This window comes from Burkholderia sp. AU44665, assembly GCF_030504405.1.
Lineage (GTDB): Bacteria > Pseudomonadota > Gammaproteobacteria > Burkholderiales > Burkholderiaceae > Burkholderia > Burkholderia semiarida.
This window is the reverse complement of record NZ_JAUJRI010000023.1, coordinates 1-89,482: the sequence shown is the minus strand read 5'-3', so window position 1 is coordinate 89,482 and position 89,482 is coordinate 1. Positions and strand designations below refer to the sequence as shown.

The 89,482-nt window shown below is 64.9% G+C and carries 65 protein-coding genes and 2 pseudogenes; 43 read left to right on the top strand and 24 right to left on the bottom strand.

All coding sequences use genetic code 11. The annotated features are described in order from the left end of the window. Positions 1-284: 284 nt before the first annotated feature. A complete protein-coding gene (ansP, locus tag QZM15_RS29000) occupies positions 285-1,775 on the bottom strand; it encodes an L-asparagine permease (RefSeq protein WP_124659494.1) in 1,491 nt (496 codons plus the stop codon). A 460-nt stretch (positions 1,776-2,235) separates the two neighbouring features. Here ansP and QZM15_RS28995 point away from each other — a divergent pair, with 460 nt between their 5' ends. From QZM15_RS28995 to QZM15_RS28980, 4 genes are all read left to right on the top strand, one after another. Further along, positions 2,236-3,042 (top strand): transporter substrate-binding domain-containing protein, encoded by an 807-nt coding sequence (locus QZM15_RS28995; RefSeq protein WP_059578913.1) that lies wholly within the window; start codon positions 2,236-2,238, stop codon positions 3,040-3,042. An 89-nt stretch (positions 3,043-3,131) separates the two neighbouring features. Further along, on the top strand, positions 3,132-3,818 hold the full coding sequence (locus tag QZM15_RS28990; protein ID WP_059578916.1) for an amino acid ABC transporter permease: 687 nt from the start codon (positions 3,132-3,134) through the stop codon (positions 3,816-3,818). Next, the gene (locus tag QZM15_RS28985; protein WP_059638614.1) at positions 3,815-4,465 is read left to right on the top strand and encodes an amino acid ABC transporter permease; all 651 of its coding nucleotides are present in this window, start codon (positions 3,815-3,817) and stop codon (positions 4,463-4,465) included. Before QZM15_RS28990 ends, QZM15_RS28985 begins: the two co-directional genes overlap by 4 nt. Then, positions 4,452-5,201, top strand: coding sequence for an amino acid ABC transporter ATP-binding protein (locus QZM15_RS28980; RefSeq protein WP_059578922.1), 750 nt, complete (start codon positions 4,452-4,454; stop codon positions 5,199-5,201). The genes QZM15_RS28985 and QZM15_RS28980 overlap by 14 nt, the downstream gene beginning before the upstream one ends. A 200-nt stretch (positions 5,202-5,401) precedes the next feature. Here QZM15_RS28980 and QZM15_RS28975 read toward each other — a convergent pair whose 3' ends face one another. Next, entirely contained in the window at positions 5,402-5,938 is a 537-nt protein-coding gene (locus QZM15_RS28975) for a carboxymuconolactone decarboxylase family protein (protein ID WP_099318348.1), read from the bottom strand. 129 nt (positions 5,939-6,067) lie between these two features. On the opposite strand from QZM15_RS28975, the gene QZM15_RS28970 reads away from it, so the two are divergent. Beyond that, positions 6,068-7,048, top strand: coding sequence for an AraC family transcriptional regulator (locus QZM15_RS28970; protein WP_059578927.1), 981 nt, complete (start codon positions 6,068-6,070; stop codon positions 7,046-7,048). Positions 7,049-7,333: 285 nt separating this feature from the next. Further along, positions 7,334-8,239, top strand: coding sequence for a LysR family transcriptional regulator (locus QZM15_RS28965; protein WP_104013528.1), 906 nt, complete (start codon positions 7,334-7,336; stop codon positions 8,237-8,239). 211 nt (positions 8,240-8,450) lie between these two features. On the opposite strand, the gene QZM15_RS28960 is transcribed toward QZM15_RS28965, so the two are convergent. Both QZM15_RS28960 and QZM15_RS28955 read right to left on the bottom strand, forming a co-directional pair. Beyond that, positions 8,451-10,520 carry a pyridoxamine 5'-phosphate oxidase family protein gene (locus QZM15_RS28960; protein WP_302107760.1) on the bottom strand — a complete coding sequence of 690 codons (2,070 nt, stop codon included), beginning with the start codon at positions 10,518-10,520 and terminating at the stop codon, positions 8,451-8,453. Positions 10,521-10,608: 88 nt separating this feature from the next. Then, positions 10,609-11,226 (bottom strand): glutathione S-transferase family protein, encoded by a 618-nt coding sequence (locus QZM15_RS28955; RefSeq protein WP_104013530.1) that lies wholly within the window; start codon positions 11,224-11,226, stop codon positions 10,609-10,611. A 551-nt stretch (positions 11,227-11,777) separates the two neighbouring features. Between QZM15_RS28955 and QZM15_RS28950 the strand changes: the two genes are divergently transcribed. From QZM15_RS28950 to QZM15_RS28940, 3 genes are all read left to right on the top strand, one after another. Then, on the top strand, positions 11,778-16,175 hold the full coding sequence (locus QZM15_RS28950; RefSeq protein WP_302107759.1) for an autotransporter domain-containing protein: 4,398 nt from the start codon (positions 11,778-11,780) through the stop codon (positions 16,173-16,175). A gap of 299 nt (positions 16,176-16,474) precedes the next feature. After that, a complete protein-coding gene (locus tag QZM15_RS28945) occupies positions 16,475-17,194 on the top strand; it encodes a response regulator transcription factor (RefSeq protein WP_059578940.1) in 720 nt (239 codons plus the stop codon). Beyond that, a complete protein-coding gene (locus QZM15_RS28940) occupies positions 17,194-18,714 on the top strand; it encodes a HAMP domain-containing sensor histidine kinase (RefSeq protein ID WP_060315351.1) in 1,521 nt (506 codons plus the stop codon). The genes QZM15_RS28945 and QZM15_RS28940 overlap by 1 nt, the downstream gene beginning before the upstream one ends. A gap of 15 nt (positions 18,715-18,729) precedes the next feature. Here QZM15_RS28940 and QZM15_RS28935 read toward each other — a convergent pair whose 3' ends face one another. After that, a complete protein-coding gene (locus tag QZM15_RS28935) occupies positions 18,730-19,830 on the bottom strand; it encodes an AraC family transcriptional regulator (protein ID WP_226226146.1) in 1,101 nt (366 codons plus the stop codon). A 311-nt stretch (positions 19,831-20,141) separates the two neighbouring features. Here QZM15_RS28935 and QZM15_RS28930 point away from each other — a divergent pair, with 311 nt between their 5' ends. From QZM15_RS28930 to QZM15_RS28905, 6 genes are all read left to right on the top strand, one after another. Beyond that, complete coding sequence (locus QZM15_RS28930; protein ID WP_302107758.1) at positions 20,142-21,776, top strand: AMP-binding protein; 1,635 nt, start codon at positions 20,142-20,144, stop codon at positions 21,774-21,776. A gap of 109 nt (positions 21,777-21,885) precedes the next feature. Then, a complete protein-coding gene (locus tag QZM15_RS28925; protein WP_081059078.1) occupies positions 21,886-22,947 on the top strand; it encodes an AraC family transcriptional regulator in 1,062 nt (353 codons plus the stop codon). A gap of 417 nt (positions 22,948-23,364) precedes the next feature. Beyond that, complete coding sequence (locus QZM15_RS28920; RefSeq protein ID WP_226226143.1) at positions 23,365-25,155, top strand: acyl-CoA dehydrogenase; 1,791 nt, start codon at positions 23,365-23,367, stop codon at positions 25,153-25,155. 35 nt (positions 25,156-25,190) lie between these two features. Further along, positions 25,191-26,864, top strand: coding sequence for an electron transfer flavoprotein-ubiquinone oxidoreductase (locus QZM15_RS28915; RefSeq protein WP_302107757.1), 1,674 nt, complete (start codon positions 25,191-25,193; stop codon positions 26,862-26,864). 49 nt (positions 26,865-26,913) lie between these two features. After that, entirely contained in the window at positions 26,914-28,107 is a 1,194-nt protein-coding gene (bktB, locus tag QZM15_RS28910; protein WP_124864150.1) for a beta-ketothiolase BktB, read from the top strand. A 38-nt stretch (positions 28,108-28,145) separates the two neighbouring features. Then, positions 28,146-29,000, top strand: a complete 855-nt coding sequence (locus QZM15_RS28905) for a 3-hydroxybutyryl-CoA dehydrogenase (RefSeq protein WP_302107756.1) — start codon at positions 28,146-28,148, stop codon at positions 28,998-29,000. A 100-nt stretch (positions 29,001-29,100) separates the two neighbouring features. Here QZM15_RS28905 and QZM15_RS28900 read toward each other — a convergent pair whose 3' ends face one another. Together QZM15_RS28900 and deoC are read right to left on the bottom strand one after the other, a co-directional pair. After that, complete coding sequence (locus QZM15_RS28900; RefSeq protein WP_367034039.1) at positions 29,101-29,967, bottom strand: DUF2071 domain-containing protein; 867 nt, start codon at positions 29,965-29,967, stop codon at positions 29,101-29,103. A 160-nt stretch (positions 29,968-30,127) separates the two neighbouring features. Further along, positions 30,128-30,808, bottom strand: coding sequence for a deoxyribose-phosphate aldolase (deoC, locus tag QZM15_RS28895; RefSeq protein WP_059578964.1), 681 nt, complete (start codon positions 30,806-30,808; stop codon positions 30,128-30,130). Between the two features lie 146 nt (positions 30,809-30,954). On the opposite strand from deoC, the gene deoR reads away from it, so the two are divergent. Then, positions 30,955-31,725, top strand: a complete 771-nt coding sequence (gene deoR, locus QZM15_RS28890) for a DNA-binding transcriptional repressor DeoR (RefSeq protein WP_059578967.1) — start codon at positions 30,955-30,957, stop codon at positions 31,723-31,725. Between the two features lie 70 nt (positions 31,726-31,795). Here deoR and QZM15_RS28885 read toward each other — a convergent pair whose 3' ends face one another. The 3 genes from QZM15_RS28885 to rbsK are packed head-to-tail and all read right to left on the bottom strand — an operon-like array spanning position 31,796 to position 35,191. Continuing rightward, a complete protein-coding gene (locus QZM15_RS28885; protein ID WP_302107754.1) occupies positions 31,796-32,848 on the bottom strand; it encodes an aldose 1-epimerase family protein in 1,053 nt (350 codons plus the stop codon). A 2-nt stretch (positions 32,849-32,850) separates the two neighbouring features. After that, positions 32,851-34,224 (bottom strand): L-fucose:H+ symporter permease, encoded by a 1,374-nt coding sequence (gene fucP / locus QZM15_RS28880; RefSeq protein ID WP_302107753.1) that lies wholly within the window; start codon positions 34,222-34,224, stop codon positions 32,851-32,853. 40 nt (positions 34,225-34,264) lie between these two features. Then, a complete protein-coding gene (rbsK, locus tag QZM15_RS28875; RefSeq protein WP_302107752.1) occupies positions 34,265-35,191 on the bottom strand; it encodes a ribokinase in 927 nt (308 codons plus the stop codon). A gap of 220 nt (positions 35,192-35,411) precedes the next feature. On the opposite strand from rbsK, the pseudogene QZM15_RS28870 reads away from it, so the two are divergent. Further along, positions 35,412-35,648: pseudogene (locus QZM15_RS28870) on the top strand (IS5/IS1182 family transposase); the annotation flags it as partial. A gap of 262 nt (positions 35,649-35,910) precedes the next feature. On the opposite strand, the gene QZM15_RS28865 reads toward QZM15_RS28870, so the two are convergent. Further along, positions 35,911-36,153, bottom strand: a complete 243-nt coding sequence (locus QZM15_RS28865) for a hypothetical protein (RefSeq protein ID WP_124864160.1) — start codon at positions 36,151-36,153, stop codon at positions 35,911-35,913. A 280-nt stretch (positions 36,154-36,433) separates the two neighbouring features. Here QZM15_RS28865 and xopAD point away from each other — a divergent pair, with 280 nt between their 5' ends. The 3 genes from xopAD to QZM15_RS28850 all read left to right on the top strand — a co-directional run bounded on the left by xopAD (position 36,434) and on the right by QZM15_RS28850 (position 45,679). After that, entirely contained in the window at positions 36,434-43,315 is a 6,882-nt protein-coding gene (xopAD, locus tag QZM15_RS28860) for a XopAD/skwp family type III secretion system effector (protein WP_302107751.1), read from the top strand. Positions 43,316-43,380: 65 nt separating this feature from the next. Further along, positions 43,381-44,283, top strand: coding sequence for a thioesterase family protein (locus QZM15_RS28855; RefSeq protein WP_302107750.1), 903 nt, complete (start codon positions 43,381-43,383; stop codon positions 44,281-44,283). 13 nt (positions 44,284-44,296) lie between these two features. Continuing rightward, positions 44,297-45,679: a phenylacetate--CoA ligase family protein gene (locus tag QZM15_RS28850; RefSeq protein WP_367034195.1), complete on the top strand. Its 1,383-nt coding sequence runs from the start codon at positions 44,297-44,299 to the stop codon at positions 45,677-45,679. Here the strand turns inward: QZM15_RS28850 and QZM15_RS28845 are convergent. The 3 genes from QZM15_RS28845 to QZM15_RS28835 form a co-directional block, all read right to left on the bottom strand. Further along, positions 45,581-46,879 (bottom strand): MFS transporter, encoded by a 1,299-nt coding sequence (locus tag QZM15_RS28845; RefSeq protein ID WP_059578991.1) that lies wholly within the window; start codon positions 46,877-46,879, stop codon positions 45,581-45,583. The two genes, QZM15_RS28850 and QZM15_RS28845, sit on opposite strands and share 99 nt — an antisense overlap. A gap of 62 nt (positions 46,880-46,941) precedes the next feature. Beyond that, a complete protein-coding gene (locus tag QZM15_RS28840; RefSeq protein ID WP_059578994.1) occupies positions 46,942-48,024 on the bottom strand; it encodes a glycerol dehydrogenase in 1,083 nt (360 codons plus the stop codon). Positions 48,025-48,196: 172 nt separating this feature from the next. Beyond that, a complete protein-coding gene (locus QZM15_RS28835) occupies positions 48,197-49,027 on the bottom strand; it encodes a shikimate dehydrogenase (protein WP_059579109.1) in 831 nt (276 codons plus the stop codon). Between the two features lie 180 nt (positions 49,028-49,207). On the opposite strand from QZM15_RS28835, the gene QZM15_RS28830 reads away from it, so the two are divergent. The 3 genes from QZM15_RS28830 to gabD all read left to right on the top strand — a co-directional run bounded on the left by QZM15_RS28830 (position 49,208) and on the right by gabD (position 52,713). After that, positions 49,208-50,077, top strand: coding sequence for a transketolase (locus QZM15_RS28830; protein WP_226225855.1), 870 nt, complete (start codon positions 49,208-49,210; stop codon positions 50,075-50,077). 2 nt (positions 50,078-50,079) lie between these two features. Next, complete coding sequence (locus QZM15_RS28825) at positions 50,080-51,066, top strand: transketolase family protein (protein WP_059578999.1); 987 nt, start codon at positions 50,080-50,082, stop codon at positions 51,064-51,066. 165 nt (positions 51,067-51,231) lie between these two features. Continuing rightward, positions 51,232-52,713, top strand: a complete 1,482-nt coding sequence (gabD, locus tag QZM15_RS28820; RefSeq protein ID WP_059579002.1) for an NADP-dependent succinate-semialdehyde dehydrogenase — start codon at positions 51,232-51,234, stop codon at positions 52,711-52,713. Between the two features lie 92 nt (positions 52,714-52,805). Here gabD and QZM15_RS28815 read toward each other — a convergent pair whose 3' ends face one another. The 4 genes from QZM15_RS28815 to QZM15_RS28800 form a co-directional block, all read right to left on the bottom strand. Beyond that, positions 52,806-53,561: an SDR family NAD(P)-dependent oxidoreductase gene (locus tag QZM15_RS28815; RefSeq protein ID WP_059579005.1), complete on the bottom strand. Its 756-nt coding sequence runs from the start codon at positions 53,559-53,561 to the stop codon at positions 52,806-52,808. A gap of 83 nt (positions 53,562-53,644) precedes the next feature. Further along, a complete protein-coding gene (locus QZM15_RS28810) occupies positions 53,645-54,898 on the bottom strand; it encodes a sugar ABC transporter substrate-binding protein (RefSeq protein WP_059579007.1) in 1,254 nt (417 codons plus the stop codon). Positions 54,899-54,981: 83 nt separating this feature from the next. Next, positions 54,982-55,977: an ABC transporter permease gene (locus QZM15_RS28805; RefSeq protein ID WP_081066621.1), complete on the bottom strand. Its 996-nt coding sequence runs from the start codon at positions 55,975-55,977 to the stop codon at positions 54,982-54,984. Next, a complete protein-coding gene (locus QZM15_RS28800; RefSeq protein WP_059579116.1) occupies positions 55,977-57,470 on the bottom strand; it encodes a sugar ABC transporter ATP-binding protein in 1,494 nt (497 codons plus the stop codon). The genes QZM15_RS28805 and QZM15_RS28800 overlap by 1 nt, the downstream gene beginning before the upstream one ends. Before the next feature lie 278 nt (positions 57,471-57,748). Here QZM15_RS28800 and QZM15_RS28795 point away from each other — a divergent pair, with 278 nt between their 5' ends. The 3 genes from QZM15_RS28795 (at position 57,749) to QZM15_RS28785 (ending at position 61,168) form a co-directional block, all read left to right on the top strand. Next, complete coding sequence (locus QZM15_RS28795; protein ID WP_059579010.1) at positions 57,749-59,362, top strand: GMC family oxidoreductase; 1,614 nt, start codon at positions 57,749-57,751, stop codon at positions 59,360-59,362. Positions 59,363-59,364: 2 nt separating this feature from the next. Continuing rightward, on the top strand, positions 59,365-60,375 hold the full coding sequence (locus tag QZM15_RS28790) for a zinc-binding dehydrogenase (protein WP_089466059.1): 1,011 nt from the start codon (positions 59,365-59,367) through the stop codon (positions 60,373-60,375). Between the two features lie 67 nt (positions 60,376-60,442). Further along, positions 60,443-61,168, top strand: a complete 726-nt coding sequence (locus QZM15_RS28785; protein ID WP_081066620.1) for a GntR family transcriptional regulator — start codon at positions 60,443-60,445, stop codon at positions 61,166-61,168. An 88-nt stretch (positions 61,169-61,256) separates the two neighbouring features. On the opposite strand, the gene QZM15_RS28780 is transcribed toward QZM15_RS28785, so the two are convergent. Continuing rightward, on the bottom strand, positions 61,257-61,952 hold the full coding sequence (locus QZM15_RS28780) for an SDR family NAD(P)-dependent oxidoreductase (RefSeq protein WP_059579015.1): 696 nt from the start codon (positions 61,950-61,952) through the stop codon (positions 61,257-61,259). A gap of 189 nt (positions 61,953-62,141) precedes the next feature. Here QZM15_RS28780 and QZM15_RS28775 point away from each other — a divergent pair, with 189 nt between their 5' ends. Together QZM15_RS28775 and QZM15_RS28770 are read left to right on the top strand one after the other, a co-directional pair. Further along, complete coding sequence (locus QZM15_RS28775) at positions 62,142-63,563, top strand: aldehyde dehydrogenase family protein (RefSeq protein WP_059579018.1); 1,422 nt, start codon at positions 62,142-62,144, stop codon at positions 63,561-63,563. A 283-nt stretch (positions 63,564-63,846) separates the two neighbouring features. After that, on the top strand, positions 63,847-64,032 hold the full coding sequence (locus tag QZM15_RS28770; RefSeq protein WP_226093956.1) for a hypothetical protein: 186 nt from the start codon (positions 63,847-63,849) through the stop codon (positions 64,030-64,032). Between the two features lie 273 nt (positions 64,033-64,305). Here the strand turns inward: QZM15_RS28770 and QZM15_RS28765 are convergent, their stop codons facing one another. Beyond that, positions 64,306-64,908 carry a LysE family translocator gene (locus tag QZM15_RS28765; RefSeq protein WP_059579025.1) on the bottom strand — a complete coding sequence of 201 codons (603 nt, stop codon included), beginning with the start codon at positions 64,906-64,908 and terminating at the stop codon, positions 64,306-64,308. Between the two features lie 800 nt (positions 64,909-65,708). Between QZM15_RS28765 and QZM15_RS28760 the strand changes: the two genes are divergently transcribed. From QZM15_RS28760 to QZM15_RS28740, 5 genes are all read left to right on the top strand, one after another. Beyond that, positions 65,709-67,325, top strand: coding sequence for a tryptophan halogenase family protein (locus QZM15_RS28760; protein ID WP_302107749.1), 1,617 nt, complete (start codon positions 65,709-65,711; stop codon positions 67,323-67,325). Between the two features lie 50 nt (positions 67,326-67,375). Beyond that, positions 67,376-68,410 (top strand): monodechloroaminopyrrolnitrin synthase PrnB family protein, encoded by a 1,035-nt coding sequence (locus QZM15_RS28755; RefSeq protein ID WP_302107761.1) that lies wholly within the window; start codon positions 67,376-67,378, stop codon positions 68,408-68,410. A gap of 51 nt (positions 68,411-68,461) precedes the next feature. Further along, positions 68,462-70,162 (top strand): NAD(P)/FAD-dependent oxidoreductase, encoded by a 1,701-nt coding sequence (locus tag QZM15_RS28750; protein ID WP_226093958.1) that lies wholly within the window; start codon positions 68,462-68,464, stop codon positions 70,160-70,162. 25 nt (positions 70,163-70,187) lie between these two features. Further along, positions 70,188-71,282 (top strand): Rieske 2Fe-2S domain-containing protein, encoded by a 1,095-nt coding sequence (locus tag QZM15_RS28745; RefSeq protein WP_099318589.1) that lies wholly within the window; start codon positions 70,188-70,190, stop codon positions 71,280-71,282. Positions 71,283-71,581: 299 nt separating this feature from the next. After that, positions 71,582-73,150 (top strand): methyl-accepting chemotaxis protein, encoded by a 1,569-nt coding sequence (locus QZM15_RS28740; protein ID WP_226093959.1) that lies wholly within the window; start codon positions 71,582-71,584, stop codon positions 73,148-73,150. 125 nt (positions 73,151-73,275) lie between these two features. Here QZM15_RS28740 and QZM15_RS28735 read toward each other — a convergent pair whose 3' ends face one another. Beyond that, positions 73,276-73,788, bottom strand: a complete 513-nt coding sequence (locus tag QZM15_RS28735; protein ID WP_059579037.1) for an Lrp/AsnC family transcriptional regulator — start codon at positions 73,786-73,788, stop codon at positions 73,276-73,278. A 173-nt stretch (positions 73,789-73,961) separates the two neighbouring features. Between QZM15_RS28735 and QZM15_RS28730 the strand changes: the two genes are divergently transcribed. Both QZM15_RS28730 and mdeB read left to right on the top strand, forming a co-directional pair. After that, positions 73,962-74,978 carry a 1-aminocyclopropane-1-carboxylate deaminase gene (locus tag QZM15_RS28730; RefSeq protein ID WP_302107748.1) on the top strand — a complete coding sequence of 339 codons (1,017 nt, stop codon included), beginning with the start codon at positions 73,962-73,964 and terminating at the stop codon, positions 74,976-74,978. 71 nt (positions 74,979-75,049) lie between these two features. Then, positions 75,050-77,737, top strand: coding sequence for an alpha-ketoglutarate dehydrogenase (mdeB, locus tag QZM15_RS28725; protein WP_302107747.1), 2,688 nt, complete (start codon positions 75,050-75,052; stop codon positions 77,735-77,737). A gap of 275 nt (positions 77,738-78,012) precedes the next feature. Here the strand turns inward: mdeB and QZM15_RS28720 are convergent, their stop codons facing one another. After that, positions 78,013-78,909: a LysR family transcriptional regulator gene (locus QZM15_RS28720; RefSeq protein ID WP_059579045.1), complete on the bottom strand. Its 897-nt coding sequence runs from the start codon at positions 78,907-78,909 to the stop codon at positions 78,013-78,015. A gap of 134 nt (positions 78,910-79,043) precedes the next feature. On the opposite strand from QZM15_RS28720, the gene QZM15_RS28715 reads away from it, so the two are divergent. The 8 genes and pseudogenes from QZM15_RS28715 (at position 79,044) to QZM15_RS28680 (ending at position 86,087) form a co-directional block, all read left to right on the top strand. Beyond that, positions 79,044-80,468 (top strand): M20 family metallopeptidase, encoded by a 1,425-nt coding sequence (locus QZM15_RS28715; RefSeq protein ID WP_302107746.1) that lies wholly within the window; start codon positions 79,044-79,046, stop codon positions 80,466-80,468. Between the two features lie 49 nt (positions 80,469-80,517). Then, positions 80,518-81,804: an MFS transporter gene (locus QZM15_RS28710; protein ID WP_302107745.1), complete on the top strand. Its 1,287-nt coding sequence runs from the start codon at positions 80,518-80,520 to the stop codon at positions 81,802-81,804. Between the two features lie 184 nt (positions 81,805-81,988). Continuing rightward, positions 81,989-82,369 (top strand): hypothetical protein, encoded by a 381-nt coding sequence (locus QZM15_RS28705; RefSeq protein ID WP_302107744.1) that lies wholly within the window; start codon positions 81,989-81,991, stop codon positions 82,367-82,369. An 83-nt stretch (positions 82,370-82,452) separates the two neighbouring features. Beyond that, positions 82,453-82,983, top strand: a pseudogene (locus QZM15_RS28700) (methyl-accepting chemotaxis protein); the annotation flags it as partial. A 204-nt stretch (positions 82,984-83,187) separates the two neighbouring features. Continuing rightward, positions 83,188-83,865 carry a heavy metal response regulator transcription factor gene (locus QZM15_RS28695; RefSeq protein ID WP_302107743.1) on the top strand — a complete coding sequence of 226 codons (678 nt, stop codon included), beginning with the start codon at positions 83,188-83,190 and terminating at the stop codon, positions 83,863-83,865. Continuing rightward, entirely contained in the window at positions 83,862-85,322 is a 1,461-nt protein-coding gene (locus tag QZM15_RS28690) for a heavy metal sensor histidine kinase (RefSeq protein WP_302107742.1), read from the top strand. The genes QZM15_RS28695 and QZM15_RS28690 overlap by 4 nt, the downstream gene beginning before the upstream one ends. A gap of 169 nt (positions 85,323-85,491) precedes the next feature. Next, positions 85,492-85,743, top strand: coding sequence for an AbrB/MazE/SpoVT family DNA-binding domain-containing protein (locus QZM15_RS28685; RefSeq protein WP_081059215.1), 252 nt, complete (start codon positions 85,492-85,494; stop codon positions 85,741-85,743). Continuing rightward, positions 85,737-86,087: a type II toxin-antitoxin system ChpB family toxin gene (locus QZM15_RS28680; RefSeq protein ID WP_226225840.1), complete on the top strand. Its 351-nt coding sequence runs from the start codon at positions 85,737-85,739 to the stop codon at positions 86,085-86,087. The genes QZM15_RS28685 and QZM15_RS28680 overlap by 7 nt, the downstream gene beginning before the upstream one ends. 466 nt (positions 86,088-86,553) lie before the next feature. Here QZM15_RS28680 and QZM15_RS28675 read toward each other — a convergent pair whose 3' ends face one another. Beyond that, positions 86,554-88,095: an efflux transporter outer membrane subunit gene (locus QZM15_RS28675; protein ID WP_226225839.1), complete on the bottom strand. Its 1,542-nt coding sequence runs from the start codon at positions 88,093-88,095 to the stop codon at positions 86,554-86,556. Positions 88,096-88,126: 31 nt separating this feature from the next. Then, a partial coding sequence (locus QZM15_RS28670; protein WP_302107741.1) for an efflux RND transporter periplasmic adaptor subunit occupies positions 88,127-89,482 on the bottom strand: 1,356 nt, incomplete at its 5' end.

The following is an 89,482-nucleotide window of genomic DNA, read 5'->3' as shown; positions in this document are numbered from 1 at the left end:
GAACAAGATGGTCGTCGCGCTGCGCAGCTACAAGGCGCAGGACGTGAAGGGCGGGCTGGGCCGCGGTGGCCAGCTTCAGGTCAACTGACGCCGACGGGGCCGGCGGGATGCCGCCGGCCGCTTGTCGCGCGCGACCCACCCATTGCGAGCGCCTTGCCGGTCGGTGAGCCATGCCGTGCGGACGTGGCGTCCCGGGTGCTCGTCCCCGATCGTTGCCACACGGCGCCGCTGGACACCCGGTACGACTCGGCGGGAACGGTCGCCGAGTCGCGCCGGGCCGTGGCTCAGTCGTCTCCTTTCTCCAGTACGTTCTGCGTGAGCGTGACCGACGGAATCGTCGGCTTGAGCAACGCGCGGCGCGCGCGACGGCTCAGCCACTTCCAGCCGGCCACGAGCAGCAGCGCGACCAGCGGGATCGATGCGATCGTCCACGTGCCGTTCGGGTAGTCGAACGCCATCAACACCAGCACGCCGAGCAGGAACAGCAGCGTGAGCCACGACGTCACGGGTGCGCCCGGCATCCTGAACGATACGTCGTCCACCTCGCCGCGCCTGACCGCGGCGCGGAACTTCATCTGGCACACGACGATGAAGCCCCATGTGCTGACGATGCCGAGCGACGCGATGTTCAGCACGATCTCGAACACGCTCGACGGCACGAGATAGTTGAGCAGCACGCCGACCACATAGATCGCGACCGTCACCAGAATGCCCGCGTACGGCACGGATTGCGCGCTCATTCGCGCGAGGAACGCGGGAGCCGAGCCGCCCATCGACAGCGAACGCAACACGCGCCCCGTCGAATACAGGCCGGAGTTGAGGCTCGACAGCGCGGCGGTCAGCACGACGAGGTTCATCACCGAGCCGATGCCCGGCACGCCGAGCGCGCCGAAGAACGTGACGAACGGGCTCTGGCCCGCCTTGTACGCGCTCCACGGCAGCAGGCACACCAGCAGCACCACCGACGCGACGTAGAAAATCGCGATGCGCCAGATCACGTTGTTGATCGCGCGCGGCAGCACCTTGCGCGCATCCTTGCATTCGCCGGCGGCCGTGCCGACGAGTTCGACGCCCGCGAACGCGAACACCACGCCCTGTACCAGCACCAGCGCCGGCATCAGTCCGTGCGGAAAGAACCCGCCGTTGTCGGTGATCAGATGCATGCCGGTGTCATGGCCGGCGACCGGCATGCCCGTGCCGAGGATGACCGAACCGATCACGAGAAACAGCACGATCGCGGCGACCTTGATCAGCGCGAACCAGAACTCCATCTCGGCGAACCACTTCACGCCGATCAGGTTCATCGTCGCGACGATGCAGAGCGCGACGAGCGCGAAGATCCACTGCGGCACGGCCGCGAACGGCGCCCAGTAATGCATGTAGAGCGCGACGGCGGTGATGTCGACGATGCCGGTCATCGCCCAGTTCAGGAAGTACATCCAGCCGGCGACGAACGATGCCTTCTCGCCGAGGAATTCGCGCGCGTACGACACGAAGCTGCCGCTGCTGGGGCGATGCATCACGAGCTCGCCGAGCGCGCGCAGGATCAGGAACGAAAACGCGCCGCACACCAGATAGACGATCGCGAGCGACGGGCCGGCGGCCTGCAGTCGGCCGCCCGCCCCGAGAAACAGCCCGGTGCCGATGGCCCCGCCAATCGCGATCATCTGCACCTGTCGATTGCCGAGGGTCTGGTGATAGCCGGCTTCGTGCGATTCGAGCCAGCTGCGTTTGTCGGTTTCGCCGGTTGTCGACGGTTCGGGAATCGATGCCATGACGGTATCCTCGCGCACGGATGGGATTGAATTCATCCCGATCGCGAGGCGATCGGGACCACCGGTACCGGCGGACGAGGGCGCGGAATCAAGCGCACCTGCCCTGATTGCGATTCGCCGGGCGTGGCGAACGGCACGGTACGTCGCGAACGTATTCAGCCGTAATTCCCGTCACAAACGGAATGCAAATTTCGACTGGGCCTGTTCGAATCCGTGCATAGGGGCCGGGCGGCGGGTGAACCGGTCAGTTAATTTGGTGCGCCGGCGCGCCCTGTGAGGGCAACCGCCGCCGCCGGCGCCGGCTCATGCACCGAAATGAGGAATGCGGATCGACGGGTTGCCCGGCTGGGTCGGTGCGGCAAGCGTTGCACGGGGCGTGGCCCGGTTCTTGCTGGAGTCGTGTCGGGCCGCGCAACGGTTGCGCGCGCCCCGACGACATACCAGACAAGGAAGATTCACCGTGAGCCCGACGACCCGACCGTTCCCCCGACGCACCTGGCTGGCTGCGTTGATCGCCGCACCCGTGATGGCGCTGTTCGCCGCCGCGCCGGCCCATGCCGATGCGCTCGACACCATCGCGAAAAACGGCACGCTGCGCGTCGCGGTGCCCGAGGACTATCCGCCTTTCGGCTCGGTCGGCACGGACATGCAGCCGCAGGGCTACGACATCGACATGGCCGGCCTGCTCGCCAAGGCGCTCGGCGTCAAGCTGAAGCTGGTGCCCGTGAACAGCGCGAACCGGATTCCGTACCTGACGACCAACAAGGTCGACATGGTGATCTCGTCGCTCGGCAAGACGCCGGAGCGCGAGAAGGTCATCGATTTCTCGAGCGCGTACGCACCGTATTTCCAGGGCGTGTTCGGCCCGTCCGACGTGAAGGTGAGCGCGCCCGCCGACCTGACCGGCAAGACGGTCGGCGCCACGCGCGGCGCGCTCGAGGAGATCGCGCTGTCGCAGCTCGCGCCGAACGCGACGATCAAGCGCTTCGAGGACAACAACGCGACGATCCAGGCGTTCCTGTCGGGGCAAGTGCAACTGATCGCGGCCGGCAACATCGTCGCGGCGGCGATTCTCGCGAAGAATCCGCCGCGCCGCCCCGAGGTCAAGTTCGTGATCAAGAATTCGCCGTGCTTCGTCGGCGTCAACAAGAACGAACCGCGCCTGCTCGCGAAGATCGACGATGCGATCGCGCATGCGAAGCAGGACGGCACGCTGGGCGAGATGTCGCGGAAGTGGCTCGGCCAGCCGCTGCCGGCCGGACTGTGACGAATCGTCGTGTCGCCTGACACGTCGCCGCTGCCGGCATGCCGGGCCCGGCGCGTGTCGTTGTCCGAACCCGAATTCATTCCGTTCCCATGAGCTACCAGCTTCAATTCGGCGAGCTCGCCGAATACGTCGGCGTGTTCGCGAGCGGCGCGGCGATCACGCTCGCGCTGACCGCGGTCGCGACCGTGCTCGGCGTGGCGGTCGGCGTGCTCGGCGCGGCCGCGTACAGCGCCGACGCGCGCGCGGCCGTACGATTGCGCCCGCTGATCGGCGCGTACGTCGAGGCGATCCGCAATACGCCGTTCGTCGTCCAGCTTTTCTTCATCTTCTTCGGCTTGCCGGCGCTCGGCGTGCACATCGACGAATACACGGCCGCGATCCTCGCGATGACGCTCAATCTCGGTGCGTACTCGGTCGAGATCGTGCGCGCGGGCGTGGCCGCCGTGCCGAAAGGGCATCTGGAGGCCGCGTCGGCGCTGGCGATGTCGCGCGCGCAGATGCTGCGCCACGTCGTGCTGCCGCAGGCGCTCGCCAAGGTGTTTCCCGCGCTGTCGAGCCAGATCGTGATCACGATGCTCGGTTCGGCGGTCGTGTCGCAGATCTCGGTGGCCGACCTGACCTATGCGGCCGGCTACATTCAGTCGCGCAACTTCCGCGCGTTCGAGACGTACTTCGTGATCACGCTCGCGTATCTGGCGATGGCGCTGCTGCTGCGCGCCACGCTCGGCGCGATGGGCCGCCGCCTGTTCTCCCGTCGCCTGCGAGGTGCGCGATGACCGATTTCACGTTCGGGCAGATTCTCACGAACCTGCTGCTGGCCGCGCGCTGGACGATCGTGCTGTCGATCGTGTCGTTCGTGACGGGCGGCCTCGTCGGCCTCGGGCTGCTCGTGATGCGCGTATCGAGTTCGACACTGCTGCGCGGCGTCGCGAAGCTCTATATCGAAGTGTTCCAGGGCACCCCGTTGCTGATGCAACTGTTCATCGTGTTCTTCGGCCTGCCGCTCGTCGGGCTCGACGTGCCGCCGTGGGTCGCGGCCACGGCAGGGCTCACGTTCTTCACCAGCGCGTATCTCGCGGAAATCTGGCGCGGCTGCGTCGAGGCCGTGCCGAAGGGGCAATGGGAGGCATCGGCGAGCCTGGCAATGAGCTACGTCGAGCAACTGCGTCACGTGATCCTGCCGCAGGCCGCGCGCATCGCGATCGCGCCGACGGTCGGCTTCGGCGTGCAGGCCGTGAAGGATACGGCGCTGGTGTCGATCATCGGCTTCACCGAGCTGACGAAGGTCGGCATCGCGATCTCGAACGCGACGTTCCGGCCGTTCGTCGTGTACGGCCTCGTCGCACTGATCTATTTCGCGCTCTGTTATCCGCTTACCCGTTACGCGCGCACGTTGCAAAGGAGATGGCATGCCGCTCGTTGAAACCCGTGGTCTCGAAAAGAACTTCGGCACCCATCATGTGCTCAAGGGCATCGATTTCTCCGTCGAGCGCGGGCAGGTCGTGTCGATCATCGGCCGCAGCGGCTCGGGCAAGAGCACGCTGCTGCGCACGCTCAACGGGCTCGAGAGCATCGACGCGGGCTCGATCTCGGTCGACGGCGAACGCGTGGATGCGCGGCATGCGGACCTGCGTGCGCTGCGGCTCAAGGTCGGCATGGTGTTCCAGCAATACAACCTGTTTCCGCACCTGAGCGCCGGGCAAAACGTGATGCTCGCGCAGTCGGTGGTGAAGAAGGCGCATCGCCAGCAGGCGCGCGCGATCGCGGAACTGATGCTCGAGCGCGTGGGCCTCGGCGACAAGTTCGACGCGTTTCCGGAACAACTGTCGGGCGGCCAGCAGCAGCGCGTCGCGATCGCGCGTGCGCTCGCGATGAAGCCGAGCGTGCTGCTGTGCGACGAAATCACGTCCGCGCTCGATCCCGAGCTCGTCGGCGAGGTGCTGGGCGTCGTCGAGCAGCTCGCGCGCGAGGACATGACGCTGATCATGGTCACGCACGAGATGAACTTCGCGCGTGCGGTGAGCGACAGGATCGTGTTCATGCACCAGGGCCGCGTGTGGGAGAGCGGAACGGCCGACGAGATCTTCGAGCGGCCGCAGACGGTGGAGTTGACGCGGTTTCTGGGCAGCGTCCGGAACCCGGAGGCGGCCGCGCGCTGATACGCGGTGCCGGCGAGGCTGCACATGTCGATCGACGACTTCGGAACGGGTCATTCGAGCTTGCTGTACGTGTGCACCCGGCGTGGCGGCGGCGCACGCCGGCGCCCGTGTTCCGGGCGCGTCGGCGAGTATCCGTTCCGATGAAGGCCGACGGCTGAATCATCCGGATTCGGTTGCCGACGCCGCGCACGGACGCGCCGTTACTCCACGGCGGGAAAATCGAGCGTCGTGTCGTTCACGCGGTTCACGAGATTCGTGAACGTGATCGACGCGATGGCAAGATTGATCTCGATCAGCTGACGTTCCGTATAGCCAGCTGCACGTACTGCATCGACGACTGCACCGGGGACCGTGCCGTGCGTGCCGACGAGCGTGCGGACATACGTGACCAGCGCATCCCGCGCGGCGTCGCCGGTTGCCTCGCCCGCGCGCACCTGCTTCATCTGATCGCTCGTCAGGCCGGCCAGCTTGCCCATCAGCGTGTGAGCCGCGACGCAGTAGTCACAGCCCGCGTATTCGCTGACCGCCAGCTTGATGACTTCGATGTCTGCCTTGCCGAGCGTGCTCGACGCGACAGCGGCGTCGAATGCCAGCGCCGCGCCGAGTGCTTCGGGGCTGTGCGTTCCGATGGTTGCGTACGCATTGGGCACCTTGCCGACGGCCTTCTTGATCTTCGCGAATACTTCGGCGGCCGGGCCGGTTGCGTCTTCGGGGCGAATGGTGGTGAGACGGGACATGATCGACTCCTTCGTTCGGATTGAGGGTTGAACCGCTTAGCCATGTCGTATGGCATGGGAGTCAGTGTAGGGGTGCACGGCGAGTTCTTTAATGCCATAATTCCGCAACTTCATGCCCAAACGTCTCATATGGAACTGCTGGACCGACTGCTCGCGCTGATGCCGGTCACCGGACGGCTCGATGTGCGATGCCACTTCGGCTCGCCGTGGCGCATCGACCATCCCGAGTCGAACGAGTGGGAATTTCCCTATCACGTGCTGTTGCGCGGCGAGGCCGTGGTGGAAGGCGACGCCGGCGCGAAAGGCGAACCCGCGCTTCGAATGAAAGCCGGCGATATCGTGCTGTTTCCTTCCGGCAGCGCGCACAGCCTGCGCGACGGCAGCGGCAAGCCGCCCCGCCCGGCACGCGAGCGGCATCAGGACGGCCTGACCATTGTCACGAACGGCCGCACACGCGATGGCGCCGATGTGCTCTGCGGCCGCTTCATCCTCCCGGCGGTGCCGCAGCAGTTGCTGCGCGACCATCTGCCGGGGCGTTTGCTGGTAAGCAGCGTGAGCGAGGGCGACGGACCGGCGCGCGACGCCGCATTCGCGGCCACCAGGCTCGCCCGCGTCATCGAATTGATGCGCGAGGAAGCGTTCGAGCAACGACCGGGCAGCGCGACGGTCGTGAACCAGTTGTCGGGCGCGCTGTTTGCGTTGACCCTGCGATGCGCGTCCGATACCGGCCACGCGCCGCGCGGCCTGCTGGCGCTTGCGCAGCGTCAGCGGCTGCAGCCGGCGCTCGCGGCCATGTTCGATGAACCAGATAAGCCGTGGACGCTTCCCCAACTGGCCGCGCTCTGTCACATGTCGCGTGCCACGTTCGCACGCCACTTTGAAGAGGCAATCAGCCGCTCGGCGAGCGATGTGCTGACGGAAATCCGCATGGCGCTGGCCGGCCGCAAGCTGGCGCAAACGACGATGTCCGTCGCGGAGATCGGCGAATCGGTCGGATATCGATCGGAGGCCGCATTCCAACGGGTGTTCAAACGGCAGGTAGGCATGACGCCGGCGAAGTGGCGCATGCGGTCGTCGCAAACCGCGGAGCCGCAGGCGCGTTCGGCGTGACGGACGATGCGTTGGGCCGCCGGTTCCGTCCGGGCACGGCGTTCGCGTAATTGCCTGGATGCGGATCGGCCGCGCCATGTTGCCGCGTCGATCGTGGCCGGCCGGCGACCACGCATCCGTCGACGACGCTCGTGCATGCACGGGCCATGATCGTCGTGCCGATGTCGCACGCGGAGCGGGTTCGAAACTTTGCTATGCTGGCCGCCGCCATGCGGCGACATGGATGCGCACGATACGCACGCTGCGCGTGAGGACACGTTCACTTCACCCGGATATCTTTCAGACATGGACAGGCTCCAGGCCATGACCACCTTCGTCACGGTGGTCGAGACGGAAGGATTCGCATCGGCGGCGCGCAAGCTGAACGTATCGCCGTCGGTAATCAGCCGCGTGATGACGGAGCTCGAGGAGCATCTGGGCGTGCGGCTCTTGACGCGGACGACGCGCGTGGTCCGCATCACCGATGCGGGCGCGTCGTTTTACGAAGACTGCCGGCGAATCCTGGCGGACATCGACGCGGCGGAGCTTTCCGCCACCGGCACCGGCAATACGCCACGCGGCCAGCTCACCGTCACCGCGCCGGTGCTGTTCGGCAAGACCTACGTGACGCCTATCGCGCTCGAGTATCTGGAGCAGCATCCTTTCGTCAATCTCAACTGCTGGTTTCTGGACCGCGTCGTGAATCTCGTCGATGAAGGCGCCGACGTGGCCGTGCGCATCGGCGAGCTTCCGAATTCGTCGCTGCAGGCGATCCCGGTCGGCAAGGTGCGGCGCGTGCTGTGCGCTTCTCCCGCTTATCTCAGTGCGCACGGCACGCCGCGGCATCCGGACGATCTCGCGGCTCACGTCACGATCCAGGCGACGGGCATCACGCCGGCGCCGGAATGGCGCTTGCGCGCGCGGGACAAGACGCTCACCGTCCCTATCCAGCCGCGCCTGGTGACCACGACGAACGATTCCGCGATCGCCGCGGCGACGGCCGGCCTCGGAATCGTGCGCCTGCTGTCCTATCAGGTGGTCGACGAGCTCGCGCAAGGCACGCTGTGCGTGCTGCTGGCCGAGCACGAACTTGCCCCGCTTCCGGTTCATGTCGTGCATCGGGAGGGCAGGCACGCGAACCGGAAGGCGCGCGCCTTCATCGATCTCTGCGTCGAAAAGCTGAGAGCCAAGGCGCCGATGTGGTCTGCATAGCCGACAGCGGCGAGTCGGCACGGCGCGCGCGGCGGAACCATCCCGAACGGCGCGCGTATCAAGCATCGCATTCGGTCTGCAAGCAGGCCCTGCAGGCCGAGATCGCTCAGGCCGGGATGATCGTCGGGCCCGCGCCCGAGCACGACGTTGACGTCTTTCCGGATCCAACGCCTTTCGTTGGCAACCGCCGCCGCGTGACGCGGGTTCTGAATTACACGTCGAGCAGCAGACGGTCGCCGCCGCCCGATTCGCGATGCGCGGGCACCGCGCAGCAGATCAGCGCTTCGTCGTCCGATACCTTGAATGCCGGCGCGACCGGATACGTCACCGCGCCTTCGACGATCCGGGTGCGGCAGGTGCCGCAACTGCCTCCCCGGCACCCGTATTCGGGCGTCAGGCCGCGCGCCTCCGCCAGCTCCAGCAGCGAGCCGCCGCCCGGTTGCCAGCGCGCTTCCTTGCCCGACTTGACGAATGCAACGGGTGTCGGCGTATCCGCCGGCGCACGCAGCGGGGCACGCGCGCCCGGATCGGCGCGACGCTCGAGCCCGGAAGGGCCGAACGACTCCGCGTGGATTCGGTCGTCTGCCACGTTCAGGTCGCGCAGCCCGTCATAGACCGCCTGCATGAAGCCCGACGGTCCGCACAGATAGAAGTCGTAGTCGTCGAACGGCAGCGTGGCGCGCAACAGGTTCGCATCGATGCGGCCGACGACGTCGAACTCGTCGCCCTCGCGCGCGCCGCTCGCGTCCGACAGGACGCGCACCACGTTCACCGCGCCGTTCGCCACCGATGCGAGCTGGGCGATCTCGTCGCTGAACGCGCGTTCCTTCACGGAGCGTGCGGCGTGAAAGAACCAGGTCTTGCGCGTGCCGCGCTTGCGCGCGCCTTCGTAGACGATGTGACGCAACATCGCCAGCATCGGCGTGATCCCGACACCGGCCGCCAGTAATACGGCGGGACGGCGCTCGAGCGCATCGATCGTGAATTGCCCGGCGGGCGCCCGGACGTCGATGCGGTCACCGACCTGCACCATGTCATGCAGATGCGACGACACGCGTCCTTCGCGCTTGACGCTGATGCGATACACGCCGTCTGACGGCGCGCTCGACAACGTATAAGTGCGGATGAGCGGAGCGCCGTTCTCCGACAGGTTCACGCGAATCGGCACGTGCTGGCCCGCCAGATGCGGCACCAATCCGGCACCGTCCTCGGGATCGAGCTGGAACGAGCGGATCAGCGTGCTCTCGTCGGTGATTTTCGCGATCCTGAACGGACGCCATGCCCGTGCCAGTTCGGCCGCTTTCAGGCGGCGCGCGGCCTCGTCCCAGCTCCCCGTCATCAGCGAGTTGGGCGACCAGCCTTCCGCCCGGAACGTCCAGCGCAACGGCAATGCGCCGGCGCGATAAACGACGCGGCGCGGCTTGAAGCGCCACAGTCGCTCCGCGCCCTGAAATGCGGCGATCTCGGGCGAATCGAGGTCGACTTCGGCTTCACCGGTCATCTGCAACACGTCGCCGGTTTCGAAGTCGGCGAACACGATGCCCGCGCGCGGATTGACCAGGAAATTGCCGAGTGTCGCGAAGAACAGGTTGCCGGCGAAATCGGGGATCGTCAGCGCGCCGTCGTCGCCGATGCGCACGAACCCCGCCTTGCCGCCGCGATGCGAAACGTCGACCTGACGTTCGGCGCCGTCGCCGACGTAGGACGCAACGAACAGCGTGTCGGCAGCCGCGATGATCGCGCGGGCGCGATCGTCGAGATGATCGCTCTGCTCAGGTGCGATTGCGGAAAACGTATCGGGTTCGCGTACGAACGCGAAATCGCGCAACTGGATGTATTGCGGGCAGTTGCCGAAGCTCTGCACGACGTCGAGATCGAATGCGCGCGTCTCGCCGCGGCGGATCACGCCGTTCAGCCGATTGCGACGCCGCGTATGCAGTTCGATGCCGAGCAGGCCGATCGCCGCGCCGTCGCGCGTGCCGCCGGCAGCCGGATCGTTCGGATCGAATACGGTGTCGATGCGCAGACGCTTGTCGTTCGGCGACTGCATGAAGCCGGGCCAGCCGAACGCGAACGTCGCCCATACGTCGCCGTCGTCCGCCACCGCACCGACGACGACGAAAGGCAACTGCGCGAAGAACGCTCGATGCTGGTCGGGCATGTGGTTCCTGACGAAGCGCCGTCCCACGCTGTCCATCTTCTGCATCACGCCTGTCTTTTCCTGCAGCTCGAGTTCGCCCCGATGCCACGGCGAGTTCGCTTCATTCGATACCGTGCTCAAGATGTGTCTCCTCGACGGAATTTGCACATGACGCATTGGGCGCGCCGGCGTCGCCCGTCGGCCTGCACGGGCGACGGGCCGACTTCGCTCACGCAGCCGCCGCGAGCCCGACCGGCGTCTTCACGAACTCGACGAAGCCAGGCAACGCTTCGATGCGGCGCAGCCACGCCGCGACGTTCGAATAGCCCGACAGATCCACGTTGCCTTCCGGCGCGCGCGCGACGTAGCTGTACAACGCGACGTCGGCGATGGTCGGCTTCGGCCCGACGATGAAGTCGCGCGCCGCGAGTTCGGCGTCGATGAGCGCGAGGATGCGATGCGCACGGGCGATCACTTCGTCGGCGTTGAACTTCGCGCCGAACACCGTGATGAGCCGCGCGGCGGCCGGGCCGAATGCGATCTCGCCGGCCGCGACGGACAACCAGCGCTGCACGGCGGCTTCCTGTACGGGCGATGGCGGGAGGAAGTCGTGGTTGCCCGACGTGCGGGCGAGATACACGAGAATGGCATTCGAATCGGCGATCACGGTGTCCCCGTCCACCAGCACCGGCACCTGACCGAAGCGGTTCAGCGCCAGAAATTCAGGCGACTTGTGCGCGCCGGCGGCCAGGTCGACTTCAATCAGTTCGTGCTCGATGCCGAGCAGCGAGATGAGCAGGCGTGCGCGGTGCGAATGACCGGAAAGCGGGTGAACGTAGAGCTTCATGACGGTGTCCTTTGGGCAGGTGCGACGAGCAGGTCTCATCGCTTGCGGTAAGTCTAGAAACTCGTCGGCTGCGGCAGAATCCCCGCTGCCGAGAATTGATCGTTCTCGTTTCCAGACGAGTCGGACGAAAGCCGGTGTGGTCGTCAAGGCGCGTGACGGGCGTGTTGGCGTTGTCTTCCGTGTCGGTCCCGAACCGGCTGGCAGGCCGGCGGGCACGTGGAGACCGAGCGGCGGTCGCGCATTGAAAGACGCCGTGTGTCAGGCGTACGGACGGAAGACATCGGGTAGCCGGGGTCGACCACGAGGCGTCGTCGACCGCGTCGTGTCTTCCGCTCGCCGCCGGAGCGTGACGGGGCCACGACAACCTGGATGGGCTGCCGACGTAGGTGTTATATTGCGCGCGCATGCGCCCCGACCGATGAACCAACACAATCAGTATCCGCGGACCGGCGCGCCATAGAAAGACAACTAGAACGGGTCCGTCGCGCCATCGGGGCAGCCTCTCCGTGACCGGCGCCAGGCCCATGGGTCTATGCACCGAGGGGATCGACATGAACCGGGTCTATCGGCTGGTCTGGAGCCGCAGCTTGCATGCTCCGCAAGTGGTATCCGAACGCACGAGGGCGTCGCACGGCGGAGTCGACACCGGCCATGGCGCCACGCCCGCGCGCCGCCGCGCCTGCCTCGTTTCGATCGGCGTGTCGCTCGGTCTGGCCGGCGCGGCCGTCCCGGGTTGGGCCGCCACGTGTTCGGCGGGCACCATTGCGAATTGCAGCGCGCCCGGCGGCGACGGCATCCCGGACCGAAGCGGCAACGGCGGCAGCGGTAACGGCGGTGGCGGGGGTTCCTCTACGTTGGGCGGAGGCTCGGCCACGGTGCAGGTCCCCGGCGGGGCCACGTCAGGCGGGACAGGCGGCACCGGTGCGACGAACGACAGCGGCCAGGGCGGCCCCGGCGGAGCGCCGGCGGTGGTGCTGGCCGGCGATGCGGTGGTCAACGCGAACGCGCAAGGCGGCGCCGGTCAGGCCTTCGATGGATTCAATTTCGCCGGCGGTGCCGGTGGCGGTGGCGCGGGCGTGTATTCGACCGGCACCAGCGTGACCGTCAACAACGGCGTGACGGTGCAGGGCGGCACCGGCGGGAATGGCGGAGCCGGCACGTCGGGGCCTGCGTCGAACGGCGGCGGTGGAGGCGGCGGGGGCGCTGCGCTCGTCATGGTGACGCCGGCGGCCGACGTGACGAACCAGGGAGCGCTCGTCGGCGGAAACGGCGGCAACGGGGGCAGTGGCGGAAACCCGGGCGGCGGCGGCGGGGGCGGCGACGGGCTGCTGACCTTGGGGCCCGGTTCGCAGGTGACCAACCTCGGAACCATCACCGGCGGTGTGGGCGGCGTCAGCGGCGGTGGCGCAAGCACGGCCGGAGCCAGCGGCGCCGGTGTCAACCTGGCCGGCGGCTTCACCGTGCTGACCAACGTCGGCACGATCGCCGGCGGCGCCGGCAACGGCGCGACCGCCGGGGCCGGCGTCATCGTCAATGGCGGCGATTTCGTCGTCAACGGCGGTACGATCTCGGGCGGCTTGTACGCGGACGGCGTGACGCGCGCGGCAGCCGTCCGGTTCAACGGCGCGAACAATACGCTGCAGTTGGTGACCGGGTCCAACATCGTCGGAAACCTCGAGGTGGCTGCTGCGGCGGCGGCCACCATCGCCGCGGGTTCCGCCGGGCTCACGCTGTCCAACCAGGTGACGCTTGGCGATGCCGCGTCCCGGGTGACCTTCAATTCCGGCGCGACCGGTCTCGTGGTTTCAGGCGTGGTATCCGGGGCGGGCAGTGTGGCCGTGAGCGGCGGCCGAACGATCACGCTGACGGGAGACAACACCTATACCGGCGGCACCACCATCAGCGCCGGCACGCTGCAGATCGGCAGCGGCGGGACTACGGGCTCGGTCGTCGGCAACATCGTCAACAATGGCACGTTGGCGTTCAACCGCAGCGACACGGTGACGTATGGCGGCACCGTCAGCGGGGCGGGCAGCCTCGTGCAGGCCGGTACCGGCACGCTCGCGATATCCGGCGCCGCCAGCTATACGGGGAGCACCGCGATCAACGGCGGCACGCTCGCGCTGATCGGCACGGGCAGCATCGCTGCTTCCAGCGGGATTGCCAACAACGGCACGTTCGACATCTCGGGGACGACCTCGGGCGCCACGATCAATGCGCTCACGGGCACGGGCACGGTCGCGTTGGGCAGCCGGACGCTGACGCTCGCCAATGCGGCCGGCACGTTCAGCGGTGTGATCGGCGGTACCGGCGGGCTTAACGTGGCGGGCGGCACGCAAACGCTGTCGGGCGCCCACGCCTTTACCGGTGCAACGTCGATCAACGCCGGCACGCTGGCATTAACCGGTTCGGGCAGCCTCGCCGCCTCCAGCGGAATCGCCAACAACGGCACGTTCGATATCTCGGGGACGACCGCCGGGGCGACGATCAATACGCTCACCGGCGCGGGCACGGTGGCGCTGGGCGGTCGCACGCTGACGCTCGCGAATGCGGCCGGCACGTTCAGCGGCGTGATCGGCGGCACCGGCGGCCTGACGGTTGCGGGCGGTACGCAGGCGCTGTCCGGTACGAACGGCTTTACCGGTGCAACGTCGATCAACGCCGGCACGCTGGCATTGACCGGTTCGGGCAGCCTGGCCGCCTCCAGCGCAATCGCCAACAACGGCACGTTCGACATCTCGGCGACCGCCGCCGGGGCGACGATCAATGCGCTGACCGGTACGGGCACGGTGGCGCTGGGCAGCCGCACGCTGACGCTGGCCAATGCGGCCGGCACGTTCGGCGGAACCATCAACGGGACGGGCGCACTGACCGTCGGCGGCGGTACGCAAACACTGTCGGCGGCGAACGCCTACACGGGCGCTACCACCGTCAATGCCGGAACGCTGGCGCTGACCGGTTCGGGCAGCATTGCGGCCTCCAGCGCGGTCGTCGACAACGGGACGTTCGATATCTCGGGGACGACCGCCGGGGCGACGATCAATGCGCTCACAGGTACGGGCACGGTCGCGCTGGGCGGTCGCACGTTGACGCTCGCCAATGCGGCCGGCACGTTCGGCGGTGTGATTGACGGCACCGGCGGGCTGATCGTGGCGGGCGGCACGCAAACGCTGTCGGGCGCGAACACGTACACCGGGGCGACGACGGTCGACGCGGGCACGCTCGCGTTGTCGGGCGCCGGCCGGCTGGCGTCGTCCACGTCGGTCACGCTCGCCGGCCAAGCGGCCGCGCTCGACCTGTCCGCGGCCGGCAGCCAGACGGTCGCGCATCTGTCCGGCGTGGCCGGCAGCCGCGTGGTGGTGGGCGGCAGCGCGCTCACGCTGGCCGACGACTCGTCGCAAACCTTCAGCGGCAGCCTCGTCGGCACCGGCGGCCTGGTCAAACGAGGCGCGGGCATGCTGACGCTGAACGGTATCAGCAACGCGTTCTCCGGAACGACGACGGTGGCGGGCGGCACGTTGGCCGTTGGCGACGCGGCGAATGCCGGTGCAGTGCTGGGGGGCAATGTCGTGGTCGATGCGCTCGGCACGTTGCGCGGCCATGGCACGGTGGCGGGCGCCGTCAGCAGCAGCGGGGTGGTCGCGCCGGGCGGTTCGATCGGAACGCTGACCGTGGGCGGCAACTACACGCAGGCGGCGGGCGGCACGCTGTCGATCGAGGTCAGCCCGACGGAAGCATCGCAATTGCGCGTGGGCGGCGCCGCGACGCTCGGCGGTTCGTTGGCCGTTCTGTTCGATCCCGGCACCTATACCGCCCGCCGCTACACCGTGCTGAGCGCGGCCAACGGCGTGACAGGCCGTTTCTCGAACGTCGGCACCAGCACGGCCGGCGCGAATCTCGGCGCGTTGCAATCGTCGGTGGACTACGGCGCCAATGCGGTCGACCTGCTGCTCGCCGAGCCGGCCGGGCCCGGCACGCCGGCCGGCCCAGGCACGCCGGCCGGCCCAACGGTCATCGCGCCGACCAGGACGTCGATCTACACGGCGCTCGGCACGACGGCCTTGCTGCAGGCGCAAGACGCCAGTTCGACGCTGCTCGGGCGTCTCGCCGGCCGGCAGGATGACGCGGCGGGTGCCAGCAACGTGTGGGCCGTGGCCAATGGTTCCAGCACCAAGGTGGGCGGCACGGGCGGTGCGCCGGGCTTCCTCACGCACGCATACGGGTTCCTGGCGGGCGCACAGGGGCGGCTCGGCGAAGCGACGGTCGGTGCGGCCGGCGGCTACACGCACACCACGCTGGCCGAAGACACGACAGGCGCATCGGGCGCCATCGACACGCTGCGCGTCGCGCTGTACGGCGCGCGGCCGATCGGCGCCGTCAACCTGTCGGCGGCGCTCGGCTACGGTCTCGATTTCCTGTCGCAGAAGCGGCCGTTCGGCAGCGTGGGTACCGCCGAAGGCGACCATCTCGGCCACGAATTCACCGCCGCCACGCAGGCCAGCCTGCCGATGGAAGCCGGCGGTTTCCGGTTCACGCCGCACATCGGGCTGCGGTATGCGTACGTGCGCGGCAGCGGCTTCGGCGAGAACGGCGCCAACGGCCAGAACCTGAACGTCGGGCCCGACAGTGCGAGAAGCCTTCAGCCTTACGCGGGCGTGTCGCTCGACAAGGCGTTCGGCGACGCCGTGCGCCCGGTCGGCGTCCAGCTTCGCGTCGGCTATGCGCACGAGGTGCTGCGCGGCAGCCGCGTCGTCCAGGTGCAGAGCCAGGACGGGACCGTGTTCGCGGCGCCGGGTACCGATCTTCCGCGCGCGTTCCTGACCACGGGCGCCAGCGTCACGCTGCAGGCCGCCAAGACGACCACGGTATCGTTCGGGCTGGATGCGACGATCGATACGAGCCACGTGTCGGCGCAGTCCGCATATGTGCGCGTCAATTCCCGGTTCTGACCGCATGGGAGCCGAGATGGCGAAACCGTGTCGTCTTTTCGAACCGGCCTTTTGGCGTTTGCGCCGGAGCGCGTCGAATCGGGTTCGAGGGGCCGGAGCGGGAAGCCTCGCCGAGATTGGCTCACATCACGAGTACGATCCAGATTTAAACGATTTGTGATCACTCTCCGCCGCAAAATTTTGCACAATGACGGCAGCGCGGCCTTTCGCCGGGCGGCGACCCGGGCGACCGAGCGCCGCCCGGCAACCGCCCGACAACCCTCACCGAGCGTCGCGCCGACGTGCCGCCGCCCACCGCCATGGACCAACCGAAACGCATCCTGATCGTCGAGGACGACGCCGACATCGCCGACGTGCTGAGCCTGCACCTGCGCGACGAGCGCTACGAGGTCGTGCACAGCGCGGACGGCGCCGAAGGGCTGCGCCTGCTCGAACAGGGCAACTGGGACGCGCTGATCCTCGACCTGATGCTGCCGGGCGTCGACGGCCTCGAAATCTGCCGGCGCGCGCGGGCGATGACGCGCTACACGCCGATCATCATCACGAGCGCGCGCTCGAGCGAGGTGCACCGGATCCTCGGCCTCGAACTCGGCGCCGACGACTACCTCGCGAAGCCGTTCTCGGTGCTCGAACTCGTCGCGCGCGTGAAGGCGCTGCTGCGGCGCGTCGATGCGCTCGCACGCGATTCGCGGATCGACGCGGGCACGCTCGACGTCGCCGGGCTGGCGATCGACCCGATCGCGCGCGAGGCGAGCGTCGACGGCGTGCGCATCGACCTCACGCCGCGCGAATTCGACCTGCTGTATTTCTTCGCGCGGCACCCGGGCAAGGTGTTTTCGCGGATGGACCTGCTCAATGCGGTGTGGGGCTACCAGCACGAAGGCTACGAACACACGGTCAATACCCACATCAACCGGCTGCGCGCGAAGATCGAGGCCGATCCGGCCGAGCCCGTGCGAATCCTCACCGTCTGGGGCCGCGGCTACAAGCTCGCCGCGCCGGGGCAGCGGGACGCATGATGAAACTCACGCTCACGCGGCGGCTGTCGCTCGTGTTCTCGATCCTGCTGCTCGCGTGCTCGGGCGCGTCGGCGTGGCTGCAGATCCGCGCGAACGACATGCGCGAGAAGGAAGTCGTGCAGGCGCTGTCGCGCGATCTGGCCGCCAACATCGCGGGCAGCGCGCCGCTGATGGACGCGAACGGGCTGCGCCCCGACGCCGTGCGCACGCTGTTCGGCCAGTTGATGGGCGTGAACCCGAGCGTCGAGGTATACCTGCTCGACAACGCGGGGCGCATCAAGGGCGACGACGCGCCGCCGGGCCACGTGAAGCGCGACCGCGTCGATCTCGCGCCCGTGCAGCGCTTCATCGCGGGCCAGCCGCTGCCGATTCTCGGCGACGACCCGCGCAGCCCGGACGCGCGCAAGGTGTTCAGCGCCGCGCCGCTGCAGCGCGCGGGGCAGCCGCCGTCGGGCTACATCTACGTGGTGTTGCTCGGCGAGGCGCATGACCGGCTCGCCGCGCGCGTCGACGCCGGCAACGTGCTGCGCACGACGCTGTGGTCGATGGCGATCGTCGCGCTGCTCGGCCTGCTCGCGGGCCTCGTCGCCTTCAGCTTCATCACGCGCCCGCTGCGCCGGCTGACGGCCGCGATGCGCGGTTTCGACGCGAGCGGCGCGCCCGGCGCGCCAGCCATGCCCGCCATGCCCGATACGCAGCCGCCGGTGCTGCGCTTGCCGCCGGGCCGTCGCGGCGACGACATCGCGGTGCTCGAATCCGCGTTCGCGCAGATGGCCGACCGGATCGGCGAACAGTGGCGCGCATTGACGCGCCAGGACCAGCAGCGGCGCGAACTGATCACGAACATCTCGCACGACCTGCGCACGCCGCTCACGTCGCTGCATGGCTATCTGGAGACGCTGTCGCTGAAGGCCGACACGCTGGCCGAGCCCGAACGGCGGCGCTACCTGTCGATCGCGCTCGCGCAGAGCGCGAAGGTCGGGCGGCTCGCGCAGGCGTTGTTCGAGCTCGCGCGGCTCGAATCGGGCGGCGTGCAGGCCGAGCGCGAGCCGTTCTCGCTCGTCGATCTCGTGCAGGACGTGTTCCAGAAGTTCGAGCTGACCGCGCAATCGCGCGGCGTCGCGTTGCATGCGCGGATCCCGCCGCGCGTGCCGGTCGTGTCGGCCGATCTCGGGATGATCGAGCGCGTGCTGACCAACCTGCTCGACAACGCGCTGCGGCACACGCCTTCGCAGGGCGAGGTCGAGATTGCGCTCGAGCCTCGGGAAGACCGTGTGGTCGTGACGGTGTCGGATACCGGGGAAGGGATTCCGGCGGCGCGGCGCGAAGGGCTGTTCCAGCGGCCGCAGCGGCCGATCAGCGGCGGCACGGCGACGAGCGGCGGGCTCGGGCTGTTGATCGTGCACCGGATGCTGGCGCTCAACGGCAGCAGCATCCGGCTCGTCGACCGGGCCGGGCACGGCGCGGTGTTCGAGTTTGCGCTGGCGGTCGCGTCGCCGGCCGCGGGCGACGCGCGCTGACCGCCGGCGGCGGCGTTACCCGCCGCGCTTGCGCCGCACGTCGGTCGGCGTCGTGCCGGTCCAGCGCTTGAACGCGTGGCGGAATCCCACCGCATCGCTGAAGCCGAGCGTCAACGCGATGTCCTCGATGCTGAGCGTGGTCGTGCCGAGGTAGTCGATCGCGAGCGCCTTGCGCACGCTCGTCAGTAGCTCGCTGTACGACGTGCCTTCGGCTTCGAGCTTGCGGCGCAGCGTGCGCGAGGTCATGCAGAGGATTTCGGCGATCGCGTCGATGTCCGGGAATTGTCCCGGCGTGCGGGTGAGCTCCTCGTATACGCGTCGCGTGATGCCGGACTGGCTGCGTAATTCGTCGAGCAACCGGGCGCAGTGCGACGACATCTGCGCGGCGGTGATCGGGTTCGCGAGCTGCGGCGCGCGCGCGAGCCATGCCGCCGGATAGCTGAGCACGTGATGCGGCTGGTCGAACGCGATCGGGCATTCGAGCGCGTCGGCCAGCAGCGCCGCGTGCGGCGGCCGCGGCTGCGCGAACTGCGCGCGCGCCGGCACGCACCATCCGCCCATCACGTCCTTGATGACCGTCACGTGCAGCGCGAACTGCATGTCGATCAGGAAACGGTACAGCGGCGCGTCGAGATCGGGCAGCGTGACCTCGTGCCGGGCCGGAAACAGCCACGACGCGGTGTCGCCCTGTTCGACCCAGCGGATCGGCAGCATGCCGTTCGCGAGCCGGTGATACTTGACGGCCGAATCGAACGCGCGCGCGAGCGATTCCGAGCACAGCATCGCGTAGCCGTACATCCCGTAGCTCGACGCGTGCAGCCGGCGGCCGACGCGCACGCCGAGGTCGGTGCCACCGTACCGGTTGACCGCATTGCGCGCGGCCGTCAGGAACTGCAGCGGCGACGTGAGCGTGAACGGATCCGCGACGTCGGCCGGCGTGAGCCCGGTGCCGGCGAGCACCGTGGCCGGATCGAGGCCGGCGTGCGCGGCCACGTCGACCAGCACGGCCAGCTTGGCCGGCGTGAAGCGCTGCGCGCGCAACGCGTGGGCGGCCTCGGCGTCGGGCAGCCGGGCGGGACGGGCGTCGGTCGGTTTCAACAGCGCGCTGCGCGGCATGGCGGGATCCTGCGTCCGAATCGCTATCGTTGACGGTCCGCAATTCTGCTCGGGAACGGTCCCGTCCGCCACAGGGTTCACCCTGATGCGGCGATGGAAAAGGCCGGCCGGACGGGTGTTCGCGGTGTGAGTGGCGCAGGCGCGTGCGTTCGCGTGTCCGTTTCGATCATGTTTTCGGCCGCGCGGATCATTTGCAACGCGCATCGCGCGGGCGATAGTCGCCGGTCAGGCGGCGGCCCGCGTCCTTTCGGCGTGCAGGCCGCCGTGAGAGCGGTACGCACGCTGGCGTGCCGCGCCCAGAGGAGTGAGACATGACGAAGAGACACTGGATCGGGTCGTATGGCTCGATCCCCGCCGAGATCGACGCCGATCGCCATCCTTCCGTAAGCGCGCTGCTGGACGACGCGATGCGCCGCTTCGCCGATCGTCCGGCGTTCCATGCATTCGGCCGCACGCTCACCTATGCCGACGTCGAGCACCTGTCGACCGCGCTGGCCGCATATCTGCAGCAGGTCGTCGGCGTGCGCAAGGGCGACCGCGTGGCCGTGATGCTGCCCAACGTGCTCGCGTTCCCGGTCGTGTTCGTCGCCGTCGCGAAGATCGGCGCGGTGCAGGTCAACGTGAATCCGCACTACACCGCGCGCGAGCTCGAGCATCAGCTCGACGACGCCGGGGTCGAGGTGGCGATCGTCTGCGGCGGGTCGATGGGCACGTTCGCGGACGTGGTCGGCCGCACGCGCGTGCGCATCGTGCTGAGCGTGGGCCGGGAGGATCTCGGCGTCGTCGATGCGCCGGCCGGCACGTGCGACACGCTGCCGCCCGGCTCGACCGCGCTCGCGCATGCCATCGCCGCGGGCGAATCGCTCGCGTGCGAGCCGGTTGCGCTGAGCGGCGCGGACCTGTTGCTGCTGCAATACACGGGCGGCACGACCGGCCTGTCGAAGGGCGCGGCGCTGTCGCATCGCAACCTCGCCGCGAACATCGCGCAGTTCGCGGCGATCGTGCCGGATGCGCGCCGGCCGGGCGAAGAAGTCGTCGTCACGGCAATCCCGCTGTATCACATCTTCGCGCTGACGGTGAACTTCCTGTCCTACTTCGCGATCGGCGCGCAGAACTGGCTCGTCGCGAACCCGCGCGACATGGACGGGTTCATCGACGTGCTGAAGGCCGCGCGGCCGACGGTGTTCGTCGGCGTGAACACGCTGTACGCGGGGCTCGCCGGCCATCCGCGCCTGAAGGAGGTCGACTGGTCGCGGCTGAAGCTGTCGGCCGGCGGCGGCGCGGCGGTGATCGACGTGATCTCGTCGCGCTGGAAGGCGGTGACGGGCAATTTCATCCGCGAGGGCTACGGGCTGTCGGAAACGTCGCCGGTCGTGTCGTTCAACCCGCAGTCGATCGACCGCTTCACGGGCACCACGGGCGTGCCGCTGCCGTCGACCGACGTGAAGCTGCTCGACGACCAGGATCGCGAGGTGGCGATCGGCGAAGCGGGCGAGATCTGCGTGAAGGGGCCGCAGGTGATGAGCGGCTACTGGCGGAAGCCGGACGCGAACGCGGCCGCGTTCACCGCGGACGGCTATTACCGCACCGGCGACGTCGGCGTGTTCGACGCGGCGGGCTTCCTGCGGATCGTCGATCGCAAGAAGGACATGATCATCGTGTCGGGCTTCAACGTGTATCCGAACGAGATCGAGGCGGTCGCGACCGCGCTGCCGGGCGTCGCCGAATGCGCGTGCATCGGCGTGCCGGACCCGCGCACGGGCGAGGCCGTCAAGCTGTTCGTGGTGTGCGCGCCGGACGCCGACGTGACGGAGGCGCAGCTCGTCGCGCACTGCCGCGCGAGCCTGGCCGCGTACAAGGTGCCGAAGCTGGTGCGCTTCGTCGACCGTTTGCCGAAGTCGACGGTCGGCAAGATCCTGCGCCGGGAACTCAGCCGCACCGACTGATGGCGGCCACGCGCCACGCGGCTGCGGCCGCGGCGGCCCGGCACGGCCCGGTGCGCGTCCAACCCCGAAGGTCGCGCGCGGGCCGCTCAAGTACAATGCGGTCGGTTCGATCGACGGGGACGCGATGACCGGCTCAGATTCACTTTCCGCCCGGCCCGGGCGTGCGCTGCCGTCGCCGAGCGCGACGGTGCCGATCTCGCTCGTCAACGGCTTTCTCGCGAGCGCGGGCGCGCGGCGCGACGTGGTCGAGCGCTACCTGCGCGGCGCCGGCATTCCGATCGAGCTGCTCGGCGAGCCGCATGCGCGCGTGACGGAGGAGCAGTTCTCGACGCTGTACCGCACGCTCGCGATCGACCTCGACGACGAGATGCCCGGCATCTTCTCGCGTCCGCTGCGCGGCGGCACGCTGAAGTACCTGTGCCTGAGCCTGCTCGATGCGCGCAACCTCGAAACGGCGCTGCATCGTTTCGGGCAATTCTTCCATATCCTGCTCGACGACTTCTTCGTCGAATCGAAGCGCGACGAGCTCGTCGCGCAGGTGCTGCTGCGCCCGAACGACGCCATCGGCCCGATCGGCGCGCTCGGCCAGGAGCTGATGCTCAAGCTCGTGCACGGCGTGTGCTCCTGGCTGATCGGGCAGAAGATTCCGCTGCTGCAGATCGAGTTCGCGTGCCCGCGGCCGCGCCATGCGGTCGACCACCTGTACTTCTTCACCGGCGCCGTGCAGTTCGACTGCGCGCGTACGCTGATGCGCTTCAGCGCCGATTACCTCGACGCGCCGATCCGCCAGAGCAAGCGCAACCTGCGCAAGTTCCTCGCGCGCGCGCCCGGCGACTGGATCTTCGAATCGTTCAGCGAACAGCTCGTGTGCCATCGCGTGCGGCAGTACCTGTCGGCGGCGCTGCCCGACCTGCCCGCGATCGACCAGGCGGCCGAGCACCTGCATTGTTCGGTGCGCACGCTGAGCCGTCATCTGGCCGCCGAAGGGACGACGTTCCAGGTACTGAAGGACGAGCTGCGGCGCGATATCGCGATCCAGCGGCTGACCGACACGCCCGACACGATCGCGGCGATCGGCGCCGATATCGGCTTCGACGATCCGAGCGCGTTTCATCGCGCGTTCCGGCACTGGACGGGCAGTACGCCGGGGACGTATCGGCGCCGGGCGTGACGCGGGCGCGGCGCCGGGTGTCACCGATTCGCGGGGCCGCGGATGGAATCCCATAACCGGACACCTTGGCGGTTTTCATGGCCGGTTCTTCAGAGGACACTCCCATAACCGGCTCCCTTTGCCGCGCCGAGCCGGGCGGCCGCGCGTGCGCGTAGCCGTTTTTTTGGCGCGCTTCACCGCAATCGCCGATACGGGCGGATCGGGCGCCGACGCCCGCGCGACGGGCTTCTCCGCCGGGCGGCAGGGTCGCCGCCGGTGCGCGGCGTGGCCGATTTTGTCACCATGTGGGCCGGATATGACAATGAAAATCCGGCCCCCCGGCGTTAGGATGGCCCATCACGTCGCCCGGTTCTGGCCGGTTCTGCCGTATCGGACCCCGTGGCGCCCCCAATTCACCGCCTGATTGGAACATCGACCATGAGCTATAACGCCCCCGTCAAGGACATGCTGTTCGTGCTGAAGGAACTCGCGGGCATCGACGCCGTCGCGCAGTTGCCGGGTTTCGAGGATGCGGGTTACGACACGGCGCAGGCCGTGCTCGACGAGTCCGCGAAATTCTGCGGCGAGGTGCTGGCGCCGCTGAACGTCGAAGGCGATCGCAATCCGAGCAGCTGGAAGGACGGCGTCGTGACCGCGACGCCGGGCTTCGGCGAAGCGTTCCGCCAGTTCGTCGAGGGCGGCTGGCAGGGGCTGCAGCATCCGGCCGAATACGACGGCCAGGGGCTGCCGAAGCTGATCGCGACGCCGTGCATCGAGATGCTGAACGCATCGAACCTGTCGTTCGCGCTGTGCCCGCTGCTCACCGACGGCGCGATCGAGGCGCTGCTGACGGCCGGCACCGACGCGCAGAAGCAGCGCTACGTGCCGAAGCTGATCTCCGGAGAATGGACGGGCACGATGAACCTGACCGAGCCGCAGGCGGGCTCCGACCTCGCGCTGGTGCGCTCGCGCGCGGAGCCGCAGGGCGACGGCACGTACAAGGTGTTCGGCACGAAGATCTTCATCACGTGGGGCGAGCACGACATGGCGGACAACATCGTCCATCTGGTGCTGGCGCGCACGCCGAATGCGCCGGAAGGCGTGAAGGGCATTTCGCTGTTCATCGTGCCGAAGTTCCTGGTCAACGACGACGGATCGCTCGGTGCGCGCAACGACGTGCACTGCGTGTCGATCGAGCACAAGCTCGGGATCAAGGCGAGCCCGACGGCGGTGCTGCAATACGGCGATCACGGCGGCGCGATCGGCTATCTGGTGGGCGAGGAGAACCGCGGCCTCGAATACATGTTCATCATGATGAACGCGGCGCGCTTCGGGGTCGGGATGCAGGGGATCGGCGTGGCCGATCGCGCGTATCAGAAGGCGGCCGCATTCGCGAAGGAACGCGTGCAGAGCCGCCCGGTGGATGGCTCGGCGAAGCAGTCGGTGACGATCATCCATCACCCGGACGTGCGCCGGATGCTGGGCACGATGCGTGCGCTGACCGAAGGCGCGCGGGCGCTGGCCTATGTGGCCGCCGCGCACAGCGACATTGCCCACCGCCATGCGGACGACGCGACGCGCGCGCGTCATCAGGCGATCTACGAATATCTGGTGCCGGTCGTGAAGGGCTGGAGCACGGAGATGGTGAACGACGTGGCGAGCCTCGGCGTGCAGGTGCATGGCGGGATGGGCTTCATCGAGGAAACCGGCGCCGCGCAGTACTACCGCGATGCGCGGATCCTGGCGATCTACGAAGGCACGACCGCGATCCAGGCGAACGACCTCGTCGGCCGCAAGACGCTGCGCGACGGCGGCGCGGTCGCGAAGGCGCTGATCGCGGAGATCGGCGAGACCGTCGCGGCGCTCGGCAAGATCGACGGCGCGGCGGCCGCGTCGATGAAGGCGCAACTGGAGAAGGGCGCGCGCGCGTTGTCGGCGGTGGTCGACTACGTGCTCGCGAACGCGAAGCAGGACCCGAACGCGGTGTTCGCGGGCAGCGTGCCGTATCTGAAGCTCGCGGGCGTCGTGCTGTGCGGCTGGCAGATGGCGCGTGCGCTGCTGGCCGCGCACGCGAACCGTGCGAGCGACACGGCGTTCTTCGACGCGAAGATCGCGATCGCGCAATGCTATGCGGAGCACGTGCTCGTGCAGGCGGGTGCGCTCGAAGCGTCGATCGTCGGCGCGAAGGGCAACGAGAGCGTGCTCGCGTTGACGGAAGACCAGTTCTGACCGCTGACGGTCGGGACGCAGCAGGAGACAGGATTTTGACCACACAGGACTTGCTCGCGCAATACGGCCCGCGCGAATCGATGGAATACGACGTCGTGATCGTCGGCGGCGGCCCCGCCGGGCTGTCGGCGGCGATCCGGCTCAAGCAGCTGGCCGCCGAGAAAGGCGCCGAGATCGGCGTGTGCGTGCTCGAGAAAGGTTCCGAGATCGGCGCGCACATCCTGTCGGGCGCGGTGATGGACCCGCGCGCGATCACCGAGCTGTTTCCCGACTGGAAAGAACGCGGCGCGCCGCTCGACGTCGAGGTGACGGAAGACCGTTTCCTGTTCCTGTCCGAGAAGAGCGCGGTCACGACGCCGAACTGGGCGCTGCCCGACAACTTCAAGAATCACGGCAACTACGTGATCTCGCTGGGCAACGTCACGCGCTGGCTCGGCCAGCAGGCCGAGGCGCTGGGCGTCGAGATCTTCCCGGGCTTCCCCGCCGCGGAGATCCTCTACAACGACGACGGTTCGGTCAAAGGCGTCGCCACCGGCAACATGGGCGTGGGCAAGGACGGCGAGCCGACCGAGAACTTCCAGCTCGGCATGGAGCTGCACGCGAAGTACACGCTGTTCGCCGAAGGCTGCCGCGGCCACCTCGGCCGTCAGTTGATCGCGAAGTTCAAGCTCGACGCGAACGCGGATCCGCAGGCGTACGGGATCGGCATCAAGGAACTGTGGGAAATCGATCCGGCCAAGCACAAGCCGGGCCTCGTGATCCACACGGCCGGCTGGCCGCTGAAGTCCGATACGTACGGCGGCTCGTTCCTGTATCACATGGACAACAACCAGGTCGTGGTCGGCTTCGTGGTGGGCCTCGGCTACACGAACCCGTACCTGTCGCCGTTCGAGGAATTCCAGCGCTACAAGACGCATCCGTCGATCCGCGCGTTCCTCGAAGGCGGCAAGCGCGTGTCGTACGGCGCGCGCGCGATCACGGCGGGCGGCCTGCTGTCGCTGCCGAAGACGGTGTTCCCGGGCGGCGCGCTGATCGGCGACGACGCGGGCTTTTTGAACGCATCGCGGATCAAGGGCAGCCATGCGGCGATCAAGACCGGGATGCTGGCGGCCGATGCGGCATTCGACGCGGTGCAGGCCGGGCGTCAGTCGGACGAGCTCAACGCGTACCCGGACGCGTTCAAGCAATCGTGGCTGTACACGGAGCTGTACCGCGCGCGCAACTTCAAGCAGTGGATGGCCAAGGGCCTGTATCTGGGCACGCTGATGGTCGGGATCGAGCAGAAGGTGATGGGCGGCAACGTGCCGTGGACGCTGCATCACCAGCACGCGGACCACGAGATGCTGAAGCCGGCGTCGCAGTGCGAGCCGATCGAATATCCGAAGCCGGACGGCAAGCTGACGTTCGATCGCCTCTCGTCGGTGTTCATCTCGAACACGAACCACGAGGAAAACCAGCCGGCGCACCTGACGCTGAAGGACGCGAGCGTGCCGGTGAACGTGAACCTGCGTACGTACGCAGGGCCGGAGGCGCGTTTCTGCCCGGCGGCGGTGTACGAGTTCGTGAAGAACGAAGACGGCGGCGATCGGCTCGTGATCAACGCGCAGAACTGCGTGCACTGCAAGACCTGCGACATCAAGGACCCGACGCAGAACATCGTGTGGGTCACGCCCGAAGGCGGCGGCGGGCCGAATTACCCGAACATGTAACGCAAACGCATCCCCGCGCCCGCGGGCGCGAACGAACCGGAGTGAGACGATGAGCAATGCAGCGAAGGAAGTCGTGGTGGTGAGCGGTGTCCGTACCGCGATCGGCGATTTCGGCGGGAGCCTGAAGGATTTCTCGCCGACCGACCTCGGCGCGAAGGTGGTTGCCGAAGTGCTGTCGCGCGCGAACGTGCCCGGCGATGCGGTCGGCCATGTCGTATTCGGCCACGTCGTGAACACCGAGCCGAAGGACATGTATCTCGCGCGCGTCGCGGCGATCAACGGCGGCGTCGCGCAGCACACGCCGGCGCTGACCGTGAACCGCCTGTGCGGCTCCGGCCTGCAGGCGATCGTATCGGCCGCGCAGACGATCATGCTCGGCGACGCCGACGTCGCGATCGGCGGCGGCTCGGAAAGCATGAGCCGCGCGCCGTACACCGTGCCGGCCGCGCGCTTCGGCCAGCGCATGGGCGACGCGAAGCTCGTCGACATGATGCTCGGCGCGCTGCACGATCCGTTCCAGACGATCCACATGGGCGTGACGGCCGAGAACGTCGCGAGGAAATACGACATCTCGCGTGAAGCGCAGGACGCGCTGGCGCTCGAATCGCATCGTCGCGCGGCGCGCGCGATCGCGGAAGGCCGCTTCAAGGACCAGATCCTGCCGATCTCGATCCGCACGAAGAAGGGCGAGGTCGCGTTCGACACCGACGAACACGTGCGTCACGACGCGAGCGCTGACGATTTCACGAAGCTCAAGCCGGTGTTCGCGAAGGAGAACGGTACCGTGACGGCCGGCAACGCGTCGGGCATCAACGATGCGGCCGCCGCCGTGCTGATGATGAGCGCGGACGCCGCGCGCGCGCAGGGCGTGAAGCCGCTCGCCCGCCTCGTCGCGTATGCGCACGCGGGCGTCGATCCGGCGTACATGGGTATCGGCCCGGTGCCGGCCACGCAGAAGGCGCTCGAACGCGCCGGCCTGAAGATCACCGATCTCGACGTGATCGAAGCGAACGAGGCGTTCGCCGCGCAGGCGTGCGCGGTCACGCAGGAACTCGGCCTCGATCCGGCCAAGGTCAACCCGAACGGCTCGGGCATCTCGCTCGGTCACCCGATCGGCGCGACCGGCGCGCTGATCACGGTGAAGGCGCTGTACGAGCTGAAGCGCATCGGCGGGCGTTACGCGCTCGTGACGATGTGTATCGGCGGCGGCCAGGGGATTGCGGCGATCTTCGAGAACATCTGATAATCGACCGCCCAGCCTCCGAATACACAGGAATCGTCATGGCCATCGAAACCGTCGGCGTCGTGGGCGCCGGAACCATGGGTAACGGCATTGCGCAAACCGCTGCCGTTGCAGGACTGAACGTCGTGATGATCGACGTCAGCGACGCCGCGCTCGACAAGGGCCTCGCGACGCTGAAGGGCAGCCTCGAGCGGCTCGTGTCGAAGGACAAGCTCGACGCGGCCACGCGTGACGCGGCGCTCGCGCGCATCACGACGTCGACCGACTACGCGACGCTCGCCGCGGTCGACATCGTGATCGAGGCCGCGACCGAGAACGTCGAGCTGAAGGGCCGCATCCTGAAGCAGATCGAGGCCGTCGCGCGCCCGGACGCGATCATCGCGACCAACACGTCGTCGATCTCGATCACCACGCTCGCGGCGCCGCTCGCCGATCCGTCGCGTTTCCTCGGCATGCACTTCTTCAACCCGGTGCCGCTGATGCCGCTCGTCGAGATCATTCGCGGGCTGCAGACGAGCGACGCGACCGCGTCGGCCGTGCGCGCGCTGACCGAGCGTTTCGACAAGTCGCCGATCGGCGTGCGCAATTCGCCGGGCTTCGTCGTGAACCGGATCCTCGTGCCGATGATCAACGAAGCGTTCTTCGTGCTGGCCGAAGGCATCGCGTCGGCCGAGGAGATCGACGCGGGGATGAAGCTCGGCGCGAACCACCCGATCGGGCCGCTCGCGCTGGCCGACCTCGTGGGCCTCGACGTGTGCCTCGCGGTGATGGACGTGTTCGCGAAGGACTTCGGCGATCCGAAGTATCGCGCGTGCCCGCTGCTGCGCGAGATGGTGTCGGCAGGGCGGCTCGGGAGGAAGACCGGGCGCGGCGTGTACGACTACGGCAAGTAAGCCGGTTGTCCCATGGTGTTTCATGCGGCCGCCTTCGGGCGGCCGCGTGCTTTGTATGGCGCGCGCGGCGTGATGACGCGTCGTGTACCGACAGGTCGCGCTACAGCAGCCGCTCGGACAGGACGCGGAATGCGACGTCGGGCACGACGAAGCACAGCGGTTCGCCGGTCGCGCCGATGCGGGCGAGAAAGTCGCCGCCGCCGACGGGGCCGACCGTCTTCAGCGGTCGCACCGCGTCGACGTCGATCGGCAGGTCGATCGACGCATACGCGAGGCGGTCGCAGTCCTCGACGTGGGCGACGGCCGCGTGCTGCAGCGACAGCGCGGCCACGGCCGCGCGCCAGTCGTCGAAGAACGGTGCGAAGGCGGCGGGCAGCGTCCGGTCGTGCGACGCTTCGGCCGTGCAGCGGAAGTCGGGTGCGCTGCCACCGCTTGCCGCCAGCCGCGTGTCGTAGCGTCCGTCGCGCGCCGCATGCGTGAAGGGCCGCGCGAGATGCGACGGCAGCGCGTCGCTGAACAGCCGGCTGCCGAGCGCATAGAGCGGGTGGTCGAACACGTTCTTCACGAACAGCACGGTGCGCTCGGCCGGCACGCCGTCCGGCAGCGCGTCGACGTAGAGCCGCCAGTTGCTTTGCAGCGGCGACGGAAACACGCGGCGCAGCGGCCCGGCGAGACGCGGGCCGAAGTGGCGATGCCGGTAGGTGAGCGTCGTGAACAGCGTGCGGCCGCCTCGGCTCGCGAGTGTGACGCCGCGCGGCACGAGATGCTCGACGGCCGCGACGTCGACGACCCACGTGCAATACACGACATGCTCGACGTCGCTCGCGAGCTGCAGGAACGGCAGCCGCGACAGCAGCGCGCGGCGTGCGCGCAGCAAGGGACGGCTCGCGACCATCCGGTTGGCGAGCCGCCCGGCGAGGCCGGTGGACGGGTAAATGAAGGCGTTGTCGTTGCGCATGGGCGGCATTGTGCCGGGGTTGTCGCATGCTCGGAAGAGGCGGCGAAGCTTTAGACGAACGGCGCGCGTATTTTGCCATCGGCGCGCCGCGTGCTGCCGCTTGTGCAATGGATTCCGACGGCCGAGCCCGACGCATGACGTACGCGCGCAAAGGCCCGCCGTTCGCGCGTCAGTACCCCGACCCGCCGCCGCCCTGGTCGGTCACGATTGCCACGCCTGAACTCGTCCCGAGCCGCGTCGCGCCGGCTTCGAGCATCGCCAGCGCGGCCGCGCGATCGCGCACGCCGCCCGACGCCTTCACGCCGAGCGTCGGCCCGACGGTGCGGCGCATCAGCGCGACATCGGCGAGCGTCGCGCCGCCGTGGCCGAACCCGGTCGACGTCTTCACGAACGCGACGCCGAGATCGCGGCACATCTCGCACACGCGCACCTTCTCGTCGTCGGTCAGCAGCCCCGTTTCGAGGATCACCTTCAGCGGCACCGTGCCGCACGCGCGATGCACGGCGTCGATGTCGGCCTTCACGTCGTCGGCGCGGCCGCTTTTCAGCGCGCCGATGTTGATCACCATGTCGATCTCGCCGGCGCCCGCCGCGATCGCGGCGGTGGCTTCGAATGCCTTCGCGGCGGACAACCCCGCGCCGAGCGGAAAGCCGACCACGGCGCAGACGAGCACGCCGGTTTCAGCCAGCTCGCGCGCGGCGAGCGGCACGTTCGCCGAATTCACGCAGACCGAGTAAAAACGATGCTCGGCCGCCTGGCGGCAGAGCTCGCGGATCTGCGCGTCGCTCGCGTCGGGCGCGAGCAGCGTGTGATCGATGGTTTGGGCGAGCTGGGCGTTGGAAAGCGGCATGTGTCAGGACTCCACGGATCGTGTGCGGAAAGGGCACACGGAAAGTTGATGTTTTCACATCGGTTTGTTACAAATACGACATTCCGGCCGGGCCCGCGCGCCCGGCACGACGAACGACTCACGCGGCGGGCACGCAGGATACCGGCATGGAAACAAAGAAGGGCGAACGGATCAAGACCTTGATGAACGTGCTGCAAGGGCAGAACGCGATTCATCTGAGGGAAGTCGCCGAACTGTTCGGCGTGTCCGAAATGACGATCCGTCGCGATCTCGCGGACAACCCGCACGGCTTGAGCCTGATCGGCGGCTACGTGACGCGCCATTTCGCCGCGCAGCGCAGCGACATCGGCGAATACCTGATCAGCGCCGAGAACAACCGGCAGACGGAGGAAAAGCGCCGCATCGGCAAGCTCGCCGCGCAATTCGTGACGACCGGCGACACGATCTTCGTCGACTGCGGGTCGACCACGCCGTTCATCGTCGACTTCATTCCGGACGACCTCGAATTCACCGCGGTGTGCAATTCGCTGAACGTGTTCGCGAAGCTGCAGCAGAAGCCGCATTGCAACGTGATCCTGTGCGGCGGCGCGTATCACCGCCAGAACATGGTGTTCGAATCGGTCGCCGAAACGGGCATCCTCGATTCGGTGCGCGTGTCGAAGGCGTTCATTTCGGCGGCCGGCGTGAGCGAGCGCTGCGGCGTCACGTGCTTCAACTTCCACGAAGTCGACGCGAAGAAGAAAGTGATGGCGCGCGCGCAGAACCGCTTCCTGCTGGTCGATCACACGAAATTCGACGAAGTGCGCGCGGCCTATTTCGCCGAACTGACCGATTTCAACTACGTGATCTCGGACGGGGAGCTGAGCCGTCGCTACGAAACGGCGATCCGCGAGCACGGGATCGCGCTCGTGACGTGATGCGGCGCGGGCGTGCGGCGCGCCATGCAGCGCGCTTCTCATCGCGCTTCTCATCGCGCCTCTCATCGCATCACGCATTGCGGGCTTCCGCCGGGCCGAGGTAGCCCGTCAGCACTTCGAAGCGGCGCGATGCGCCCGCCGCCAGCGCCGCGACGTGGCCTTTGCGGCGTTCGGCTTCGTAACCCTCCGGCTCGCAGGTCGACGGCAGCGCGAACGCAGCGACCTGTTGGTCCGCGTTGTGCAGGATCCAGCGCGTCGCATGCGGAAATTGTTCGGGGCGGTATGAGGTGTGGAACGCGCCGCCGTCCGGATGCACGAGCCGGAAATGCACGACGCCGTCGGCGTCCGTTTCAACGTCGTTCATGAAGAACACGATTTCGGGGTCGTACAGCGCGGGCGCATCGAGCGTCGCGAGCCGCGCCGGATCGCGCGCGAGCGTGGCCGTGTAGTCGCGCCACGCGGCGGTCGGCTTCACGTGGGCCGGCACGCTGTCGCGCAGCCGCAGCCCGCTCGGACGCAACGCTTGCACGAAGCGCCCGCCCGGCACGTACGCGTAGTTCAGGTGGACCATGTACATCAGGTCCATCGGCGTGCCGCCGAGGTTCGTCACGTCCATCGCGATCGTCATCCGCGCATCGTGCTCGGCCAGCCGCACCGACGGACGCGCGACGTAGTGACTGCCGAAGCCCTGCACGTATTCGTATTCGCCGGTCACTTCGACCGTCGCGCCGTGCGCATCCGAGCCGACGACGAGGCTCGCGCGGTCCATCGGCGCGCACGGCATCTCGCCGTGCAGCGCGTGCGTATCGTCCGGCCCCGGGCAGCCGTTGCGCAGCAGCCCGCTGTGGAACATGAAGCAGCCGTAGGTATCGATGATCGACGCCGCGCGCTTCGGCTGCCGGAACATGTGCTTCATCGTCAGGTCGCGGCCGTCGAATTCGGCGGCCCAGATCATCTGGCCGAGATACGGCAGCACGACGAGGTGCCCGCGGCGGTTGTCGAGCTTCAGCGCCTCGACGCCGGACGGATACGCGAACGCGGTGACGGTGAGGCCGTCGGTGCGGTACAGCGTGCGCGGCGCTTCGCGGAAGTCGTCGCGCCGCAGTTCGATCTCGCCCCGCATGGTCACGCTCCCGACGTGTTGCGCGTCGCGGCGTAGCGCGCGGGCGCATGGCCGTCGGCCGCCGCGTCGGGCGTGGCGGCCGGCAGGTGGCGCAGGCAGTAGAAGCCGTAGTAGACGATCACGACGAAGCATGCGAGCGGCACGACGAACGCGAGCTGCATGTTGCCGCCGGTGTGATCGGAGATCAGCCCCTGGATCAGCGGCACGACCGCGCCGCCGACGATGCTCATCACGAGGATCGAGCCGCCGTATTCGGTGTCCTTGCCGAGGCCGTCGATCGTCAGGCCGTAGATCGTCGGCCAGCACGGGCCGAGGAACACGCTCACGCACACGGCCGCATACACGGCGGTGATGTCATGCACGCCGATCGTGTACGCGAGCAGCGCGATGCACAGGATGCCGTAGACGATCAGCACCTTGGCCGGGCCGACGCGTTTCATCACGAGCGTCGCGACCAGCTTGCCGACGAAGAACGCGAAGAACGTCGCGAGCAGGTAGCGCGATGCGCCGCGCTCGGTGAGGCCGCCGATCTGCATCGCGAGCCGGATCGTGAAGCTCCACACGCCGACCTGCGCGCCCACATACAGGAATTGCGCGACCACGCCCGCGACGAAGCGCCGGTTGCCGAACAGGCGCGCGAGCGTGCCGCGCGCGTCGATCCGGTGCGTGAGCGCGCCCGCGCCGTTGCCCTTGCACGCCGGGTACGGCGTGAGCGCGAACACGATGAACACGGCGACGAGCACGACGATCAGCCACTTGTACGGTTCGAGCGTGGCCTGGATCATCGCGAGCTGGTGCCTGTGCGCGTCGGCGGCCGACATCGCCGCGAGTTGCGCATGCGACGCGTCGCCTTCCTTGAAGATCAGGAAGCTGCCCATGTAGACGCCGGCCATCGCGCCGAACGGATAGAACGTCTGCGAGATGTTCAGGCGCCGCGTGCTGGTGTCGCGCGGGCCCATCAGCGTCGAATACGAATTCGATGCCGTTTCGAGAAACGACAGGCCCGCGGCGATCACGAACAGCGCGACGAGGAACATCCCGTACTTCGCCATCGACGCGGCAGGGAAGAACAGCAGGCAGCCGGTCGTGTAGAGCAGCAGGCCGACGAGGATCGTCGTCTTGTAGCTGAACTTCTTCACGACGGTCGCGGCCGGAATCGCGAGGAAGAAGTAGCCGAGATAGAACGCGGACTGCACGAACGCCGATTCGAAATCGGACAGGAAGAACGATTTCTTGAACTGCGCGATCAGCACGTCGTTCAGGTTCGCGGCGGTGCCCCACAGCGCGAACAGGCAGCACAGCAGCGTGAACGCGAAAAGCGGCGTGCGGTTCAGGTAATAGCCGTCGGGGGCGTGTTCGATCCGGGCTCGGCTCATGGGTGTCTCCTTCCCAATGTCTCGTCGATGAAGGCGCCGGTCAGAGGCCGGCGTCGCGGAGGAAGCGTTCGAACGTCGCGGCGTCGGCGTACGACTTCTGCGTGCCGAGGCCCGTGACCGAATGCGCGGCGTACGCGGACGCGTGGCGCATCGCGTCGAGCGCGTCGCGCGACGCGGCATAGCAGCGCGCGAAGCAGCCGATATACGCGTCGCCGGCGCCCGTCGTGTCGCGCGCGTCGACCGGGACACCCGGCACGTGCCGCGCGCCGTCGCGCGACACCAGCAGCGAGCCGTTGCTGCCGAGCGTGACGAGCACGTGCTTGAGCCCGCGCGCGACCAGCGCTTCGGCGGCACGGGTGGCACGCTCGCGCGAATCGACCGGCATGCCCGACACGATCGCGAGCTCGGTTTCGTTCGGCACGAAGAATTCGACGGAACGGATGCGTTCGAAATCGAGGTCGGCCACGGCGGGCGCGGGGTTCAGCAACACCGGAATGCCGTGCCGCGCGCCGAATTCGATTGCGTAATAGACGGTGTCGAGCTCGATTTCGAGCTGAAGCACGATCAGCGCGCATTCGGCGAGCATCGGCGCGGTCGCGTCGATGTCGGCGGGCCGCAGGTGGCGGTTCGCGCCCTTGACGATCAGGATGCTGTTGCTCGAATCGGGCTCGACGAAGATCGGTGCGACGCCGCTCGACACGCCGGCGACCTTGCGCACGTGCGTGGTGTCGATGCCTTCGCGCTCGAAGTTGCGGATCGTGTTGTCGGCGAACACGTCGTCGCCGACCTTCGTGACCATCACGACGCGCGCACCGAGCCGCGCGGCCGCGACGGCCTGGTTCGCGCCCTTGCCGCCGCAGCCGAGTTCGAAGTTCGGCGCCTCGAGCGTTTCGCCCCGAACGGGCATGCGCGCGACATAGGTCACGAGGTCGACCATGTTGCTGCCGATGACGGCGATTGTCTCCATCTGTTGTCTCTTCCTTGGTATAGGGGGGCGACCGCGCGCGTGGTCGGCGGTTCACGAAATATGATAATAAAATAACATGAAGTGTGAAAATGCAATCCTGTGATGTTAGTGGGGTCACTTTTTGGTCGACGGGCAGGCGGGTGAAAACTCCATCCTGGTGTCGGCATACGAAAAAGGTCGCACTTGGATGAAGGGAGGCAATGTGCAAAAAGACCTAGGCCGGAAATCCACTCAGTGCGAGCAGGGTATCGAACCGGTGATCGCCATGCGCAGTACCGGACATGGCTGTGGCCCTGGCAAATAGCGCTGGGTCGTTGAACGCACGCATGCTTGGCTGCATCGCTTCCGTCGCCTCCGTATTCGTTTCGAGCGACGTACGGACGTTCACGGCGCGTTCCTCAAACTCGGTCGCTGCCTGATCTGCTGGAATACCCTCCGGCGCGTCGAGCCGTCTTGATGAAACCGTCTCTCAGGAACCGAGCGGATTACAGATCCGCTGGATAGGCAAGCGGCGAAGTGCGCCGGCATTACAGTGACGAGTTGGACGCCACAACATACGCACTGCGAGCCGCCTCCCGCAGCGCGAGCCACGCGACCCGGTTTTCGCTTTCCGGAAGACGTGCTGCATGGCACAAGATGCGGCGGCTTCGTTGCGCCTGGTGGCACATTTCTTCGCGCGAGTACCTGACGATGCGCACGACCTCATTACTGTAGCGTCTTTAGACCGCGATGCCTACGGAGGCCAATGCCATGAGACCAAAGGTTTCGAACTCCCCCAGCATTTCGAGGGAAGCAGATACAACGCCGGAAAATTTGTCGCCATCGTCTTCAGTTGCTTCGCAACCGCGAGCCGTGTTTCGGCCAGCAGGGATGCCGGGGAATTTCCAGTCGCGAGCAAATACCCGATCCGAGAACACGGCGTCCATAGGTTCCGGCTCCATTCGGCAGTCGGGCAATTTCATAAACCTTTCCCGTACGCCCCGCAGGCCCTCTGTATTCTCAGGGACCGGAACAGGTACGCTTGGTGAACATGCTACCCAACCGGTGCCAGCGCGGCCTCAGCGCCTCGCCGGGTCGCAGCGGGGAGTTCGCAGGGTTGATTACGACTTTGCGAGGAAAGGGCCATCTCGGGAGGCAATCGCCTACCGTCCTGTTGGTGGCCTCGATGCGAAGGTCCTGCTCGAACAGCGCAAGCGGCAACAGCTCTATTTGCAACATACCGCCAGATATTCACGCGCGGACGTGCTGGACCTTGCGACCGCCAACGTGCTTGCAGGGAAAAAGGGGCATCCGAGGGCGCTCGCCTTTCTGGATCCGGAGGGCAAGACAGATGTGTCGCTGTTTTTGCTTGGCCGGTATGTGGACGCGCTCGACAAATGCACGCTGCGCTCGGGGGACGGCCGGCACGAGCCTCTGCAAGACCCGCAGGTCGAGCAGCGCATAGAGGATGTGGCGCACTACTTGGTCAAGGCGGAGTGGTTGAATGGTGGGTCCGTCTATCACCTGGCCCACTTGTCGAACCGGCTGAGCAAGTTCGAACGTCTTCCCGCAGCTCTGGGTGCAATCGAGAAAATCGCTCGCGAGGTGATGGGACGTGGGGGAGACGCGGACTTTAGGGATCTAAAGGTGACGGCACTTCTGCTCAACGCGTTTTCGAAGCTCCCGAGCGAACCGCGTAATGCGGCGCTATCCCATGTCGCAAATGTTCTGCTGGAAGACGGGGACTGCCTCGCCAGACTGGAAGGACAGGGCCTCAGTATGGCACTCAATGCATTTTCGCAAAGTGCTGATGTCTCCCAATGTGCGCAAGCGGCAGCGAATCTTGCTCAGCGTCTCGCGAGCACGCCGACGTTGGCGACGACGCTGGACGCGCAAGGCGTAAGCAACGTGCTCGGCGCGCTTGCCAAGTGGCCGGGAGATCCTTTGTGCGCGGCGGCAACCGAAAATGTCGCCGCACGCTTGAACAACAGCAGTACGATCCTTGCCGATCTGTCGCCGCAGGGTGTTAGCAACGCCCTCGCGTCGCTGGCGCGAGACGGACTCAAAGACCCATCGCAAACGGGCTTACGGCTTCTTGTCGAGCGTCTGCAAAACGAGTCCGCGCTGCGCAGTCAGCTGAGCGCACAGGAAGTCGCCAGCGTACTTAATATCGTCAGCAAATGGCCTTCGGCGCGCCCCTGTATCGAAGTCGCGCAAGCGCTTACTGATCGCCTCAAAAACGAGCCGGCATTGCGGGAAAAGCTGCAAGAGCAGTCCCTTGCGAATGCGTTGACCGCCCTATCGAAATGGCCGGAGCAGGCTGTCTGCAAGGCGGTCGCGAGCACGCTTGCCGAGCGTATCGTTTCTGAACGCGACCTTCAGGTCGGCTTCAATGAACAGGAGATCAGCAACGTATTAGGCGCGCTGTCGAAATGGCCGGATTTGCCCTATTGCAAGGAAGCCGCGCTCACGCTCATTCCGCGCATCGCGACCGATCCGAGCGTCGTACGCTCTTTCAACCAGCAGGAGGCGGTTCAAACGCTCAATGCATTGCGGACGTGGGCGAAGCACCCCGGATGTATGCAGGCGGCTCGCGCACTGGCGGGCGTTCTCGTGCCGAGTGAAAACGATCAAGGTCCGTTAGCCCGTCGCCTCACTGGGGGCCACGTCAGTTTGACAGCGAATGCGCTCAGTTATTGGCCGGAAGACGACCAGTGCCGCGATGCGGCACTTACTCTGATTCGTCGCTTGCGTGCAGAAGGCGACCTGGTGAAGCACCCGTTGGATTCCCTCAATGCGCTATCTGCAATGGCGCGGCTTGCACATGTCCTGGAATTCCCCGACGGGGCCCGCGAGATCGCCCAACGCTTGCGCAGTGACGAGGAGGCAATCGCTACTGCCGGTGCACAGGAAATTTCAGGCATGCTCGTCGCGCTGTGCAAATTCCCGCAGTACGACTCCTGTACAGAACTTGCTGCCGCATTAACCGCACGCCTCGTCGGCGATGCAGAGTTACGCAAAGGCTTTTCTGCTCATCAAATGAGTGGGACGCTGAACGCGCTCAGCAAGATGCCGGATCTTCCAGGTAGTGCAGAAGCTGCTCGGGAGTTGGCAAGGCAACTTGATCAAGACAGGTCCAAGCTCAACGCGATGAACAGCGAGGACGTCAGCAACACGCTTAACGCCTTGTCCCATTGGACCGCCGAGCCGGCCGCCCTAAAGGTCGCCGGTGCGCTTGGTCAGCGGATCCATGAGGACGACGGTCTTTGCGCGACGTTCAACGATCAGGGACTGTCGAACACGCTCGTCGCACTGAGTAAATGGCCTGACGATGAGCAGTGTGTTGCAGGTGGACGGGCGCTTGCCGAGGCGCTCATCGAGCGCCGTGCTGAATTTGCCTATCCGGAGAAATTTGAAGCGCGTTCGCTTGCCACGATCGCCAACGCGTTGAGTCGCTGGCCTCGTGAGCCGGCATGCACCACCGCTTTGCAGGCCATCGCCGAAACGCTATCCGAGGGCAAGCGGCAATGGAGCGAGTTCAACATGGTGTCGCTCGCGCAACTCGCGAATGCGATGTCACGCCTCCATTCGGCGGACGATAGTGCCGACGATCTACAAGCTCTTTCGCAGACATGTCTGCACATGCTTGCGGCCCATCTCGACACGCACAAGAGCGAGCTGCTCGGAACAGCTTCCGCCAAACATATCGGCGTTATCTTCAAGGCGCTAGGTTCGGCCAACATGCAGAAGGCGATGAAGCCGCTCGTCCCGACTGCCCTTGGACGCGTCCATGCGTTGATCGACACGGACGCCCTGCGCGGCGAAAACCTGGAGTCGCTGGGAACACTGTGCATGGGCCTCGTGCCGGTACAGCGAAGCCCGGAACTCGTGCGTCATCGCAAAGCCGCACTAAAGCTGATGGATCGGCTAAAGCCGATTGCGGATCGTAAGATTCAATTGTTGTTGGATCAGGCAGATTCCACACCCGGAAATAGTCGAGAGGATCAGTCTGCTACTGGCGAGCCGGCAGAACAGTTCGATACGCGTCGCCCCGCCCTGACTTTCGTGCACATCCTGAAGTCGTTTGCGATCACGCAAAGCTTGTGGAAAACGCGCTGGGTAGACGCGCCACGTACCGAGGTGGCACAGCAGCGTGCGGAGCTAAAAGGTTGGGTCGAAAGCCTGCTCGAGCGCACGCGCGACACGGTCACCACCGATCTGCAGGAGATGAGTTGGAATCTCATTGCGCAGATCGAAGTCGGCGACGACATTCTCAATGCGCTGGATGTTCGTATGCGCAGAGATGAAGCTTTGTTGACGGCAAAGAGCAAACCCATTCCGCTCGACCTCGATAAGCTGCAGGCGAGCATGAAGACGAAGCCAGGCACGCTGCGTCCGGTTCGGCCAGGAGAAGGATCGCCGCACTACACGCTCATTGATATGACCGGCAAGACGTTGCGGAGCGAAGAGTCCGAAGGTGGACCCCAGTATTCCTTCTATTCACGCTTGACGGGCCAGCCTGTGACAGAAGTCAAGCTACCTGGTCCCTTGAGCCCCTTCATGCTGGCGCGCACGATCAACCACAACGGCGAGCAGTGGCGCTTCGATATGTTCGGCGGCAGCCATTTGAAGGTGCCGAGTATGCGTCCGCAAGCCATCCTGGCGGGTTCAAAGCGTGGATACGGCCGGCTTCCGGCGATTCGGTACTCGGACAGCGCGCCGACGAGCCCATTTATGAAGCTGGTCTCAAAGCTGGGGCCGCAGCGAGAGGATTGGTCGCGAATTCAGCGCTCTCTACTCGAGATCGTGCCCGCCGACCACGCCGTGGAAGGGACGGTGAGGATTGGCTGGTTCCCGGACGTGCCCGGACCGGAACATCCGTTCAAGCCGGTGGATCCCGCCTCCGGCAAGGAAATAAAGCTATGTCCGAACGACGGTTGCGGGTTCTTGCGCTACGAGGCCGCCATGCAGATTCCGGTCGTGGCTGAGCTCATCAATGCGTGGACCGCTTGTCGAGATGGCCACGCCGACCAAGCACAGCGCAAGCTAATCGAGTCGTTCAAGCAAGAGCCCAGTTACATGGCTCCCCAGGCGCTACAGCACTTCCCTCGCGACGAAGCAGCGGTCAAGGAGGCGAGCGATCTTATCGAGGAAAAGCTGAATGAACTGGTCAAGGCAACGACGGTTGTCGGCAAGGCACCGGGGCTCGACGCGCGCCGGCCTGGTCCTCTGGATCCGGACAACGTCACAAAGCTCGAGCAGTATCGATTGCTCGTCAACGGCGGCTACGAAGGGCGCAAGATCCGGGCGGTGCCGTCTGCCGACGACAACCTCCACCTACCCAGGCAAAAGGGCGAGACGTTCGACAAAAAGGGCGGTGCCGTCCTGCTGGGGAAGCCGCCGTACGACAAGGAAAACTTGTTGCCTATTGAGGAAGACCGTGTGAAGACGATAGGGTCTGGCGATGTCACGGCGAAGTTCCTGAGTAACGACTGCTTTGCGATCCAATATAGTTATGCGGGCTTCGATGACGCCAAGCAGTCGGATGCAGACATTCTCCATAGCAAAGGGATGCTGATTATTCCGCCGAAAGGATCCTGGCCAGAGGCGTACCAGCACCTTGATCTAGCATGTTCCACGGAAGACATGAAGACGCTGTCTACTTGGACGGAATCTCGAAACCGCGCGCAATCGCCCACGTCGATGACGACAACGGGCAGCCTTCGTGTGAAGGATCTGCTGTTGCCTGGCGAACTAGGCGCGGTGCCGATCAGAGAGTTGCGCAAGCGGGACATGGACACCGATGGAGATGACGCATATGTATTTGCCGGTTATCCCAAACTCACCGAACACATCGCGAAAGTTGTAACGGATCGCGCAAGTCGCAAGGGCGTACATCGCTCGTTTAAGCCGCCGAAGACGGCACAGACGGCCTTTGATTCGGATCGTCACTACCACGCGGGGCGTGCGCGAAACATCATCGACGCCCAACAGGGAGATGCGCTCGTAGGCAAGGCCAGCATGGCGGCCGTCCGCTTTATGGCGCAACCTGAGGCATTGCGTCACAAAATGGCGGAGGACTGGATGTTCGGTACCTATGACGGTGTCGATCGCGATCTTCGCAATACGTTGCAGGATCTGATTTCGGACAGCAGCCCGAATCGCGCGATGCTCGACGAGCAGTTCGAGGCGGCGCAGCAGGCCGTCGAGGCGGCTCATCATCCTGTCGCCAAGGAGGTCGCTGAACTATTGCACGGGGCCATCGCCGATTGGCGGCGGACGCTGGACGGTGAGAAGGCAACGCCAGCCGTTTCGACCGGTGCTGAACTTCAAAAGCGGTTTCCGGAATTGGCGGAGAGCTACGGCAAGGCCCAAGCGCCCGTCGATCGAATCGCCGCAATCCTCGATCACTATCCCGTGTGTCGCCTGCCGGCATCGAAATTCCCGCAAGGGCAACCTGGCTATGTGAAAGGAGAAGTCGAACTTACGGCGCGCAATCTGCTGACGCTGGCAGTCAAAGTGGGTACTGATGCGCTCAAATCGAACACCGGGACGGAGACCTTCATGTCGGTCATGGCGTTGTTCGAACGTGTCGAGAAGCAATACGACGAACGTGTCAGGACGGTTCCCTACGGAAAAGAGACAGCGCGCCTGTTGCGAGATGACCGCTTCGATGCCGATAGCGCGTTGGAACAATTGCGTAAGATGCCTTCCATGGCTGCAGCCGTCATGGAAACCTCGATCGAGCAGCAGCAGCGCTTCGGTCTGTTGGCGCGATCGCTCACTCCGCGTGAGCGCATCGCGCAAACTGCGTCACAGGCGGAGATCGAGGCGGAAGCAAAGCGCATCCGAGCGACCGCCGCGCATGTCGAGAAAGTCGCGACGCCTTTAGTGACCAATGTCGTGGGCAAGATCGAGGGCGGCAGTTTGAAGAATATGGACCATCGGCTCAAATCCGTAGGTTCGCTGCAGGAGAAGTTGAGGCGCTTCATCGGAGTGCGCAAGCTATCGCTCGCTGACGCGAGTGCCGGCGTGAACGACGCCGTGCGATATTCCGTGGTGCTGGATTCGGCTACGTTTGCCAAATCGTATGACCTGGCGATCGCTGAGCTGGCGAAGAGCGGAATGGAGCGCGTGAAGGTGGTCAACCATTTCAGAAAGCCGTCGGAGGCATTCAACGCAGTGTCGGTCACCTGCGAACTGAACGTGCCAAACGATCAAGGTAATGAAGAACGCCGACTCGTCGAGATTCAATTCCATACCGCTGAAAGCTTTCAGCTCAAGGAGGCCAACCACGACCAGTACAAGTTATCACATGCGCTTGAGCTGGAAGGCCGGCACGAGGACCGAGCGAAGTTGCTCGCGGGTACCCTTGAGAAGACGAAGGCGATGCCAAAGCCGGAAGGATGGCTCGAGATCGATGACTGGACTCGAGAGGTGGCCCGTCCAAAGGATATCAAGCCGAAGGCGCCGCGTTTGAGTGGAATGGTTGCGTGGGGGCCGGCGAATCAGAGAGCTGTGGCGTTGGCGAGCTCGGCCTTGCAACTGGAGAAGGTGTGCACACCGACTGTCGAGAAATTGATAAAAGGCGTCGGCGGCGAATGGGCCGAGGGGGAAAAATGGCGTGCGTCATTGCTGAAGAAGGAGGCATCCATCGCGCGCAAAATCGACGTGATTAGACGCGAGCGGGGCCTGACTTTGGACGAAGCGGCCCAGCACGTGCGCGACGCGCTTCGCTATACGGTGAAACTGAAACCCGAGTCGTTTACTGCGTCCGCAAAGCGACTACTCGAGGACTTCCCTAAGAACGGCTTTGAGGTGATGCGGGTTCGCAATGCTTTCGTGGAAGATGACGGTACATATCGCGGAATTAACGTCGGGCTGCGGACCGCTGACGGCAAGGATTTCGAGGTTCAACTCCATACCGGGAAAAGCTTTTACGCAAAGCAGAAGAACCACAAGCGTTACGAAAAATTGAGGTCGCTTAGCAGCACGATCGAGGCTGGCAGCGATCGGGCGGACGGCAATGATATCGATGTCTTCGACACGGAGCGCCATCGCTTGTCGAATTTAATGCGTTCGCAGACTGCGAGCGTCGAGATACCGGCTGGTATTGAGACAATCCAATCTTTCCGGCGCTACTAATTGACGTCGTATGAACCAACCCGGCTTTCGAGAAGGCCGGTTGGTTCAAATTCAGGCCGATTGGCTTGATTCCATGCGCTGAAAACGGCGCGACGGACGCGCATTATGTGCTCGACGACCTACCGAACAAGATACTCGCGGCAGCGTATCAGATGGTCCTGCGGGATGCCGCCGCGCGTTGCCGCGTGATACCGAGATGGCGTTGGTCGAAGCCGCGCACGAGCTTGAGGCGAGCGAGCAAGCCTTTGCTGTCGTTTCGACCAGCAGCACGCGCTGCAACGTCGGCTCGCGCAGACCACATCGAACCCGCGCGCGGCACTGGCGCAGCCCTGCCTTCTGAAGGCCGCGTTTTCTGGCCGGATCGCGTCTGGCCTGCTCGTCGGTCACTGTCGATTTTCCTTCCGATCGTAAAGATTCTTTCCGTTCAGATCGAATACGGCGGATGGTCGCGTCGACCGCACCCGCCCACCAGACAACGCTTCCCGGTCGATTCGATATTGGCACGGGCTTTGCAGTACTGGAGCGTAACGAACCTGAGGAGGCGCCCGATGCCAGCGGTACGTACGTCGATCCCGAAAGTGATCGGGATACCCGAGCCGGGCGAGCGTCGCTCCAGCGACGCAGCGGCATGCGGTCCCGACGTGCTGTCGATGTCCGCATTGATGGGCCTCATGGAAGCCGCTTGCGTCGACGCGATGTGCCAGCGAATGCGGCGCGACGAATGGTCGATCGGCCGCATGACGCATGTCACGCATCTGGCGTCGACGCCATTGGATGTCCCGGTTGTCGTCACCGCGACGTTCCGGGCGTTCGATGGCGAACGGTACTGGTTCGATGTCGTGGCGACCGATGCGGCCAGTTCGGTGGCGAGCGCGAGTCACGCGCGCTCGATCGTGGAGCGTTCCGCACTCGCGTTTCAGTGCGCAAGCCGTCGCGGCCGTGTCGGCGATATGGGTTCGTCATGCTAAAGGAAACGGGAACATGAAAGTGGAGTCGTCAGTCAACGCAGGCAACGCGCTTTTCGACGAAGCATTCGAAACCCTGCCTCCCGGGCAGGTGCACCGGCATCAAGACGCGCTATGGCCGTCGCAGTGGGACTACATCCGTTCGATGTCGACGTTCTATCGCGGGAAGCTGTCGCGCTGGATCGACCGAGAAGTGACGCTGGATGCGCTACAGGAGCTGCCTTTTACCGAGAAGGACGAACTCCGGATCAGCCAGGAGGCGGCCTCTCCATTCGGCGATTACGTGGCGTGCGGCGAGGCGGGCGTGTCCCGGCTGCATCGCACCTCCGGGACGACCGGACGCCCGCTGATTCTTGCGAACAGCGCGGCCGATGCGTACCGGGTCGCACGGGGCGGCGCGCGGTCGATGTGGGCCGCTGGATTGCGGCCGACGGATCGCGTGGTGCACTGCCTGAACTACTGCATGTGGACCGGCGGCTTTACCGATCACACGATTCTGGAGGCGACCGGCGCGACGGTCGTACCGTTCGGCGTGGGCAATACGCGTCTGCTGATCGATTCGATCGTCAATCTCGGCATCAACGCGATTTCGTGCACGCCTTCGTATCCGGGGCTCATCGAACAGATCCTGCGCGAATCGACCGACCTTCGTCCTCGCGACCTGAAGCTGACGCTGGACCTGTTCGGCGGCGAGGCCGGGCTCGACAATCTGGATCTGCGCAGCGCGATGGAAGAGAAGTGGGGCTTCCGGATCCGTAACGCCAACTTCGGTTTGTCGGAAGTGCTGAGCATTCTCGGCGGGCAAACCGACTGGACCAACGACTTGCTGTATCACGCGAGCGACGTGGTCTTTGCCGAAATCGTCGATCCCGCCACGCTGCAACGCTTGCCGATCGAGACGGGGACCGTCGGCGAACTCGTCTGCACGCACTTGCAGAAGGAGTGCCAGCCGCTCGTTCGCTACCGCACGCGAGACGTCGTCACCGTGACCGGCGTCGATCGCGGGCCGGACGGCCGCACGGCATGGCGATTCCGCGTCACCGGCCGCACCGACGACATGTTCAACGTGCGCGGCATCAACGTGTTCCCGAGCGCGGTTCGCGTGGCCGTCGAATCGTTGCCGCAATGGGCGTCGGGAATCTTCCGGATCGTGCTGAAGGGGGACGGACCGTACGACCGGATCACGATGACGGTCGAAGCCGCGCAGGGGCTCACGGGTAAGCTCGGAGCGACCGCACGCGGCCGAGGCGGGGCCCCGGCATGGCTCCGCCTCGGCTCAATCGGCCGGCACTCGGCGGCATCATTCGATATCGTCGAGCTTTACCCCGGTGTTGTTCTTCCAGGTCACGACGGCACAACTCGCGATGATTGCCACCACGATCAGATAGACGTTGAATAGCTGTCCCTTTTGAATCGAATACAGCCACGCGTTCAGATAGGATGCCGTGCCACCGAAGAGCGCCACCGCGAGCGAAATGAAGAAGCCGAACAGACGAGTGCGGTAACGCGTCGGTACTTGTTCCGAAATGGCGGCAGGCTTGCTGCCGGTAATGAACGCAACGAGAACGAGCCCGATTGATTGCGTGGCCAGCAAAGTCCATGGCTCGCTGGAAATCAGGCTCCATAGCGGAAAGATGGTGATCGAGATGCCGAGCAACGAAATGAGCGTGGTCACCTTGCGCCCGGTGTAATCGGAAAGGCGCCCAATGAGCGGAAGCACGATCAGATAGATCACCTGCGCGATGCAGCTCATGGTGAACGCACGGTGCGGATCCATGTGCTTGACCGTGATTGCATAGATGGCGGCGGACGTTACCCACGTATAGTAGGTCAGCGTCGATCCGGCTTCGTACACGAACAGCTTGAGGCCTTCGCGGATGACCTTGGCCCGGGGCCACGGCGCATGACGTGTGTTGGCCGATGTATCGATGTCGATGCTTTCCACCATGTTGCGGCGCAGCCAGAGCGCGAATATCGCGAGGAAGCCGCCCGTCGCGAACGGCACTCGCCATCCCCACGCCTGCATGGCATCCGGTGAAAGGAACGCCGTCAACGACGCGAGAAAAAACGTGGCAATCAACGAGCCGGCGCCGACCGAAATGAATACGGCACTCGACCACAAGCCTCGCTGGGACGCGGGGGCGATCTCGGCAACATACGCATAGGACGCCGTCGTCTCGCCGCCGTGTGCCGCGCCCTGCACGAGTCGCGCGAGCAACAAGGCAGCCGAAGCCCAGCTGCCGATCGCGTCGTATGACGGGATGATGGCGATCAGGAGGCTGGCAAACGCCATGAGCAGCATCGTGCTCAAGAGTACCGAACGGCGCCCGACCCGGTTCGCTATCGCGCCGAACACCATGCCGCCCAACGGGCGAGCGAAGAAGCCCGCGGCGAACACGGCCAGTGTACCGAGCAGCGACGATGTCTTGTCCGTGTTGTCGAACAGCGCGCCGGCGATATAGACGGATGCCACCGTATAGATCGTCCAGTCGAACCATTCAAGCAAATTGCCTAGACTAGATGCGATCAGCGATCGCCGATGAGAGGACGATCGTAACGCCGCGGGTCGCGACGTAGAAAGATGGGAAAGGTAAGTCATGACGTCTCCAGTTGTTTTTGATGCGGGGTTGGATGCGCGCCCGATTCGCGCAATGCCGAGGCTCAGGCGGTTGCGTGGTCGATTGCATCCATCGCCGCGACGAGGTCCTCGACGCGGAGCGGACGCTCGAAATTCGCCGAATGAGGCGCCTGTAACGTGAATCTGGCGACGGTCTCGTAGTGGTCCCGCGTAACGGCCCCGGGGCCCAGGTCGCTCAGCCGGACAGGCAGGCCGATGCGTTCATACAAGCCGGTCAGATCGCGCATGAAGTCCGGTGCTCGACCTTCGAGCTGTAGCTGTACGAGCAGCGCATATGCGACCTGCAACCCGTGTGGCGCTGCGGCCGCCGTTTCGATTCGGGAGAGGCCGCGCGTCATTGAATGTGCGATCGAGAGCCCCGCGCTCTCGAAGCCCAGGCCACTCATCAGAATGACCGCTTCGACGAGTCGGTCGAACCCATGGCCGGTGCGGCCGTGCGCGAGTTCGTCCAGCACCGTTTCGGCGTCGGAGCGGATCAGCGAGAAGCATTCACGCGCGAGAATGTACGCGGAGTACGACGACCTGGCGCCGAACATGTTTTTTCCGCCACTGCGCAAGCACTGCTCTGCCTCGAAGTATTTGCTGATCGCATCGCCAATTCCGGCCAGCAGAAAATGTGTCGGCGCCTTCGCGATCACCGCGGTATCGACCAGCACGTACGCGGCGCTGCGCGGCAGGTGCCTGACCGATGCGAGTTGATGGTTGTCGTCGTAAAGCACATAGTTCTTGGAAGTCGGCGAGTCGTTCGATGCCACGGTAGGCACCGTGATCAAAGCGCAACCAGCAGTGTCGACGAGGGCCTTTCCGGCGTCCAGCGTCTTGCCACCACCGATTGCGACCACGACGCCATAGTCGAACGATTGCGTGGCACGCTCCAGTTCGCGCACTTTGCGATCCGTGAGTTCACCGTCGAACGCCAGCCAGAGGACGTCGATTCCGTGTGCGTCACATGATGCCGCGATGCGCGCGCCGAACTGCCTTTTCACGAAAATGTCGCAAAGAACCAATGCACGCTCCGAGCAATCGCGGATGTATTGACCGATCTCGTCGAGGACGCCATCTCCCTGAATGTATCGCCCTGGAGATCCAAAAATGAGTGCAGTCATGATTTCGAGTAACAGAGAAGATGGATCGATGCGGGGTCTAAACCGGATGCAATCAAACTGACGCGCCGATGACCACCGATGTAATACGCATTCCAGAATGGCCGGGCGGCTCGGCCCCATGAAGCACGGCTTGGATGGCGTATTTGCCAACACGCCCGGCAGCATGGATGCATCAATCCGTGCGGCCTGCGGCCGGAAGCAAGAATTGGACAAACTGGTCAAGTTGCGATGTAACCATGTGCTCGCCGCGGTGAATGCGAGCGCCCCGCGCTTCGGCTTCCATCAGAAACCGCGTGACGGCAGGTTGCATGACGACCTCCGCGACGACCATGCCCGCCGTGAGCCGCGAGGTGTCGCACGGCAGGGCGTCGTCAGGCTTGAGCCCGAGTGACGTCGCGTTGATCACGATGTCGTGGCGGTCGGGTTCGCCGCTGTCTGCGGTTACCGCGCAGTCCGGCACCGCCTTTCCGACGAGTGCGGCCAGATCGTTCGCCTTTTCCCGATTCCGGTTCGCAATGGTCAACCGCGCAATCCCTTCGCGCGCCAATGCCAGCGCAAGGGCGGTTGCCGCCCCGCCGGCACCCAGTAGAAGCACGCGCTTGCCCGCAAGCGCAATACCCTCCCGCCGCATGCCGGTGACGAATCCGGAGCCGTCGTACATGCGTCCCGTGTAGCTGCCATCAGCGTTGCGGCGCAGCACATTGACGACGCTCAGCAGCGATGCGTCCCCCTCGAGCTCGTTGCACAGTTCGGCCGCAGCCTGCTTGTGCGGAATCGTGAGGACGATGCCGGCCAGATTGGCGATGTGCCGCAAACCGTCGCATGCCTGCACGAGATGTTCGGGACGCACGGCCCACGGGACCATGATGGCGTTGACGTTCCGGCTGGCGCAGAGCGTATTGAACAGCGTCGGCGTGCGGACATGAGTGGCAGGCCATGCCATCAGGACGATGAGCTGTGTTTCGCCATTGACGATCGGCGAGGAGGGTGGGGTGGTGAGCATACGCGTCTCCGTGTTCTTGATGATATATGATGCATCATTATTCGAGTGCCCCGCAACTGCTATTTGCCCGCTGATGGCTTCGTCGTTGCATTCGACAAATATATGATGCATCATGCATCAATGCGGCGGGCAAAAATGGCGTGCTTGCCTCGTTCTTTTCAGGTTCCAACAGGAGACTCTATGTCGACAGCATTGCAGGAGAGCGATCATGCGCTTTCCACGGAGACGCTCGCGCGGTTGCGCGTAAAGGCCCAATTCGTCCGCCTCGAGACGATCCGTCTGATCGAAATCGCGAAGACGGGTCATTACACATCGGTGTTTTCAGCAGCCGAAATCTTTGCGGCGTTGTACTACGACGTCATGTCGGTGCGAGCCGGTGAGCCGCGCTGGAAGGACCGCGACAGGTTCACCATGGGCAAGGGACACGCTGCCGTCGGCCTCTTTCCCATTCTCGCCGAGTACGGGTTCATCGAGCGCGAGACCCTCGATGGCTACACGCGGCTCGGCAACCCGCTTGGCGACCACCCGGACATGACGAAGGTCCCCGGTGTCGATTTCAGCTCGGGGTCGATCGGCCATGCGCTGTCGAATGGGGCCGGCATGGCGAAGGCGGCGCAGCTGGCAGGCAGTCCCTTCAAGGTTTTCACGTTACTGGGTGATGGCGAAATGCAGGAAGGGCAGGTATGGGAAGCCGCGTTGTTCGCGGCGCACCACCGCCTTTCGAACCTCATCGCGATTGTCGATCGCAATGGTTATCAACTCGACGGCAAGGTCGACGACGTCATCGGCATCGAATCACTCGCAGATAAATGGCGCGCGTTCGGCTGGGAGACGCATGAAGTCGACGGCCACGACTTGGCGGCCCTCGTGCCGTTGTTGCGTCGGGTCAAGGCGGACACGGCACGCAGCAAGCCGGCCTGCATCATTGCGAAGACGATCAAGGGCAAGGGCGTGTCGTACATGGAAACCGAGCCGGGCTGGCATCTCGGCTATCTGGCACCCGACGACGCGCAACGTGCGATCGAAGAAATCAAGAGCAAGGTGATCTAAGCATGTCTACTCCGCAAAATCCCGATTCGTGGCAATACCGGGCGCTCAACGCGCGCAATCCTGGGCTCGACTATTTGTCCGATGCGCTGATCGACCTCGTGCGCGAAGGCCATCCCGTCGTCGCCGGCTCCGCCGATCTCCAGTATTCGAATGGCTTGAACAAGTTTGCCAGCGAGTTTCCGGAGCGCTACGTGCAATTCGGCATCTCCGAGCAGAACATGGTTTCCGCGGCCGCCGGCATGGCGACCACCGGCCTGATGCCCTTCGTCGCGACTTTCGCATCGTTTCTCGGCCTGTTGTGCTGCGAGCAGATCCGCATGGATGTCGCGTACTGCAAGCTACCGGTGCGGCTGGTCGGTCACCATACCGGCATCTCGCTCGGCTTCTACGGTACCTCGCATCATGCGACGGAAGACATCTCGACGATGCGCGCGATCGCTAACCTGACCGTCATCTCGCCGGCTGACGGTGCGCAACTGGCCGCGGCGATTCGCGCGTCAGCCACGTGGCCGGACCCGATCTACTTCCGCATCGGACGCGGGCGCGATCCGAAAGTCTACGAAGACGGTGTCGAGTTCACGATCGGCAAGGCGATCGTTCACTCGGTCGGGCACGACGTCACGATCATCGGCTGCGGCTTGCCCGTCGCAGGTGCGCTCGAGGCCGCGACCAAGCTCGGAGCGGAAGGCATTTCTGCCGGTGTGATCGACATGCCGACCATCAAGCCGCTCGACCGCGACGCCATTATCGCGGCGGCCAGGCAGTCGAGCGTGCTCGTCACGGTGGAGGAGCACAACGTGATTGGCGGCCTCGGTGCGGCAGTGGCGGAGGTCCTGGCCGACGAGGGGCTCGGCGTGCGGCTCGTGCGGCATGGCATCTACGACGAGTACAGCCTGATCGCGCCGCCGACGCATCTGTATGCGCACTACGAACTCGACGGTCCTGGCATCGCGCGCGTCGCACGCGCCGCGCTTGCGAAGGCAACCTGATCGATCGGCCGCCCGCTAAATGAACATCCATATCGCGGGCGGTGCAGGCGTGTCGATGTTAATGGTTCGCGAAGGGTGCATCGGGTCTCGTTCGTCCATCCGTCCCGGATATCGAGACCCGGGCGCCACCATTTCGCGCCGGTTTTGACAAAAGTGGGAATAGCGATGTTGAATGACGAAAGCTGGCGTGGCGCCGAGCTGCGCGATACGGACCTTCTGAAAGATGTATGCCTGATCGGCGGTGAATGGACTGCGGCAGACGACGGGGCTACGATCGACGTATTCAACCCTGCGACTGGCTCAGTGCTCGGTAGCGTACCTCGGGCGGGTGCCGCCGAAACGCGACGCGCGATCGACGCGGCGTCCCGGGCCCTGCCGCTCTGGCGGGCCAAAACCGCGAAGGAGCGCGCGGCGCTGCTGCGACGGTGGCACGATCTGATGCTCGCGCATCGCGAAGATCTGGCGAAAATCATGACGCTCGAGCAAGGAAAGCCGCTGAACGAGAGCCGCGGCGAAATCAACTATGCCGCGTCGTTCGTCGAGTGGTTCGCCGAGGAGGGCAAGCGCGCGTACGGCGACACGATTCCGTCGACTGCGGCCGACAAGCGGATCGTCGTGCTGAAGCAGCCCATCGGAGTATGCGCGGCCATCACGCCATGGAATTTCCCGGCGGCGATGCTCACGCGCAAGCTTGCGCCAGCGTTGGCAGCCGGTTGTACGATGGTGCTCAAACCGGCGAGTCAAACTCCGTTCAGCGCATTGGCACTCTGTGTGCTGGCCGTTCGTGCAGGCATTCCCGACGGCGTGATTTCGTGCGTGACGGGCAACGCGAGCCAGATTGGCGCCGAGCTCACGTCGAATCCGGCCGTGCGCAAGCTTTCATTCACCGGCTCGACCGAAATCGGCAAACAACTGCTTGCCCAATGTGCGGCGACGGTCAAGAAGACGTCAATGGAACTGGGCGGCAACGCACCGTTCATCGTATTCGACGATGCCGATGTCGACGCTGCCGTGCGCGGCGCGATCGCGTCAAAATATCGCAACGCCGGGCAGACCTGCGTATGTGCGAACCGCCTGCTCGTGCAGGATGGAATCTACGATCACTTCGTCACGCGACTCGAGAAGGCAGTCGCCGAGCTCGTGGTTGGAAACGGTCTTGATGAACGCGTCACAATCGGCCCGCTGATTGACGGCAGCGCCGTTTCGAAAGTCGAAGAGCATGTGCAGGATGCGCTCGCGAAGGGCGCGCGCATCGTGACGGGCGGCCAGCGCGCAGCACTCGGCGGAAACTTCTTCGAACCGACTATCCTGGCCGATGCGACACGAGACATGCGAATCTTCGACGAAGAGACGTTCGGACCCGTTGCGCCGGTTTTCCGGTTCAACACGGAATCCGAAGCTGTCGCACTGGCGAACGATACACCGTTTGGCCTGGCTTCGTATTTCTACGGGCGCGATATCGCGCGCGTCTGGCGGGTCGCGGAGGCGCTCGAATACGGCATGGTCGGCATCAACGACGGGATCGTATCGACGGAAGTCGCGCCGTTTGGCGGCGTGAAGGAAAGCGGCCTCGGCAGGGAAGGATCCCGCCATGGTCTCGACGACTATCTAGAAATAAAGTACTTGTGCTTCGGCGGCATCGTCTGAACGCCGTCCGATCGAGGTCCGATTGAAAGATGAAATGGCCGGCACCCGCGGCCATTTCATCAAATCGACTTCGAACCGGGTCCCAAATCGGCTTAAAAGCCTGATACATAACCACCATCGACGGGCAGCGTCACGCCAGTCACGAATGCGGCCGCAGGGGAGGCAAGAAACACCGCGGCACCCGCCAGGTCGTCTGCCTCGCCCCAGCGTCCGAGCGCAGACCGCGCCACGATCTTGTTCGACAACGCTTCCGACTCCCAGAATATCCGGGTCATCTCGGTTCGGTGATAACCCGGCGCGATGGCGTTGACGCGCACGCCGCTGCGCCCATATTCGTGTGCCAGCGAGCGAGTCAGGCCGACGACTCCGGTTTTGCTTGCGCAGTAGGCCGGTACGTCGGCGTCGGCGAGGTAGCTCAGCATCGAGGCAATGTTGACGATCGAGCCCCGGTACTGTTCGAGCAGCGGGCGCGCGGCTTGCGAAACGCGCATCACGCTACGCAGGTTGACATCGAGCACATCGGTGAAGACGTCGTCCGTGTATTCGTCGCGCGGACGAGCCACGCCGGCCGCATTGATCAGCACATCGACGCGCGCGAGGCTGCCGAAGAATGCATTTATTTCTCGTTGGTCGCGCACGTTCAGCGCGGCGAAACGCAGCCCCGACAGGGATGCGTCGTCGCGAAGCGCGTCGAGCTTCTTCATCGACGATCCCGTGGCGGTGGTATGCGCGCCGAGTCGGTGAAACGTGCGCGCGATGGCCAGCCCGATGCCACTTGTGCCGCCGGAAACGACCACGTGTTTTCCCGCGAAAAGATCGGCGCAAAATGTGCCATTGTCAAAGCTCATGAAGTGAAACTCCTTTAACGCGGCGCGGCGGAAACAATGAGTGTATGCGCGCCGTTGCATTGGAAAGGGGCAGTTGAAACGACTCAGTCGCTCTTGCCTTGCCCGCGGATTTCCGGAATCGACCGGACGGGCGGGATCGTGTACTTGTAGAACAGGTTGGCCGGGTTCGGGTCGATCTTCTGATCAACGTTGCCTTGCGTGATGATTGCGGGCGGGAAGCCGGAACCTAGCGGCAGGTTGTTGGCATCGACGCGCCGCGTGAATGCGTTGTGGATGAATTCAATGGCCGCGACGCCCGTCTGCTCGCCGGAATTCTCGCCGGACACGAGGATGTTGCCCTTCTTGATCTGATCGAGTTCGCCGCGATAGCCGCCGGCTGCATCGGCAATGCGGATCTTCCCCTGCTTGCCCATGTTGCGTACGGCACGTAATGCGCCGAGCCCCATGAAGTCATTTTCCGAGAGGATGAAATTCAGTTTGCTCCCGTGCGCGGACAAAATGTCTTCGGTTGCCGCGAGACTGCCTTCCTCGGTCCACTTGCCAACGCCAAGCGCGAGCACATTGAACTTGATGTCCGGTGCGCTCAACTTCCCGGTCTTCTTCAGCGTCTGGAACAGTTCGAAGCCGCGCAGCATGGCGTCATCGCGGCTCGCCCCGGGGGCCTGGTCGCGCATGCGCTGATAGACGATGCCCGTGATCAGACCGTTGATTCGGCTTTCCGACGTCGAGTTTCCGAGCACGCCGATGATGACGGCTGCGTCGATCGGCGTGTCCTTGCCGGCTGTTTTCGCCACATATTGGCCGACCTCGAAGCCGCTTGCATACGGATTGCCGAGCAGCGTGGTAAGGACGCGGGCGCTTGCGTCCGGCGTCGTGCCGACGGTGACGACTGGAATGCCGGCATCGACGGCGCGATTGACGCACGCGGATACGCCCAGTGTATCGGTCGGATCGACCACGATGACATCCAGCTTGCGCGTGACGAAATTGTCGATCTGCGCACATTGGCGTTGGAGATCACCGTCGGCGACCTGCACGTCGATCGAATAGCCGTACTTTGCGGCGCTCGCCCGCGCGCCCTTGATAAGCTCCACGAACCATGGATTACCGAGCGTGATCTCTGTCCAGCCGATTCTGATCTCCTTTGGATTGGCAGGCTGTTTCGGCCACGCCTTGCGAATCGCAGTCCGATCCGGCAGCGAGGGATCGACTACGCCCGACAGGGCGGTGTTGGGTAGCAGCGTGTAGATCCTGGCCTTGGCCTCGCTATGGATCGGGGCGGTGATGCCGAACGCCAGCATGCCGGCTGCGGCGAGTGCCTTGCGAGCAACGCGCATTTGAGTCTCCTGAACGATATTGTTTGACGAAGTAAGGCGTGGAGCGGAAGGCCGCGCGGCGGCCTCTTGCACGGACGCGCTGTTCAGCGTTGGCCGATGCGCTGAACCAGAACGGCGAGAATGATGATGGCGCCCTTGATGATCTGCTGCGGATACACCGGTACGCTCAGCAGATTCATCACGTTGCCGATGAGCCCCAGCACGAGCACCCCAATCACGGTGTTGAGAACTGAGCCCCTTCCGCCGGAGAGTAGTGCACCACCGATCACGCACGTGGCGATCCCGTCGAGCTCCAGGCCGACGCCAGTGATCGGTGTGCCGACACCCGTTCGGGCCGTGTAAATGATGCCGGCGACGGCGCTCAGTGCGCCGGAAATCACGTAGACGCAGAACTTGTAGCGGCGCTCGGAAATACCTGCAAGCCGCACCGCCATTTCGTTGCTGCCGGTGGCGACGACCATGCGTCCGAATGTGGTGTAGTTCATCAAGAAGTAGAACAGGAGCGCGACGCCCGCGGCGAGTACGACGGGCCAAGGTACGTTGAGCCACGGTACGCTGCCGCTGCCGAATTCGTTGAGCAACTCCGCTGCGGGCAGATCGAGTGGCAGCATCGTCGGCTGGCCGTTCGACATCATGTACGTGACGCCGCGCGCGATGGTCATCATGGCGAGCGTGACGATGAATGGCGCGAGGCCGAAGGCGGTCACCAATATTCCGTTGAATGCGCCGAAAAGCGCGCCAAGCGTGACGGACAGCACGACTGCGAGGAGGAGCCCCGGCGTGGCGCCGAACGGCATCACCGGCACCAGCATGGCTGCCAGCAGGCCGCCCGCGGCCGCGATCGACCCCACCGACAGGTCGATGCCGCCGGTATTGATCACGAGCAGCATGCCCAGGCTGACGAGCAACAGCGGTGTCAACTGCCGCAGCAGGTTATAGAGGTTTTCCTCGCTCAGAAACGCCGGTGACATGATGCTCGATACGGCGAATAGCACGATGAGCATGATCAGCGCGTTGTAGCGCGCCACGCTGCGAAGCAGCGGTACGTCGGCGCGCTGCGTTTGCATGATTCCTTCCATTACTTCACTCCCATGGCCAGCGATATCAGCGACTTTTCATTGATGGCGGGGCCGCTGAGTTCGCCCGCGATACGGCCTGCGCGCATGACGACCACACGGTCGCACAAGCCGATGATCTCCGGCATGTCGGAGGAAACCACGATGATGGCGGCGCCGGTGCGCGCGAGTTCGTTGATTACCTGATAGATCTCGATCTTGGCGCCGATATCGACGCCCCGGGTCGGCTCGTCAAGAATCAATACGCGGCATCCGTTCGAGAGCCACTTCATCAGCGCGACTTTCTGCTGGTTGCCGCCGGAGAGCGTCGACACGTCGACCTCGGTGTCGCGCGCCTTCACCCGGAGCTGCTTGATCAATTCGCGTGTGCGCACGCGCTCGGCACGATGATCGAGAATGCAGCGCAGGCGCGCGAGCCCGTTGCGCGGCGTCATCATCGCGTTGACGCGGATTGGCATGTCGAGCAGCACGCCTTGCTGCTTGCGATCCTCGGGCAGCATGCCGATGCCGCTTTCGATGCCGTGACGGGGACGTTTGAGTTTTGGAATTGGCCGGCCATCGACGAGGATTTGGCCGCTGCTCTTGCGGTCTGCGCCGAAGATCGCGCGCATCGTTTCCGTGCGCCCGGCGCCGACGAGACCGCTGAATCCCAACACTTCGCCCGCGCGCACATGGAACGACACATCGCGCACGTTTTCGCCCGCGCACAGCTCGCGGACTTCGAGCCGTTTGTCGCCGATGCACGCGTCGCGTCTGGGGAACAGATCCTGGAGCTCGCGGCCCACCATCAGTTGAACGAGACGGCTCTCGTCGATGTCGGCAATGCGCACCGTGCTGACGAAGGTGCCGTCCTTGAGCACGGTGGCGCTGTCGCACAGTCCGAAGATTTCTTCGAGTCGATGCGAGATGTAAATGATGCAGACGCCGTCGCGCTTCAACCGTTCCAGCAGGGCGAACAGACGCTCGGTTTCGCGCGCGGTCAGCACCGCGGTCGGCTCGTCGAATACGAGAACGCGCGACGTCCGGGAAAGCGCCTTGCAGATCTCGACGATCTGCTGTTCGGCGACCGACAACGTCGATACGGGGCGCGATACGTCCAGTTCGCCGAAGCCGAGCGCGGCAAGCTGTTCGCGGGCGCGCGCATAAAGTTTCGACCAACGAATGATCGACGTTCCCGCGCCGATGTCGTGCAGGAAGATGTTCTCCGCGATGGAAAGATGCTTTGCGAGCGAAAACTCCTGGTGAATGACCGAGATCCCGTGTGCCCGCGCAGTGTGGGGACTGTCGATCGCAAGCTGGCGACCATCCAGAAGGATCTCGCCTTCGTCGGGCGTGTGGGCGCCCGCCAGTATTTTCATGAGCGTCGATTTACCCGCGCCGTTTTCGCCCATCAGCGCGTGCACCTGGCCGCCGTATGCATCGAGGCTGACGTTACGCAGCGCGTGTACGCCGCCGAAGTGCTTGCTGATGTTGCGCATGACCAGATGGTTGCTCATCGTCTCCTCTGTGATCGTGTTTTGCATTCTGCGAACTTCATCGCGGGTGCCTGAGCGAACCTGCGGTGCCATGTGGCTGATGCGACATGCATGATGCATCATATATCCGCATGGCTTCGTGTTAGATGGGTATTTGCCCTAACAAGTTGGCTCTACCGGAGCGCCGGCCATTGCTCTATGATGATGCATCATATATCTATCGTGACGGGAAGCGGCGCCGAGGCCCTCGCGAGGCTGTCCCGTTGAATTGACACCAGAACCGGACACAGGAGACATCATTGAAATACGACTACATCGTGATTGGGGGCGGTTCGGCGGGCAGTGCCGTCACCGGTCGGCTGATCGAGGCCGGCGCGAACGTCTTGTTGCTGGAGGCGGGGCCGCGTGACAGGAATCCGCTGGTGCACATTCCGGCGGGTTTCACGAGGCTGCTGTCCACGGACCTGCTGTATCACTACGAAACCGAACCGCAAACGGGACTCGATGCCCGTCCGCGCATCGTGCCGCAAGGGCGCGTGCTGGGCGGCGGCAGTTCCGTGAACGCGCTCATCTATATCCGCGGCCAACGCGAGGACTACGACGAATGGGATCGTCTAGGCAATTCCGGATGGTCTTACGACGAGGTGTTGCCGTACTTCAAGCGCGCCGAGGACAACGAGCGACTCAACGATCGCTATCACGGCGTAGGCGGGCCGCTTGGTGTATCCGATCTCACGCAGCGCTGTGAATTGTCGACAGCATTCGTGCGTGCCGCGCAGCAGGCTGGCATTCCTTTTACCCACGACTTCAACGGTGCCACGCAGAACGGCGTCGGTTTCAATCAGATCACGACACGCAACAAGCGTCGTTGCAGCGCCGCCGTGGCCTATCTGCGCAAGGCCGAGGCGAGCGGCCGCTTGACGATCCGCACCGATGTCCGCGTGGACCGGATCCTGATCGACGCAGGCCGGGCCGTCGGGGTGGAATACGTCAGCAATGGCGAGGTCGTCCAGGAGAAGGGCTGCAAGGAGGTGATCGTGTCGGCCGGAGCCGTGCAGTCGCCCCGCTTGCTGTTGCTTTCGGGAATCGGCGCGGCCGCCGAACTCGCCCGGCACGGTATTGAGACGGTGTACGATCTGCCGGGCGTCGGCGCGAACCTGCAGGACCATATCGAGTTTCCCGCGGTTTCGTATTGCACCGGAAACTACGGCTACTACGGTCAGGACAGCTTCGCCAATACGCTGAAAAACGGACTGCAGTACTTGCTGTTCAAGAGCGGTCCTGTCACGTCGAACGTGACCGAAGCCTGCGCGTTCGTCAACGTCGACGCGCCGCAAGAGCGGCCCAACATCCAGATGCACTTCGTGCCTATCGTGTTTCTGGACCTCGACCAGGACCACGTGAAGTCGGCAGGCGCGACGATCAATCCGTGCGTGCTACGCCCTCAAAGCCGTGGCGAGATTCGCCTGCGCAGCGCGGACCCGGCCGCTGCGCTGTGGATCGATCCGAAGTACTTCCAGCATGCCGAAGATCGGCGCGTCGCCGTTGCCGGCCTGAAAAAAGCGCGCGAAATTCTCGCGCAGCCCGCTCTGCGCGCCTATACGGGGGAAGAAGCGCTGCCGGGTGCTGGCGTCGCGACCGACGCCGGGCTGATGGACTACATTCGCAAGCGCGCCAAGACCGTCTATCACCCGGTCGGCACGTGCAGGATGGGCGTGGACGAGCGCGCAGTGGTCGATCCGGAATTGCGCGTGCGCGGCATCGACGGATTGCGGGTGATCGATGCATCCATCATGCCGAATCTCGTGTCGGGCAATACGAACGCCGCATCGATCATGATAGGCGAGAAGGGGGCGGACTACGTGCTCGGCAAATCGCTGCTGAACAGCGCAGCGCTCGACGCGGTGGTGTAGCGATGGTGGAACACGACGTGACGATGGACATGAACAGCACGGTGGAGACGATGGGCGCGTGGACCTGGCAGATCGCCGGCGCCCCTTCCGCGCTCGTGTGGCAGCGGGTTCCGAGGCCGGCGCCGGGGCCCGGGGAGGTGCTCGTACGCAACCGCGCCGCAGGGCTCAATCCGGTCGACTGGAAGTTCATCGATTGGGGTGCGCCCGACTGGCGGCCGGGTCACGTGCCCGGTGTCGACGGCGCGGGAGAGGTCGTTTCCGTCGGCGCGGGGATACAACGGGAATGGCTGGGTGTGCGCGTGGCCTACCATCAGTCGCTCGCGCGCGACGGTAGTTTCGCGCAGTACACCGTGGTGCCGGCCCGCGCAGTGTTGCGCTTGCCACCGGGCCTGGGCTTTGCCGAGGCCGCGACATTGCCGTGCCCCATGCTGACCGCGTGGCAAGCGATGCAAAAAGTGCCGCACCATCCTGGCGCCGAGGCGCTCGTGAGCGGGGCCGGTGGCGCGGTCGGCACGCTGTTGGTCCAACTTGCCGTACGTGCGCGCTGGCGCGTCTCCGTCATGTGCAACGCCCGTCATTTCGAGCGGATGGCGCGTCTTGGCGCTTCGACCTGCCTGTCGCCCGATATCGGAAGCAGTGCCTTTTCATCGCGTCGGCCGTTCGATGCAGTGTTCGACACGGTGAGCGGTCAGCATGCCGTCCGGCTGGCCGCTTCCGTGGGCGCGAACGGCCATCTCGTCTGTATCCAGGATCGTCTGGACACGTCGCCGGTCGCGCCGTTCACGACTGCAATCTCGCTGCACGAGGTGGCCCTCAATGCACTGCACGTACACGGGTCGGCCGCGCAGTGGCGCACGCTGGTCGACGCGGGCGAGCGTCTGCTCACGGATGTGCTGCATCGTGCGCTGGCGCCGCTGCCGATCGAGCCGACGTCGGTATCGCGCTTGCCCGAGGCGCTGGAATCGCTGAAGGCTCATACCGGGCAAGGCCGGCCCGTCGCCGTATTCGACTGACCGCGCACGGTTGCCGCGGCGTGCCGATGAGGTCGCCGCCTGTTGCAGCGAGGAAGCGTGATGTATCATGCATGACAACATTCTTTTTCGTCCCGTTATCAGAATGAAGCCCCTCGCCCGTGTGGAAAAGAGCAATCTCTCGTCACGCATCTATGAAGAGATTCGCTCCCGACTCATGAATGGTCAGTACGCGCCTGGCGACCGACTCCGCATCAACGATCTCGCCGAAAAACTGGGCACGAGCATCACGCCCGTGCGCGAAGCGATTTTCCGTCTGGTCAGTGAACAGGCACTCGAGATGACTGCGGCCACGTCGATCATGGTGCCGGCGCTGGATGCCGATACCGTTGGAGAGATCCAATTGATGCGACGCCTTCTGGAGGGCGCGGCGGCCAAGCAGGCCGCGCAGCGCATTACCCCGAAGGAAATCCGCCATCTGAGCCTGACGCACGACGAGTTCATCGAGGCAGTTGCCGTGAGTCCGTCGGAGGCAGCGGAGCGCAACCGCGATTTCCATTTCGAATTGATGGCAGCCGCCGGAATGCCCACGCTCAGCGCGACCGTGGAAACCATGTGGGTCAGGATGGGGCCGCTGTTGCACACGTTCCATTCACATCTGCCGCCCCGCGAGATATCGAACCGATCGCATCCTCACTATCGCGTGCTTGCCGCGCTGCGCAAGGGCGATGCGGAAGGCGCATCCCAGGCGATCCAGGAAGACATCGAATGGGGCCAGCGCGTGCTGCTCGAATGGATGGCCGAGCGTGAGCGTGACGAAGTGGCGGCGACGTAAGCAGCCGCACGCTCCGATTGCGTTACCGCATGCGTTGGTGGTAATGGCGCACGGCGGCCTCGCGCCGCCGTGAATACTCATTGCGTCATCACGCGATGCTGAAGCCGCCGTCGATCGGCAGGACCACCCCCGTGATGTAATCTGCATCGGCCGAGCAAAGGAATCTCACGCCTCTGGCGACATCCGAAGGGTGCCCCCAGCGCCCAAGCGGCACACGCGCGCGAATGGAACCACTGCGTTCCGGGTCGTTGAGCGCTCCGGCCGACAGCCGCGTTTCGATCCAGCCCGGCGCTACCGCGTTGACGCGCACTCCGCGATCTGCGAAAGCTGCGGCGTGCGCGCGCGTCAGGCCCACCACGCCGGCCTTGCTTGCCGTATAGGCAGGATTCCGGGCCGAGCCAAAAAAGCTCCACATCGACGCGATATTGACGATGCAGCCGCGCACCGCGGACAGCTTCTCGAGCGCGACTTCGGTCGTGAGCTGGCAGGCGTTCAGGTTGACATCGACCACTTTCCGAAATCCCGCCGAATCGAATTCGGCGCGATCGTGAAGGATGATTCCGGCAGCATTGACGAGCACGTCAATCCGCGCCAGATCGCCGAATGCGTCACGCACGGCAGCAGCCGATGTCACGTCGACCCGCCGGAACTCGATGGCGGGATCGAGATCCTCGTCCGCATCCTTGCCGACTGACACGGGGTACAGACCGGCGCGCCGGAACTCTTCCGCGATAGCGCGCCCGATACCGGTGCCTCCGCCCGTTACTACTGCAACTTTCGTCATGGACTTTCCTCCTGTGGAAATTGAATATATGATGCATCATATTCTTTGATCGTGACGCGCACAAGCGTACGGCTCGATCGTGGCAACGGAGGCGGAGAGTCACGAGCCTTTCCGAAGGCCATGCAGATGGTGCGATGACGATGACGGCAAGAGCGAACCACGTTCTCAATTCAACAACTGGAGACTCGAATGACCCATGCGAAGCGGTTCTACATTGCGGGCGAATGGCAAGCGCCCGATTCAAGCGCTCACATCGAAGTGGAAAATCCGGCGGACGAAGCGGTCATCGAGACGATTGCCGCCGCCTCCGCGTCCGACGTCGATCGTGCGGTGGCGGCCGCGAAAGCGGCGTTCGGCGAATTTTCGCGGACCACCGTCGAACAGCGGGAGCGCTGGCTCGTCAAGCTGCTGTCGATCTACAACCGTCGCTATGACGAGATGGCACGCGTCATCTCGCTTGAAATGGGCGCGCCGATCGATTTCGCAGTCGCGGCGCAGGCGCGCACCGGACAGGGACACATCGAAGCCGGCATCAACGCCCTGCGGACGTTCCGCTTCCGGCATTCGGTCACTGGCGGGACCGTGGTTCGGGAGCCTATCGGCGTATGTGCATTGATTACGCCGTGGAACTGGCCGATCAACCAGATCGCGTGCAAGGTGGTGCCCGCCCTCGCAACCGGATGCACGATGGTGCTCAAGCCGAGCGAAGTCACGCCGTTGAGCGCGCTGTTATGGGCCGAAATGATCGACGAGCTGGATTTGCCGCCGGGCGTGTTCAACCTGATCAACGGCGACGGGGCGGCCGCGGGCGCGACGCTCGTGGCGCATCCGGACATCGATATGATTTCGTTTACGGGTTCAACGCGCGCCGGCAGCACGATTGGCGCGGTGGGCGCGCAAATGATCAAACGCGTCACGCAGGAGCTGGGCGGAAAATCGCCGAACATCATTCTCGAGGGTGCCGACCTGCACGCGGCAGTGGAGAGAGGTGTGCGTCATTGCATGGCGAACAGCGGACAGTCATGCAATGCGCCGACGCGCATGCTCGTACCCCAGAACGAATACGCTGCCGCGGTCGAAATCGCCCGTGACGCGGCCAACGAAATTCGCGTCGGTCGACCTGATCATCGCGGCAACCATATCGGCCCCGTGGCGTCGCGCGTTCAGTTCGAAAAAGTCCGCGCGCTCATCCGGGCCGGCATCGACGAAGGCGCGACGCTCGTCGCTGGCGGGCCGGATGCGCCGGCTGGTCTCGAGCGCGGCTACTATGTGAAACCGACGGTGTTCGCCGATGTGCATAACGAGATGCGTATCGCGCGCGAGGAGATTTTCGGCCCCGTGTTGACGATGATCCCGTATCGCAGTCTCGATGAGGCGATCGCCATTGCAAATGACACGCCGTACGGGCTTGCTGCATATTTGCAGGGAGATGCGGAGTTGGCGCAATCCGTGGCCGGGGAGCTACGTGCCGGTATGGTAAGCCTCAACGGCGCCGATCAGTCTTTCGAAGCGCCGTTCGGCGGCTATAAGCAATCCGGCAATGGACGCGAATGGGGCGCGTTTGGTTTTGAGGACTACCTGGAAACGAAGGTCATTAACGTGGCGGCGTGAGGACTGGCGCGGGATCGCTGTTGGTGAAGCCGTGAATGCGGGGGGGCGGCAACTCGTTGCAGTGTCGCTGCCGGAAATCCCCACTACATCGATGTTCGCGAACATTCGGAGCAAGCCGATCGGATTGCTTGGCCGTGTCGAGCGTGAGCGTTCCGTTACCCATGAGCCTTCGGCCTGCGGTCGAAGGCTGTATTGCCGAACCATTCGCGCCACCTTGGTTCCTCTAGTGTGATGATGGCGTTGAGCCGGCCGCGTGCGCGGCGCGCGGATCATGGCGTACCGGATGTTCGACGTGCTGCAAGCGGCGTTTGCGCAGGTCGTGCCCGACGCGATTCCGGCGCTCGGCGCGGGCGGGAACTGGCTGATCATCGACGGTATTCTCGGCAGTTGGGGCGGCGGCGGTCGCAATGACGGCACGAAGGCATTGCGAATCCGCCCGGCAATCTGTCGAACCAGCCGGTCGAGTTGATCGAGGCGCGTCTGCCGCTGAACATCTCCGACTATGGCTTCGTCACCGATTCGGGAGATGCGGTGTGTCACATCGCGGCAGGCGGTGCTGGTTACGGCCATCCGTGGGAGCGCGATGCGCAAGCCGTGCTCGACGAGATCGACGTTAAGGACTATCCGAACCACGTACGAAAACGATCCGCCGGTGCGCGAATCAAGGCCGCTACGGCCTGCCCGGGCAGAGACCAATCGTGGCGCGATGCATGCCCGCGCGTCGCAACGATCGGCAGCGCGCTCAGCGATTCACGACCGAGTACACGAGCGTGCCGGAGAACATCAACAGCACGAGCGAGGCGCCGCGCAGCAGCGTCGACGTGCGGGCGGCCCATGCGCGTTGCGAAGTGACGAGGCCGCCGAGGGACGACCAGCCCACGCCGATCGGCGCGAGCACGAGCAGAAATACGACGAGCGTCCATGCGAAATAGTGCGCCGACCGGAACGCCTCCAGCGGAAACAGCGTGCTCGAGAACAGCAGCGCCTTCGGATTCATCATCGTCGCGACGAACACGTCGCGAAAGCTCACCGGCGTGCTCGATACGTCCTGCAGCACGCGGCTGTGCGTCCACATCTTGAGCGCGAGGAAAAGAATGTAGACGGAACTCGCGAGCTTGACCACGTCATAAAGCCAGGGCCGGCCGGCAGCGAACGCGGCGAGGAAGAATCCCCATACGGAAATCGCGATCGCGTAGCCGAGCGCTTCGGCGATCACGAGCGGCCAGGTGCCGCGCAGGCCGACCTTCAACCCGGACGACAGCAGCAGCGTATTGGTCGGCCCCGGCACGATCAGCACCAGCGATACGTACATCGACATCTTCAGCAACGCTTCCTGGATGGGCATGCGGCCTCCTCGATTCGTCAGTGTCGCGGTTTGCGTCCGGTCCAGGCGGGGTGCACCGTTGGACTGGAGATGGCCCGGTACGCGCAACCGTTCGATCTGCTTACTCGGCGCTTCTTGTCCGATGCGTCTGGCGAGCATCGCTCATGTTCGCCCGGACACATCATGACGAATTTCTCCGCAGGCGCGTTGAATTATTTTTGGGGTCGAGATCGAAGCTGCCGAAATGAGAAAAGATCGTCATCTTTGTTTTGGTAATGGCGAAGGTTTTATTTCTTTCCCTTGAATTCGGTCGGCCATTTATCGTTTTTTTGTAAAACAAGGACATTTGATGATGGACATTGAATGAAAAAGTGAATTTATTAGTTCGATAAAATTAAATCGGTTGATGCGGGATATTTCGTCGAAATTCCTCGGGATTTAGAATTTCTCTGAACAACCCGGGATTGATATGAAATTTTTCGAGATAGACCATCGTGAACGCTGCTATGGTGTGTCCCGGAGGTCAAGTGCACGGTGTGACAATCCTGACTGCAATTAGGCAAACTGATTAAATCCATGCACTAATGGCGATCGACGCGTCGGCAAGCCAATTTGTCGACGTGGAATCCGTTGCGCGGTGTGCCGCCGCGCGAAATGGGGCTTCGCATTGTTGCCTGACTTCGCTGCGATTCACGCGCCTTTTCGACGCCATTCGTCATGATGGACGAAACACGTCATGACGTATTGACGAACGATTTTCCGGTTCAACTCGACGAGGCGGCACTATCCATTCAGGTTTCAAATCCCATGGGAAGCGTGTCATGAGCAATCCGATCAGGAATATTGTCATCGTGGGCGGCGGCACGGCGGGCTGGATGTCCGCGTCGTACCTCGTCCGCGCGCTCCAGCAGCAGGCGAACATCACGCTCGTCGAGTCCGCGGCGATTCCGCGGATCGGCGTGGGCGAGGCGACCATCCCGAGTTTGCAGAAGGTGTTCTTCGACTTCCTCGGGATACCGGAGCGGGAATGGATGCCGCAGGTGAACGGCGCGTTCAAGGCTGCCATCCGGTTCGTGAACTGGAGGAAGTCGCCCGACGGTTCGCGCAGCGACCACTTCTACCATTTGTTCGGCAACGTGCCGAACTGCGACGGCGTGCCGCTGACCCACTACTGGCTGCGCAAGCGCGAACAGGGCTTCCAGCAACCGATGGAGTACGCGTGCTACCCGCAGACGGAGGCGCTCGACGGCAAGCTCGCGCCGTGCCTGGCCGACGGCACCCGCCAGATGTCCCACGCGTGGCACTTCGACGCGCATCTCGTGGCCGACTTCCTGAAGCGCTGGGCCACCGAACGCGGGGTGAAGCGCGTGGTGGACGAGGTCGAGCAGGTTCACCTGGACGACCGCGGCTACATCTCCCGCCTGTCCACGAAGGAAGGGCGCACGCTCGAAGCCGACCTGTTCATCGACTGCTCGGGCATGCGCGGGCTCCTGATCAACCAGGCGCTGAAGGAGCCCTTCATCGACATGTCCGATCACCTGCTGTGCGACAGCGCGGTCGCCAGCGCCGTGCCCGCCGACGACGCGCGCGACGGGATCGAACCGTACACGTCGGCGATCGCGATGAACTCGGGGTGGACCTGGAAGATCCCGATGCTGGGCCGGTTCGGCAGCGGCTATGTATTCTCGAGCAAGTTCACGTCGCGCGACCGGGCCACCGCCGATTTCCTCGACCTCTGGGGGCTTTCGGACAAGCAGCCGCTCAACCAGATCAAGTTCCGGGTCGGGCGCAACCGGCGCGCGTGGGTCAACAACTGCGTTTCTGTCGGACTGTCGTCGTGCTTTCTGGAGCCGCTGGAATCGACCGGCATCTACTTCATCTACGCGGCGCTGTACCAGCTCGTGAAGCACTTCCCCGACACGTCGTTCGATCCGCGCTTGATCGACGCGTTCAACGCCGAAATCGTCTACATGTTCGACGACTGCCGGGATTTCGTGCAGGCGCACTATTTCACCACGTCGCGCGACGACACGCCGTTCTGGCGCGCGAACCGGCACGACCTGCGGCTGTCTGACGCGATCAGGGAGAAGGTCGAACGCTACAAGGCGGGGCTGCCGTTGACCACCACGTCGTTCGACGATTCCACGTACTACGACACCTTCGACTACGAATTCAAGAACTTCTGGTTGAACGGAAACTACTACTGCATTTTTGCCGGCCTGGGGCTGCTGCCCGACCGGTCGCTGCCGCTCTTGCGGCACCGGCCCGAGTCGATCGACAAGGCCGAGGCGATGTTCGCGCGGATCCGGCGCGAGGCCGAGCGTCTGCGCACGACGCTGCCGACGAACCATGATTACCTGCGCTCGCTGCGCGAGGGCGATGCGGCGCTGTCTCGCAGCCAGCCCGGGCCGACGCTCGCGACGCCGGAGATCCTGTAGTGGACCGCGCCCCGGACCGCGTACGGACGATCGCGGCCACGCACGCCGCGGTGGCGGCCTGCGATCCGCTGCAGGCGCGCGCGCTCGTCCTGCGGCTACCAGGCCTGAACCGTCAACGGGACGTGCCCGGCATCGTCGGCCTGTTGCGCGCGTTCCTGCCGGCACGCGGCGTGCCTTCGGGCTGGGGCTTCGTCGAAGCCGCCGCTGCGATGCGGGACATCGGATTCTTCCTCGGGTCGCTCAAGCGGCACGGACACGAGCCCGTGGACGTGGTGCCCGGGCTCGAGCCGGTGCTGCTCGACCTGGCGCGCGCGACCGGCCTGCCGCCGCGCGAGACGCTGCTGCACGTGACGGTCTGGAACCCCGCGGCGGCCGACGCGCAGCGCAGCTACACCGGGCTGCGCGACGAGGCGCACCTGCTCGAGAGCGTGCGCATCTCGATGGCGGCTCTCGAGGCGGCCATCGCGTTGACCGTCGAGCTGACCGACGTGCCGCTGAGGTCGCCCGCGTTCGCGCAAGGGTGCGACGCGCTCGCGGTCCATCTGCAGAAAATGGTCGACTCGATCGTCTACGCGTACCGGTTCATCTCGTTGCAGGTGTTCTACGACGAGCTTCGTCCGTTCTACGAACCGATTCGAGTCGGCGGCCAGCACTACCTGGGCCCCGGTGCGGTCGAAATGCCCCTCTTCGTGCTGGAGCACGTGCTGTGGGGTTCGCAGTCGGACCACGCCGCTTACCGGGAATTCAAGGAGACATACCTGCCTTACGTGCTTCCCGCGTTCAGGGCGATCTACGCGCGGTTCGCCGGGCGTCCGGCGCTCATCGACCGCGTGCTCGGCGAAGCGCAGGCGGCACGCGCGCGGGGCGAGCCCATCGAGGCCGGACTGGCGGCCCTCGACCGGGTATTCGAGATTCTGCTGCGCTTTCGCGCGCCTCACGTCAAATTGGCGGAGCGCGCGTACGAAGTCGGGCGAAGCGGCCCCACGATCGGCAGCGGCGGGTACGCGCCCAGCATGCTCGGCGATCTGCTCGCGCTCACGCGTGCGGTACGGTCGCGCGTTCGCGCCGCGCTCGACGAATCCTGACGCGCGACGCGCGCGGCCATGTGTTCCATCTCAACAGGAGAGTGTGCCCTCATGACTCAACAGAGCCCCGCGGACGGGCGCGACAGCAACCACTTCGATGTGATCATCCTCGGTTCGGGCATGTCGGGCACCCAGATGGGAGCCATCCTGGCCAAGCAGCGGTTTCGCGTGCTGATCATCGAGGAATCGTCGCACCCGCGCTTCACGATCGGCGAATCGTCGATCCCCGAGACGTCGCTGATGAATCGCATCATCGCCGATCGCTACGGCATTCCGGAGCTTGATCACATCACGTCGTTCTATGCGACGCAGCGTTACGTCGCGTCGAGCACCGGCATCAAGCGCAACTTCGGCTTCGTGTTCCACAGGCCCGGCGAGGAACACGACCCGAAGGAGTTCACGCAGTGCGTGATTCCCGAGTTGCCGTGGGGGCCGGAGAGCCACTATTACCGGCAGGACGTCGACGCGTACCTGTTGCAAGCCGCCATCAAGTACGGCTGCACGGTTCGCCAGAAGACGAGCGTGACCGAATACCACGCCGACAAGGATGGCGTCGCGGTCGCGACCGCCCAGGGCGAACGGTTCACCGGCCGCTACATGATCGATTGCGGCGGGCCCCGCGCGCCGCTCGCGACCAAGTTCAATCTCCGCGAAGAGCCGTGCCGCTTCAAGACGCACTCGCGCAGCCTCTATACGCACATGCTCGGCGTCAAGCCGTTCGACGACATCTTCAAGGTCAAGGGGCAGCGCTGGCGTTGGCACGAGGGCACCTTGCACCACATGTTCGAGGGCGGCTGGCTCTGGGTGATTCCGTTCAACAATCATCCGCGTTCGACCAACAACCTGGTGAGCGTCGGCCTGCAGCTCGACCCGCGTATCCATCCGAAAACGGACATCTCCGCGCAGCAGGAATTCGACGCATTCCTCGCGCGGTTCCCGAGCATCGCGGCGCAGTTCCGGGACGCCGTGCCGGTGCGCGACTGGGTCAGGACCGATCGCCTGCAGTTCTCGTCGAGCGCCTGCGTCGGCGACCGCTACTGCCTGATGCTGCACGCGAACGGGTTCATCGATCCGCTTTTTTCCCGCGGGCTCGAGAACACCGCGGTGACCATCCACGCGCTCGCGGCGCGCCTGATCAAGGCGCTGCGCGACGACGATTTCTCCCCCGAGCGCTTCGAGTACATCGAGCGTCTGCAGCAGAAGCTTCTGGACCACAACGACGACTTCGTCAGTTGCTGCTACACGGCGTTCTCGGACTTCCGCCTGTGGGACGCGTTCCACAGGCTGTGGGCGGTCGGCACGATCCTCGGGCAGTTCCGGCTGGTGCAGGCGCACGCGCGGTTCCGTGCGTCGCGCGACGAGCGCGACCTCGATCACCTCGACGACAACCCCCCGTACCTCGGGTACCTGTGCGCGGACATGGAGGGGTACTACCAGTTGTTCAACGACGCCAAAGCCGAGGTCGAAGCCGTGAGCGCCGGGCGCAAGCCGGCCGAGGAGGCCGCGGCGCGCATTCACGCCCTCATCGACGAACGGGAGTTCGCGAAGCCGATGTTCGGTTTCGGGTACTGCATCACGGGTGCCAAACCGCAGCTCAACAACTCGAAGTACAGCCTGCTGCCGGCGATGAAGCTGCTGCACTGGACGCAGACCAGCGCGCCGGCGGAGGTGAAAAGGTATTTCGACTACAACCCGATGTTCGCGCTGCTCAGGGCGTACATCACGACCCGCATCGGCCTGGCGCTGAAGTAGTCGGCCGACCTCCGGAATGAAAATGATCGAAGACATTCAATTGAACGAGGCGGGGGCCAGGGAGCGTCCCGCGGGAGCGTACGACGCGACCACGCGCGTGGCCGCGAGCTGGTACGTCGCGATGCGCTCGGCCGACCTCAAGGACAAACCGACGGCGCTGACGCTCTTCGGCCGGCCGTGCGTCGCGTGGCGCGGCGCGTCGGGACGGGCCGTGGTGATGGACCGCCACTGCGCGCACCTTGGCGCGAACCTGGCCGACGGGCAAATCAGGGACGGGTGCATCCAGTGCCCGTTTCACCATTGGCGATACGACGAGCGCGGCCAGTGCGTGCACATTCCCGGCCATAGCCCGGCGGTGCACCGGCTGGAGCCCGTTCCGCGCGGCGCGCGCCAGCCGACGTGGGTCACCGCCGAGCGGTATGGCTACGTGTGGGTCTGGTACGGTTCCGCGCAGCCGCTGCACCCGCTGCCCGACATCGCCGCGGCCGACGTCGACAACGACGATTTCATGCATCTGCACTTCGCGTTCGAGACGACGACGGCGGTCTTGCGGATCGTCGAGAACTTCTACGACGCGCAGCACGCGACGCCCGTCCACGCGCTCCCGGTCTCGGCCTTCGAGCTCAAGCTGTTCGACGATTGGCGCGAATGGCCGGAGGTCGAGCCGATGGCGCGGGCGGGCGCGTGGTTCGGCGCCGGGATCGACTTCACGGTGGACCGGTACTTCGGGCCGCTCGGCATGCTGTCGCGCGCGCTGGGCCTGAACATGTCGCAGATGAACCTGCACTTCGACGGCTATCCCGGCGGGTGCGTGATGACCGTCGCGCTGGACGGAGACGCCAAATACAAGCTGCTGCAGTGCGTGACGCCGATAAGCGACGGCAAGAACGTCATGCACATGCTGATCTCGATCAGGAAGGTGGGCGGCCTCCTGCGCCGCGCGACCGACTACGTGCTGTTCGGGCTCCAGACCCGGCAGGCCGCGGGGTACGACGTCAAGATCTGGAACGGGATGAAGCCGGACGGCGGCGGCGCGTACAGCAAGTACGACAAGCTCGTGCTCAAGTACCGCGCGTTCTACCGGGGGTGGGTCGACCGCGTCGGCTCGAGCGAACCGTGACGCGTGAGTCGACAGCGCCGGCCGGCCCTCGTTGCCGGTTCCCGTTTTCCCGGTGACGAGAACGTCCCGCGTTTTCATCGCGGCCGGCGCACCATTTTTCGCGGCAACCGATAAAAAGATAATTCGCCGTTGATCGTTTGCGAGGACGGATAGTCACCCTCTGCGGCTGCATGTCGGGGCAAGCCGACCGACATGGCCGGCCATCTTGCGAAATGTCTCTTCAGGCGGGGATGCGCACATTACAGTAAGTTTGCTTGCGTGCCGACATCAAGAACAACAACACACGCGGGGAAGAAAGCATGGGCTCCATGACGGTCGGCAGGAAGCTGGGCGTAGCATTCGGTATCGTCGTACTTATTTCGTTGATCGGCAGCGCGATCTCGATCGTCAATTTTCTGAAGCTGAACCAGGCGAACGGCTGGAACGTTCATAGCTACCAGGTCCTGCGAGCGAACGACGACATGCTGACGAGCATGATCAACATGGAGACGGGCGTGCGCGGCTACGTGGCCGCGGGGGATGACCGGTTTCTGGAGCCCTACAAGGCGGGCCTCAAGCAGTTCGCCACGTCATTCGATGTCGTGCGCAGCCTCACTTCGGACAATGCAGCGCAACAGCGCCGTCTCGAGACGCTGCGCGACATGCATCGGAAGGTGGCGGAGGTCGACGACAAGCTGATCGCGATGCGGCGTGACGTCAATGCCGGTACGCAGCCTGCCAATGTGCTGATCGACTACTTCAAGCAGGGCGACGACAAGCAGTTCATGGACCGCTATCGAGCCGTGGCCGGCGAGCTGAACGACGCCGAGCAGTCGCTGCTCGATCAGCGTTCAGGAGACGTGGCCAGCTTGACGGCGCTGACCAAGTTGACGCTCGCGGCTGCAGGCATCGTCACCGTCATCCTCGCAATCGTGCTGGGGACAGTCATCACGCGCGGAATCATGCGGTCGCTGGGCGGCGAGCCCGCCGCCGCCGCGGTCGTGGCCGGGCGTATTGCCGAAGGCAACCTCGAAGCACCCGTGCCGGTCGCGCCGAACGATCGCGGCAGCCTGATGGCGTCGCTCGAATCGATGCGACGGCAACTGAGCGGCATCGTGTCGGAAATCCAGTCGACCGCGGAATCGATCACGACTTCGGCCGGCGAAATCGCGCAGGGTAACCTGGATCTCTCGCAGCGAACGGAAGAGCAGGCGGCTTCGCTCGAGGAAACGGCGGCCAGCATGGAGCAGTTGACCGCGACGGTTCGTCAGAATACGGAAAACGCCAGGCAGGCGAATGCGCTTGCGGGCAGCGCGTGCGAGGTCGCGATGCGCGGCGGCGAAGTGGTGAACCAGGTGGTCGATTCCATGCGTGCGATTTCGAGCAGTTCGGGCAAGGTGGCCGAAATCATTGCCGTGATCGAGGGGATCGCGTTCCAGACGAACATCCTCGCGCTGAACGCGGCAGTCGAGGCCGCGCGTGCGGGCGAGCAGGGGCGCGGCTTCGCGGTCGTGGCCGGCGAAGTGCGCACGTTGGCGCAACGCAGCGCGAACGCGGCCAAGGAAATCAAGGATCTCATCACGGGTTCGGTGGAGAGCGTGGCGCAGGGGTCGCAGCACGTCGAACGCGCGGGCACGACGATGTCGGATATCGTGCAGTCCGTGCGGCGGGTGACCGACATCATGAGTGAAATTGCGTCGGCTTCGGACGAACAGGGAACGGGTATCGAGCAGGTCAACGTCGCCGTGGGGCAGATGGACTCGGTCACGCAGCAGAATGCGGCGCTCGTGGAGCAGGCATCGGCTGCCGCCCAGGCGATGGCGCAGCAGGCAACCACGCTGCGCGACGTGGTCGGGGTATTCAGGATCGGTCGCGCGCTCGCGCACTGACGGGCGCGGCCCCGGTGCTCCGCGGGAAGTCGACGCGAGCCGGAGCCGAGCCGCTTCGCGGCTTTCCATGTGATTGTCGTCGGCGAGTTCCGGCGTAAGCCGCAAACGGCTGCCTTGCCCAGCCGCTATATGGCGATCTGCGTCGAGGAAAAAACCTGTTTGAGCACCATGAAAGTCCGAATCTGACGCACGCCGGGCAGATAAAGCAGTTGTTCGGCATGGAGTCGGTTGAAGCTTTCGCTATCGCGGGTGCGCAGCATCATGAAGTAGTCGAACTCGCCGGTCACCACGTGGCATTCCATGCAGCCGGATACGTTCTGGGCCGCTTTTTCAAACGCGGCGAAGGATTCGGGAGTCGATCGATCCAGTACGACGCCGATGATGACGACCATGCCCGCATCGAGGGCAGGCGCGTTGAGCAACGCGACGATTCCTCGGATCAAACCCAGGCTCTTGAGCCTTTCGACGCGGCGCAAACACGCCGGCGCGCTCAAATTCACCTTCGCCGCCAGAGCGACGTTCGAGATCGATGCGTCTTTCTGAAGGGCTCGCAGGATCGCTTTGTCCGTACGGTCAAGTTCGACGTGGCTCGCGTCGTCGGGGCGCGATTTGCCAGGAAATTTTGTTGTCGATTTCATTGATTCTAAAAAATATACATTCGTGAGGATGGGGGAAATTGTATTTCAAAGCGTGGCGATCGGCGGATGTTTGCAACCACGTTTCGTGGGTATTTCACTAGAATTTCTTCGTGCCCGGTCGCCCTGACGACATCGGGCGTCGGAATCCACCGCCCACCTTTCGGAGAACCTCCGTGAACCTCGATCGCTTTCCTCGCCACAAGCTGACCTTCGGACCCACCCCCATCCACGAGTTGCCCCGCCTCGGCAAGGCGCTGGGTGGAAAAGTTCATCTCTATGCAAAACGCGAAGACTGCAACAGCGGCCTGGCGTTCGGCGGGAACAAGACCCGGAAGCTCGAGTACATCGTGCCGGACGTTCTGGCGAGCGGAGCCGACACGCTGGTATCGATCGGCGGCATCCAGTCGAACCAGACGCGTCAGGTCGCGGCGGTCGCGGCTCATCTTGGCCTGAAATGCGTGCTGGTTCAAGAAAACTGGGTCAACTACTCGGACGCCGTGTATGACCGCGTCGGGAACATTCAGATGTCGCGCATGATGGGCGCCGACGTTCGGCTGGTCAGCGACGGCTTCGACATCGGAATTCGCCCGAGCTGGGAGCAGGCGATGGAGAGCGTTCGCGACGCGGGAGGGAAGCCGTATCCGATCCCTGCCGGTTGTTCAGAGCATCGGCTTGGCGGCCTGGGGTTCGTCGGTTTCGCGGAGGAAGTGCGCGCCCAGGAAGCTGAACTCGGATTCAAGTTCGACTACATCGTCGTGTGTTCGGTGACCGGAAGCACGCAGGCCGGCATGGTCGTCGGCTTCGCGGCAGACGGGCGCGCGGATCGCGTGATCGGTATCGATGCGTCGGCCAAACCCGCGCAGACGCGCGAGCAGATTCTTCGCATCGCACGCCACACCGCCGATCTCGTGGAACTCGATCGGCCGATCGAGGACGCGGACGTGGTGCTGGATACGCGCTACGGGGGCGCCGAATACGGCCTTCCGTCGGAAGGTACGCTCGAAGCGATTCGACTGTGCGCGAAGACCGAGGGGATGTTGACCGACCCGGTTTATGAAGGCAAGTCGATGCATGGCATGATCGACAGGGTGCGCCGGGGCGAGTTTCCGGAAGGGTCCCGTGTCTTGTATGCGCACCTCGGCGGCGTCCCCGCATTGAACGCATACAGCTTCCTGTTCAAGAACGGTTGAGGCTTGGCCGCGTTCCGACTGCAAGTGGAGTCGGAACGCGGCGTGTATACCGTCAATTCGGGGTGCAAAGTATGGACATGCAGAATCGACTTCCGACCACGACGACCGATCCCGACCCGGAGGAGCTCCGGGAATGGTGCGACGCGCTCGATGGCGTGTTGCATGCGTGGGGCGGCGATCAAGGCAAGGAACGTGCACGCCATCTTCTCGACTCGTTGTTGGCGCATGCACACGCCCGTCGCGTCGCGTGGAGGCCGCCTCTGATCACGCCGTACGTCAATACCGTGGCGCCCGACGAGCAGCCTGCCTATCCGGGCGATCTGCAAATCGAGCGGCGGATCGCGGCGTTGATACGGTGGAACGCGCTCGCGATGGTGGTCCGCGCCAACCGGGCGCAGGGCGAACTGGGCGGACACATCGCGAGCTATGCTTCGGCCGCGGACCTGTTCGAGGTCGGTTTCCAGCATTTTTTCCGCGGCCCGGATGCGGTGCACGGCGGCGATCTGGTGTTTTTCCAGGCGCACTCGGCGCCGGGTGTCTACGCGCGGGCATTTCTCGAGGGGCGACTGTCGGAAGAATCGCTGTCCCATTATCGCCAGGAGATCGTGGCGGAGGCCGGCGGCATCCGGGGATTGAGTTCATATCCTCATCCCTTTCTGATGCCGGACTTCTGGCAGTTTCCAACCGGATCGATGGGACTGGGGCCGCTCAACGCCATTTATCAGGCGCGGTTCATGCGGTACATGGAAAATCGTGGCTTGAAGGCGCATGGCGATCGTCGCGTGTGGGGTTTTTTCGGCGATGGAGAAATGGACGAGCCCGAGTCGATCGCCGCGTTGACACTCGCGGCTCGCGAGCGGCTCGACAACTGCATATTCGTCATCAACTGCAATCTCCAGCGACTGGATGGCCCCGTTCGCGGCAACGGCCGGGTCATCGACGAACTCGAGGCATTGTTCGCCGGCGCCGGATGGAACATCGTCAAATGCATCTGGGGCTCCGAGTGGGATGCGTTGCTCGGCCGCGATCATGGCGGTGTGCTCGAACGCGCTTTCGCGAACACCGTCGATGGTGATTTCCAGACGTTGTCGGCCAATGACGGCGCGTTCAATCGCGAGACGTTCTTCAGCCGGACGCCGGAACTGCGAGCGCTGGTGGATTCGTTGTCCGACGACGACATCGCGATGCTTCGGCGCGGCGGACACGATCCCGTGAAAATCCATGCCGCCTTTGCCGCGGCGACGATCAGGAATGGTCGGCCGTCGGTTGTGCTGGCCAAGACCATGAAGGGCTATGGCATGGGCACGATCGCGCAAGGGCGCATGACGACGCATCAGCAGAAGAAGCTGGAGCGGGACGACCTGCTTGCCTTTCGGGATCGATTCGCGCTCCCGCTTTCCGACGAAGAGGCATCGCAAGCGCGGTTCTATCGGCCGGCGCACGATAGCGATGAGCTGCGGTACTTGCGCAAGCGTCGCGAGACGCTTGGCGGCTATCTCCCTCAGCGACGTGTGGCATCCGAGCGACTGGCGGTGCCCGAACTGGCGAGCGTCGCGGGCTTCTCGCTGAATGCGGACGGCAAGGTCATGAGTTCGACGACCGCCTTCGTCAGGCAACTTGGTGCGCTGCTCAAGGACGCCAGCCTCGGCCCGCGATTGGTTCCGATCGTGGCGGACGAGGCCAGAACGTTCGGCATGGCGAATCTTTTTCGTCAGGTCGGAATCTACGCGCCGTTCGGTCAGTTGTACGATCCGGAAGACAATTCATCGATGCTCTCGTATCGTGAAGCGTCCGATGGTCAAATTCTCGAGGAAGGCATCACGGAGGCGGGGGCCATCTCGTCGTGGACGGCCGCCGCGACGAGTTACGCCGTGCACGGTATTCCGATGATGCCGTTCTATATCTACTACAGCATGTTCGGCTTTCAGCGTATCGGCGACTTGATCTGGGCGGCTGCCGATCAGCGAGCCCGAGGCTTTCTCGTCGGCGCCACGTCAGGCCGCACGACGCTGGGAGGTGAAGGATTGCAGCATCAGGATGGCTCGAGCCATCTTCTCGCGTCGACGATACCGACGTGTCGGGCGTACGATCCGTCCTTTGCCGGTGAACTGGCGGTCCTGGTCGATTACGGGTTGCGGCGCATGCTGAGTGACGCGCACGACGAGTTCTTTTACGTCACCGTGACCAATGAAAACGTCGCGCAACCGAGTATTGCCGATGTGTCGCATGAAGGTATCGTGAAGGGCATGTATCTGTTTCGACGGGGCGGCCGCTTTCAGAGGCGGGTTCAGTTGTTCGGCAGCGGCGCGATCATGGGGGAGGTTCTCAAGGCGGCGGACGAATTCGAGCGGTTGCATGAGGTGTCCGCGGACGTCTGGAGTATTACCAGCTATGTCGAGCTGGGGCGGGATGGCGCGCGATGCGAGCGGGAATGGCGGCTCGGTTCCGGAGACATCGGGGAATCGTGGATTGCCACCCAGCTGCGCGCGACCGTTGGGCCGATCGTCGCCGCGTCGGACTATGTGAAAGCGCTTCCGGAAATGGTTCGTGCATATATTCCTGAAGGACGGCGATATGTCACGCTTGGGACCGACGGGTTCGGTCGAAGCGATTCGCGCGCGCAGTTGCGGCGGTATTTTGAGGTGGATGCTCAGGCCATCGTGCAGGCCGGGTTGAAGGCCCTCGAGGGGCCGGTGGTGGGGAATGAGGCCCGCCAACTGTCGGGGGCGTCTGATGTCGTCGGGGTGGTGGCGTACTAACGTGTGCTTTCTGTCGAATATGTGCGTGGGTCGTTGTTTTAAGTGGTTCTCCGCGCCTTTGTCGTTGAACCTGTCTTGCTATCGGTCTATCAGCGTCGCCCCTGCGCGGGGCGGCGGTCACTTTTCTTTGTCTTCCAAAGAAAAGTAACCAAAAGAAAGGCGCGTCCTTGGGCGGACGGCAAAGGTGGTTCTGCTCAGGTTCGTGGTTTATTTGACCACCGTAGTTCGCGGGATGTCGGGGCTCGGTGGGGACACGGGTACGGGTCGTCACGTATCTAGTCGGCCGTATGCAGTTGCTTCACCAGTTCGCCAATGAAGTCGATCAGTACAGTCGACAACTCGCGGCCCGACAAGGTCTGGATCTGGATCGCACGCAACGACATGCCCGGATGGTCGATCGGTATCGCCACCAGGCCGTCCGTCGCCAGACGCGCCCGTACCGTCAGGCGGCTGGTCAGCGACACGACCCCAGACATTTGAGTGAATGCATACAGCGTGCCGGAGTTGTTGCAGGTCAGGACAGGCTCGAAAAGAAGATTCTCGAGGCTCGCCGTCGTATCGAAAAGCTGACGGATCGTCGTGCCACGGTCAAGCAACGCAATCGGGAAATTCCGCAACTCGGCCATCGATACCGTCGCGCGACCAGCCAGCACGTGAGAACGCGGCATGACGGCACAAATGGGCGCGCTCTGCGTGTACTCGACGTTGATCTCCGGCTCTCGTACAACACCGAAAGTCAGGCCGATATCCGCTTCGCCGCTCCGTACGTGTGCCGTCACCTCCTTGGGCGCCGTCACCGCCACCTCGAAACGGGTACCGGGCGACTTCTCCAGAAATTGCGTGATGGCCCGAGGGAGAACATCCCGGGCAAACGCTTCCGACGTCGAGACGCGGATCGTGCTCCGATCGAACGAGTTCAGCGCCTTGATCTCCTCGATCACCTGCTGACCTTCGAGCAGGGTTCTACGAACATGTGCAGCCAGCAGCTCCCCGGCCTTGTTGGGGACCATGCCGCGCGCCTGACGCTCGAACAACGGGCAGCCAACCTCCTCCTCCAGCTTCGTGATCTGACGGCTGATCGCCGAGATCGAAACGTGCAGCTTCTCGGACGCCTCGCTCAGCGAACCTGTATTGGCAACGGCAAGGAAGTATCGGAGTGCAGCGTTGTGCATGACGGGCCGCCAAGTTTGCGTTATTCGAAAGCAGGGCACGCAAAAAAGTCAATTGTAGTGCGCGTTTTGGCTCCGTACGCTTGATCCATCAAGGTCGAACAAGCCGCTCTTCCACGATACACGCGAGGATCACCATGACGCGCCATCAAGCAATCGACTCTGCCACAACATATTTCGATTCGGGGGGCTTTCTGAAAGATCTCGCGCGACGCGTCTCCATGACGACGGAAAGTCAGGATTCCGGACGGGACGGCGAGCTTCGAGCATACCTCGTCGACGAGATCGTCCCATCGATCGACCGTATCGGCTTTGAGTCTCGTATCGTCGAGAACCCGGTTGCGGGGAGCGCGCCGTTTTTGATCGCGACGCGTATCGAGGATCCCTCGCTTCCGACGATCCTGATGTACGGGCACGGTGACGTCGTCCGTGGCCATGACGGACAGTGGAAGGACCAGATGTCGCCATGGAACGTCACGGTTGAAGGGGACCGATGGTTCGGGCGGGGCACCGCCGACAACAAAGGGCAACACACGATCAACCTGGCCGCGCTGGAGCAAGTCATCGAGGCCAGGAATCGACGCCTGGGCTTCAATGCGACGCTGCTGCTCGAGATGGGGGAAGAAACCGGATCGCCCGGGCTGCGCGCGGTCTGCGAGCAGAACAAGGACCTTCTCGCCGCCGACGTTCTGATCGCTTCGGATGGCCCTCGGGCCAGGTCGAACGTCCCCTGCGTTTTTCTCGGGTCGCGTGGATTCGTGAACTTCACGCTTTCCGTCCGGCTCCGGTCGGGCGCCCATCATTCCGGAAATTGGGGTGGAGCGCTCGGCAATGCCGGAACCGTGCTCGCGAACGCGATTTCGTCGCTCGTCGACGGGCGCGGGCGGATCCTCGTCGACACGCTGTTGCCGACGCATATTCCGGCTTCGGTACGCACGGCGCTGAAGCATATTGCCGTCGGTGGCGGGCCCGACGATCCTCACGTCGATGGCAATTGGGGCGAGCCCGATTTGACGGCCCAGGAGCGCGTCTATGCATGGAACGCGCTCGAAGTACTGGCCTTTACCACCGGTAACCCGACCAGCCCGATCGGCGCGATTCCGCCCGTCGCGCACGCGCATTGCCAACTCAGGTACGTCGTCGGTACGGATTGCGAGCGTATCGAAGAAGTTCTACGGCATCGCCTCGACGAATGCGGGTTCGACAGGGTCGAGGTTTCGATCGGCGAGCGAATGGGCGCTACGCGTCTGCCGCCGGAAGATCCGTGGGTCGCATGGGCGCTCGATTCGATCGAGCGGACGACCGGAAAGCAGCCGGATTTGCTTCCCAATCTTGGCGGGTCGCTGCCCAACGACGTCTTTTCCGAGGTTCTGGGCCTTCCGACGATCTGGATTCCGCACTCATACGGAGCCTGCTCCCAGCATGCACCGAACGAACACCTGCTTGGAAGTGTCGCGCGTGAGGCGCTGCAGATCATGGCCGGCATATTTTGGGATCTCGGGGAGTCGGCATCCGCCGTCCGGGATCGGCGCAAGGAAGGAACGCTTGTCGTCCACGCATAAGACGCCAATTTTTTAATGCACTTGTCATCGTAAGTGAACGGAGAATGAGATGCGTACTATGGAAATGGTGGATGCCGCGCCGACGAGAGAACAAGCTCCAAACGTGTTGCGGCTGGTGTTCGCCGCAACCGTCGGCAATGCCTTGGAATGGTTCGACATACTGATTTACGGATTCTTCGCAATCTCGATTTCAAAGGCTTTCTTTCCAGCGTCGAGCAGCGGGGTATCCCTTCTTCTGACGTTCGGGACGTTCGCGATCTCGTATTTGGCCAGGCCGATCGGAGCGCTGGTGCTGGGTTCGTATGCGGATCGTCGCGGCCGCAAGGCGTCGATGATGGTGTCGATCGTGACGATGATGATCGGCACGACGACGATCGCACTGATGCCGAGTTACGCGTCGATCGGCGTGATCGCACCGATTCTGGTCATCTGCGCTCGGCTGCTTCAGGGATTTTCCGCGGGCGGCGAGTTCGGCAGCACGACCGCGTTTCTGGTGGAGCAGTGTCCCGAGCGCAAGGGATTGTTCGCCAGCTTCCAGTTCGCGAGTCAAGGATTGAGCTATATGCTCGCGGCCGGTTTCGGCGTTCTCCTCACGTTGATCCTCGATGGAGACGCCATCGACGCATGGGGTTGGCGCATTCCGTTTCTCTTTGGTGTGCTGATCGGCCCGGTCGGCCTGTACTTGCGAAAGCACGTGCATGAGGCCGACGGCGCAAGGCGTGAAAGGCCCGCATCGTTCCCGGTGAGGGAAGTGTTCGTCAATCAGAAGGCCAGAATGTTGCTGGCGATCGGTACGCTCGTTCTTTCTACCGGCGCCAGTTACGTCATTCTTTATATTCCGACCTACGCGGTACGTGAACTTCATCTGCCTGCCAGTTTCGGTTTCATTGCAACGACGTTGACCGGCGCCATCCTGACGTTCGTTACGCCGTTCGTCGGTCATCTCTCGGACAGGATCGGCCGCATCAGGCTGATGATCTGGGCCGGGATAGCCTTCATTCTGACCATTTATCCGGTTTTCAAATTGCTTGGCGCGCATCCCGATCTGGGAAGACTCATTGCGATGATGGCCTGGATGGGGACGCTGAAGGCGGTCTATTTTGGCGCGCTGCCAGCGCTGATGGCGGAAGTATTTCCGGCCGAAACGCGAGCGACGGGCATGGCGATCAGCTACAACATCGGCGTCACGCTGTTTGGCGGTTTCGCGCCGCTGATCGTCGCATCGTTGATCCATCAGACGGGCAATCTGGCATCGCCGGCGTTTTATCTGATGCTGCTCGGCGTGCTGAGTCTGTTTGCATTGCGCGGCTGTCGATCGATGTTGAATCTCCGATAAGGCAGCGCATCGAGAGAACGCCGCACGGCCGAGCGATGGCTTCGCCGGGTGCGGCCCGAGACTTGTTTCGACGACATGCGAGGTGATCGGCATGAGTGCAAGGAAACTGGACGCGGTATCGTCGGGGGCTTCGACGTGGAACTGGCTGTTACCGCCTTCGGAGCGGGCTCGCGTATGTGTCGTCATGGATCCGAGCCCCGGTGCGGCCGCGGTTTCAGCGGCCGTAGCCCGCTTCGCGGCGATGCCGGAAGTCGCGCTTCTCCAGATTGACGATCCCGTCGATGCGCATCGCGCATGGAGCGAGTCGCTCATGCCGGGTAACGTTCCCGATGTGGCGAAGACGAGCGCGGATTGCCAATTGAGTCGATTGCCGCGAGGCGTGCCGTTGCTGGTGTGGTCGACACGCCCGCAAGACCTCGACTGGCTCGGCGGCATCGACGGCAACAGGGTGCGTGCCCTCGTTACTTTCGACGGCGACGAGGTCGAAATGCAGGTATCTCGTCTGCTCGCGCTTGTTCTGAAGGAGTTGAAGCACGCGATCGCCGAGAACATGTTGATCCATTGATGCGATGAAAATCGTTTTGCCCGGCCGTTGCAGACCGAGCGGCTGGTCAGTGACTGGTCCCGGCAAATCGGTGTCGCGGTCACGTCGTGGAAACCATGAAGGGCATCAACGACAGCTCCCGCCAAATCTCGGACATCACGGGTGTCATCGACAGCATTGCCTTTCAGACGAACATTCTGGCCTTGAACGCCGCGGTCGAGGCCGCGCGCGCCGGCGAGCACGACAGGGGCTTCGCGGTGGTCGCCAGCGAAGTGCGCAGCCTGGCCGGACGTTCCGCCGATGCGGCCAGGGAGATCGAGAAGCTCATCGGCTCGAGCGTGGGGCGCGTGGCTCAAGGTTCGACCGAAGTCGAGCGCGCATGGGTGGCGATGACCGAAGTCGTGAACTCCATTCGTCGCGCCACCGAGACGATGCGTGAAATCAGTGCCGCGAGCGCCGAACAATCGCTCGGCGTGGCCCAGATCGGCGAAGCCGTCGGCCAGATGGAGCGCGCCACGCAGCAAAACGCCGCGTTGGTCGAGCAAACGGCGGCGGCGATCAGTCTGCGCCAGCAGTCACGGGAACGGGTGGAGGTCGTCTCGGTTTTTCGGCTTGGACGCAGTGAAGCCCCGTAGAGCCGGCGTGTTTAGGCATACGCGCCGCGATCGCGCTGGACCGACGGGACGGGAATCCGCGGCCTGGCGCCGCGACCGCACGCCAGGCTGACGGGCCGATTACCGTTTTGTCATCTACGCCGCTCGGGCCTGCACGGAGCGCGGCCGTGTCGCCGTTTCCGGGTAACATCGCCGTATGTCCCCACGAATGCGACGGAGCCGGCCATGCGCATCCTGATAGTCGAAGACGAACCGAAAACGGGCGCGTACCTGAAGAAAGGGCTCGAGGAATCGGGCTTCAGCGTCGATCTCGCGAAGGACGGCGCCGAAGGGCTGATGCTCGCGCAGGAAGAGCGTTACGACGTGATCGTGCTCGACGTGATGCTGCCCGTGCTCGACGGCTGGGGCGTGCTCAAGCGGCTGCGCGAGACGCACACGACGCCCGTGCTGTTCCTGACCGCGCGCGACGACGTGCACGACCGCGTGCACGGCCTCGAACTCGGCGCCGACGATTACCTCGTGAAGCCGTTCGCGTTCGTCGAGCTGCTGGCCCGCATCCGCACGCTCGCGCGTCGCGGGCCGCCGCGCGAGACCGAGCACCTGGCGGTCGGCGATCTGGAAATCGACGTGGTGCGCCGCCGCGTGAAGCGCGGCGGCACGCGAATCGACCTGACGCCGCGCGAATTCTCGCTGCTGCAACTGCTCGCGCGCCGGCAGGGCGAGGTGCTGAGCCGCACGCAGATCGCATCGTACGTGTGGGACATGAATTTCGACAGCGACACCAATGTCGTCGAGGTCGCGATCCGGCGCCTGCGCGCGAAGATCGACGACGCGTTTCCGGTCAAGCTGATCCATACCGTGCGCGGCGTCGGCTACGTGCTCGAGCCGAAGGACGGCGCATGACGCGCCCGCGCTCGCTCGCGGCGACACTCGCGCTCGCTTTCGCCGCGACCACGCTGGCCGCATTCGCGCTCGTCGGCGCGTATGTGTATGCGGGCCTCGAGCGGCAGGTGAACACGCAGGACGATCTCGACATCGTGCTGGCCGCGCGCCACACGCGCCGGCTCGCGGGCGAGCTCGAGTCGCTCGATGCGGTTCGCGCGCACGCGGAGCGGCTGACGAGCCAGGTGCTGGGCAACGAGGCGCTGTCGATGGTCGTCGTCGATGCGCAGGGCGACGTGCTCGCGCGCCACAACGTCCGGCTCGCCGCGCTCGACGATGCACCCGCGGCCGCATCGGTTCCGCTGGCCGACGCGCAACTGTTCGCGCCGCACGCGGCGCCGGTTCCCGCGAACGACCGGATCACGGCCGACCGGCTCGTCACATGGACCGCCGCCGGCGGCACGCCGATGCGCGGCGTCGCGATCGAGGCCGCGCTCGGCGACCGCACGCCTATCCGCATCGCGATCGCGCGCAACATGCGCGACCGGGCCGAACTGCTCGACGGCTACCGCAACCGGCTCATGCTTGCCGGCGGCGTCGGCGCGCTGTTCGCGCTGCTGCTCGGCTACTGGCTGATCCGCAAGGCGCTCGCGCCGCTGCGCGAGATCGTCGACGACACCGGCCGGATCACGGTCGACAAGCTCGACACGCGGCTCGACGCGTCGCGCGCGCCGCCGGAGCTGCGCGCGCTCGTCGATGCGCAGAATGCGATGCTCGGCCGCCTGCAGCAGGCGTTCGCGCATCTGTCGCAATTCAGCGCCGATCTCGCGCACGACTTGCGCACGCCGCTGAACAACATGCGCGGCGCCACCGAAGTCGCGCTCGCGCGGCCGCGTTCGGCCGACGAGTACCAGACGCTGCTCGAATCGAATCTCGAGGAATACGATCGCCTCGCACGGATGATCGAGAACGTGCTGTTTCTCGCGCGCGCCGAGCATCCGAGCTTCGTCACGCGGCAGCGCGCATTCGACGTGCGCGACGAACTCGAGCGCATCGCCGAGTATTTCGAGGGGCTCGCCGGCGAGGCGGGCTCGGCGCTGCGCGTCGACGGGCACGGGCAGTTGACCGCCGACGTCGAGCTGTTCCGCCGCGCGGTCGGCAACCTGCTCGCGAACGCGCTGCGTTACACGCCCGCCGGCGGCGTCATCACACTGAGTGTCGATGAAACCGCCGACGCGGTGCGCGTCGTCGTCGCGAATCCGGGCGAGCCGATCGATCCCGCGCTGTTGCCGCGGATCTTCGACCGCTTCGTGCGCGGCGACCCCGCGCGCAGCGGCGGCGCACCGGGCGGCACGGCAGGGCTCGGCCTCGCGATCGTGCGCTCGGTGATGGAACTGCACGGCGGCACCGCGCAGGTCGAAAGCGACGCGCGCGGCACGCGCTTCGTGCTCACGTTCAACCGGCCGCCGGCTGCGTGACGGCGGGTTCGGGCCGCACGGTCGCCGCGTGGTCCTTCGTGCCGGCGTTCGAAACAGGGCAGCCGTTTGCAGGGTCTTCAAACGAACCGAATGTAGAATCAATGTAGATACAAACGGCTTGCCATTTCTGCGGCGCGTGTCTACAATGGATAAACATTCGGAGCGTGATATGGAACTCAAAATTCAGAAGTGGGGCAACAGTGCGGCCGTACGGCTTCCTGCTGTGTTGTTGGAGCAGATCGGCGCGTCGGCTGGCAGTTCTCTGCACGCCGATGTACGGCCGGATGGCGTGTTGCTTTCGCCCGCGCGGCGCAAATATTCGCTGGATGAACTCGTTGCGCAATGCGATCCGAAGGCTCCGCAACCGGCAGACCTCGTCGCGTGGGGTGAAGTCAAGCCCGTGGGACGTGAGGCATGGTGAGGCGCGTCAAGTTCGACCGTGGCGATATCGTGCGGGTTAGCCTGAATCCGACAGTGGGCAAAGAACAGCAAGGGGATTTCCGTCCCGCGCTGGTTCTGTCACCCGCCGCGTTCAACACGCTTGGCGTGGCGCTCGTCGTGCCAATTACGCAGGGCGGCGAATTCGCGCGATACGCGGGATTCGCTGTGCCGCTCTCGGGTTCGGGGACGGAGACGCAGGGCGTGGCGCTGGTGAACATGGTCCGCACGCTCGACCTCGAGGCGCGCGGCGCACGCAAAGTCGAGCGTGCGCCCATTGAAGTTGTCGAAGATGCGCTCGCTCGCCTGCAAACCATTTTGGAATGACGGGAAACGCCGGCCTCGCCGGTAAGTGACATCGCCAATCGACAGTGCGATCAACGCGTCGGTTCGCTGCCTCAAATGCGGCGCGCACGGCGTTGGCGCGTGCAACCGTGGGCGGCTGTTCGATGCGGAGCGTCTCGGCGACGTCATTGCCGGCGAATTGGTCGAAGCCCTGCTCGCAGATGGACAATTACGCGAGCACGCCCCAGCATTATTGGAGCTTGATCCAGAACGAGGCCGGGGACCATTCGCTTGCCAGCGGCAGGTCAACCGGACGTACGAGACCGGAGAGTGGCACCCAACTACCGCGAGGCAATCGACCCGGGCGCAAGTGATGGGGAAGACATGGTTCGCATGACTGACGGTGATATGTCGCAGTGTGACGTCAACGAGCCGTATTACCGACGTGCAACCTTTCGTCCGCCGATCGAAGAGTTGAAATGGTGCTACGGCTGCGCGCCTCTCACGTTCAACCGGCCGCCGGCTGCGTGACGGTGGGTTCGGGCCGCACGGCCGCCGCGTGCTCCTTCGCGCCGGTGTTCGATTCCGCGCCTGATTCCGCGCCCGCGCCCGCCTGCCAGCCGCCGCCCAACGCCTTCAGCAGGCCGACCGCCGCCTCCATCCGGCGCGCGTCGATCTGATCGGCGGTGCGCCGGTTCGTCAGCGCGATCGTCTGCGCGGTCACCACATCGAGATAGCTGACGGCGCCGGCGTTGAAACGATTCGTCGTCAGCCGCAGCGACAGATCGGCCGCGTCGGTCGCGCGTTGCTGGCTGCCGGCTTCGGAAGCGAGTGCATCGAGCGCGGACAACTGATCCTCGACCTGCTGGAACGCGACGAGCACGGTTTGCCGGTAATCGGCGACCGCGCCGTCGTATTGCGCATGCGCGCCGCGCAGCGATGCGCTGCGGCGGCCGCCGTCGAACAGCGTGCCGGCGAGCTGCGGGCCGAGCGACCAGAACAGGCTCGGCGCGGTGAGCCACGGCGCGAAGAACGAACTCTCGAGCCCCGCGCTCGCCGACAGCACCAGATCGGGAAAGAACGCGGCACGTGCCTCTCCGATCTGCGCGTTCGCGGCCGCGACGCGACGCTCGGCCGCCGCGATGTCGGGCCGCCGCTCCAGCAGTTGCGACGGCACCCCGGCCGGAATGGCCGGCACGTGGAACGCCTGCACGCGGGGCGGCAGCGCGAACGTCGACGCGCTTTCGCCGACGAGCGTCGCGATCGCGTGCTGCAACTGCGCACGCGACGCGTCGATGTCGGTGTCCTGCGTGCGCGTCGATTCGAGTTGCGTCTGAGCTTGGGCGACGGCCGACGCGTCGATCGCACCGGCCGCGAGTTGCTGCCTGAGCAGCGTCAGCGCGTCCGCGTACGCGCGGACCGTGTCGTCGAGCAGTTGCTTCTGCGTGTCGAGCGAGCGCAGCGCGAAATAATCGGTCGCGAGTTCGGCCGTGACCGACAGCTTCACGGCCTGCAGGTCGGCCGCGCTCGCGGCCGCGTTCGCCTGCGCGCCCGTCACCGCATCGCGCACGCGGCCGAACACGTCCGGCTCCCAGCTCGCGGCCACGCCGGCCTGATAGTCGGGCGTCGTCTTGCCGGCGAGCGACGAGCCGAGCCGGTTCTGCGACACGCGCGCGCGGCTTTGCGCGACGCCCGCGGTGATCGTCGGCAGGAATCCGGCGTGCTGATAGTCGACCATCGCGCGTGCCTGCTGCAGATCGGCGACGGCTTTCTTCACCGTCTGGTTCGACACGTCGACGCGTGCTTCGAGCGCGTTCAGGTCGGCGTCGCCGAACACGGTCCACCACGCGCCGCGCGCGGCGGCGTCGGCCGGCATCGCGACGTGCCAGCCGGCCTGCGCGGCAGGTGCGGCCGGCGCGCCCGCGTAGTGCGCGGGCACCGCGACGGCGGGTGGCGAATAGGGCGGCAGCGTCGAGCAGGCGGTCAGTGCGGCGGTGGCGGCGAGCGCGACGATGCGACGTGCGAACGGAAGCGGATGACGGAGGCGCATGGCAGGTATCTCGTGATTCGTCGTCGATGGGTCAGCCGCGGGTGGGCGCGGCAGCGGGCGTTGACGTAGCCGGTGCGGCGCCGGCCGCGCGCGGCGGCGGCACGTTGCGTGCATCGGCCGCAGACGCCGGTTGCGCGGCCTGCGCGGCCTGCACGGCGGAAGCGGCCGAAGCGCCCGAAGCGCCCGAAGCGGCCGAAGCCGGCGAAGCAGCGACCGGCGCCGCATCGTGCGCGGTCGACACGATCTTCACGGTCTCCCCTGCCGTGATCGCATCGCCCGGGTTGTCGATCACGCGATCGGTTGCCGCGAGCCCCGCGACGATCTCCACCCGCGTGCCGAAATCGCGCCCGATCTGCACGGTCTTCAGCGCGGTGCGCCCGTTCGCGCCGACGGTGGCCACCGTCACGCCGTTCGGGCGGAACAGCAGCGCGCTGACCGGCAGCTCGAGCGCCGGCGCCGCGCTCGGCACGACGAGATGCGCCTGCGCATACGCGCCGGGCATCAGCGCGCCGTCGCGATTGTCGACGTCGATCTCGACGCGCAGCGTGCGCGTGACGGGATCGATCGCGCCCGCGCTGCGCGCGACGCGCGCGGCGATGCGCCGCCCCGGATACTGCGGCGTCGTCAGGTAGACCGGTGTGCCGGTCGACACGCCCGTCGCGCTGTCCTGCGGCACGTCGACGAACACGCGCAGCGTGTCCGTCTGTTCGAGATGGAACAGTTCGCCGGACAGGCCCGGGCTGCCCGGCGTGCCGCCCGCGGTGACGAGCGTGCCGACGTCGACGTTGCGTGCGGTGATCACGCCGTCGAACGGCGCGGTGACGGATTCGTACGACACGAGTTCGGCAAGATGCGCGACGTTCGCCTGCGCGGCGGCGAGCATCGCGCGCTTCGCGTTCATGTCCGCGACCTTCGTGTCGGTGTCCTGCTGTGACACCGATTGCGTCTTCAGCATGTCCTGCCAGCGCTGCGCGGTCGATTTCGCATAGTCGTAGTTCGCCTGCGCGCTCGCTTCGTCCGCGCGCGCCTGGCGCAACTGCGCGTCGAGATCGGGTGCCGAGATCTGCGCGAGCGTCTGGCCGGCCTTCACGTGCGTGCCGAGATCGGCGCTCCAGTGCGCGATATAGCCGCTCGTGCGCGCATAGATCGATGCGTCCGCATACGGCGTCACCGCGCCGGGCAAGGTCAGCGTCTGGTCGGCCGGCGCCGTGCCGGGCACGACGACCGACACTGGCAGCGCCTGCTGCACGGCCACCTGCGCACGCTGCGCGGCGCGCGCGTCGATACGCGGCACGATGCCGAGCGCGAGCAGCGCGGCGGCGAGCGCGGCGGCCGCGAGCGGCACGGTCAGCTTGCGGCCGCGGCGAGCCGGCGGGGTGTCGGAGGC

Coding starts and splice junctions, on each gene's coding strand:
- QZM15_RS28675 (WP_226225839.1), bottom strand. CDS start 88,095: ATGCGCCTCCGTCATCCGCTTCCGTTCGCACGTCGCATCGTCGCGCTC.
- QZM15_RS28825 (WP_059578999.1), top strand. CDS start 50,080: ATGTCTACTCCGCAAAATCCCGATTCGTGGCAATACCGGGCGCTCAAC.
- QZM15_RS28710 (WP_302107745.1), top strand. CDS start 80,518: ATGCGTACTATGGAAATGGTGGATGCCGCGCCGACGAGAGAACAAGCT.
- QZM15_RS28715 (WP_302107746.1), top strand. CDS start 79,044: ATGACGCGCCATCAAGCAATCGACTCTGCCACAACATATTTCGATTCG.
- QZM15_RS28680 (WP_226225840.1), top strand. CDS start 85,737: ATGGTGAGGCGCGTCAAGTTCGACCGTGGCGATATCGTGCGGGTTAGC.
- QZM15_RS28970 (WP_059578927.1), top strand. CDS start 6,068: ATGGAACTGCTGGACCGACTGCTCGCGCTGATGCCGGTCACCGGACGG.
- QZM15_RS28935 (WP_226226146.1), bottom strand. CDS start 19,830: ATGCCGCGCAGCGCGCTGTTGAAACCGACCGACGCCCGTCCCGCCCGG.
- bktB (WP_124864150.1), top strand. CDS start 26,914: ATGAGCAATGCAGCGAAGGAAGTCGTGGTGGTGAGCGGTGTCCGTACC.
- QZM15_RS28775 (WP_059579018.1), top strand. CDS start 62,142: ATGACCCATGCGAAGCGGTTCTACATTGCGGGCGAATGGCAAGCGCCC.
- QZM15_RS28815 (WP_059579005.1), bottom strand. CDS start 53,561: ATGAGCTTTGACAATGGCACATTTTGCGCCGATCTTTTCGCGGGAAAA.
- mdeB (WP_302107747.1), top strand. CDS start 75,050: ATGGACATGCAGAATCGACTTCCGACCACGACGACCGATCCCGACCCG.
- QZM15_RS28835 (WP_059579109.1), bottom strand. CDS start 49,027: ATGCTCACCACCCCACCCTCCTCGCCGATCGTCAATGGCGAAACACAG.
- QZM15_RS28790 (WP_089466059.1), top strand. CDS start 59,365: ATGGTGGAACACGACGTGACGATGGACATGAACAGCACGGTGGAGACG.
- QZM15_RS28695 (WP_302107743.1), top strand. CDS start 83,188: ATGCGCATCCTGATAGTCGAAGACGAACCGAAAACGGGCGCGTACCTG.
- QZM15_RS28760 (WP_302107749.1), top strand. CDS start 65,709: ATGAGCAATCCGATCAGGAATATTGTCATCGTGGGCGGCGGCACGGCG.
- QZM15_RS28920 (WP_226226143.1), top strand. CDS start 23,365: ATGAGCTATAACGCCCCCGTCAAGGACATGCTGTTCGTGCTGAAGGAA.
- QZM15_RS28990 (WP_059578916.1), top strand. CDS start 3,132: ATGAGCTACCAGCTTCAATTCGGCGAGCTCGCCGAATACGTCGGCGTG.
- fucP (WP_302107753.1), bottom strand. CDS start 34,224: ATGAGCCGAGCCCGGATCGAACACGCCCCCGACGGCTATTACCTGAAC.
- QZM15_RS28980 (WP_059578922.1), top strand. CDS start 4,452: ATGCCGCTCGTTGAAACCCGTGGTCTCGAAAAGAACTTCGGCACCCAT.
- QZM15_RS28950 (WP_302107759.1), top strand. CDS start 11,778: ATGAACCGGGTCTATCGGCTGGTCTGGAGCCGCAGCTTGCATGCTCCG.
- QZM15_RS28770 (WP_226093956.1), top strand. CDS start 63,847: ATGTTCGACGTGCTGCAAGCGGCGTTTGCGCAGGTCGTGCCCGACGCG.
- QZM15_RS28765 (WP_059579025.1), bottom strand. CDS start 64,908: ATGCCCATCCAGGAAGCGTTGCTGAAGATGTCGATGTACGTATCGCTG.
- gabD (WP_059579002.1), top strand. CDS start 51,232: ATGTTGAATGACGAAAGCTGGCGTGGCGCCGAGCTGCGCGATACGGAC.
- QZM15_RS28965 (WP_104013528.1), top strand. CDS start 7,334: ATGGACAGGCTCCAGGCCATGACCACCTTCGTCACGGTGGTCGAGACG.
- QZM15_RS28685 (WP_081059215.1), top strand. CDS start 85,492: ATGGAACTCAAAATTCAGAAGTGGGGCAACAGTGCGGCCGTACGGCTT.
- QZM15_RS28975 (WP_099318348.1), bottom strand. CDS start 5,938: ATGTCCCGTCTCACCACCATTCGCCCCGAAGACGCAACCGGCCCGGCC.
- QZM15_RS28845 (WP_059578991.1), bottom strand. CDS start 46,879: ATGACTTACCTTTCCCATCTTTCTACGTCGCGACCCGCGGCGTTACGA.
- QZM15_RS28865 (WP_124864160.1), bottom strand. CDS start 36,153: ATGAAATTGCCCGACTGCCGAATGGAGCCGGAACCTATGGACGCCGTG.
- ansP (WP_124659494.1), bottom strand. CDS start 1,775: ATGGCATCGATTCCCGAACCGTCGACAACCGGCGAAACCGACAAACGC.
- QZM15_RS28900 (WP_367034039.1), bottom strand. CDS start 29,967: ATGCCGCCCATGCGCAACGACAACGCCTTCATTTACCCGTCCACCGGC.
- QZM15_RS28805 (WP_081066621.1), bottom strand. CDS start 55,977: ATGGAAGGAATCATGCAAACGCAGCGCGCCGACGTACCGCTGCTTCGC.
- deoC (WP_059578964.1), bottom strand. CDS start 30,808: ATGCCGCTTTCCAACGCCCAGCTCGCCCAAACCATCGATCACACGCTG.
- QZM15_RS28780 (WP_059579015.1), bottom strand. CDS start 61,952: ATGACGAAAGTTGCAGTAGTAACGGGCGGAGGCACCGGTATCGGGCGC.
- QZM15_RS28945 (WP_059578940.1), top strand. CDS start 16,475: ATGGACCAACCGAAACGCATCCTGATCGTCGAGGACGACGCCGACATC.
- QZM15_RS28720 (WP_059579045.1), bottom strand. CDS start 78,909: ATGCACAACGCTGCACTCCGATACTTCCTTGCCGTTGCCAATACAGGT.
- rbsK (WP_302107752.1), bottom strand. CDS start 35,191: ATGGAGACAATCGCCGTCATCGGCAGCAACATGGTCGACCTCGTGACC.
- QZM15_RS28740 (WP_226093959.1), top strand. CDS start 71,582: ATGGGCTCCATGACGGTCGGCAGGAAGCTGGGCGTAGCATTCGGTATC.
- QZM15_RS28885 (WP_302107754.1), bottom strand. CDS start 32,848: ATGCGGGGCGAGATCGAACTGCGGCGCGACGACTTCCGCGAAGCGCCG.
- QZM15_RS28930 (WP_302107758.1), top strand. CDS start 20,142: ATGACGAAGAGACACTGGATCGGGTCGTATGGCTCGATCCCCGCCGAG.
- QZM15_RS28735 (WP_059579037.1), bottom strand. CDS start 73,788: ATGAAATCGACAACAAAATTTCCTGGCAAATCGCGCCCCGACGACGCG.
- QZM15_RS28785 (WP_081066620.1), top strand. CDS start 60,443: ATGCATGACAACATTCTTTTTCGTCCCGTTATCAGAATGAAGCCCCTC.
- QZM15_RS28830 (WP_226225855.1), top strand. CDS start 49,208: ATGTCGACAGCATTGCAGGAGAGCGATCATGCGCTTTCCACGGAGACG.
- QZM15_RS28905 (WP_302107756.1), top strand. CDS start 28,146: ATGGCCATCGAAACCGTCGGCGTCGTGGGCGCCGGAACCATGGGTAAC.
- QZM15_RS28705 (WP_302107744.1), top strand. CDS start 81,989: ATGGATCCGAGCCCCGGTGCGGCCGCGGTTTCAGCGGCCGTAGCCCGC.
- QZM15_RS28840 (WP_059578994.1), bottom strand. CDS start 48,024: ATGACTGCACTCATTTTTGGATCTCCAGGGCGATACATTCAGGGAGAT.
- QZM15_RS28850 (WP_367034195.1), top strand. CDS start 44,297: ATGAAAGTGGAGTCGTCAGTCAACGCAGGCAACGCGCTTTTCGACGAA.
- QZM15_RS28690 (WP_302107742.1), top strand. CDS start 83,862: ATGACGCGCCCGCGCTCGCTCGCGGCGACACTCGCGCTCGCTTTCGCC.
- QZM15_RS28985 (WP_059638614.1), top strand. CDS start 3,815: ATGACCGATTTCACGTTCGGGCAGATTCTCACGAACCTGCTGCTGGCC.
- QZM15_RS28955 (WP_104013530.1), bottom strand. CDS start 11,226: ATGAAGCTCTACGTTCACCCGCTTTCCGGTCATTCGCACCGCGCACGC.
- QZM15_RS28940 (WP_060315351.1), top strand. CDS start 17,194: ATGAAACTCACGCTCACGCGGCGGCTGTCGCTCGTGTTCTCGATCCTG.
- QZM15_RS28810 (WP_059579007.1), bottom strand. CDS start 54,898: ATGCGCGTTGCTCGCAAGGCACTCGCCGCAGCCGGCATGCTGGCGTTC.
- QZM15_RS28800 (WP_059579116.1), bottom strand. CDS start 57,470: ATGAGCAACCATCTGGTCATGCGCAACATCAGCAAGCACTTCGGCGGC.
- QZM15_RS28750 (WP_226093958.1), top strand. CDS start 68,462: ATGACTCAACAGAGCCCCGCGGACGGGCGCGACAGCAACCACTTCGAT.
- deoR (WP_059578967.1), top strand. CDS start 30,955: ATGGAAACAAAGAAGGGCGAACGGATCAAGACCTTGATGAACGTGCTG.